This window comes from Serratia sp. JSRIV002 (assembly GCF_019968725.1).
Taxonomy (GTDB): domain Bacteria; phylum Pseudomonadota; class Gammaproteobacteria; order Enterobacterales; family Enterobacteriaceae; genus Chania; species Chania fonticola_B.
The window spans coordinates 2,415,317-2,530,659 of sequence record NZ_CP074143.1 but is presented as its reverse complement, the minus strand read 5'-3'; the positions used below and the strand labels follow the sequence as shown (position 1 = coordinate 2,530,659).

At 54.9% G+C, this 115,343-nt stretch carries 97 protein-coding genes, 3 tRNA genes, 1 pseudogene and 1 riboswitch (2 of these 102 running past the window's edge); of the genes and pseudogenes, 33 read left to right on the top strand and 68 right to left on the bottom strand.

The annotated features are described in order from the left end of the window. Positions 1-448 carry the end of an NADH:flavin oxidoreductase/NADH oxidase gene (locus KGP26_RS11770; RefSeq protein ID WP_021804730.1) on the top strand. The gene continues 650 nt to the left of window position 1, outside the view, so 448 of the gene's 1,098 nt are visible here — the last part of the coding sequence; the start codon falls outside the window, past its left edge; the stop codon is at positions 446-448. A gap of 19 nt (positions 449-467) precedes the next feature. Here the strand turns inward: KGP26_RS11770 and KGP26_RS11765 are convergent, their stop codons facing one another. Further along, positions 468-629 carry a histidine kinase gene (locus KGP26_RS11765; protein ID WP_223665477.1) on the bottom strand — a complete coding sequence of 54 codons (162 nt, stop codon included), beginning with the start codon at positions 627-629 and terminating at the stop codon, positions 468-470. 327 nt (positions 630-956) lie between these two features. On the opposite strand from KGP26_RS11765, the gene KGP26_RS11760 reads away from it, so the two are divergent. The 4 genes from KGP26_RS11760 to KGP26_RS11745 all read left to right on the top strand — a co-directional run bounded on the left by KGP26_RS11760 (position 957) and on the right by KGP26_RS11745 (position 5,674). Then, positions 957-1,877 (top strand): Kdo(2)-lipid IV(A) acyltransferase, encoded by a 921-nt coding sequence (locus KGP26_RS11760; protein ID WP_024486561.1) that lies wholly within the window; start codon positions 957-959, stop codon positions 1,875-1,877. A 59-nt stretch (positions 1,878-1,936) separates the two neighbouring features. After that, positions 1,937-2,221 carry a YciI family protein gene (locus KGP26_RS11755; protein WP_024528529.1) on the top strand — a complete coding sequence of 95 codons (285 nt, stop codon included), beginning with the start codon at positions 1,937-1,939 and terminating at the stop codon, positions 2,219-2,221. Between the two features lie 186 nt (positions 2,222-2,407). Beyond that, a complete protein-coding gene (gene mdtG, locus KGP26_RS11750) occupies positions 2,408-3,643 on the top strand; it encodes a multidrug efflux MFS transporter MdtG (RefSeq protein ID WP_223665476.1) in 1,236 nt (411 codons plus the stop codon). A gap of 477 nt (positions 3,644-4,120) precedes the next feature. After that, on the top strand, positions 4,121-5,674 hold the full coding sequence (locus KGP26_RS11745; RefSeq protein WP_223665475.1) for a peptide MFS transporter: 1,554 nt from the start codon (positions 4,121-4,123) through the stop codon (positions 5,672-5,674). A 47-nt stretch (positions 5,675-5,721) separates the two neighbouring features. On the opposite strand, the gene KGP26_RS11740 is transcribed toward KGP26_RS11745, so the two are convergent. Beyond that, positions 5,722-6,120: a VOC family protein gene (locus KGP26_RS11740; protein WP_223665474.1), complete on the bottom strand. Its 399-nt coding sequence runs from the start codon at positions 6,118-6,120 to the stop codon at positions 5,722-5,724. Between the two features lie 132 nt (positions 6,121-6,252). On the opposite strand from KGP26_RS11740, the gene KGP26_RS11735 reads away from it, so the two are divergent. Next, entirely contained in the window at positions 6,253-7,053 is an 801-nt protein-coding gene (locus KGP26_RS11735) for a helix-turn-helix transcriptional regulator (RefSeq protein WP_223665473.1), read from the top strand. Here KGP26_RS11735 and leuA read toward each other — a convergent pair. Beyond that, on the bottom strand, positions 7,025-8,692 hold the full coding sequence (gene leuA, locus KGP26_RS11730) for a 2-isopropylmalate synthase (RefSeq protein ID WP_223665472.1): 1,668 nt from the start codon (positions 8,690-8,692) through the stop codon (positions 7,025-7,027). The two genes, KGP26_RS11735 and leuA, sit on opposite strands and share 29 nt — an antisense overlap. A 175-nt stretch (positions 8,693-8,867) precedes the next feature. Between leuA and KGP26_RS11725 the strand changes: the two genes are divergently transcribed. Both KGP26_RS11725 and KGP26_RS11720 read left to right on the top strand, forming a co-directional pair. Continuing rightward, positions 8,868-9,242, top strand: coding sequence for a MysB family protein (locus KGP26_RS11725; RefSeq protein WP_024485685.1), 375 nt, complete (start codon positions 8,868-8,870; stop codon positions 9,240-9,242). Between the two features lie 99 nt (positions 9,243-9,341). Further along, a complete protein-coding gene (locus KGP26_RS11720) occupies positions 9,342-9,890 on the top strand; it encodes a GNAT family N-acetyltransferase (protein ID WP_223665471.1) in 549 nt (182 codons plus the stop codon). Between the two features lie 3 nt (positions 9,891-9,893). Here the strand turns inward: KGP26_RS11720 and KGP26_RS11715 are convergent, their stop codons facing one another. From KGP26_RS11715 to KGP26_RS11705, 3 genes are all read right to left on the bottom strand, one after another. Then, positions 9,894-10,133, bottom strand: coding sequence for a YceK/YidQ family lipoprotein (locus tag KGP26_RS11715; RefSeq protein WP_370454289.1), 240 nt, complete (start codon positions 10,131-10,133; stop codon positions 9,894-9,896). A gap of 81 nt (positions 10,134-10,214) precedes the next feature. Next, positions 10,215-12,776: a glucans biosynthesis glucosyltransferase MdoH gene (gene mdoH / locus KGP26_RS11710; RefSeq protein ID WP_024528521.1), complete on the bottom strand. Its 2,562-nt coding sequence runs from the start codon at positions 12,774-12,776 to the stop codon at positions 10,215-10,217. Then, positions 12,769-14,337, bottom strand: a complete 1,569-nt coding sequence (locus KGP26_RS11705) for a glucan biosynthesis protein G (RefSeq protein ID WP_081050633.1) — start codon at positions 14,335-14,337, stop codon at positions 12,769-12,771. The genes mdoH and KGP26_RS11705 overlap by 8 nt, the downstream gene beginning before the upstream one ends. 252 nt (positions 14,338-14,589) lie before the next feature. Here KGP26_RS11705 and mdoC point away from each other — a divergent pair, with 252 nt between their 5' ends. From mdoC to KGP26_RS11690, 3 genes are all read left to right on the top strand, one after another. Next, a complete protein-coding gene (gene mdoC, locus KGP26_RS11700) occupies positions 14,590-15,717 on the top strand; it encodes a glucans biosynthesis protein MdoC (RefSeq protein ID WP_223665470.1) in 1,128 nt (375 codons plus the stop codon). A 310-nt stretch (positions 15,718-16,027) separates the two neighbouring features. Further along, complete coding sequence (locus tag KGP26_RS11695) at positions 16,028-16,252, top strand: hypothetical protein (RefSeq protein WP_021178338.1); 225 nt, start codon at positions 16,028-16,030, stop codon at positions 16,250-16,252. A 278-nt stretch (positions 16,253-16,530) separates the two neighbouring features. Beyond that, positions 16,531-18,252, top strand: a complete 1,722-nt coding sequence (locus KGP26_RS11690; RefSeq protein WP_223665469.1) for a potassium/proton antiporter — start codon at positions 16,531-16,533, stop codon at positions 18,250-18,252. 417 nt (positions 18,253-18,669) lie between these two features. On the opposite strand, the gene KGP26_RS30305 is transcribed toward KGP26_RS11690, so the two are convergent. The 3 genes from KGP26_RS30305 to KGP26_RS11680 all read right to left on the bottom strand — a co-directional run bounded on the left by KGP26_RS30305 (position 18,670) and on the right by KGP26_RS11680 (position 19,798). Further along, positions 18,670-18,801 carry a hypothetical protein gene (locus KGP26_RS30305; RefSeq protein ID WP_256461570.1) on the bottom strand — a complete coding sequence of 44 codons (132 nt, stop codon included), beginning with the start codon at positions 18,799-18,801 and terminating at the stop codon, positions 18,670-18,672. A 68-nt stretch (positions 18,802-18,869) separates the two neighbouring features. After that, positions 18,870-19,373: a YlaC family protein gene (locus KGP26_RS11685; RefSeq protein WP_223665468.1), complete on the bottom strand. Its 504-nt coding sequence runs from the start codon at positions 19,371-19,373 to the stop codon at positions 18,870-18,872. 119 nt (positions 19,374-19,492) lie between these two features. Beyond that, complete coding sequence (locus KGP26_RS11680) at positions 19,493-19,798, bottom strand: hypothetical protein (protein ID WP_071680533.1); 306 nt, start codon at positions 19,796-19,798, stop codon at positions 19,493-19,495. Between the two features lie 144 nt (positions 19,799-19,942). On the opposite strand from KGP26_RS11680, the gene KGP26_RS11675 reads away from it, so the two are divergent. Beyond that, positions 19,943-20,356, top strand: coding sequence for an Exc2 family lipoprotein (locus KGP26_RS11675; protein ID WP_021804749.1), 414 nt, complete (start codon positions 19,943-19,945; stop codon positions 20,354-20,356). 434 nt (positions 20,357-20,790) lie between these two features. Next, positions 20,791-22,293: a glycine betaine/L-proline transporter ProP gene (gene proP, locus KGP26_RS11670; RefSeq protein WP_059200539.1), complete on the top strand. Its 1,503-nt coding sequence runs from the start codon at positions 20,791-20,793 to the stop codon at positions 22,291-22,293. Positions 22,294-22,441: 148 nt separating this feature from the next. On the opposite strand, the gene KGP26_RS11665 is transcribed toward proP, so the two are convergent. Continuing rightward, positions 22,442-23,398, bottom strand: a complete 957-nt coding sequence (locus tag KGP26_RS11665; protein WP_223665467.1) for a DMT family transporter — start codon at positions 23,396-23,398, stop codon at positions 22,442-22,444. A 139-nt stretch (positions 23,399-23,537) separates the two neighbouring features. On the opposite strand from KGP26_RS11665, the gene KGP26_RS11660 reads away from it, so the two are divergent. Beyond that, positions 23,538-24,032, top strand: a complete 495-nt coding sequence (locus tag KGP26_RS11660) for an Lrp/AsnC family transcriptional regulator (RefSeq protein ID WP_024485698.1) — start codon at positions 23,538-23,540, stop codon at positions 24,030-24,032. 86 nt (positions 24,033-24,118) lie between these two features. Here the strand turns inward: KGP26_RS11660 and KGP26_RS11655 are convergent, their stop codons facing one another. Further along, positions 24,119-24,538 (bottom strand): hypothetical protein, encoded by a 420-nt coding sequence (locus KGP26_RS11655; RefSeq protein ID WP_115158355.1) that lies wholly within the window; start codon positions 24,536-24,538, stop codon positions 24,119-24,121. Between the two features lie 266 nt (positions 24,539-24,804). Here KGP26_RS11655 and KGP26_RS11650 point away from each other — a divergent pair, with 266 nt between their 5' ends. Next, entirely contained in the window at positions 24,805-25,257 is a 453-nt protein-coding gene (locus KGP26_RS11650) for a hypothetical protein (RefSeq protein WP_223665466.1), read from the top strand. A gap of 1,070 nt (positions 25,258-26,327) precedes the next feature. Here KGP26_RS11650 and KGP26_RS11640 read toward each other — a convergent pair. The 6 genes from KGP26_RS11640 to uvrY all read right to left on the bottom strand — a co-directional run bounded on the left by KGP26_RS11640 (position 26,328) and on the right by uvrY (position 29,860). Beyond that, positions 26,328-26,413 (bottom strand) — tRNA-Leu (locus KGP26_RS11640). A 10-nt stretch (positions 26,414-26,423) separates the two neighbouring features. Then, a tRNA-Cys gene (locus KGP26_RS11635) sits at positions 26,424-26,497 on the bottom strand. Between the two features lie 56 nt (positions 26,498-26,553). Beyond that, positions 26,554-26,629: transfer RNA gene (locus tag KGP26_RS11630), tRNA-Gly, on the bottom strand. A gap of 144 nt (positions 26,630-26,773) precedes the next feature. After that, on the bottom strand, positions 26,774-27,322 hold the full coding sequence (gene pgsA / locus KGP26_RS11625) for a CDP-diacylglycerol--glycerol-3-phosphate 3-phosphatidyltransferase (protein WP_021804755.1): 549 nt from the start codon (positions 27,320-27,322) through the stop codon (positions 26,774-26,776). A 56-nt stretch (positions 27,323-27,378) separates the two neighbouring features. Then, positions 27,379-29,211, bottom strand: coding sequence for an excinuclease ABC subunit UvrC (uvrC, locus tag KGP26_RS11620; protein WP_071680541.1), 1,833 nt, complete (start codon positions 29,209-29,211; stop codon positions 27,379-27,381). Further along, positions 29,204-29,860, bottom strand: coding sequence for a UvrY/SirA/GacA family response regulator transcription factor (gene uvrY, locus KGP26_RS11615; RefSeq protein ID WP_021178351.1), 657 nt, complete (start codon positions 29,858-29,860; stop codon positions 29,204-29,206). Before uvrY ends, uvrC begins: the two co-directional genes overlap by 8 nt. Positions 29,861-30,653: 793 nt before the next feature. Between uvrY and KGP26_RS11610 the strand changes: the two genes are divergently transcribed. Continuing rightward, positions 30,654-30,878 (top strand): DUF2594 family protein, encoded by a 225-nt coding sequence (locus KGP26_RS11610; protein ID WP_074031292.1) that lies wholly within the window; start codon positions 30,654-30,656, stop codon positions 30,876-30,878. 373 nt (positions 30,879-31,251) lie between these two features. Here KGP26_RS11610 and KGP26_RS11605 read toward each other — a convergent pair whose 3' ends face one another. Continuing rightward, a complete protein-coding gene (locus KGP26_RS11605) occupies positions 31,252-31,680 on the bottom strand; it encodes a universal stress protein (RefSeq protein WP_021804757.1) in 429 nt (142 codons plus the stop codon). 630 nt (positions 31,681-32,310) lie between these two features. On the opposite strand from KGP26_RS11605, the gene cycA reads away from it, so the two are divergent. Next, the gene (cycA, locus tag KGP26_RS11600) at positions 32,311-33,711 is read left to right on the top strand and encodes a D-serine/D-alanine/glycine transporter (protein WP_024486730.1); all 1,401 of its coding nucleotides are present in this window, start codon (positions 32,311-32,313) and stop codon (positions 33,709-33,711) included. 62 nt (positions 33,712-33,773) lie between these two features. Here cycA and KGP26_RS11595 read toward each other — a convergent pair whose 3' ends face one another. Beyond that, the gene (locus KGP26_RS11595; protein WP_223665465.1) at positions 33,774-34,688 is read right to left on the bottom strand and encodes a DMT family transporter; all 915 of its coding nucleotides are present in this window, start codon (positions 34,686-34,688) and stop codon (positions 33,774-33,776) included. Between the two features lie 146 nt (positions 34,689-34,834). Next, on the bottom strand, positions 34,835-35,008 hold the full coding sequence (locus tag KGP26_RS11590) for a hypothetical protein (protein WP_223665464.1): 174 nt from the start codon (positions 35,006-35,008) through the stop codon (positions 34,835-34,837). Between the two features lie 389 nt (positions 35,009-35,397). On the opposite strand from KGP26_RS11590, the gene KGP26_RS11585 reads away from it, so the two are divergent. After that, the gene (locus KGP26_RS11585) at positions 35,398-35,712 is read left to right on the top strand and encodes a hypothetical protein (protein ID WP_024528493.1); all 315 of its coding nucleotides are present in this window, start codon (positions 35,398-35,400) and stop codon (positions 35,710-35,712) included. A 114-nt stretch (positions 35,713-35,826) separates the two neighbouring features. On the opposite strand, the gene KGP26_RS11580 is transcribed toward KGP26_RS11585, so the two are convergent. After that, a complete protein-coding gene (locus KGP26_RS11580) occupies positions 35,827-36,060 on the bottom strand; it encodes a hypothetical protein (protein ID WP_223665463.1) in 234 nt (77 codons plus the stop codon). A gap of 504 nt (positions 36,061-36,564) precedes the next feature. On the opposite strand from KGP26_RS11580, the gene KGP26_RS11575 reads away from it, so the two are divergent. The 3 genes from KGP26_RS11575 to KGP26_RS11565 are packed head-to-tail and all read left to right on the top strand — an operon-like array spanning position 36,565 to position 38,999. After that, complete coding sequence (locus KGP26_RS11575) at positions 36,565-36,975, top strand: GNAT family N-acetyltransferase (RefSeq protein WP_074031288.1); 411 nt, start codon at positions 36,565-36,567, stop codon at positions 36,973-36,975. A gap of 25 nt (positions 36,976-37,000) precedes the next feature. Continuing rightward, positions 37,001-37,690: a PAS and helix-turn-helix domain-containing protein gene (locus KGP26_RS11570; protein WP_059200494.1), complete on the top strand. Its 690-nt coding sequence runs from the start codon at positions 37,001-37,003 to the stop codon at positions 37,688-37,690. A 19-nt stretch (positions 37,691-37,709) separates the two neighbouring features. Next, a complete protein-coding gene (locus KGP26_RS11565) occupies positions 37,710-38,999 on the top strand; it encodes a cytosine permease (protein ID WP_021804762.1) in 1,290 nt (429 codons plus the stop codon). A gap of 93 nt (positions 39,000-39,092) precedes the next feature. Here KGP26_RS11565 and cobT read toward each other — a convergent pair whose 3' ends face one another. Genes cobT through cbiB form a run of 6 tightly spaced genes read right to left on the bottom strand, consistent with a single transcriptional unit; the run spans position 39,093 to position 44,614 of the window. After that, a complete protein-coding gene (cobT, locus tag KGP26_RS11560) occupies positions 39,093-40,151 on the bottom strand; it encodes a nicotinate-nucleotide--dimethylbenzimidazole phosphoribosyltransferase (RefSeq protein WP_223665462.1) in 1,059 nt (352 codons plus the stop codon). A 3-nt stretch (positions 40,152-40,154) separates the two neighbouring features. Beyond that, the gene (locus tag KGP26_RS11555; protein WP_223665461.1) at positions 40,155-40,772 is read right to left on the bottom strand and encodes an adenosylcobalamin/alpha-ribazole phosphatase; all 618 of its coding nucleotides are present in this window, start codon (positions 40,770-40,772) and stop codon (positions 40,155-40,157) included. A gap of 9 nt (positions 40,773-40,781) precedes the next feature. Continuing rightward, positions 40,782-41,528 (bottom strand): adenosylcobinamide-GDP ribazoletransferase, encoded by a 747-nt coding sequence (cobS, locus tag KGP26_RS11550; protein WP_223665460.1) that lies wholly within the window; start codon positions 41,526-41,528, stop codon positions 40,782-40,784. Next, the gene (cobU, locus tag KGP26_RS11545) at positions 41,525-42,070 is read right to left on the bottom strand and encodes a bifunctional adenosylcobinamide kinase/adenosylcobinamide-phosphate guanylyltransferase (protein WP_223665459.1); all 546 of its coding nucleotides are present in this window, start codon (positions 42,068-42,070) and stop codon (positions 41,525-41,527) included. Before cobU ends, cobS begins: the two co-directional genes overlap by 4 nt. Then, on the bottom strand, positions 42,067-43,608 hold the full coding sequence (locus KGP26_RS11540) for a cobyric acid synthase (RefSeq protein ID WP_223665648.1): 1,542 nt from the start codon (positions 43,606-43,608) through the stop codon (positions 42,067-42,069). The genes cobU and KGP26_RS11540 overlap by 4 nt, the downstream gene beginning before the upstream one ends. 49 nt (positions 43,609-43,657) lie before the next feature. After that, positions 43,658-44,614, bottom strand: a complete 957-nt coding sequence (gene cbiB / locus KGP26_RS11535) for an adenosylcobinamide-phosphate synthase CbiB (RefSeq protein WP_223665458.1) — start codon at positions 44,612-44,614, stop codon at positions 43,658-43,660. A 160-nt stretch (positions 44,615-44,774) separates the two neighbouring features. After that, positions 44,775-44,968: riboswitch (cobalamin riboswitch) on the bottom strand. A 222-nt stretch (positions 44,969-45,190) separates the two neighbouring features. On the opposite strand from cbiB, the gene cobD reads away from it, so the two are divergent. Then, on the top strand, positions 45,191-46,264 hold the full coding sequence (gene cobD, locus KGP26_RS11530; RefSeq protein WP_223665457.1) for a threonine-phosphate decarboxylase CobD: 1,074 nt from the start codon (positions 45,191-45,193) through the stop codon (positions 46,262-46,264). Positions 46,265-46,389: 125 nt separating this feature from the next. Here the strand turns inward: cobD and KGP26_RS11525 are convergent, their stop codons facing one another. From KGP26_RS11525 to hybO, 14 genes are all read right to left on the bottom strand, one after another. Continuing rightward, positions 46,390-47,139 (bottom strand): hypothetical protein, encoded by a 750-nt coding sequence (locus KGP26_RS11525; RefSeq protein ID WP_223665456.1) that lies wholly within the window; start codon positions 47,137-47,139, stop codon positions 46,390-46,392. 207 nt (positions 47,140-47,346) lie between these two features. Continuing rightward, a complete protein-coding gene (locus KGP26_RS11520; protein WP_021178371.1) occupies positions 47,347-47,937 on the bottom strand; it encodes a HupE/UreJ family protein in 591 nt (196 codons plus the stop codon). Between the two features lie 79 nt (positions 47,938-48,016). After that, positions 48,017-50,332, bottom strand: a complete 2,316-nt coding sequence (gene hypF, locus KGP26_RS11515; protein WP_223665455.1) for a carbamoyltransferase HypF — start codon at positions 50,330-50,332, stop codon at positions 48,017-48,019. 225 nt (positions 50,333-50,557) lie between these two features. After that, positions 50,558-51,526 (bottom strand): hydrogenase expression/formation protein HypE, encoded by a 969-nt coding sequence (hypE, locus tag KGP26_RS11510; RefSeq protein WP_305801999.1) that lies wholly within the window; start codon positions 51,524-51,526, stop codon positions 50,558-50,560. A gap of 59 nt (positions 51,527-51,585) precedes the next feature. Continuing rightward, positions 51,586-52,701 carry a hydrogenase formation protein HypD gene (gene hypD, locus KGP26_RS11505; RefSeq protein ID WP_223665453.1) on the bottom strand — a complete coding sequence of 372 codons (1,116 nt, stop codon included), beginning with the start codon at positions 52,699-52,701 and terminating at the stop codon, positions 51,586-51,588. After that, positions 52,688-52,963: a hydrogenase maturation factor HybG gene (gene hybG / locus KGP26_RS11500; RefSeq protein ID WP_021804776.1), complete on the bottom strand. Its 276-nt coding sequence runs from the start codon at positions 52,961-52,963 to the stop codon at positions 52,688-52,690. The genes hypD and hybG overlap by 14 nt, the downstream gene beginning before the upstream one ends. Then, positions 52,963-53,934, bottom strand: coding sequence for a hydrogenase nickel incorporation protein HypB (hypB, locus tag KGP26_RS11495; protein ID WP_094982311.1), 972 nt, complete (start codon positions 53,932-53,934; stop codon positions 52,963-52,965). Before hypB ends, hybG begins: the two co-directional genes overlap by 1 nt. A 19-nt stretch (positions 53,935-53,953) precedes the next feature. Beyond that, positions 53,954-54,295 (bottom strand): hydrogenase maturation nickel metallochaperone HypA, encoded by a 342-nt coding sequence (hypA, locus tag KGP26_RS11490; RefSeq protein ID WP_021804778.1) that lies wholly within the window; start codon positions 54,293-54,295, stop codon positions 53,954-53,956. Beyond that, a complete protein-coding gene (hybE, locus tag KGP26_RS11485) occupies positions 54,296-54,781 on the bottom strand; it encodes a hydrogenase-2 assembly chaperone (protein WP_223665452.1) in 486 nt (161 codons plus the stop codon). It abuts the gene before it with no gap. Beyond that, a complete protein-coding gene (locus KGP26_RS11480; protein ID WP_059200481.1) occupies positions 54,765-55,265 on the bottom strand; it encodes a HyaD/HybD family hydrogenase maturation endopeptidase in 501 nt (166 codons plus the stop codon). Before KGP26_RS11480 ends, hybE begins: the two co-directional genes overlap by 17 nt. After that, positions 55,265-56,959: a hydrogenase 2 large subunit gene (gene hybC, locus KGP26_RS11475; RefSeq protein WP_059200480.1), complete on the bottom strand. Its 1,695-nt coding sequence runs from the start codon at positions 56,957-56,959 to the stop codon at positions 55,265-55,267. Before hybC ends, KGP26_RS11480 begins: the two co-directional genes overlap by 1 nt. Next, a complete protein-coding gene (gene hybB / locus KGP26_RS11470; protein ID WP_021804782.1) occupies positions 56,937-58,136 on the bottom strand; it encodes a Ni/Fe-hydrogenase cytochrome b subunit in 1,200 nt (399 codons plus the stop codon). The genes hybC and hybB overlap by 23 nt, the downstream gene beginning before the upstream one ends. Further along, positions 58,123-59,133 (bottom strand): hydrogenase 2 operon protein HybA, encoded by a 1,011-nt coding sequence (gene hybA / locus KGP26_RS11465; RefSeq protein WP_094982313.1) that lies wholly within the window; start codon positions 59,131-59,133, stop codon positions 58,123-58,125. The genes hybB and hybA overlap by 14 nt, the downstream gene beginning before the upstream one ends. 3 nt (positions 59,134-59,136) lie before the next feature. After that, on the bottom strand, positions 59,137-60,270 hold the full coding sequence (hybO, locus tag KGP26_RS11460) for a hydrogenase 2 small subunit (protein ID WP_209554621.1): 1,134 nt from the start codon (positions 60,268-60,270) through the stop codon (positions 59,137-59,139). A 1,057-nt stretch (positions 60,271-61,327) separates the two neighbouring features. On the opposite strand from hybO, the gene ynfF reads away from it, so the two are divergent. The 5 genes from ynfF (at position 61,328) to xdhC (ending at position 68,024) form a co-directional block, all read left to right on the top strand. After that, the gene (gene ynfF / locus KGP26_RS11455) at positions 61,328-63,766 is read left to right on the top strand and encodes a selenate/tellurate reductase subunit YnfF (protein ID WP_218519479.1); all 2,439 of its coding nucleotides are present in this window, start codon (positions 61,328-61,330) and stop codon (positions 63,764-63,766) included. A gap of 53 nt (positions 63,767-63,819) precedes the next feature. Then, entirely contained in the window at positions 63,820-63,945 is a 126-nt protein-coding gene (locus KGP26_RS30300; RefSeq protein WP_256461569.1) for a hypothetical protein, read from the top strand. Positions 63,946-64,374: 429 nt separating this feature from the next. Next, positions 64,375-66,660: a xanthine dehydrogenase molybdenum-binding subunit XdhA gene (gene xdhA, locus KGP26_RS11450; protein WP_223665451.1), complete on the top strand. Its 2,286-nt coding sequence runs from the start codon at positions 64,375-64,377 to the stop codon at positions 66,658-66,660. A 12-nt stretch (positions 66,661-66,672) separates the two neighbouring features. Continuing rightward, positions 66,673-67,554, top strand: a complete 882-nt coding sequence (gene xdhB / locus KGP26_RS11445) for a xanthine dehydrogenase FAD-binding subunit XdhB (protein WP_218519481.1) — start codon at positions 66,673-66,675, stop codon at positions 67,552-67,554. Then, complete coding sequence (xdhC, locus tag KGP26_RS11440) at positions 67,548-68,024, top strand: xanthine dehydrogenase iron sulfur-binding subunit XdhC (RefSeq protein WP_021804789.1); 477 nt, start codon at positions 67,548-67,550, stop codon at positions 68,022-68,024. Before xdhB ends, xdhC begins: the two co-directional genes overlap by 7 nt. 16 nt (positions 68,025-68,040) lie before the next feature. On the opposite strand, the gene KGP26_RS11435 is transcribed toward xdhC, so the two are convergent. The 8 genes from KGP26_RS11435 to ygfK all read right to left on the bottom strand — a co-directional run bounded on the left by KGP26_RS11435 (position 68,041) and on the right by ygfK (position 81,823). Further along, positions 68,041-68,982 carry an Rpn family recombination-promoting nuclease/putative transposase gene (locus KGP26_RS11435; RefSeq protein WP_371822691.1) on the bottom strand — a complete coding sequence of 314 codons (942 nt, stop codon included), beginning with the start codon at positions 68,980-68,982 and terminating at the stop codon, positions 68,041-68,043. Between the two features lie 176 nt (positions 68,983-69,158). Then, positions 69,159-70,523: an NCS2 family permease gene (locus tag KGP26_RS11430; protein WP_223665450.1), complete on the bottom strand. Its 1,365-nt coding sequence runs from the start codon at positions 70,521-70,523 to the stop codon at positions 69,159-69,161. Between the two features lie 102 nt (positions 70,524-70,625). Then, positions 70,626-71,942, bottom strand: coding sequence for a guanine deaminase (gene guaD / locus KGP26_RS11425; protein ID WP_223665449.1), 1,317 nt, complete (start codon positions 71,940-71,942; stop codon positions 70,626-70,628). 83 nt (positions 71,943-72,025) lie between these two features. Continuing rightward, positions 72,026-73,441 carry a nucleobase:cation symporter-2 family protein gene (locus KGP26_RS11420; protein ID WP_021804795.1) on the bottom strand — a complete coding sequence of 472 codons (1,416 nt, stop codon included), beginning with the start codon at positions 73,439-73,441 and terminating at the stop codon, positions 72,026-72,028. 237 nt (positions 73,442-73,678) lie between these two features. Continuing rightward, the gene (locus KGP26_RS11415; protein ID WP_223665647.1) at positions 73,679-76,558 is read right to left on the bottom strand and encodes a molybdopterin-dependent oxidoreductase Mo/Fe-S-binding subunit; all 2,880 of its coding nucleotides are present in this window, start codon (positions 76,556-76,558) and stop codon (positions 73,679-73,681) included. Further along, entirely contained in the window at positions 76,558-77,331 is a 774-nt protein-coding gene (gene ygfM / locus KGP26_RS11410) for a molybdopterin-dependent oxidoreductase FAD-binding subunit (RefSeq protein WP_223499255.1), read from the bottom strand. Before ygfM ends, KGP26_RS11415 begins: the two co-directional genes overlap by 1 nt. 53 nt (positions 77,332-77,384) lie before the next feature. Beyond that, positions 77,385-78,713 carry a putative aminohydrolase SsnA gene (gene ssnA, locus KGP26_RS11405; RefSeq protein WP_223665448.1) on the bottom strand — a complete coding sequence of 443 codons (1,329 nt, stop codon included), beginning with the start codon at positions 78,711-78,713 and terminating at the stop codon, positions 77,385-77,387. Positions 78,714-78,715: 2 nt separating this feature from the next. Then, positions 78,716-81,823 (bottom strand): putative selenate reductase subunit YgfK, encoded by a 3,108-nt coding sequence (gene ygfK, locus KGP26_RS11400; protein WP_223665447.1) that lies wholly within the window; start codon positions 81,821-81,823, stop codon positions 78,716-78,718. A gap of 468 nt (positions 81,824-82,291) precedes the next feature. Between ygfK and yqeC the strand changes: the two genes are divergently transcribed. Then, positions 82,292-83,068 (top strand): selenium cofactor biosynthesis protein YqeC, encoded by a 777-nt coding sequence (gene yqeC, locus KGP26_RS11395; RefSeq protein WP_223665446.1) that lies wholly within the window; start codon positions 82,292-82,294, stop codon positions 83,066-83,068. Between the two features lie 28 nt (positions 83,069-83,096). Further along, the gene (yqeB, locus tag KGP26_RS11390; RefSeq protein ID WP_223665445.1) at positions 83,097-84,695 is read left to right on the top strand and encodes a selenium-dependent molybdenum cofactor biosynthesis protein YqeB; all 1,599 of its coding nucleotides are present in this window, start codon (positions 83,097-83,099) and stop codon (positions 84,693-84,695) included. Between the two features lie 63 nt (positions 84,696-84,758). Here yqeB and arcC read toward each other — a convergent pair whose 3' ends face one another. From arcC to ygeW, 5 genes are all read right to left on the bottom strand, one after another. Continuing rightward, positions 84,759-85,691: a carbamate kinase gene (gene arcC, locus KGP26_RS11385; protein ID WP_218519490.1), complete on the bottom strand. Its 933-nt coding sequence runs from the start codon at positions 85,689-85,691 to the stop codon at positions 84,759-84,761. Between the two features lie 26 nt (positions 85,692-85,717). After that, entirely contained in the window at positions 85,718-87,118 is a 1,401-nt protein-coding gene (hydA, locus tag KGP26_RS11380; protein WP_223665444.1) for a dihydropyrimidinase, read from the bottom strand. A gap of 706 nt (positions 87,119-87,824) precedes the next feature. Beyond that, positions 87,825-89,042, bottom strand: a complete 1,218-nt coding sequence (locus KGP26_RS11375; RefSeq protein ID WP_186486189.1) for a YgeY family selenium metabolism-linked hydrolase — start codon at positions 89,040-89,042, stop codon at positions 87,825-87,827. 68 nt (positions 89,043-89,110) lie between these two features. Continuing rightward, positions 89,111-90,304 (bottom strand): diaminopropionate ammonia-lyase, encoded by a 1,194-nt coding sequence (dpaL, locus tag KGP26_RS11370; protein WP_059200461.1) that lies wholly within the window; start codon positions 90,302-90,304, stop codon positions 89,111-89,113. 73 nt (positions 90,305-90,377) lie between these two features. Continuing rightward, positions 90,378-91,565 (bottom strand): knotted carbamoyltransferase YgeW, encoded by a 1,188-nt coding sequence (gene ygeW / locus KGP26_RS11365; protein WP_021804807.1) that lies wholly within the window; start codon positions 91,563-91,565, stop codon positions 90,378-90,380. Positions 91,566-92,017: 452 nt separating this feature from the next. Here ygeW and KGP26_RS11360 point away from each other — a divergent pair, with 452 nt between their 5' ends. The 4 genes from KGP26_RS11360 (at position 92,018) to KGP26_RS11345 (ending at position 95,085) form a co-directional block, all read left to right on the top strand. After that, positions 92,018-93,796 (top strand): sigma-54-dependent Fis family transcriptional regulator, encoded by a 1,779-nt coding sequence (locus KGP26_RS11360; protein WP_223665646.1) that lies wholly within the window; start codon positions 92,018-92,020, stop codon positions 93,794-93,796. 272 nt (positions 93,797-94,068) lie between these two features. Further along, positions 94,069-94,434, top strand: a complete 366-nt coding sequence (locus tag KGP26_RS11355) for a helix-turn-helix domain-containing protein (RefSeq protein ID WP_223665443.1) — start codon at positions 94,069-94,071, stop codon at positions 94,432-94,434. A 76-nt stretch (positions 94,435-94,510) separates the two neighbouring features. Further along, positions 94,511-94,735, top strand: a complete 225-nt coding sequence (locus KGP26_RS11350; protein ID WP_223665442.1) for a SymE family type I addiction module toxin — start codon at positions 94,511-94,513, stop codon at positions 94,733-94,735. Beyond that, complete coding sequence (locus KGP26_RS11345; RefSeq protein ID WP_223665441.1) at positions 94,732-95,085, top strand: SymE family type I addiction module toxin; 354 nt, start codon at positions 94,732-94,734, stop codon at positions 95,083-95,085. The genes KGP26_RS11350 and KGP26_RS11345 overlap by 4 nt, the downstream gene beginning before the upstream one ends. 62 nt (positions 95,086-95,147) lie before the next feature. Here KGP26_RS11345 and KGP26_RS11340 read toward each other — a convergent pair whose 3' ends face one another. The 14 genes and pseudogenes from KGP26_RS11340 to icmH form a co-directional block, all read right to left on the bottom strand. Beyond that, on the bottom strand, positions 95,148-95,621 hold the full coding sequence (locus KGP26_RS11340) for a hypothetical protein (protein WP_223665440.1): 474 nt from the start codon (positions 95,619-95,621) through the stop codon (positions 95,148-95,150). Continuing rightward, positions 95,621-96,097, bottom strand: coding sequence for a hypothetical protein (locus tag KGP26_RS11335; RefSeq protein ID WP_245399451.1), 477 nt, complete (start codon positions 96,095-96,097; stop codon positions 95,621-95,623). Before KGP26_RS11335 ends, KGP26_RS11340 begins: the two co-directional genes overlap by 1 nt. Before the next feature lie 15 nt (positions 96,098-96,112). Continuing rightward, positions 96,113-96,160: pseudogene (locus tag KGP26_RS30265) on the bottom strand (hypothetical protein); the annotation flags it as partial. 466 nt (positions 96,161-96,626) lie between these two features. Continuing rightward, complete coding sequence (locus KGP26_RS11330; protein ID WP_223665438.1) at positions 96,627-97,238, bottom strand: hypothetical protein; 612 nt, start codon at positions 97,236-97,238, stop codon at positions 96,627-96,629. 15 nt (positions 97,239-97,253) lie between these two features. Then, positions 97,254-101,660, bottom strand: coding sequence for an RHS repeat-associated core domain-containing protein (locus tag KGP26_RS11325; protein ID WP_223665437.1), 4,407 nt, complete (start codon positions 101,658-101,660; stop codon positions 97,254-97,256). A gap of 32 nt (positions 101,661-101,692) precedes the next feature. Further along, a complete protein-coding gene (locus tag KGP26_RS11320; protein WP_037413085.1) occupies positions 101,693-102,112 on the bottom strand; it encodes a DUF1795 domain-containing protein in 420 nt (139 codons plus the stop codon). A 22-nt stretch (positions 102,113-102,134) separates the two neighbouring features. Continuing rightward, a complete protein-coding gene (locus tag KGP26_RS11315) occupies positions 102,135-104,057 on the bottom strand; it encodes a type VI secretion system tip protein VgrG (RefSeq protein WP_223665645.1) in 1,923 nt (640 codons plus the stop codon). 328 nt (positions 104,058-104,385) lie between these two features. Continuing rightward, a complete protein-coding gene (locus tag KGP26_RS11310; RefSeq protein WP_223665436.1) occupies positions 104,386-105,774 on the bottom strand; it encodes a VasL domain-containing protein in 1,389 nt (462 codons plus the stop codon). A 60-nt stretch (positions 105,775-105,834) separates the two neighbouring features. Further along, on the bottom strand, positions 105,835-109,368 hold the full coding sequence (tssM, locus tag KGP26_RS11305; RefSeq protein WP_223665435.1) for a type VI secretion system membrane subunit TssM: 3,534 nt from the start codon (positions 109,366-109,368) through the stop codon (positions 105,835-105,837). Positions 109,369-109,399: 31 nt separating this feature from the next. After that, positions 109,400-110,800 carry a type VI secretion system protein TssA gene (tssA, locus tag KGP26_RS11300; protein ID WP_179249860.1) on the bottom strand — a complete coding sequence of 467 codons (1,401 nt, stop codon included), beginning with the start codon at positions 110,798-110,800 and terminating at the stop codon, positions 109,400-109,402. Between the two features lie 5 nt (positions 110,801-110,805). Next, positions 110,806-111,471, bottom strand: coding sequence for a type VI secretion system-associated protein VasI (gene vasI / locus KGP26_RS11295; RefSeq protein WP_024529709.1), 666 nt, complete (start codon positions 111,469-111,471; stop codon positions 110,806-110,808). Positions 111,472-111,473: 2 nt separating this feature from the next. After that, positions 111,474-112,256, bottom strand: a complete 783-nt coding sequence (locus tag KGP26_RS11290) for a helix-turn-helix domain-containing protein (protein ID WP_021178395.1) — start codon at positions 112,254-112,256, stop codon at positions 111,474-111,476. Continuing rightward, positions 112,253-114,856 (bottom strand): type VI secretion system ATPase TssH, encoded by a 2,604-nt coding sequence (tssH, locus tag KGP26_RS11285; protein WP_021178396.1) that lies wholly within the window; start codon positions 114,854-114,856, stop codon positions 112,253-112,255. The genes KGP26_RS11290 and tssH overlap by 4 nt, the downstream gene beginning before the upstream one ends. Before the next feature lie 9 nt (positions 114,857-114,865). After that, positions 114,866-115,343: the 3' portion of a type IVB secretion system protein IcmH/DotU gene (gene icmH / locus KGP26_RS11280; RefSeq protein ID WP_021178397.1), read on the bottom strand. Its footprint extends 290 nt past the window's final position; 478 of the gene's 768 nt are visible here — the last part of the coding sequence; the start codon falls outside the window, past its right edge — the gene reads right to left on this strand; the stop codon is at positions 114,866-114,868.

Below are 115,343 nucleotides of genomic sequence, written 5' to 3'. Positions count from 1 at the left end.
GCGGGCGGTGTTCCCCGCCAACAAAGCGCTTGGCGTGCGGATCTCCGCCAGTGACTGGGTTGAAGGCGGCTGGAACGAACAGCAGTCCGTTGAGCTGACCAGCGCTTTAAAGGAATTGGGCTGCGATTACATTCATATTTCCAGCGGCGGCCTGTCGCCGCAGCAAAAAATCCCGGTGGGGCCGAACTACCAGGTCCCCTTTGCCGAAACCATCAAACATAAAGTAGGGATACCAACCATCGCCGTGGGGTTGATCACCGAACCGGAGCAGGCAGAAGCGATCGTCGCCACCGGTCAGGCCGATATGGTCGCGCTAGCGCGCGGTATTCTCTATAACCCACGCTGGCCGTGGCACGCAGCCGCCAAACTGGGGGCCCAAGTGCAGGCTCCGCCGCAGTATTGGCGCTCAGAACCACACCGGGTGAAAGGATTGTTCAAAGACCATTAAAACGGCCTCAAGCGGGTGTCTAGCGCCCGCTTGACCATTCCGTTGCCCCAGAAATAACCGCCCCAGCCAGCAGTCCGCCCCCCGCTACGGCTAGCAAAGGGTTGTACTGCATATAGGCACCAAGACAGCCAAGTATCCCACCGATCACCAATAGCCCAGCGCTTAACCATGATGTCAACATAGTTACCTCCTGAATCAATAAACGGATAAAACACTGCCTGACTTATAGGCCGATTCTTACTTCATTTGACCAAAAAACCAACAACCGCACCTGATTTAGGCCTAAAAAGGGTGTTTTAATGCGGTGAGTTTTCCTGTTACATAAGAAAAATGTCACAATACGCTACTATAAACGGCAGAAAACCATTGCATAGACCGAGTCGTTCAAGCAACCCGTGGCCAGCAAAAAATTCTGATGGCGACCCACAACAAGACTTATGGCAACTCGACGTGCCTATGCATTTTATCTGTTATTACTGTTAAATGACTGCTTCTAAGCTGAGAACCTATGACGCAAGTTCCTTCTTTCAATCGATCTTTACTGCATCCACGCTACTGGCTTACCTGGTTTGGCATCGCCTTACTCTACCTGCTGGTCCTGCTGCCCTACCCAATCATTTATCGTTTGGGGACCGGATTAGGTCGCTTTTCAATGCGTTTCCTCAAACGCCGGCGAGCGATAACTGAGCGTAATCTGGAGCTGTGCTTTCCGGATATGCCGAGAGCCGAACGTGATGCGTTGATCGCCAAGAACTTCGAATCCGTGGGGATGGGGCTGTTTGAAACCGGCATGGCCTGGTTTTGGCCCAACTGGCGTATCGAGCGCTGGTTCAGCGTCAGCGGCCTGGAACACATTCAAAAGGCACGGGACAATCATCAAGGGGTGCTGCTGATCGGCCTGCACTTCCTGACGCTGGAGTTGGGTGCTCGTATCTTTGGCATCCACAATCCGGGGATCGGCGTCTACCGTCCACACGACAACAAGCTGATGGACTGGCTACAGACCTGGGGCCGTATGCGCTCGAACAAATCCATGCTGGATCGTAAAGACGTCAAAGGGATGATCCGCGCCCTGAAACAGGGTGAGATCATCTGGTACGCACCGGATCATGACTACGGCCCGCGCAGCAGCGTGTTTGCCCCGCTGTTTGCAGTGGAAAAAGCAGCGACCACCACCGGCAGCTATGTGTTGATACGCATGGGGAAACCGGCGATCATTCCCTTTACGCCACGCCGCCTGCCAGAAGGGAAAGGGTACGAACTCATCATGCAGCCAGCAGTGGAAAATTTCCCGCTGGATAACGAAGTCGAGGCTGCGGCCTTTATGAACAAAGTGGTAGAAAAAGAGATCCTGATGGCACCGGATCAATATATGTGGCTGCACCGCCGCTTCAAGACCCGCCCAGAAGGTGAGCCTTCTCTCTATTAATCACCACGGGCCAGGATGGCCCACATGATATTGTCACTTTTCCAGCAACAGGAGCTTCTATGTATATCGTCAGTCTGACCTACCACCGCCCGATTGAAGAAGTAGAAAGCCATCTTGAAGGGCATATCGCCTGGTTGAAGCGTTATTTTCAAGCTGGCAGCTTTATTGCCTCTGGCCGAAAGAATCCGCGTACCGGCGGCGTGATCCTGGTAAAAGATATGGAACGTTCCACGTTGGATGCCATCCTGGCGGAAGATCCCTTCATCGCCGTGGCCAATTATGAGGTGACAAACGTCGCCCTCACTACCACCAGCGCCGGATTCGAAGCCTTGGTCGGCGCCTGAGCCCCCGTTCCCGCGTTCTTCTGCGCGGGAATAATTGTCATTCCCCGTTTTAAAACTTTATTTCATTTTTACTCAAAATCACACGGTTGCTCAATTGATAACCTGCGTTATTAAGCGCATACTTACCAAGCTAACTTTTTTTTGCCTTGCACGATCGCCAGGCTCCCCTATCCCGCACGGAAACCTATGGCCCCGGCAACAGAACCTATCAATTGGCAACGTAACCTGTTCATCACCTGGCTAGGCTGCTTTCTGACCGGTGCGGCCTTTAGCCTGATCATGCCGTTCCTGCCGCTGTACGTTGAAGCTCTTGGCGTTACCGGCCATCAGTCGCTGAATATGTGGTCCGGATTGGTGTTCAGTATCACCTTCCTGTTCTCCGCCATTGCCTCACCGTTCTGGGGCAGCCTGGCCGATCGCCGTGGGCGTAAGCTGATGTTGCTGCGTTCTGCGCTAGGAATGGGCATTGTAATGGTGCTGATGGGCATGGCGCAAAACATCTGGCAGTTTCTGGCACTGCGCGCGGTGCTAGGGCTGCTCGGCGGCTTTATTCCCAACGCCAATGCGCTGATTGCTACCCAGGTGCCGCGCCATCGCAGCGGCTGGGCACTGGGCACCCTATCGACCGGCGGCGTCAGTGGTGCCCTGATTGGCCCATTGATTGGCGGTTTGCTGGCTGACCAATATGGCCTGCGCCCCGTGTTCTTCATCACCGCCACGGTGCTGTTTATCTGCTTCCTGCTGACGCTGTTCTGCGTGCGGGAACAGTTCACCCCGGTGCAGAAAAAAGACATGCTGCATGCGCGCCAAGTCTTTGCCTCGCTCAAAAGCCCCAAGCTGATCCTCAGCCTGTTTGTCACCACTATGATCATCCAGATAGCCACGGGTTCGATTGCCCCAATCCTCACACTTTACGTGCGTGAACTGGCGGGCAACATCAGCAACCTGGCGTTTGTCAGTGGTTTGATCGCCTCGGTACCCGGCGTTGCCGCCTTGATGAGTGCGCCACGGCTGGGCAAGTTGGGCGACAGGATCGGCCCGGAGCGGATCCTGGTGTTTATGCTGGTGATTTCCGTGCTGTTGCTGATCCCTATGGCCTTTGTCCAGACCCCCTGGCAACTCGGCGTATTGCGCTTCCTGCTCGGCGCTGCCGATGGCGCACTGCTGCCTGCGGTACAAACCTTACTGATCTACAACTGTACCAATCAGGTTGCCGGGCGAATATTCAGCTATAACCAATCTTTCCGGGATATCGGCAACGTTAGCGGCCCACTGCTCGGCGCAGCCGTCTCTGCCAGCTACGGATTCCGCGCGGTATTCTGCATGACGGCGCTGGTGGTGCTATTTAACGCGTTCTATTCCTGGTGGTGTCTGCAACGGCGGCCAGCGAGAATGCGTGAAGACACGTTACAAGAAGAGTAATAGCGCTATTTATCGCCAGTTGTTGTGATAAATATTACGCAAGCCCCATTTCCCTTACTTTTATTATTGTTACCCTCCCGCTGTAACCCGGCCCCAACCTCTAAGAATAATATTATTAACACCTTGTTTTTAGACACAAAAACCACAAACAGAGCAATAAACCACCTGTCAATGGAAATAACACCACAGCCAACATAAAAACCAATAAAGTAGATGTTTGTCGACTTTTCGTCTAAAAAATGGGATACAGGTACTAGACAAAACCACCATTCAGTTATCAAATGGTTAAATAATATCACGCCAGAAGTAACATTCTGACCAAGTGAATAAAATAGCCTGCAGGGTTTTCAAGCTTAATAGGCACTGCGGCTGAGGTTTTGTCAGGTAATCCGCCTCAGCGGGATTTCCTCACTTACAGACACAGACATACCACAGTATCGGCTGCCAGCGCGCAGCACATTATATTGGGAAGACTTTATGCAATCCTCTGTTAATCAGAAAGAAAGCCGGACGTTCCTCGGCCATCCATATCCTCTCGGCTCCCTGTTCTTCACTGAGATGTGGGAGCGCTTCTCGTTTTATGGCATTCGTCCGTTACTGATCCTGTTTATGGCCGCTACGGTTTATGACGGCGGGATGGGGTTGGCGCGCGAAAACGCCTCGGCGATCGTCGGTATCTTTGCTGGCAGTATGTACCTGGCGGCACTGCCGGGTGGCTGGCTAGCCGATAACTGGCTAGGCCAGCAAAAAGCCGTTTGGTATGGTTCAATCCTGATCGCTCTGGGCCACCTGTCGATTGCCCTGTCCGCTATTATGGGCAACGACCTGTTCTTCGTCGGCCTGATGTTTATCGTGCTCGGTTCCGGCCTGTTCAAAACCTGTATCTCGGTGATGGTTGGAACCCTGTACAAGAAAGGCGATGCGCGCCGTGACGGTGGCTTCTCGCTGTTCTACATGGGCATCAACATGGGCTCCTTTATTGCCCCGCTGATTTCCGGCTGGCTGATCCGTTCACACGGTTGGCACTGGGGCTTCGGCATCGGTGGTATCGGGATGTTGGTAGCTTTAGTGATCTTCCGGGTGTTTGCCGTACCGGCCATGAAGCGCTATGACAGCGAAGTAGGCCTGGACTCAACCTGGAATAGCCCGATTGCCAAGAAAAATGGCGTGGGTGGCTGGCTGATTGCGCTAGCCGTGGGCGTTGCCGCAATCGTGATTATGATCTCCCAAGGCATCATCGTGATTAACCCGGTCGCCGTTGCCAGTATGCTGGTTTACGTCATCGCCGCTTCGGTCACGCTGTACTTTATCTATCTGTTCTTCTTTGCTGGCCTGAGCCGCAAAGAGCGTGCGCGTCTGCTGGTCTGTTTTATCCTGCTGATTTCTGCCGCCTTCTTCTGGTCGGCCTTCGAACAGAAACCGACCTCGTTCAACCTGTTCGCTAACGATTACACCAACCGCATGATCGGCGACTTCGAGATCCCGGCGGTATGGTTCCAATCGATTAACGCATTGTTCATTATCCTGTTGGCGCCAATCTTCAGTTGGGCCTGGCCGGCTCTGGCTCGTAACAAAATCCGCCTGAGCAGCATCACCAAATTCGTGATCGGTATTCTGTTTGCCGCCGCAGGCTTTGGCCTGATGATGCTGGCCGCGCAACAGGTGTTGGGCAATGGCGGCGCTGGTGTGTCACCGATGTGGCTGGTGGGCAGTATCCTGATGCTGACGCTGGGTGAGCTTTGCCTGAGCCCGATTGGCCTGGCGACCATGACGCTTCTGGCACCGGATAGAATGCGTGGCCAGATGATGGGCCTGTGGTTCTGTGCCAGCGCGCTGGGCAACCTTGCCGCGGGCTTGATCGGTGGCCACGTGAAAGCGGATCAGTTGGACATGCTGCCAACCCTGTTCGCCCGCTGCTCTATTGCGCTGGTGATCTGTGCCGCCGTGCTTATCCTGCTGATCGTCCCGATCCGCCGCATGCTGGAAAATACCCAGGGCAAAAGCAGTGACAAACCGGTCACGCATGCCTGATAGACACTAAGTAATCAGCCTTTAGCCAGCGCAAAGCGCTGGCTTTTTTATGCCCGCCAGGCACGTGCTTGCAACACCACGCGATAACCATCCAAATCTTCAAACGTTTGCCCATGCACATCCCAATAAGGGTTGTATGCCTGCACGCGTTCAAAACCACTGGCTAGCATCCGATCGCACCCTCTCTGCCAACTTGCAACCTCCGGCACATAAAATACCAACAGGTTGTCCTGCGTTGGTGCGCGCCCAACCAGCACACCGCGGTGATGAGTGAACTCCAAATGATAGGCATGGTGCGGATGGCCAAGCATAATGCCATCGAACCCCTGGTGATCTGCAAACTCACCCAGTTGTTCAAACCCCAGGCCCTGGCAATACATGTTGGCAATCGCGGCCAAATGGTCGGTGGGCCGGGCAATCCGTAATACCGCGTTGGCAAGATCCATATCTCCTCCCGTTGGCAAACAGCTAGCCTAAGCCGTTTCATGGCAAAACGGCGTACAGGAAATGCGCTTTGCGGTAGCGGCAAGACATGGCATGCTGCAACAGACACGTCATCAGGATCCAGAGGAGAAACAATGCTGTTTAACGTCGATTTTCTCCCAGAGAATCAGTCTATCGTGCCATTTTCAAAGGACTATCAGGATGGTGATAGCGAACCGGATCACTGCCACAACTGCGCCCAACTGATCCATGGCCTTAGCGGCGTGGTACAGGTGAATACGCACGTAGGCAGTTGGGTGGTTCCGCCAGGTCGTGGCGTCTGGTTACCGGCCAAAGTGGAACATAACCTGCGTTTTAGCGGGAGCGTGGCGGCACGTACGCTGTTCGTCGATCCCCTGGCCCGTGCCGATTTACCTGCTCAGTGCCAGGTTGTGCAGATTTCTCCCTTATTGCGTGAACTGATTATCAGCGCGATGGATATTCAGCCCGGCTACCGGCCCGGCGGACGAGAAGAACGTATTATGGAACTGATCCTCGATGAGTTACGTATGCTGCCGATCCTGCCCCTACACCTTCCCGAGCCACGCGATGGCGTCTTATTGGCCCTGTGCCAGCACATTCAGCAATCTTTGGCGCAGCCTTGGGAATTGGAGCTGGCGGCGCAGCACATCAACGTCAGTGGCCGTACTCTGTCCCGTCGCTTCCAACGTGAGACTGGCCTACGCTTTAGCGACTGGGTGCGTCGTGCCCGCCTGCTGGCGGCGCTCAACGCCCTGGCCGCCGGAAGATCGGTGCTGGAGGTGGCTTTGGATCTGGGCTATGACAGCCCCAGCGCGTTTAGCGCCATGTTCCGCCGCCTGCTTGGCGTTTCCCCCAGCACCTATTTTGCCCAGGCTCAGCCAGCGATCACGGCAAACAGCGGCCAGCCACGTTGAACAGAGCCTGGAGCGAGGCGCTGGCCGAGTCGGCGTCAATCCCAACGCCGTAAATTGCCTCCCCTTTTGCTGGCGTACAACGGATATAGGTTACTGCCCGGCTATGGCTCTGATGGCCCAGGGTATGTTCATGGTAGTCGTCGATAGCCAGCACCAGGCCAAAGCGTTGGCAGAGCGCATCTACCGCGCTGGACAGCAGCCCGTTCCCGCTACCTTGCAGCTGCATTGGTTCTCCTGCCAGAGCTACCTGCGCCGTAAAGCTGTAAGCCGCCCCACCCTGGCTTTGCGTTTGATAGCTAAGCAGTTGCAAACGCGGCTGTTCCACCAATCCGTAGCTGTTGCGGAACAGCCGCCAGATCTCCGCCACCGTCATTTCCTTGCCGCTTTCATCCGTGGCCTGTTGCACCACTTTGCTGAAATCGATCTGCAAGCCACGTGGCAAACGCAATCCATGATTCTGCTCCAGCAACCACGCGGCACCGCTTTTGCCAGACTGGCTGTTAACGCGGATCACCGCCTCATAGCTGCACCCCACGTCCGCCGGATCGAGCGGCAGATAAGGCACTTGCCATAACCCATCTTCACGCTGCTGTTGGGCGGCAAAGCCTTTCTTGATGGCGTCCTGATGCGAACCCGAGAACGCGGTAAACACCAACTCACCGGCATAAGGATGGCGCGGATGTACCGGTAACTGGTTGCACTGCTCCACCACTTCAACCACTTCCTTCAACCGGCTGAAGTCCAACCCTGGCGCGATGCCCTGGGTGTACAAATTGAGCGCTAACGTCACCAGATCGACATTGCCCGTGCGTTCGCCGTTGCCAAACAGGCAGCCTTCCACTCGGTCAGCCCCCGCCAGCATGGCCAACTCGGCGCAAGCAACACCGGTACCGCGATCGTTATGCGGATGCACGCTGATGGTCACCTGCTTCCGCTGGCTGAAGTGGCGACAGAACCATTCGATCTGGTCGGCATAAATGTTCGGGGTACTCATCTCCACGGTGGCCGGCAGGTTGATAATCATGGGCCGCAGGCGTTCAGGTTGCCACACGTCCGCTACCGCCTCACAGATTTGCAGGGCAAACTCCAGCTCGGTAAAGCAGAAAGTCTCTGGAGAGTACTCGAAGCACCAGTCGGTTTCCGGATGTCGATCGCACCATTGGCGAATACGGCGTGCGCCATTCACCGCCAGCGCCACGGTAGCGGCCTTGTCCTGCTTGAAAACGATATCGCGAAACATCGGGGCGGTGGCGTTATACAGATGCACTATGGCACGTGGAGCCCCTTGTAACGACTCCATCGTGCGATCGATCAGATCGTCTCGCGACTGCGTCAGCACCTGGATTGAGACGTCATCCGGGATCAGCCGTTGCTCGATCAGGTGACGCACAAAGTCAAAATCGGTTTGCGATGCGGAAGGAAAAGCCACCTCGATTTCCTTGAACCCGCAGGCCAGTAACAGTTGATAGAACTGTAGCTTGCGAGCGTTATCCATCGGCTCGGCCAACGCCTGATTGCCGTCACGCAGATCGCTGGAACACCAGCGCGGTGCCTGCTGCTGGGTGCGCCCCGGCCACTGACGATTGGGTAAATCGATGGCCGGGAATGGCCGGTACTTGCTTGCTGGGTTGGCTAACATTCTGATTCTCCTACAGACCAAAGGGTGTAGCCATTATTTCCTGCCCGTAGCCGCACGTCTCCCGGCTGATGGACAACCATCGTCGCAAAACGGACAACAAAAAATTTGCATCCTGCGGCGATGCGACAACAATTAATGCTGGTGTCCCCCAAGATGATTGAAAAAGGAGATGAGCATGAGCCTGTATGCCACGCTGGAAGAAGCTATCGAAGCCGCTCGCGAAGAGTTTATCGAAACGGCGGAAGGCGGCGATGATGAGCCGCCGGTACCTCAACAGTTTAACCTGCAAAAATACATCATGTTGGATGGTGACACGATGTGGCAGGCCGAGTTTTTCGAAGAAGAAGGCGAGTCTGTCGAATGCATGACGATGCGCAGCGGCGCTGCCGCCCAGGCCATTTTTGACGGTGACTACGACGAGATTGAGATCCGCGCCGAGTGGATCAACGAAAATACGCTGCATGAGTGGGAGGAAGGGGATTTTCAGCTCGATCCGCCGCTGGATACCGAAGAAGGCCAGAGCGCTGCCGACGAATGGGATGAACGTTGAGCCAGTTGGGTGGGCGCCTGGTTTGCCCACCCTCGCCTTGACGGCCCTGGCTACGCATTGCATGCTGCTACATTCTCCCCCTTGACACAGGCAGGTATCATGCTCATCAGGCAAGCGGTTCCCAGTGATTATCCCGCAATTCTGGCTCTACAGGCACAAAATACTCCTGAGCAACTTAGCCCCCAGCAGCGACAACAGGGCTTTATCGTCTCGCAGATGAACGAAAAACAGCTGGCAAGTATCAACAGCGGCCTGGGTATTTTGATCGCTATCGAACAAGAACAGTTGGCTGGTTTTGTCTGCCTGATGCCAACCAACGCCCAACCCCGACCGCCGGTCGTGGATGCCATGCTGCACACGTTGGCCACACAGCGGTTTCAAAACCAGGCATTGGATCAACAACGGGTGTTTCTGTACGGCCCGGTATGCCTGAGTGCCGATTGGCGGGGAAAAGGCGTGCTACGCCAGTTGTTTGCAGCGGTGAAAGCGCGAACTCAGCAGGATTTTGACGTTGGCGCGCTGTTTATTAATGAGGATAACCCGCACTCACTGGCCGCCCATGTCACTGGCCTGGGAATGACGGCGTTGACCACTTTCGATTGCAATAACCAAAGCTATCAGTTGGTGGTCTTCGCAACCAGAGGCTAAGACCTATTCGTAAGGCCCGTGCTGAGCATCAAACGGCAGCATAAAGGTATCCACCACCAGCGAGAGCGGTACATCAATCACCATAACACTGCGCCAGGGAGTATCACGCAAATCCCATTGCACCCCTGGATAATATTGGTGCCCGTGGCCTGCACCAGGTACCGTGCGGCTGATAATGCTACCGCAGCCAGATAATGCCGTCACCATAGCGGCCAACAGTGCCAGACGGACTAGTGAAGCCATTTTCAACATCCAAGCTTTATTGAGATTGAAACGAAAAAGGGGAACACGCAGTGCGCATTCCCCTTTAATTAATACTAACCGTTAGCGTTGGCCGACGGGGTGAGCCAGTTCATTATGCGGTAATTGCCGATAATGTTCGCGCCAGGCCTCGCCCTGCGGCAGCAGCCAAATACGCTGATGCAGGCGTGACAACGCCACAGGATCGCTTAACAGCTCAAGGCGTTTGGCTTTCGCCAACTTCTCTGGCCCGACTTCCAACGCCTCGTTCACCCGCTCTTCCCGCGCCCGATCGATAATGGTACGCAGATGGTGACGAGCCGTTGCCAGCGCGGCAGCCAAGGCGTTGTAGGACGGGTCCACCGCCGCATGCATAAAGCCGTTGCGCAAGGCACGCTGGCGATTAAGTTGCAGATAGGTGTCTGTGGCAACCAGTTCACGCGGCGGATCGTACTCTTCCGGGATCAAGAACAGCTTGGCTCGCTTGCTCTTGAGGCCGAGCGTAGCGCGACTCGACAGCGCCGAAACAAACGGTGACAGGATCAGCGAGAAGACGATCGGTGACAGCCACCACAGGAAGTTCAGATCCAGCAATGCCATGCCGCCGCCCCAAACCAGCCCCAGCAGCATTTGCGAACCGTGACGCTTGAAGGCTTCGCCCCAAGGGGTGTCATCATCATCACGCTGCGGCGAGTTCCACACCACTTCCCAGCCCAGGAACGCGCTGACCACAAACACGGTATGGAACAGCATACGCACCGGCGCCAACAGCACTGAGAACATCACTTCCATCAGCATGGAGATCAGCAGCCGGATCGGCCCACCGTACTGTTTCGAGCCTTTTGCCCAGACCAGCACGATACTCAACAACTTCGGTAAAAACAGCAGTACCATGGTGGTAGAGAACAGCGCAATCGCCAACTCTGGCTTCCACTGTGGCCACACCGGGAACAACTGCCGGGGTTGCAGGAAGTATTGCGGTTCCACCAGCGTATGCACTATCTGCAACGCGGTGGACAGCGCCAGGAACATAAACCACAACGGTGCCGACAGGTAGGACATCACGCCTGTTAGGAACACTGCGCGGTGAACCGGGTGCATGCCTTTTACCAGGAACAGGCGGAAGTTCATCAGGTTGCCATGACACCAGCGGCGGTCGCGTTTCAGCTCGTCCAACAGGTTAGGCGGTAACTCTTCATAACTGCCCGGCAGATCGTAGGCAATCCACACGCCCCAGCCAGCACGACGCATCAATGCGGCTTCCACAAAGTCATGGGAGAGGATGGAACCGGCAAACGAGCCCTCACCCGGCAACGGCGCCAAAGCACAGTGCTCGATAAAGGGTTTCACCCGGATGATGGCGTTATGACCCCAGTAATGGGATTCGCCCAACTGCCAGAAGTGCAGACCAGCGGTGAACAGCGGACCATAAAGGCGCGTGGCGAACTGCTGCACACGGGCATACAACGTATCCATACCCGAGGCTTTTGGCGCAGACTGAATGATACCGGCGTTCGGGTTAGCTTCCATCAAACGCACCAGGCCGGTGAGGCACTCGCCGCTCATCACGCTGTCCGCATCCAGGATCACCATGTAGCTGTACTCACCGCCCCAACGACGGCAGAAGTCGTCGATGTTGCCGCTTTTACGTTTCACACGACGGCGGCGACGGCGGTAGAAGATACGTCCATGACCCTCAACATCGCGGCACAACTCCATCCAGGCCTTCTGTTCAGCGACGCAGATATCGGGATCGTAACTGTCGCTAAGCACATAGATATCGAAATGCTCGAGCTGCCCCGTCGCCTTCACCGACTCATAGGTTGCCCGTAACCCGGCAAATACCCGTTCGACATCTTCGTTACAGATCGGCATGATCAACGCGGTACGGTGCGCTGGATCGATGGGCTCATCACCTTTGATAGTCGAAGAAATGCTGTATTTATCTTTGCCAATCAGCAGTTGCAGGAACCCCATCAACGCCGTCCAGAAACCGGCAGAGACCCAGCAGAACAGAATGGCAAACAGGATCAGAATACCGGTCTGCAAAAGATAAGGTAATATTTGCAACATCGACTGCATCAAATCCTGATCGAACATGGCGATAGGATCGATCAGTGCCCAGCCCTGATAAGGCAGGATGGTTTTCATGTACCAGGTGGCGATGCCGGTTTGCACCAACATCAGGATCAACAGCACGTAACGGCGCATTGAACCGACAATACGCCAGCGGTTTTCCGCCTCGGCTTCTTCTTTGCTGGCATGACGATTGTGCGTCTTACGGCCCAGCAGAGTATCCCAGAAACGCCCCACCGGGTTGGTGCGCCAGGCTTCAGGGAACATGGTGGTCCGTTTTACCGGCGGCGTGGCTTTCAGGATGGTGCGCCCTTCCGGGTCACAATCAAAATCGTCGTCATCGACGGCATCCGGCCAAGCCTGGCTTATACGCGCCTTGACCGAGGCCAGGGCGATGTCATCTGCAGACAGAGACGCAACATTGGCATCAGAGGCTCCCATCTGACGATGTAAAGCCTCCAGTGCCGGGGTATCGCCTGCCATTACTTGTTGTTTGAGCACCCCTGACCGCTCATCGGTCAGGGGCATTGCCGCAAGATATTCCTGGGCAGTTTCAGTAGACTTATTCATTGGCAGGTAGCTGATAGCTCCAGGTTTCCGTCAAGGTCTTGTCACCGTTGACCAACGCAGCACGCATTTCTACCGGCTGTTTCTCGTCTTTCACTTTCAGACGCACCGTCAAACGCCAGCCTTTGGTGACCGGATTATAGCGAACGCTGTTTTCCACCATTTCGCCGTTGTCACCAATGCTGATCTGAGAAGCCACCGGCGTATCGGCATCCAGCGCTTTCAGTGCCGGGCCGACGAAGTCAACCAGGAACGCCACGCTGCCGTCCGGCTCACGGATCAGGTTTGACTGCTTCACATCACCGGTTGAACGCATGGTTTTACCCACGTAGCCGATATCCTGTGAATGCAGCTTCTCTTCGTCGCGGGTGAAGTACAGGCGGTAGTTCAAGGCCAACGGCGTTTTTGCATCAGGCAACACGTCCGGCGTCCAGAACGCCACGATGTTATCGTTGGTTTCATCCGCAGTTGGGATCTCTACCAGCTCAACCTTGCCTTTGCCCCAATCGCCGCGCGGCTCAACCCAGGCGCTTGGACGCAGATCGTAACGATCGTCCAGGTCCTGGTAATCACGGAAATCACGGCCACGCTGCAGCAGACCAAAACCTTTCGGGTTTTCGATGCTGTAAGTGCTGACGGACAGGTGCTTAGGATTGTTCAGCGGACGCCAGATCCACTCGCCGTTACCGGCATGGATAGACAGACCGTTGGAGTCATGCAGCGCCGGGCGGTAATTCAGCGTTGGCGAAGGATTGCTCGGCCCGAACAGGAACATGCTGGTCAACGGTGCCATACCCAACTTGCCCACTTTGTCGCGCAGGAACACTTTGGACTGGACATCGACCGTGGTATCGCGGCCGGGGTAAACCACAAAACGATAAGCGCCGGTAGCACGTGGAGAATCCAGCAAGGCATAAATCACCAGATGTTTGTCGCCCTGCTTAGGACGTTCGATCCAGAACTCGCGGAAACGCGGGAACTCTTCGCCAGATGGCAAGGCGGTATCAATCGCCAGCCCACGGGCAGAAAGCCCATAAACCTGCCCTTTACCCACTACGCGGAAATAGCTGGCGCCCAGCATACTCATGATTTCGTCGTTCTTATCCGCACTGTTGACCGGATAGAGCACTTTAAACCCGGCGAAACCGAGCTTCTTCACCGAGTCGGGATCGTGCTTGACGGGGCCAAAGTTGAAATAGTCCGGGCTGTATTTGATCTCTTTGACACTGGTGGCCGTGACCTCGTTGATGGTAACCGGCGTGTCGAAGTACATCCCTTGATGGTAGAACTCAAGCTTGAAAGGGGTTTTCAGCTTACTCCACACGGCTTTATCGTGATTGAACTGGATCTGCTGATAGTCCGCGAACTTCATATCGCGAAACTGAGAAGGAAGGTTGCTCTTCGGGGCTTCAAAGCCTTTTCCTGCCAGATCCTGTGCCTGTTTGGCCACATCGTCGATAGAAAAAGCCCATGCCTGCGAACTCAACAACGTGCATAAAACGGTAGCGCCTAACCAACGTACGCTCGTGGCGCGTGGTTTTTTTGATAATAGATTTACTAGCACATCCCCCCCTATTCGTGTGCTCAAAATATTCAAAATCCATATTAATGGATTATTCTGCTCGCCGACAACATGATAAACGTGTGCTGATGTTTACGGCCTAGAGTTTAAGCAGTTGTGCAGCGTAGCAAGCCGTGCTCCAAGACGCTATGGAAAAATGTCGGTCGCTATAGTAGGGTTTGAGTTTGCGATTACCCCATTGCCGACTTATTAAGCGGGTTTACACTCCCCTGATGCAACCACCAGCGGTAACCTATGACTGACAGCACTAACCAGCGCGAGTTTTTCCTGGATTCGATCCGGGCCTATTTGATGCTGCTGGGCATTCCTTTTCATCTTTCTCTGATTTACTCCAGCCACTCGTGGGCGGTGAACAGCGCGGCCCCGTCGTTTTCGCTGACGGTGCTGAACGACTTTATTCACGCCTTTCGCATGCAGGTGTTCTTCATTATCTCCGGCTACTTCTCCTACATGCTGTACGAACGCTATGACAGCCACCGCTGGTTGAAGGTACGCCTGGAGCGGGTTGCTATTCCGCTGTTGAGCTCTATCCCATTGATTACCCTGCCACAGTTTTTTTTACTCAAGAACTACACCGATAAATTAACCGGTTGGGATGATTTTACCCCTTATCAAAAAATAAACGTGGTGGTTTGGGAGTTGGTCTCCCATCTGTGGTTTTTATTAACCTTGTGCTTATTGACCTGCGCCTGTTTTTATCTGTTTAAAAAAATTAAGGCGATAAAAACGCCGATGGCACCGCGGCCAATAAATAAAATGACCACTCTCAGCAATATCTCATTGTGGTTTTTATTGTATGCCTTTATATACGGCGTGTTTCATCGCATTATTTTAATCACCGCCCCGCATTTACTGTCTAACGGTCTGTTCAACTTCGTGGTGATGGAAACCCTTTTCTACCTGCCGTTCTTCATTGTGGGTGCCTATGCGTTTAAGTACTCCTGGCTGAAAGCGGTGTTCCTCAAACCCTCGTGGCCAGCCGTACTGGGCTCACTGCTGCTGTTGGTAGCCTACATGCTCAACCAGAAACTGCTGGCGCACAGCAGCTTCGGGTTTGAACTGGAGATCATGATCAAAGCCGTGCTCGGGGTCCTGATGGCCAACGTGGTGTTCGCATTTGGCCATGCGCTGCTCGATTTCCATTCGCCCCGCATTACCTATCTGGTCAACGCTTCGCTGTTTATCTATCTGGTTCACCATCCGCTGACGCTGATATACGGCGCCTTCGTGACTCCGCTGATCGATAATAATCTGCTGGGTTTCCTGCTGGGTCTGGTGTTCGTCTTTGCTTGCGCCTTCCTGTTATATGAATTGCACAAGCGCATCCCGCTGTTACGCTTCCTGTTCTCTGGTAAAGCCTAACCTCCTGTGTAAGGGCGTTGCTTGCAGCGCCCTGCAAACATAATGTGGCCCTCTCAAGGAGGCCGCATGCTGCGCCCGCTTAGCTATAATTGATCGGTGGTCAGGCACATAGTGCTCAACCTATCACGACCCGTTGATGCAAAGTTGTGCTGGAGCATATTGTGGTGAGTTGTTATAACTACAGTGCATAAGAAAAAATCCACATCCCTGCCTTACGGTAGCGATTGGGCTCACGAACCCTAAGGGATGGCGCATCACCATCGCGTGCGCCGGTAACATTTCCCTTCCGTCACGACAGAGAGGATTTTTAATGACCGATAAACCGACCGCGGCAACCGAAGCCGTAGCAGAAAACGCCACACTACTGAAAATCTTGGGTAGACTGCTGTCCGCACTGGATTCTTCTATCAGTGGCAAAGATCGCAGCGTATTGGTAACCGAGCTTTCCAGCCTCAACCTGGACGGGATCTCTGAGGCCGAAAGGAAACTGGCAGCCGAATTAATCAAGCGTGCTCTGCAATCACTCGATCACTAACCTCCCGCCTGCTAACCATTAAGCCTCCTGCTGGGGGGTTAATGGTTTTTCATCAATAACCTGTTTCCTACCGTCCTCAATGAGCTGATAAATAGGCACAAAAACCGCAATACCCACCTTTCACCTCTCTTTTCATCAAAATTTGCGGCAAGTAGCCATAATGACACCGTTTTTTTGGCAATCAGCCTTGGCGTTGCACAGGACAAACAGGCTATTATGATGCGGTGTCTTTGCTTTGGCGCCCCCCCTTTCAGCTCAACTCGCAGGAGAACATTATTTTGGATGCCAGCACGATCAATAGCTTGTTCATCATCGGTGCCGTGTTGGTGGGAGCAAGTATTCTGCTCAGTTCTTTCTCTTCACGCCTGGGTATTCCCATTCTGGTGATCTTCCTGGCGATAGGCATGCTGGCCGGTGTTGACGGCCCTGGAGGCATCGCCTTCGATAACTATCCCGTCGCTTATCTGGTCAGTAACCTGGCTCTGGCCGTGATCCTGCTCGACGGCGGTATGCGTACTCGCGTCAGCTCCTTTCGTGTCGCGCTGTGGCCAGCATTGTCACTGGCTACCATCGGCGTACTGATCACCGCCGGTCTGACGGGCCTGGCCGCCGCCTGGCTGTTTAACCTCGATTTGATCCAGGGGCTGCTGATCGGTGCCATTATTGGATCGACCGATGCGGCAGCGGTGTTTTCACTGTTGGGTGGCAAAGGGCTGAACGAGCGTGTCAGCGCGACGCTGGAAATTGAGTCCGGCAGTAACGACCCGATGGCGGTATTTTTAACCATCACCCTGATTGCCATGATTTCCGCTGGCGAAACCTCGTTAAGCTGGATGTTCATCGTCCATCTCTTGCAGCAATTCGGTATGGGTATCGTACTCGGCCTGGGCGGCGGGTGGTTGCTGATAACGCTGATCAATAACATCAAGTTGGCGGAAGGGTTGTATCCGCTGCTGGCGGTGAGCGGTGGCATCTTGATCTTTGCCCTGACTACCGCTCTGGATGGCAGCGGCATACTGGCGGTCTATCTGTGCGGCCTGCTGCTGGGTAACCGTCCAATCCGTAACTACCATGGCATTGTGCAAACCTTCGACGGCCTGGCCTGGCTGAGCCAAATCGGCATGTTCCTGGTGCTAGGGCTGTTGCTTAACCCGCACGACCTGTTGCCTATCGCCATCCCTGCCCTGCTGCTCTCGCTGTGGATGATCCTGTTTGCCCGCCCGATTTCGGTGTTTATCGGCCTGCTGCCGTTTCGCAACTTCAACCTGCGAGAACGGATGTTTATCTCCTGGGTGGGGTTGCGCGGCGCGGTGCCGGTGATCCTGGCGGTATTCCCGATGATGGCCGGGCTACCCAATGCCAATCTGTTCTTTAACGTCGCGTTCTTTGTGGTGTTGGTTTCACTGCTGTTGCAGGGTACTTCGCTGTCCTTTGCCGCCAAAAAGGCCAAGGTGGTGGTGCCACCAGCATTAGCCCCCATCTCCCGCGTGGGGCTGGATGTTCACCAGGAAAACCAATGGGAGCAGTTTGTCTATCAGCTAAGCGCTGAAAACTGGTGCGTCGGCGCAGCGCTGCGGGAACTCAAGATGCCGCCGGGAACGCACATTGCCGCGCTGTTCCGTGGCAAAGAACTGTTACACCCGAGTGGCAGCACCCGCTTGCTGGCAGGAGATACCCTGTGCGTTATTGGCCATGAACACGATTTGCCTGCGTTGGGAAAACTGTTCAGCCAGGCACCTACGGTTACGCTGGATGAGCGGTTCTTCGGTGATTTCATTCTGCAATCCGATGCGCGCCTGAGTGATATTTCTCAGGTTTACGGCCTGAATCTGCAAGAGGGCGTGGACGATCAGCAAACGCTCGGCCAGTTCGTCACCCGGTTAATCGGGGGAGAAGCCGTGGTGGGGGATCAGGTGGAATGGGATGGTTTAACCTGGACTATCGCAGAGATGGATGCTAATCAAATCAGCAAAATAGGCGTCAAGATCGTTACCGATTAACCCGTTGAACGCCATTAACCATGCCGTTGCGGGAACTAATCCGGCCCGGATAACTCTTAATGACAGTCATTAATGCCCACCTCGACGCTGAGGTGGGCCGTTTGCGGCACATCAACCGTCGGATAAGATCTTGAGCAGCAAAGCGAAGTTCTTTTCAGCCTTGACCGTCATCGCTTTTAGCGTTGCCTTACTGGATTTGGGTATCGCCGATTTGGTCCATCGAATACTACTTGGATGATGTAACCTGATGCAAAAACAACAAGAGAAAGATTTACTGGGAAAAGTGCTGCTGACTGTGTCTGCACTATGCCTCGTTACCGTGGCTGGGCTATTGATCTGGGGTTTTGTGCTGGATTGAGGCAATGTCTGGCGGGTGGGCATAAAAAAACCGCCGCAGCGGTTTTTTTGGCAATTCAATCAGATTTTGCAGCCTTCGCAGTCTTCTTCATCCTCAAGAATTTCAGGAACTTCCCTGGCCTTCTGCGCCGCATTTCTTTCTGCTTTGGCTAATTCATCATCAATGTCAAAATCAAAAATATCATCACTCATCGCTATTTCCTAAGAATAGTCTCATGCCAACAACTATTATAGCCAACCTCGGCACCGGTGCAACCTATTCAGCTCAGCGCGGCCTGCGGCGCTGACGGGGTAGCTAACCTTTTGGCATAGGCCAGATCATAAACGTCATAGAAATCAATCTCGCCCTTGTTGGCGATGATTTCCTGCATACGGGTTTTCAACACCGAGCTTACCGTAGGTTCGTTCAACAGTGCCTGAATAGCCTGCGGCGACAGTGCGCGCGTAAAGTACCATTCCCCATTGTAACAAACTCGCAGATCCAGTACGCCGATGTCCTCAAAGCGGTAAACCGGTTTGATTTCAATCAGCAGCATGGCAAACATAAACAGCACAAAGGCAGTAAAACCCAGGAACGAATACAGCCCCATATAGGGCACCGGATACATCACCGCGATCACCGCAAAATAGCCAGCGAACATGGCAAAACACAGCCAACGGTGGGTACGCGCAAACTCGCTGTTGAAACGCGGCTTGCCGTCACGCCCTTCCCGCCGGTTAATCTGTTCTATCTCTGTAACCAGGATGTTCTTAATCGTATCCATCGCTATACCTTAATGCCTCAGCGCATCGTGACTATCACCAATCTCAGCCCAAGCTATCACAATGACAGTTTATTGAGGTAGATCAATTCCTGCATTATTCGCCGCAAACTGTTATAGGATCAGCGTGACTGTGATGCCCTTCCCTGCCCCTGCGCGACCATAAACATACGCTGTGCAACATCATCCGCCTGCTTGATTTTACGTTTCTGCGGTTCGTCACAGCGATGCGCAGCGCGTACATAGGCGATTTCATGTGCCTGATCGATCATCGAAATCACCTTGTCGCACGCTGTTTTATCCATATTGCCCAATAGGGTGGTGATGATTGCCTGGTAGGCATTGGAGGCCGCAGTGAGTGCCTGTTCACGGGCTTCCAATGCCTCTATACGCTGCAAAAGCACTTGAAGCAGTTCGGTATCGGACATATCCACCTCCACTCACCAGGCAACGCTGCCTGTAATAAGTGTAGCAAGGGTTGCGCTAACATGATGGGTTTCAATATGTTGCTACTGGGATAGAATAGCGGGACATCCTCTGGAACCTTCAAAACCTATAACAAGGAACATCACATGCCATCAAAACGTTATCGTTCTATCCCGTTGCTTGCCGCGCTGTTGCTTTGCGCCTGCTCCGCCTCACAAAGTAGCGTTGAAAGACACGCTCGCCATGCCACCTTCCAGTTAGCAGAGGCGCATTTCGGCCCTGATACGCGCACCGATATCTCAAAATCGACGAAAGCCGCCATCCCATTCTTTGAGCAGTTTTACCAGGCAGGAAAAAAAGATCGCCAGGATGGACTGACCCGCGAACAGGCACAGCAAAGGGTGAATGGGTTCCGCAGCCCTGATTTTTTACCTGAGTCGGAGCAAAAGGCGACGATGTTTAATCAATCCTATACGGCTGACTCGCCGAAAAAACAGCGTGAGATCCTGCTCGAAAATGCTATCGCCACTTACTGGGATGGCTATGACGGCAAGCCTTAACCGGACGAACTGCTAGCAGCACCGCCCCCTGATTTTGCATTCGTGAGGGGGCCTTAACTCTGTATCATTCCTGTACTGTTCGGGGACATCGCAGACAGGTGTTCGGGGACATGCTGAACACTTTTTAGCACCCTTTATTGATGAAAATTGGCCCATCCCTCAGATAATCCTGCCGTAAAAGCCACTGAAAAACATAACATTTTTTACTCGATTTGATTCAAATCCCAGATAACGCTAAGCTATATGACAAGAAAAACTAATCCTAAGGATGACTTTTTTTGTTTAAAACCCTAATTATTGTGATGAGACTCTCAGAAAAAAACCACGAGGACGATCTACAAAACAGAGGTAACATTAGCCTGACTGATATCTTGACCAATAAAAATGAGCGGGCCGACGAACTCGCCGACGATCAATTTTGCATGGGATGATTTATGAAGCTAAGAAAAAAAAAGCATAAACCACTACAGATTAATGACATCACTATTATTGATGACAGCAAGTTAAAAAAAGCCATTACCGCCGCCGCGTTAGGCAACGCCATGGAATGGTTTGACTTCGGTGTTTACGGCTTTGTCGCCTACGCACTTGGCCAGGTGTTCTTCCCTGGCGCCTCGCCTGGCGTGCAAATGATTGCCGCTCTGGCCACCTTCTCGGTTCCTTTCCTGGTACGTCCTTTGGGCGGTGTCTTCTTCGGTGCCATGGGCGATAAATTCGGCCGCCAGAAAGTGTTATCCGTTACCATCATTATTATGGCGATCAGTACCTTCTGTATCGGCCTGATCCCGTCCCACGCCTCGATTGGCATCTGGGCCCCTATCCTGCTGTTGCTGGCCAAACTGGCACAGGGCTTCTCCGTCGGTGGGGAGTATTCTGGCGCAGCCATCTTTGTGGCCGAGTATTCACCGGACCGTAAACGCGGATTTATGGGCAGTTGGCTCGACTTTGGCTCCATCGCCGGCTTCGTATTAGGGGCAGGTGTGGTGGTACTTATCTCCAGCATCGTGGGTGAGGCCAACTTCCTCGACTGGGGCTGGCGTATTCCGTTCTTCCTGGCAGCACCGCTGGGGATAATTGGCCTGTATTTGCGCCACGCCTTGGAAGAAACGCCAGCGTTCCAGCAGCATATGGACAAAATGGAACAGAACGATCGTGCGGCCATTGAGAACCCGCCGAAAACCTCGTTCAAAGAGATCGCTACCAAGCACTGGAGAAGCCTGCTGGTGTGCGTAGGTATCGTGATCTCAACCAACGTGACCTACTACATGCTGCTGACCTACATGCCAAGCTACCTGTCGCATAACCTGCACTATTCCGAAGACCACGGCGTGCTGATTATCATTGCCATCATGCTAGGTATGTTGTTCGTCCAGCCACTGGTCGGCATGACCAGCGACCGCATTGGCCGTAGACCCTTCATCATTGGCGGTAGCCTCGGTCTGCTGGTGCTGGCCATCCCTAGCTTTATCTTGATCAACAGTAACGTTATTGGCCTGATTTTTGTTGGTCTGTTGATACTGGCCGTGTTGCTCAATTCCTTTATCGGGGTAATGGCCTCCATTCTGCCTGCGATGTTCCCTACCCACATCCGTTACAGCGCGCTGGCGATTTCATTCAATATCTCGGTACTGGTTGCGGGTGTCACACCAACGCTGGCCGCCTGGCTGGTCGAAACCACCGGTAACCTGTATATGCCAGCCTATTATCTGATGGTGGTGGCAGCGATTGGTCTGGTTACCGGTCTGTATATGAAAGAAACGGCCAACAAGCCGCTGCGCGGTGCTGCTCCAGCCGCCTCTGACCGCTCAGAAGCCAAAGAGCTGCTGCAGGAAACTTACGATAATATCGAGCAGAAAGTCGAAGATATCAGCCAGCAAATCGCCGATTTGGAGAAGAAAAAGCAAACGCTGATCGACCAGCATCCAAAACTGGATTAATTCTCCCCGGTGAACAAACAGGCCAGAGCTCGTTAGCGTAACGACTCTGGCCTTTTTATTAGTCTCAATGGGCGCTGCATGAAGCCGGTCAAGATGTTGTCAGCGGCCTCGTTCAACTTAGCCAGGTTATGAACCCGTAGCAGATTCGCTAGGAAGTCTTAATGCCATTTGTCGATGGTTTTACCGTCACGATAAAAATACCCGCCATAATGACCAGCAGGCCAATACCCAGCGTGAGAGTCAATTGCTCCCCCAGAAAGACAACGGACATCAGTAAGCCTATCACCGGCACCCCGAGCATCGCCGTTGACATGCTGGTGCTCGACAGCCACATGCTGGCGGCATTCACCGCAACAAAGCAGAACGCGGTCGCCAGCGGGCCCATAAACAGCAGTATTTCGATTAACGATGTCGAACCATCGCCGGTATATGGCCCTTCGCATACCCGAGCCATCAACGCCAACGGTACGCTTGCCAGCAGCATCTGCCAGGGAGCAAGCTCATACGCGCTGCACACTCCTTTATGATAACGCAAGTGCAAAATGCACATCGCCCAGGCAAAGGAGGCCGTCAGCAACATCAGGTTAGCCACAATCAGAACCTTATCGCCCCAGTTAAACGTGAACGGGTTGAACAGTACAATGACCCCTACACCACCCAGCAACGATCCCATCAGTTGCCGACGCGAAAGCGACTGCCGGAAAAATAACACAGCGATAGGCGTGACCCAGAGCGGCGTGGTGTAAGCCAGGATAGCGGATCTGCCTGCAGGCACTTCGGTCATGGCAAAGGCACCGAGCACGGTAAATGTCAGCATTTGCAGCAGCCCGACGCTCACCACTAACGGCCAATCCTTGCGGGGCGGGAATCGCAACTTTTTGGTCAATATCTGTAGAGCAAACAGGCACAGCGCACCACTGACAAATCGGGTGGTAGAAAGCCAAATCGGCGTCATATGTGAAAGCCCAGCCTTCATCACCGGCCAGTTCGCCCCCCAAATCACAATGGCCCCAACCAGCAGTAGGACGCCTTTGATTTTCACGCTATCAGGCGCATAGCTCGGCACGCTGGGCGAGCCGGTTAAGTAATTACCCTCAGTATCCACAGCGGTTTCTCATCCATTCATGCAATATGCTAATTTTATCTGGATAACCGGGGAAACTTTCTCTTATTATGTTTTTCAAATCGGTTTTTATGAGTCATTTTAACCTCATAAATCACATTTTAAGGGTAAATTTTCTCATATGAAGAAGCTTGATCGCACAGACGTTGCCATTCTGAACTCGATGCAAACTAACTCGAGGATCACCAATGCGGAGCTTGCCCGTTCGGTCAATCTATCCCCAACCCCCTGCTTCAACCGTGTAAAAGCCATGGAGGAGTTGGGCATCATCAGGGGACAAGTGACCTTGCTGGAACCGGCTGTGCTTGGGCTCCATGTGAACGTATTTATTCAGGTGAGTTTGGAAAAGCAGGTTGAAGGTGCACTCAGCAACTTTGAACAGGCCATTGATCAGCGCCCAGAAGTGATGGAGTGTTACCTGATGACGGGCGATGCCGATTATCTGCTGCGGGTATTGGTGCCCGATATCCGCGCGCTTGAGCGTTTCATTCTGGATCATCTGACCAAGATACCGGGCGTAGCCAACATCCGCTCCAGCTTTGCCCTCAAGCAGGTACGCTATAAAACGGCGCTGCCGCTACCGGCCGAAGGCATCAGCATAGTCTCGACGAAATAGCCGTTTGATCACGAGTCACGCCTGAGCAGACAAACTTCAACCTGAAATAAACTGCGCGGAAACGGGCGCCTCCACGCATAGAAGGATTATTTTTTCTTGGCTGTAGTCGGGTTTGGTTTGGCTTTCTTTGGCTTGGCAACGACTTCTGCAGCAACGGTTGACTCTTTAACCGCTGGAGCCGATGTCTTGGCCCTCGATTTTGCCGCTACGGGGGCCTTGTCGACATTGTTTTTTGCTTTGGCCGCAACCACTGCAGGTTTACTTGGCAATGTAGCCATCTTAACCTCCGAGGCGGGGAGCGCTGTAGGGTTGTCCTTAGCCTGAACAGCACCGGGCTCTGCAGCTAATGCCTTATACTTTTCCACCAGGTTTTGGTAAGTGTTTAACGCTTTGGCACCATTAAAGGCGTTGTCAATTTTCCCTGCGCGGATCAACTCGATAACCACCTGCTGGGCCGCTAGCTCTGGATGTTTCGCCGGGTTAATAATCTCAATTTCAAATTCCATCGTCATCTCCTGAGTGAATAGCCGAGTCTTGTAGCATACCAGTTGCCGCTGGCAACAAAATCGGGCTGAATCCATTCAATTTATAAATCGACGATAGAGAAGCCATAGCGCTCCGTTTGTATTCGACCACCGAATGAGAAAATGCTTCGTTGCTTGTTGAATCGCGTTAAGGGCTATTGAGTGCTAGATTTAGATATACCCCTCAGCCACCGAAATATCCGGTCCGTTTCCGTGGCAATAGATCGGCTCATTTTGGAGGAACTACAATGTCAAAAAATGCAGCTGTTATGCTGACAATGACGCTACTTGGCATCGCCCCGGCCCACGCCATCAACGCAAAATTTGCCCAGCAGTTGGAGCGTTCTGGCTGTACCCAAGTGACCGAGGCTCAAGGCTGTGACATTCACAAAACCAAGGCCGAGAATGCCAAGGCCGGCTTTGGAGCCGCCCCCACTGCTGACACCAGTGCCAGCCCATATGCCGGTGAGTGGGTTGCCACCTTTCCAGAGACAGGTGCCACGGTAGCGACAATCAGTATCGATGGTAAGGATCGTGTATTGGTGAACGGCAAGCAGGTCAAGGCAAAAAAATCTGATGGCGCGCTGGTGTTCAGAAGTGGCACCATCACTTATACCATTCAAGGAGATCGTCGCCTCAAGGGGCAAGATGTCTGGGTGGATAATGATGCAGGCAGCAAAGGAGTGATTAACGCCAAATAGAGGGTATCAGTTGTACTATTTTTAACCAGATAGCGTGTTTCGGGAGCAAAAAAGCCCCGGCGACTGAGCAGGAGCTTTTCTATAAGGCTGTGGTGGTCGGTGCTGACCTCCGGCAAGTGACAGGATGACAATATTCACATTCTGGCCCCTGCACATTCACCACGTATTCATTTCACCCATCAGCTTACATATGTATCGGTTGCGGATAGCTTTGCTTGCGCATTACGCAGCAGCCTCGCAAAGCTGCTCTGTAATGGTCAATCAAAACCGCCCAGAGGCGGCCAAAATGAATATAATTAGGTTAATATCCTTCTTCATGTCATGACATTTACTGCCATGTCCAATCCGGAACCTCAAAAGGAAACACCTTGAACGTTGCAGTGGCCGTCGCGATAATATCCCCAACCTCGTTAAACAATTCACCAGATGTAAATATAATCGAACTCTTTGCATGAGCATTGCGTCCTCTGCCATAAATTTTCCCTGGGTAAGCTGCATAGACAAAGTTAGTCTTGGACTCAATGGTTATAGCAACTTTTTATAAATTCAACCTGGTTGCAAAACGCGGCGCCCTTCAGATTTCGAATAGGCAATCAGCGAAGTCTACTTTCGTGGGGTAATTCTGCACGCCAAATATTCATCGTGCCTATCTGTCCGGCGCAAATTTGTAATGAGGCCTGAAGCGCCAGACTGTAGCTAAGCGTATTCGTTCTTCACCAACCGTCAGGATCCAGATACACCCGGGACAGCTTTAACGCACATTGGATGAAGCCTAACAAGGCAGCATCGGAGAAACACCTAAGCCTGAGTTTCGATTTCACGTTCCACGATTTGAAAGTAAAAGGCATCTCTGCTCTGAGCGGAAGCCTGTACGACCAGCAAGCAGTATCTGGCCACAAGAACGTGAGGCAAACGGCACGGTATGATCGGAAAATTGCGGTTGTGACGGTGTTCGGCGGCCAGAATAGGGTGAAATGATATGGCAAAGGGTGATTTCAGGCACAAAAAAACCGCCTCTCGGCGGTACGACATTACTACATATTGCTTTGATTATTCTTAGTTTATTTTCCTGGTACCCGGGGCGGGACTTGAACCCGCACAGCCATAAGCCGAGGGATTTTAAATCCCTTGTGTCTACCGATTTCACCACCCGGGCTCGGGAAAATTGGAGGCGCGTTCCGGAGTCGAACCGGACTAGACGGATTTGCAATCCGCTACATAACCGCTTTGTTAACGCGCCTTAATTCTGTTTTGCCTTTGCAGGCTAAAGCTCGCAATCACCAGCTTTACTAAATTTGGAGCGGGAAACGAGACTCGAACTCGCGACCCCGACCTTGGCAAGGTCGTGCTCTACCAACTGAGCTATTCCCGCATTAATCAGAACTTGCTGATTTTTTTAAATCTTTTGGCAACTCACCGCTGCCGTCTGATGCGATGCATTCTACTTATCTGGCGTGGTGAGTCAATAAAATTGTTATCTCACCGGGTTCGTTTGCCGATTTTTACATCGCTTCGATCAAGGTTCCAGCAAATCGCGGCGTGCCGCGTTCAAATATTGGAACATTGACCAGAAGGTCAGCACGGCCGCGATGTACAGCAAGCCGAACGACAGATACTCCACCGTAGGCTCTGGCCGCCACAACAGGCCAACCAATGACATCATCTGCGCCATGGTTTTCACCTTGCCAATCCACGAAACCGCCACGCTGCTGCGCTTGCCGATTTCCGCCATCCATTCGCGCAACGACGAGATAATGATCTCGCGGGCAATCATGGTTGCCGCAGGCAGAGTGATCCACCAGGTGTGATAATGCTCCGCTACCAGCACCAGGGCCACCGCCACCATCACCTTATCGGCAACCGGGTCGAGGAACGCACCAAAGCGGGTTGTCTGCTTCCAGCGACGGGCTAAAAAGCCGTCAAACCAGTCGGTTACAGCAGCAAACACGAAAATGACCGCACAGAGCATCGGAGCCCAGACGAACGGCAGGTAAAACGCCAGGACGAAGAATGGGATCAAAACTACGCGGAACAGGGTAAGCCAAGTCGGTATATTCAATTGCATAATGCTGGTAACTATCTGGCTGGAGTGGAAATTAAGAGTATGTTGCTACATTGCCCTCAGTGTTTCAATGCATTGTAGATCTTTTCTGCCAATGCTTGTGAAATACCCGGCACTTTTGCAATTTCCTCAACGCTGGCGTTCAATAATGGTTGAAGTCCACCCATATACTTCAACAGCACCTGACGCCGTTTTGGCCCAACGCCGTCAATCAGTTCAAGGGCGCTGGTGTTTTTGACTTTCGCCCGTTTCTGGCGATGGCCGGTGATCGCATGGTTGTGTGAGTCATCACGAATATGCTGGATCACGTGCAGTGCCGGCGAGTCCGAAGGTAGCGAAATCCCCTCCCCCTCAGGGACGAAGAACAACGTCTCCAGCCCGGCTTTGCGATCGCTGCCTTTGGCAATACCGATCAACAATGGTTTGTTCTTGTCCCAGGTCACGTTGAGCGAATTGAACACGTCAATCGCCATACCCAGTTGCCCTTTCCCGCCATCAATAAAGATGACGTCCGGGATCTTGCTCTCTTCCAGAGCTTTACCATAGCGCCGTTTCAGCACTTGCGCCATCGCGGCATAGTCATCACCCGGCGTGATGCCGGTAATATTGTAGCGCCGATACTCCGAGCGCAGTGGACCATTGCTATCGAACACCACGCAGGAAGCCACGGTCTGCTCGCCCATGGTGTGGCTGATATCGAAACACTCCATCCGGTTTATTTCGGTCAGGTTCAGCGTTTTCGCCAGTTCCGCCAGCCGCTGATGGATAGTCGATTGCTGAGAAAGCTTGGTGACCAGCGCCGTCGAGGCATTGGTACGTGCCAGCTTCAAGTAGCGGGCACGGTCGCCACGCGGCTTGCTCTGGATCTGGATCTTGCGGCCAGCCAGTTCGCTTAGCGAGCTAGCCAGCAGATCTTTTTCCGGTAACGTAAAGTCCAGCAGGATCTCGGCTGGCAAAGTGCGCGCCTGGCTGCCTTGTAAATAGAACTGGCCCACAAAGGTCTGCACCACTTCACTCAATTCTGTACCACCCGGCACTTTCGGGAAGTAGCTGCGGCTGCCTAATACTTTACCCTGGCGAATAAACAGCACGTGTACGCAGGCCATACCTGCATCGAAAGCCACGCCGATCACGTCCAGATCGTCGCTGTCTCCTGAGACAAACTGCTTTTCCGTTACTCGCCGTACCGCCTGGATCTGATCGCGGATGCGCGCAGCTTCTTCAAAATTGAGCAGTTTGCTGGCGTTTTCCATCCGCGCAATCAACTGGTGCAAGACCTGCTGATCCTTACCGGACAAAAACAGGCGCACATAGTCTACTTGCTGACGGTAATCTTCCTCACTCACCAAACCGGCGACGCATGGCCCCAGACAACGGCCAATCTGATACTGCAGGCAAGGACGGGAGCGATTGCGGTAGACGCTGTTATCGCATTGACGCACGGGGAACAGTTTTTGCAGCAGCGCCAGCGTTTCACGCACGGCGTAAGAATTGGGGAACGGGCCAAAGTATTCACCTTTGGCATGCTTGGCACCACGGTGTACCGTCAGCCGTGGGTGGCTATCGGCACTCAAAAAAATCAGCGGATAGGATTTATCGTCACGCAACAGAACGTTATATCGGGGCTGATACAGCTTGATATAATTATGTTCCAACAGTAGCGCCTCGGTTTCCGTATGGGTAACGGTAACGTCAATTTGCGCGATATTTTTGACCAGCGTTTCCGTCTTGCGGCTACTGACCTGAGTGCGAAAATAGCTCGCGAGACGTTTTTTCAGGTCCTTGGCTTTACCCACATAGATCACCGTCCCCGTCAGGTCATACATGCGATATACGCCAGGCTGACTGGTTACGGTTTTAAGAAATGCCGGTGCATCAAAACGATCATTCACTGCTTAACAAGGTCTCCGCGTTGAACAGCCCGTGTCTGATCGCCAGATGGGTCAATTCAACATCCCCGCTGATATTCAGCTTGGTGAACATACGATAACGATAACTATTCACTGTTTTAGGGCTGAGATTCAGCTGTTCTGAAATCTCATTCACTTTCTTCCCTTTAGTGATCATCAACATAATTTGTAATTCACGCTCAGACAAGGTACTGAACGGGTTTTCCGCCTGCGGCTCCAACTGGCTTAATGCCATTTGCTGGGCGATGTCCGAAGCGATGTAGCGCTGGCCGGCATGTACCGAACGGATCGCATTAATCACCTCTTGCGGTGCTGCGCCTTTGCTCAGATAGCCAGCTGCGCCCGCCTGCATCACCTTGGCAGGCAACGGATTCTCAGTATGAATAGTCAACATGATGACTTTGATATCGGGCGTGTAACGCACAATCTTACGGGTGGCTTCCAGCCCCCCAATACCCGGCATATTCATATCCATCAAAACGATATCGACAGTGTTGCCGCGGCACCATTTTACGGCATCTTCACCGCATTGTGCTTCGCCAACAACTTTAATGCCTTTGATATCTTCAAGAATGCGTCGTATCCCTGCGCGCACCAGTTCGTGGTCATCAACAAGAAGAACGCTAATCAAGGAAAATTCTCCAAAATAAGGGAGTAACGCAATCAATCAGCCTCTGTCATCTAAACAGATATTACTTGGTTTTCAGCAAAGAATGAATACAGATTAATACTTACTCTCGGTTAACTATGGCCAGGTTTGTCGACCCCTGTACCACCTTTGTTACGATTAAAGCACTGGTTAACGGATAAAAAACCATCAAGCCTATTAGGCTCAATACATTACCACCATGATACGCCATTTTACGCCTTCTGGCGGGAAAATTAATCGCTGTTTTCACAAAACCAGATAATAACCACCCTGCCAATTATCACCCGTAACTATATGAATTACAAAAAAATAACAAAATTACGCCATTTTTAATCACGTACAAACCGCTGTAGGTAAACCCTTATTCAGAATACATAACCGTTGTAGATGGGGAAAAAGGTGACATTTCAAGAGAAAATAACCGTCCTAAATGTCAATAGCTTGCAGATGAAATAGTTATTCATCACGTCGAATTAAGCCAGTATTACTTTATAAAATCCACGTTATCTGAAAGCGCACATCCCGTCGCTAACTATAAATGAGTACGCAAAGGAATTACACCACTAACGGAAAAAATGCCCTGCCAACCAGCCCCCACCGGCATCGTGCCCCCGCCACGCGGCCACACGCGATACGAACTGCCAATGCTGTGATATACTCCGCGCCCTAAATGAGGCACGGGGTCTGCCTGGGTGAGTCGGCAGCCGGTTGTTGTGCATCAAACCACATTTTCACATTTCACTTCAGGCTTACGCCTTAAAATTCAGGAGATAAAATGAGCAACGTTGACTTCACTACGTCTGCAGACCCACAAGCGCTGGCCACCGAAGTTGCCTGCCTAAAAGCGACTTTGACGTTGATATTAAAGGCCATTGGCCAGGCTGATGCCGGTAAAGTGATCATCAATCTGGAACGCTTTGCCGCTCAGGTGGATGACCCGGATCAGGCTGAAATCTTCAAGAACAGTATTCAGCAGATCAAGCACGCCTACCGCCAATAATCCGTGCGCTATCAGGCCCCCGTTTGGGGTCTGATAACGGCTTGGCGATGTAATTAGCGCCCCTCCTGAACGGTTGAATGATAAGTTTCGTAACAGAATATTTTCTATCATTAACTTAACCAACATTCACTATAGCGCATTAATCATTAGTTGAAAAAACAACAATAGGATTAGTCCCATTTAATCATTAATAATATTGTGGGATTTTTATTACCCCATTATTGTTCACGACGCGAATAAATAGCCCTATAGATTAGGAATTAACTTACCTTTCGCGCAGTATCTGCACGTGCATACTGGCAAGCGCCGTTTTCTTTGGGGGGTAATTGGCCCGCAAGGCGCGGGCCGGGTTTGATGAAGGCTAACCAGTGAATTATCGGACTACCATCACCGAGATCTTGGCGTGGCGGACAATGGCGGCCGCATTCGAGCCGAGCAGGTAAGTTTTGACACTAGGACGGCGAGAGCCAATCACGATCAGATCGGCTGAGATTTCCTCGGCAAGTTGTAACACCTCGTCACGTGGCGAACCGAAGCTGATGGTATAAGACAGACGCTCCAACGGCAGGTCGATCTTCGCCATGAGTTTCTTCAACCCCTCCACCGCCTTCACTTCAGCCTGATTTTCAAACTCTTTGATGCCAAACGAATAGGCGGTCACAAACGCCGAAGCATCCGGCAAGGCATGGAAGAAATGCACCTTGGCCCCAGACATCTTGGCCAGATACTCCACGTGTTCGAGCGCATGTTCAGTCAATACGTCTTCTGCAAGATCTACCGGTACTAAAATGGTCTTGTACATATTCAATCCCCTCTCTGTATTACCGTGATGAACACAGCTTACCGCTGGCCAATGAGAGCTTGTACCTATTTATGATGCTTTTGTGATCAGCAGGTGTAGCTGGTGGCTTCTCGACCTTTTGGCCACAGTGACTCAACCAATGATTTATACTTTTGTGACTTGAACCGCAAAACTAACCAAATGTACGCTGCACGCTCGGCGATCATCTGCCAAGCCGCGCCAGCTGCAGCAATAAACTGATTAGAACTCAACTGCTCCCCGCGCAACGCCCGCTATTAACGCCCCTCAAGCACCGGCAGGCATCTGGATTAGTTTAATCGCCTTTTATCATTAGTTTTTCTCATGCGAATTTTATAAGCCCCTGTTTAATCAATGAGATAACCACTACCGGCACTGTTCATTTACCGCAGTAAAGAGTAATCTTCCGCCCCCTAGACGTCCGATTTGCCTCCCCTGAGTAAAGAATAATCGGCTTTTATCCCACCCCATTATGTTGTAAATATGTTGCACAAAGGTGGTGATATTGAGTTACCTTAACTTTTGTCGGAAAAACCGGCGAATACAGATAAAAAAGAGCCACTTCAGAGCTCGCCATTCCACACATGACAGGTAAAAACAGGACAGCATAAGATGGTAGATCATTCTAAAATAGCAGTGGACGCCACGCCCGGATCAGAAGATCACCTAAGGCGAAACCTCTCAAACCGACATATCCAGCTGATCGCTATCGGCGGTGCCATTGGTACAGGTTTGTTTATGGGTTCCGGTAAGACCATCAGCCTGGCCGGGCCTTCCATCATCTTCGTGTACATGATCATCGGCTTTATGCTGTTTTTCGTGATGCGCGCGATGGGCGAGCTGCTGCTCTCCAATCTGCAGTACAAATCTTTCAGCGACTTTGCCGCCGATCTGCTCGGCCCCTGGGCAGGGTTCTTCACCGGTTGGACTTACTGGTTCTGTTGGGTAGTGACCGGCATTGCCGACGTGGTGGCCATTACCGCCTACGCGCAGTTCTGGTTCCCCGATCTCTCCCAATGGATCGCCTCTTTACTGTGCGTGTTGCTGCTGCTCAGCCTGAACCTGGCAACGGTGAAAATGTTCGGTGAGATGGAGTTCTGGTTTGCGATGATCAAAATCGTCGCGATAGTGGGCCTGATCATCGCTGGTCTGGTCATGGTGGCGATGCACTTCGAATCACCAACCGGCAGCGTGGCCTCCTTCTCCCACTTATGGAATGACGGCGGCATGTTCCCGAAAGGCATTAGCGGCTTCTTTGCCGGCTTCCAGATTGCGGTGTTTGCCTTTGTGGGTATCGAGCTGGTGGGAACCACCGCCGCCGAAACCAAAGATCCGGAAAAAGTGCTGCCACGCGCCATCAACTCCATTCCGATCCGCATCATCATGTTCTACGTCTTCGCGCTGATCGTGATCATGTCGGTAACGCCTTGGAACTCTGTGGTGGCCGATAAGAGCCCGTTTGTCGAGCTGTTCGTCCTGATTGGTCTGCCAGCCGCAGCCAGCGTGATCAACTTCGTAGTGTTGACCTCTGCCGCCTCTTCCGCCAACAGCGGCGTGTTCTCCACCAGCCGTATGCTATTTGGCCTGGCGCAGGAAGGCGATGCGCCTAAATCCTTTGCCAACCTGTCCAAACGTGCGGTACCGGCAAACGGCCTGACCTTCTCCTGTATCTGTCTGCTGGGCGGCGTGGTGTTGATCTATCTTATCCCGAACGTCATGACCGTATTCACGCTGGTCACCACCGTGTCGGCTATTCTGTTCATGTTCGTCTGGACCATCATTCTGTGCTCGTATCTGGTCTACCGTAAGCAACGTCCGGCTCTGCACCAGAAATCGATCTACAAGATGCCTGCCGGTAAGTTGATGTGCTGGGTATGCATGGCGTTCTTCGCATTCGTGCTGGTGCTGCTGACGCTGCGCGAGGACACACGCCAGGCGCTGGTCGTCACGCCGCTGTGGTTTATCATTCTGGGGATCGGTTATCAGTTTGTGCGCCGTAAGAAGGCGGCCTGACCTTGGTTATTGCAACGCCGCGTTCTCACGCGGCGTTTTTACAGGCGCAGCATGCAGCGCCTCTACGTTAACTCCGCAGGCTTTGGTTTTCGCCGAATACGCAACTCACTGACAATCACCCCCAACACAATCAACCCTGCGCCAATCAACGCCAACCCTGGCAAACGCTCACCGGCGATACGGCCGACTATCCCAGCCCATACCGGTTCACCAGCATAAATAACCGTGGCACGGGTAGGTGAAACGCTGCGTTGTGCCCAGTTCATCGTCAGTTGGATCACCGCACTGGCTATCCCCAGCCCTACCGCGCTATAAAGCAGATAGGTGGAAAACACCGGAACCGACTCCCCGGTAGGAGCCATCATCAAAAACGATAACAACGACGCGGTAGCCAGCTGCACAATGGTCACCCGCCGCACGTTGACCTTGCCCGCAAAAGCACCGATTAAAATCACCTCTATGGCGATCGCCAGCGCACTGACCAACGTGAGGAATTCACCGCCGCTGAATGCCAGGCTGGAACTGCTTGGCCCGCTCAACAGCATCAGGCCGACGAAGGCCAGCAGAATGCCAATCCAGGACATGATCCCCGGCATACGCCCAAGGACCAACCACTGCAATAACGGCACAATCGGCACGTACATGGCAGTAATAAACGCCGACTGGCTGCTGGTGATGGTTTGCAGCCCCATGGTTTGCAGCCCATAGCCGAACATGATTGAGGTGCCGATAAACACCCCGGCCTTGATTTCGTACCAGGTCATCCCCCGCAGCGAACGTAGAGAAAACAGCACCAGCGCCAACGTCGCGGTGCCAAAACGTAGCCCGACAAAAAAGAATGGCCCGCTGACCAGCATCGCCTGATGCACGGCCAAAAAGGTGCCGCCCCAGAGCATGGTGATAAGGACCAGCACGGCTTCCTGGGGTTTGATTTTCAGAAACAGCGAGGGAGTAGAGTTTTTCTTGACCGTTGACACTGACTTGCCCTTCCTGCTGGGTGCAATAAAATACACAATTTCTGCCAGTATGGGGAAAAGGCTGGCAATGGGCAATATCGTGGCGGATTGGCAGCAGCAATCGCCGCCCGGTGCCGAGGGTTGACAACCCATCCTCCTGGAGCTTTTTACTCTTCCTGGGCCGGGACTTCCGGCAGCGTTTCCAACGGCGGCTGCATCCCCTCAGAGAGGTAATCTACGGCAGCCAGGGTGCGCTCGTTGCCCATAGCGTCTTCCACCACCACATGTTTGATAGCACCGTCAGAAAGTATCACTCGCTTAATGCCACGTTCGGGTTCCATATCTCCTCCCTGTGTGAATGTCTGCCCCTCAAGTTTAGCCTGTGCGGCGCCTGTCGGGTTGCGGTCTAAGCGTTTATCTGAATACCCTTCGCATTTTTTATCATCTCCCCCGGTTATCAGAGCTACGTGCGGTAATACACTTTGTATGGTCAGCGAAAAATCATCACTGGCAGTTATACATAGAAGGGAGAAACATCAATCATCCCTATCTTGTTTGCGGAACCCGAGCAGGGTTAAAATGCCGCTCAACCTACCGCTCATCCGTTGAACGTCCGGTCGACCCAAGCTGTGTCCGCCTGTCCACCTACCAAAGCCAGGCGTTCTATTTTTTGCGTACTGCAAAGGGAAATAAGTCAGTGTCTAAAGATTTTGATGAACTAATAAGAGACATGGATCTTATTATTGAAAATGTAGACAGTTTCAAGGCTATGGCCCCACGCATGCCGCCACCGGCGGTAGAAGCGCCGCCAACAGCTCACTCCTACGATTCATTCTGCGAAAACATTGCGCTGAAAGTGGTATTGAAGGTTCTGCTGTCATCGGTAGACAAGATCGTCAAGGTGCAAATCGCCAACCGAGTTGAGCAAGAGATCACTCAGATCGAGCAGCAGGTCGTCTTGGCTGGCGGGGGCCCGGTTGCACCCGAAGACCTGGCACAAATGACCCACTACGTGCGCCGTACCGTTCACGATTTACTCAATTGAGCTCCGCCAGAAAAGCGGTTGTGCATTGGGAATGGATTGTTTCAGCCCTGATAGCATGACTTGGCGAGTATCGGCATTCAGAGAATGGTTGAATAATCATCGGGTATACCCGAATCAAACGTACTCCAGGCGTTTCGGCTGCAAGCCGGGCGTTTGGGGTCTCGTCACCTTGATGGCTTTCGCCGGATCGCCTGCCACAAACTCCAGAGTGGGCGAGTAGTAAAAAGGCAACCATGCCTCGAAATTCTCTTCCCACTCCCATTTGACTGGGCAGGGCCACAGAATATCTTCGTGCAGAATGTAATAGATCCACCTCCCATGAGGGCGGCGTGGCTTAAGTGTTTTCATAATGCCATCAATACTTTCTCACCTGTTGCAAGCTGGCCGCGAAATGGGCCGCTCAGCCATAATACCTCAGTGGAGCCACTTGAAGCGAGGAGGCACCACGAAACGCGGTACTTGACAGGTAATTATACGATAACGGCGCGGATTTTGCGGCAAAGTAGCGGAGTTTAATCCACTACTTTGCCGCAATGCATTACTGTGAAGTGATGGTAAATCTTACTACATGTTCAGTGAGGCATAGTGCTGTTGGCAAGTTGGCTTGCTCTTGTCACTACCCTCTGCCCTTAAGGGCGTGTCCCTGGTGAAGCACAATATTTTCTATTCGGTATACTGTTGAGAAAGGTCAATTATTCCCTTCTCTTGCCAACAACATACCCATTTTTTGCCACCAGGAAAACAGGTGAAAAACACCCTTGTAATCACTGACAATAAATGTTAACAAAAGCTAATCAATACAGACACCTTAATGAACATTTGAATTATTAGCATGAAAAGGAAAGATTGGCCATGAAGATTAACGTAACGGACACTCCAAATCCGCAGGACGAAGAGTTCGTGATTGACAGCCTCTGGGCGCACAACCATCAGTATGATGCAGTAGATATTCATCCGTTATTCCTGACCGTCACCGACGAGCGTGGGCAAATCGTAGCCGGGCTGGTTGCCAGAACCTGGTGGGGTGGATTAGAAGTCCAGTACCTGTGGGTAGGTGACGAGTATCGCAAAAAAGGCTACGGCCGTGACCTGATGCTGCGGGCAGAGCAGGAAGCCGTCAAGCGCGGTTGCCATATGGCCTATGTCGATACCTTCAGTTTTCAGGCGCAGGCGTTTTACGAAAAACTGGGGTACCAACCGTATGGCAACTTAGCGGGTTATGCGCACCGCCATACTCGCATCTATTTAGCGAAAAACATCTGATAGCGCTGAAGTATGAGGGGTTCAAATGGATTCATTTTGGCAGAGCAATGAATTATATTTAAAAGGTCTCATCACCATGATGGAACATTTAAATGAGCCTTGGGGCATTAAAGATTTATCTTCACGCCATATTTATATGAACAAGGCGGCCTATCTTTATACCAACACACCTCTCAATTTCGATATTGCGGGCAAGCTTGATGCCGAGTTCCCCGCCGATTGGGCAGAGTTTGCCCCCGACTTGCAAGAACACGACAGGAAAACCGAAGGAACGCGCGATCGCGTAGCCGTTATCGAGACGCACTTCTGGTACGGCAGCGACAGCCTGGTCCCCTTTGTCAGCGAAAAACTGCCTATTTATAATGACAAGGAAGAGCTGGTTGGCACCATGTGGAACGCCCGTCCGCTGGACAGTTTTTCACCGCTAAAATATATCAACCAGCAAAAGCCCAGCATATTAACCACCGAAGTCAGCATCCAGATTTTTACCCAGTCGGAGCTGGACATCATATTTTTAATGCTGCAACGCTACACCAACAAAGAGATTGCCAGGTTATATGACGTCAGCAATAAAACCATAGAAAATAGAATCTACAACATCTACCAAAAAGCCGATGTGCATACGCTCCAGCAGTTCGAAGAGTATTGCAAACAGGTGAACTTGGACAGCTACATTCCAGTACGCCTGATTGAAAAAGGCATCCAATTTATTTAAACGTTAACGAGAGATTATCGTGATTAAAATTGAAGACTACCCACTGAGCCGGGTACCGCAGGATAAGAGGGTCTCCTTCCTCAGCGTCGCCATCGTGCATATGGGTATGCTAACGGCCTTGGACCAGTTTATGCTGGGTGCCGTGTTGGGTAACTCAATGACCCTGACCGATGCCTTTATCGCCATCTCGATTGGCAGCCTGATCTTTGGGGTCGTGACGTTCGGGCTGGGCTTGGCCGGGATGAGAGAAGGTATCTCCGGTAGCCTGCTGGCTCGCTGGTGTGGTTTTGGCCGCATAGGCTCGGTGCTTATCGGCCTGGTAGTGGCCGTCAGCCTGTTGGGCTGGTTTGGCATTCAGAACGCCATCTTTGCCAAATCGCTTAACTTCGCCTTGGGCGATCGCCTGGGCTTCCCGCTGTCGGCCTCACTCTCCGGCCTGTTTTTGACGGTGCTGGTCGCTTTTGGTTTTAAAGCGCTGCGCATCACAGCTCGTATTGCTGTGCCGCTGTTTATCCTGCTGGTGTTCTTTATTTCCTATAACGTCCTCTCCGGGCAGAAACTGCATGAGGCCATTCTGCTGGCACCGATGGGAGACGCGTTAACCATCAGCGCGGGCATCACCATCGTGGTTGGCGGCGCCATTGTCGCCAGCCTGATGACTCCAGACCTGACCCGTTACTCCAAAAACAAACGCCACGTGTTTGGCATTACGCTGCTGACCATTATTGCCGGTGAATTCGTGGTTAACGGTCTGGCGATTTTTATTGCCAAAACGCTCGGCACCGCAGACGTGGTGACGATCATGGCCCAGAGTGCGGGCGGTATCGGTTTGCTGGTGGTGGTGTTCTCTACCCTGCGCGTCAACGATCTGAACCTCTATTCGTCGTCCTTGGGCGTGGTGAATGCGGTTGAAGGGATCACCGGTAAAAAGCTCAAATATACCGCGACCACGGTGATTATCGGTCTGTTGGGCACGCTGCTTTCGGTTCTGGGGATCCTGGATCGGTTTGTGGATTTCCTGACCGTGCTGGGCGTGGTATTCCCACCGATCCTCGGCGTCATGCTGGTGGATTATTTCGTGCTGCGCAGCCACCGCGATGCGCTGGACGCCAGCCGCCAGCTCGGCCAACTGCCGCAAGAAACGCCACTCATCGGCTGGGCAGCGATTATCGCCAGCATTGTCGGTAGCGTGATCGGCCTGGTGACGGAATGGGGCGTGCCAACCATTAACTCACTGCTGGCAGCCAGCGTGATTTACTGGTTGTTCAAACGCCTGTTTGGCCGTGCAACCAACCTGCAAACTGCTTAATTTGTCGCATTAACAGGGTCGAGCATATGTTCGACCCTAGCTAAGCGGGCGGCGCCCCTACAAGATAAAATCTTGGTGGTGGTATTCAGCCGTTCAGGTCGCGTTACCGGGAATAACGATATTACTGTCCGCCAACGATCCCATCTGATTAAACATCACGCAGGCCGCATCCACGATATGCATGGCAATGGCGGCACCGCTGCCCTCCCCCAGCCGCATATCCAGATGCAGATAAGGTGCCAATTGCAGGTGCTCGAGTGCGGCAGCCGCGCCCTTCTCCGCAGAGAAATGGGACGGCAACAGGTAATCCCGAGCCTGAGGCGCAATGCCGCAAACCGCCAGCGCGGAAGAATATGAGAGAAAACCATCGAGGATCACCGGCAAACCGGCGGCCGCAGCCCCCAGCATCACGCCAGCCATTCCCACCAGATCGTATCCACCCAGCTTCGCCAACACGTCCAACGCGTCTTGGGTATCCGGCTGATTTACCTCAATCGCCCGACGCACCACGTCCACCTTGTGGTGCAAACGATCGCTGGGGAAATTGGCCCCAATGCCGACTACTTCCTGCGGATCGCGGCCGGTAAAGACGCTAACTAACGCAGCGGCTGGCGTAGTATTCGCCATCCCCAACTCACCAACGCCAAACAGCTTCACCCCAAGCGCCGCCTGTTCCAGCGTCAATTGAGCCGTGGCCAACAGCAACTCCTCCGCCTGCTGGCGCGTCATTGCCGCACCACGCGCAATGTTGCCGCTGCCGCGCCCAACTTTCATGTCGATCAGGCCCGGCAAGGGTTCGCTGTCGATGCCAACATCCACCAGCTTCACCTCGGCACCGGCATTGGCCGCCAATACGCAGACGCCGGTATTGCCTTTCACCATATTCAGCGCCTGGATCACCGTTACTTCACGCGGTGACACCGCTACCCCTTCGGCATAAACGCCGTGATCGGCCATCATGACGATGATTTGCTTGCGGCTGGCGGCCATCCCGCTAAAACCGCGCATCCCGGCCAGTTGGGTTGCCAACTGTTCCAGGCGGCCAAGGCTGCCCGGTGGCTTAAGCAGGCCATCAATCTTTGCCGCTGCCTGTTGCATGGCGGCCGCGTCCAACGGCTTAATCAGGTCGATTAACGATGACAATGTTTGCATACTTTATTCTCTACTTGCAGGCTGCCAATGAGCCTGGCTGTTAAATACCTTTAGCGTGACAAATCCCTGGTTGAGTTCCACCACGCTGTAGGCTCCCTGGGTAAACGGGAAGTGCCACATCCCGGAGGCAGGCAGCTTTAGTAACCCTGCCAGCAACAGGCTCAGGGAGCCTTGGTGCGCCACCAGCAGACGATCGCCATCGCCCTGTTCGTCCAGCAGACGTTGGGCCTGCAGGCTAATCCTCTGGGAAAACAGTGGAAAGGACTCCCCCGCTGGCGGGCAGGCTCGCTGCCAATCCGCCACCCAGTCGGCCCAGGCAGCGCTATCCTGCTGCTGCAAATCCTGGTGATGGCACATTTCCCAGTCACCAAAATTCATTTCGTTAAAGCCTCCGTCAGGTTGGATCGCCAGTTCACGCTGCCCAATCACAATCTCGGCGGTATGCCGGGCACGTAGTAACTCACTGCTGATCGCCTGGGTAAAAGGCACCTCGGCCAGCCATTGTGCGATCTGCCTGGCCTGCTGTTCACCTTGCTCGGTCAACGGTAAATCGGTCATGCCACAAAATACGCCCTGTCGATTCGCCGCCGTTTGCCCGTGTCGTACCAAAAATAGCCGCATAACGCCCACTCACAGCAGTGCCAGTAAGAAGATCAGCTCGGCAATTTCTATCGCCGCCCCCAGAGTGTCGCCCGTTTGCCCGCCCAGACGGCGGCGCAGATAGGCTCGCAGCAACAGCACGGCGATCAGCGCACAGCCAAGCGCAAACAGCCCCTGCCCATGCCCTAACAAGGCGACCAAAGCGGCCCCTAGCGCCAGAGTGAACAGCGTTTGCCCCCCGCTGATCTTGCCAATGTAAAGGTTTCCCAGCCCGTTACCTTCACGGGCATAAGGCTGGCGATACATCATCAATACCACCAGGCTCCGGCAGGCCACTCCCGCTGCCGCCAACGTGGCCAACATCGGTACTCCGCGCAATGCCAGTTCGCTGATCACCAACACCTTGGCCACGACGATAAAGATCAGTGCCAACCCACCATTGGTACCTAAGCGACTGTCGCGCATGATCTCCAGCATTTTTTCCCGAGTACGGGCCGAGAAAACACCATCACAGGTATCGGCCAATCCGTCGAGGTGGAAGGCACCGGTAACCAGAGCCAACGCCAGCACGTAGCTCAACGCCGCCAGCGGCACCCCACACCAGGGGGCCAACAGGGTAAAGACGGCCCCACCGATTGCACCCACGATCAGGCCAATCAAAGGGAAGCCGACGATGCCGCGCTGGTAATTATCCATCGCCAATCCCTGTGTCCAACTGGTGGGCAGCGGGATACGCGTCATCAATTGCAGGGTGGCCCAAAATAGTCGCAGACTCATTTGATCTTGACCTCAATACCAGAAATCACCAATAGCACCGACTCGGCGGCGGCGGCCAAACGCTGGTTAACACGCCCGGCAATATCACGGAAGTGTCGTGCCAAACGGTTTTCCGGCACGATGCCCATCCCCAGTTCATTGGTGACCAGATAGATCGCCGCCGGGCTGCGGGCGCAGGCGGCCAGCAGATCATCGATCTGCCGTTGGATTGCCGTTTCAACCACGGCAAAGTCGATGCTTTCCACCGGCGTCTCCCCGGTCAGGTCAAACATCAGGTTGGCGATCAGCGTGGTAATACACTCCAGGATCACCGCATCTCCCGCCACCGCCTGTTGGTCGATCACACTGGCCAGTTGCTGGCTCCCCTCCCAGGTACGCCAATGAGCGGGCCGGGCCTGGCGATGTAGCTTGACCCGTTCAGCCATTTCCTCATCGGTGACCACCGAGGTGGCGATATACAACACCCGGTCACTGACACCACTCGCTAACCTTTCAGCCAGCGAACTTTTGCCGCTGCGTGCTCCACCAGTGATCAGGATCATTGGGCCACCGTTTGCTGGTGTTCTGTCATCAAGCGGTAAATCTTATCCATATCAATATGTTCCCGCATCTTATCGGCCAACAGATCAAACTGTTGCTGCTTGTAATCGGCATAATCGAAAGCCGGACCGTCGTAAACCGCTAGCCCTTTACGCTGGCGCAATTGGTTTAGCAGCGCCCGGCAAAAAGGCGCGCTGTCGAATAAGCCATGAATATAGCTACCCAGCACGTTACCGGTGGGGTTCACTGCACCGTCGAAGGCGGTGTCCGGCTGCCCATTGCGTAGGGAAAGGCGGGAGAAAGGGGTAGCCTCTGAGCCAAGCTGGGTGGTGCCCATATGGATTTCATAACCAACGACATCCTGCTCGCCACAGCCAGACCAGAGGCCGGGCAACCCAGGCTCACATTGTGCTTTCACCTGCGTAGTGACTTTTTGCGGTGCGAAGCGGGTGGTGACATCCAACAAGCCCAAACCCGCCATCTGTTCCACACCGGACTCCACGCCATCAATAATGTGCTTACCGAGCATCTGGTAGCCGCCGCAAATACCCACGATCTGCACTCCGGCCCGGTGCTGCTCCTGTAACGCCGCCGCCAACCCGCTCCGTTGTAGCCACTGCAAATCCCCCAGGGTGTTTTTGCTACCCGGCAGGATAATCAGATCGGCACCGGCCAGCGCCGCCGGGTGCGAAACATAGCGCAGCTCTACGTCCGGCTGGGCCGCCAAGGCATTAAAATCGGTAAAGTTGGACATATAGGGCAGTTGCACCACCGCAATGTCCAGCTCATGACTACTGCCTGTCGGGGCGTATTTGCCATTTTGCAACGCCACACCATCCTCATCTTCCAGATCGATATGCAACCAGGGCATCACGCCCAGCACCGGCACACCGGTCAGCGCCTCAATCTGCTCCAGCCCCGAGTAGAGTAAGGCAATATCACCACGGAATTTATTGATGATCACCCCTTTCACCCGAGCTTTTTCTTCCGGTTCTAGCAGTGCCAACGTGCCATAAATGGCGGCAAATACCCCGCCGCGATCGATATCGGCCACCAACAGTACTGGCGCATCGGCGATCGCCGCCATGCCCATATTGACGATGTCACGGTCGCGCAGGTTGATTTCCGCCGGGCTACCCGCCCCCTCCAGCACCATGATTTCGTAGCCGCTGGCCAGGCTGTGATACACCTCGCTGATTTGTTGCTGCAACTGCGGCTTGTACTCGTGATAGCTGACCGCGTCCATATTGCAGGCCACTTTGCCCATCAGCACCACCTGCGCCTGACAATCGCTGGTCGGTTTCAGCAGGACCGGGTTCATCCGCACATCGGGTGCGATACCGGCGGCTTCGGCCTGAAAGATCTGCGCCCGGCCCATCTCTTCGCCACGGGCGGTAATGCCAGAGTTGAGCGCCATATTCTGCGATTTAAACGGCGCACAGCGATAGCCATCCTGCATAAAGATCCGGCACAGCCCGGCCACCAGCACGCTTTTACCCACATCGGATGCGGTTCCCTGCACCATCACACACCGTTTCATCATTTATTCTCCACGTCGCGCTGGCCAAGCCGCGCAAACCATTATTATTTCAAGCGCCAAGCCATAGTAGACGCAACGCGGCAAACAGCAGCAGAGCCAATAGCGAGGCCGTCATCATCAGACGCGTGCTGCGGGGAATATCTGCCAGCTCGATCTCCCGCCGAGCCTCACCGATCCACGGCTTTTCGACCCGCTGACCAAAGTAGATGTTAGAACCGCCAAGCCGCACTCCCAGCGCTCCAGCCACGGTAGCTTCCGACCAAGCGCAGTTGGGGCTGGTATGCTGATAGCGATCGCGCCAGCCGATACGTAACGCCTGGCGATAGTCCAATCCGTGCAGCCGGGCCGCACAGCTCAGCAGTAGCCAACTAAGCCGGGCTGGTAACCAGTTGGCGAAGTCATCCATCCGCGCCGACACATAGCCGATAGCGCGGTATTTAGGCGTTTTATAGCCCACCATCGAATCGAGGGTGTTAACCGCTTTATACGCCATCGCCAGCGGTGCTCCGCCGAGCAACAGGAAGAATAGCGGCGCAATTACGCCATCCACGCTGTTTTCCGCCACCGTCTCCACCACTGCCCGGGTAATTTGCGGCTCTTCCAACTGTGAGGTATCCCGCCCGACAATCCACGACAGCTTGCGGCGGCTCTCCTCAAGATCGGCACTTTGCAGTGCCCGGTGAACCTCCATGGCCGACTGTTCCAGGCAGCGCCCGGCGAGCAGGGTATAAATCAGCCAGACTTCCGCCAACCAGCCCAACCACGGGTGAATATGCTGCATCAGCGTTAAAAAGCCCCAACTGACCAGCCAAACCAACCCAACTACGCCCAGCCACAACAGCCCGCCACCAAGTTTTAGCGCCCTCTCGCTATGGCAAATCCGGCGGATCGCGCGTTGATGCACCGTGATCAGGTTGCCGATCCAGCGCACCGGATGCGGCCAGTGCGGCGGGTCGCCTAACAGGCTGTCGAGCAGAAAGGCCACGAACCAGGCTAGCAGCGTCATGGCACGCACCTTATAGCCACGATCGAGAAAACTTGATGGTGGGTTAATGACATAAAAAAATCCCGACCTCTCGGGCGGGATTTGAGTGTCAACAGGATACGACCAAGCGGTGCAACATAGCTGCACGTATCTCATGACAACCCCCTTCCCACCGAAGGTGTTGAATGTGTGACCAACTGGTCGGTCTTCTGGCTTAGCGTCATCCTTATCCACTCCCTTCCCAATCCTCAGATCAGTGGCGCAGTGGACTCGTCGGCATCACAGCAGCGGGGGCTGCGGGGGAGTTACACCCCCTTCCCAACCACAACCTGTTATCGTTCAGGATGTGGGTTATCCAGTTGGCAATAATTCGGTTAATTACCACGTTTTCGCTTCAATAAACGCAACGCTTCAATTTATCGCTTAGTTATCATCTCGATAGCCTCGACAATCGCCATGCCATAATAACCTGTTGATATCGCGAATACACGCCAAGATCTGGCATTCACCAGAGCGACAGGTTTGGTTTACGCCGGATCAACGGCGATTACCCTGTGTTATCCTGCACGCAAACTTGACAGGGGGAATAGCAAAACCGTGAGTGAACATGGTGGTAACGTACTGGAAATGGCGTTGAAAAGCGGCCTGGATCCGGCCGAGATTATTGATTTCAGCGCCAATATCAATCCATTGGGCATGCCCGCCAGCCTGAAGGCGGCGATTATCGAGCATCTGACCAGCGCCGAATGCTATCCCGACGTTGAATACCGGCGTCTGCATGCAGCATTGGCAGGGGTTCATCACTGCCCGGCGGAAAATATCATGGCAGGCAACGGGGCCACCGAGCTGATTTACGCCATCGTGAACCGGCTACGCCCCCGCACGGCGCTGCTCCTAACGCCTGGGTTTGCCGAATACCGCCGGGCATTGCAGCGGATTGACTGCCAGATCGAGGACTACCCGCTGGATGAAGCCGGTGGATTTCAGCCCGATGAGCAGTTGCTACAGGTGCTGGCCGAGCGCCAACCGGACTGCCTGTTCCTGGCTACCCCCAACAATCCGACCGGGCTGATGCCAGACCCCGCGCTATTGCAGGCCATTGTCGCCTGTTGTCGCCAGCACAATATTGCGTTGATCGTTGATGAAGCCTTTATCGACTTTCTGCCAGATGCGCCGGGGCTGATCCCACAAATGGCGGACTATTCACGCCTCTACATTCTGCGTTCATTAACCAAATTCTTCGCCATTCCCGGGCTGCGGCTCGGCTATCTGGTCAGCAGCGATCGCGCTGGCCTGCAACAGATGAAACAGCAACGCGAACCCTGGACCATCAATGCCTATGCGGCACTGGCCGGCGAAGTGATCCTGGACGATCTCGATTACATCCAGCAAACCCACCAATGGCTGACAGAGCAGCGTGCTTGGTTGTTTGACGCGCTGACAGCCTTGCCGCACTTGCGTATCTGGCCAGGGGCAGCGAACTATATTTTCCTACGCTGCCTGCGCCCCGGCTACGATCTGCAGCAGGCGTTGTTGCAGCACCGCATCTTGATCCGCCACTGTGCCAACTACCCTGGCCTTTCCGCCGACTATTATCGGGTGGCGATCAAGAGCGAAGCGGCCAACCGCAGGCTGATAGCCGCGCTGCAACAGGTGCTGGTGGAGAACTGAGGCGAAGGAATTTTTTGCCCACGGAAAGCCCGTCGCAGCACGCGGCTTAGGTTCGGCTCGTTAACGTGGGGATCCTCGTCCTTCAGGGTGAGGATCAGTCAAGGCTACTAACGACCAGGCACGGATTAAAAACGATGTTCGAGCAACTTATCCTGCTCTACGGGATAGGTTTTACCATCGAACTTGAGCTCGACGCGAGTCTTGGCAACGATGCTGTTGCTTTCCACACAGTCCTCCCCTTTTTTGCTGGCTTCCTTATGCGTCGCCATCGTCTGTAGTTGCAGATCCTGGAAGCCGTTGTGTGCGTTCTTGCCAAGCGCCAATGCGCGATGGGTCGTGGCAAAATCCCCGGCACACTGGCCATCCCACTCACCGCTATATTCATTCATGGTGAGATTGTTGAGCACCAGATTGACTTGCCGATCCTGCAGGGTATAGAGGTTAAGGCGTTCGATGCTAAGGGGATTGACCGAGGAGGAGCCACGGTGGATAAAACGCACCCCGAAGGCGCGTATCGCCGGAGATAATTGATAGCGCGCGGTGTCGATGGTCACGCTACTGGTGTAGATGGCATCATCCATAATCGCCTTGGGATGATATTTGCTAGCCAGCACCTTGCCGGTCTGGCTATCAACCACCAAAACGGCGACGTCAAAGTCGGTAAAATCGGGTTGGGCCTCTTCCTTAGGTTCCAGCATCAGTACCGCAATGGTTTTATCCGGGGCATAGGGCCACACCTTACAGGTGGACAGCTCGGTATTCATGCTCACTTTGGCGGCGAAGGGTTTAGCCAGATCGGCTAGGAGGGGCTGGCAATCGGCCAGAGAAGAAAAAGAAACCAGGCATAACGCCAGTACACCTATCACCCTGTTCATAGCAATATTCCCTGTAATTTTTTAATTAACTCATGTGGTTAAAAGTTGTGCGACAGCACAGTATCAAGCGCACATAGCTAGCAGGGAATCTAACGATAAAATTGGCACAAATCCAGCCGCTTGTTATTTTTTGAGATCAACAGGGGAGACTGCTGGCAGCTATCGCAAAGTCACTGCCAGCAAACTAGGGTTAATAGATTGATAGACTCAGATCACACCGCTGAGCAGGCCGAGCCCCAGCAGCGATGAGCCGCCGCCAATCACCCGCGCCCAGCCACTGTGCGTAGACGAAGATGCCATCAGATAGCCGATACCCAACCCCGCCACGTGCAGCAGCGCCGTTGCCATCACCATACCGGAAAGCGCCGCCACCGAATGGGAAAGCTCCGCACCGTGGGCCAGGCCGTGGAAAATGGCAAAAGCGCCAATAATCAACGCGCCCGTTATCGCCGACAGTTTCAGCTGTAAGGCAACCATCACACCTATGCCCAGCAGCGAGGCGGCAACGATAAATTCAGTGCCAGGTACGGTGACGCCCGCCATGCCAACCAACGCGCCGGTCAGCAGCAAACCAGCAAATGCCAGCGGCGCCAGCCACCACTGCTTGGTATTCATGGCGCTCCAGATACCCACCAGAACCATGGCGACCAGATGATCCATCCCGGTCAGCGGATGGATAAAGCCTTCGGTAAAGCTTAATACGTGATGCGCGCCGCCGTCATGGCCCACATGAGCAAAGGCCAGCATGGGGAACAGCGCCAGTAGGGATACAGCCACAGCTTTGACATTAATACGCATAATGAATACCTAAATTTTCCAGTGAATGAAGGTGGTGGTTTTACTCATAAAAACAGTTAATTACGTTATAAAATCATCCTTATACCTGCCTTAAAAGTCGGTTGGCGGCAATCAGCGCCTGCCCCAAAGCCAGACCGCCATCGCCAGCTGGTAAACGGGATGGCAGCAAGACTTGTAATCCGTATAACTGCTGGATCAATAGTTGCCGCAGCAGCGCGTTATGCATCACTCCACCGGACAGCACGACAGTATTGATGCCGTATTGCTTTGTCGCGTGGCGAGCCAGTGCGGCAAAACCCTGGGCCAAGGCAACATGGAACGCATAAGCACGCTGCGCCGGGGGAGCTTTATAGGCCAGCCATTGCTGCCAGAAGGTGGCCAGTTCCAGCTGATTGCCAAGCAGCGGCAGCGAAACCGGCGGCTGATGAGGCGGGCTTTGCCATGCCAAGGCCTCCAACTGGCAGGCAGCCTCTCCCTCCCAGGAAATTTGTGGCGGCACGATCTGCAATGCTGCTGCCACCGCATCAAACAAGCGCCCGGCGGAAGAGGCCAACGGCGAGTTGATTTGCCGTTCTACCGCCCGCAGTAAGATCGTCGCCTGCGGTTGAGGGATTGCGGCGGCCTCTGGCAACGTCTGCCAATCGGGGACAAAACGCTGTAACTGGGCCAACAGGTTGCGCCACGGCTGGCGAGCGGCCACATCGCCCCCCGGCAATGCCACTGCGGGCAACCCGCCTAAATACTCACAATGCTGATAATCCACCAGCAGGCATTCACCGCCCCACAGTTGCCCGCCAAGACCATATCCCAGCCCATCCAACGCCAGACCAATCACCTTACCGCCGTCGCGCGGCCAGCCATGTTCCGCCAGGCAGGCAACCAGATGGGCATGATGATGCAGCGTGGTGACACAAGGGATCGCCCGCTCATTGGCCAACGCCTGGCCCTGCTGGTGGCTGAGATAGCCGGGGTGAGCATCGATGGCGACCGCCTGCGGCACCACACCGTAGATTTCGCCAAAAAGCGTCAGCAATCGTTGTTGCTGTTGCCGGTTGGTTTCATCTCCTAGCGAGCCTAGATGCTGGCTGACCACCGCCCGGTCATCCCACAGCAGGCAGAAGGTATTCTTGCTGTCGGCTCCCAGTGCCAGAATGGCCGGTTGGGTGGTAAAGCCAGGGGGTAAGGGCATCGCATCGGGGACATAGCCACGTGCCCGGCGCAACATCTCGCTCCCCTGCCCGGTCAAGCGAACTAGAGAGTCATCGGCTCGCTGGACGATCTCACGGTTATGCAGCAGCCAGACGTCAGCCACCCCAGCGAGTTCATCCAGTGCCTGTTGGTTGCTCAGTGCGGGAGGTTTGCCTGCCGGATTGCCGGAGGTCATCACCAGTGGCCGCGCGACCTGTTGCAACAGCAGATGTTGCAGCGGATTTGCCGGTAACATCACCCCTACCTCATTGAGCCCCGGCGCAATCTCCCCGCACAAGGGACTTTGCGGGTGAGCCATTACCAGCACTATCGGGGCTGGTGGGCTACGCAACAGCTTTAACAGTGCCGTCGGCTCCGCGACCTGAGCACATTGTTGCAGCCAGTGAGTATCCGGCATCATCACCGCCAGGGGCTTGGCAGGGCGATGTTTGCGCGCGCGCAGGCGCTGTACCGCAGCAGAATTGGTAGCATCACAGGCAAGATGAAAACCGCCGATCCCCTTCACCGCGACGATCTGCCCGGCAATCAGCGCCTCAGCGGCCAGTTGCAGTGCGTCATCGGCGCTGGCGGTGATTTGGCCTGTGGCATCACTGAGCCACAGGTGCGGGCCACACTCCGGGCAGGCGGTAGGCTGTGCATGAAAACGACGGTCGGCAGGATCCTGATACTCCGCCAGGCACTGCGGGCACAGCGGAAAAGGCTGCATCGAGGTATTGGGCCGATCGTAGGGCATCCGGCGGATAATGGTAAATCGTGGGCCGCAGTGGGTGCAGTTGATAAACGGATAGTGATAGCGCCGGTTATGCGGCATGTTCAGCTCTGCCAGGCAGGCATCGCAGGTGGCCGCATCTGCCACGATATGGGTATCCACTTGCCCCGCGCCGCTGCTGGCAATGGTGAAACTCGCTGGCTGTTGCGGCCAATTAAAAGGGGCTGAAGTGACGCTGTCAATCCGCGCCAAGGGTGGGCACTCTTGCGGCAATACCCGCAAAAATTCCGTTATGGCTGGCGATTGCCATAGCTGGACAATCACCCCGGCGCCGTCATTGCTGACCTCGCCGCACAGGTTAAAGCGCCGCGCCAGCAGCCAAACGTAGGGCCGAAATCCGACCCCTTGCACCTTGCCCTTGATCCGCAGGCGAAGGCCGTTGCTGCTGGCGATATTCTCCGGCTCAAAATCTGCCATGTTGTCTCGACTCTCCTGTTAGTCCAGCGATCAATCTGTATCTCCCTCACCCCAACCCTCTCCCCAAGGAGAGGGAGCTGATTCGGTGCCGTGGTTGAGTACCGCGCCCGACCTGTTGTCCTCAGCCATGATCAGGTGACTCTCTGCAACTGAAGCAAACTCGGTCGGTCCCCTCTCCCTGTGGGAGAGGGTTAGGGTGAGGGGTCAGTCCCCACGGCCAAACACCTAGCAGATCCGTGGCAAAGGCTCATCCAGCGGCAGATCCAGCCGGCGGGAAACCCCGAACAGCCCGGAGAGGCTCACCTGCTGGCGCTCGATGGTATGGCCAATCACCGCCGCATCGCGCCCCAGCGGATGCCGATGCAGAGCAGCCAATACTTCCGCCTCAGCCTCGGGCGCCACCACCAACACCAGCTTGCCTTCGTTGGCAAAGTTGAGCGCATCCAGCCCCAGCAGTTCGCAAATCCCCCGCACCGCCGGTTTCAACGGCAGTGCCGCCTCGGAAATCGCCATGCCACAACCGCTAGCGGCCGCAAACTCATGCAGCACCGCCGTTACGCCGCCACGAGTCGCGTCACGTAAAGCACGCACCCCGGCAATCGGTAACAAAGGAGCAATCAGCGGAGCCAGCAGCGCGCAATCGCTGCTTAATTCACTCTCCAGGCCCAGCCCTTCACGCAGGTTCAGGATGGTTGCGCCATGATCGCCCAAGGTGCCGCTGACAATAATGCTGTCCCCAAGGCGGATGTTCGCAGCCCCCCAATTGACGCCAGCCGGGATGGTTCCCAAACCGGTAGTATTAATAAAGATTTTGTCTGCCGCGCCACGGGGCACCACTTTGGTATCGCCGGTCACAATCTGGATCCCGGCCTGCTGCGCCGTGCTGGCCATCGACTGGACGATGCGTTCCAGCGTGGCATACGGCAACCCTTCCTCCAGGATCATGGCGCAGCTCAGATAACGCGGCTGGGCACCACTGACGGCCACGTCGTTAGCGGTGCCGCAGACCGCCAGTTTGCCGATATCACCACCGGGGAAGAAAATGGGGTCGATAACATAACTGTCGGTCGATACGGCCAGACGATCGCCCGAGGTGGCAAGCTCATCCAGTGAAATTCGTGCCTGATCTTCCCGGGTATTTAATGCCGGATTGGCAAAGGCGGGCAGCATGAGTTCTTCAATCAGGGATTGCATGGCGCGGCCACCGCTACCATGGGCCAGAGTAATTTCTCGCCCGTTGTTCTCTTCACGCATTATGCGGTCTCCCTGCGATACTGATAGTAAGCCGAGCAGGCCCCTTCCGAGGACACCATCAAGGCACCAAAGGCGTTCTCTGGCGTACATTGCTTGCCAAACAGCGGGCAGGCATCCGGTTTGCAGCGCCCGGTCAACACTTCACCACAGCGAGAACGCGGATCGTCCGCTACCCGCTGCGCCTGCGGTTTAAACCGCAGCTCTGCATCAAAATCCGCATACTCCGGTTTGATCTGCACGCCAGAATGGGCAATCTCACCCAGCCCGCGCCATTCGCTACTGTCTTTCAGGCCAAACACCTCTGCCATCGCCCGCTGGGCCAGAAGATTGCCCTGTTCCGGTACGATGCGCCGGTATTGATTTTCTACCGCACGGCGGCCATCACGCAGCTGTTCCAGCAGCATCACCAAACCCTGCAGAATGTCTAACGGCTCAAAGCCGGTCACCACCAGCGGCTTATGATAATCCGCAGCAATGAACTGATAGGGCGCGTTGCCGATCACCATGCTGACGTGGCCCGGTGCCAGGAAGCCATCGATGCGCACATCGGGCTGCTGCAACAGGCTGCGTAAGGTGGGGATCAGAGTGATATGTTGGCAAAACAGGGTGAAATTGCGCAGCTGACGCTGGCGGGCTTGCTGCAAGGTCAAGGCGCTGGCGGGCATGGTGGTTTCAAAGCCCAGGCCAAAAAACACCACTTCGCGCTGTGGGTTATCCGCCGCCAGCTGTAGCGCATCCAGCGGCGAGTACACCACCCGGATATCGGCACCACGGCGGCGGGCATCTAGCAACGACCCATTGCGGCCAGGAACCCGCATCGCATCACCGTAGGTGCAAAAAATCACCTCCGGATGGGCGGCAATCTCCAGGCAGCTATCAATGCGCCCCATCGGCAATACGCAAACCGGGCAACCGGGGCCGTGGACAAACTCCAGGCTGTCCGGCAACAGTTGGTCAAGACCGAACTTGAAGATCGCATGAGTGTGGCCACCGCAGACTTCCATCACCTGTAGCGGCAAGCGCTGCGACTGGGGAATGGCTAACATCAGCGTTTCGATGCGCCGTAACAGCGCCTGGCATAACGCCGGATCGCGGAATTCATCAACGTAGCGCATTGGCATCCTCGTCATCCCGTGCCAGCCCGACGGCGCGCATATGCTGCAATGCTGCCAGCGTTTCCAGCGCTTCCTGTTCATCGAGCAGGCTCATGGCAAAGCCGACGTGCACCAGCACCCACTGGCCGATCAGATCCTGCGGTGAGCCTTCACAGACCAGCGCGATATTGATCCTGACCGCCACGCCGCACACGTCGGCCCAGGCCAGTTGGTGGATATCCTCCCCCACTGCGGTCACCTTGCCGGGCACACCGAGGCACATTATTGTTCCCCCAGCCAGTTCAGCCAGAGATCCATCCCCTCGCCGCTAGTCGCCGACAGTGCGATCACCTGGATGGACGGATTAACCTGGCGGGCAAACTCGATGCATTTCTCTACAGAGAAATTAACGTAAGGCAGCAAATCGATCTTGTTGATAATCATCAGCGTTGCGGCAGCAAACATATGAGGATACTTCAGCGGCTTGTCTTCCCCTTCCGTCACCGACAGCACTGCGACCTTATGCCGTTCGCCCAGATCGAAGCTGGCCGGGCAGACCAGGTTGCCGACGTTCTCGATAAACAGCAGGCTGTGATCCTGCAAATCCAGGCGGTGTGCCGCGTCGTGTACCATTTGCGCGTCCAGATGACAGCCCTTGCCAGTATTAACCTGAATGGCCGGTACGCCCGTGGCGCGAATACGCTCGGCATCGTTACTGGTTTGCTGGTCGCCCTCAATCACCGCGCAGGGCAATTTGCCCGCCAAACGTTCCAGCGTGGCCGTCAGCAAGGTCGTTTTGCCCGACCCGGGGCTGGAAACCAGGTTCAGCACCAGAATATGCTGCGCGGAAAAGTGTTCGCGGTTGTGGGCCGCCAGATGGTTGTTCTTGCTCAGTACGTCCTGTTCAATCTGCACCAGACGGCGCTGCCCGATACCCGGTGCATGGCTGCCCGCCTCGCCGTGTCCATAGTGCAGGTCTTGCGAATGTGGTTGCACCTCTGGCGTAAAGCGTTCCGCCGCAGCGACACCTGCGTAATGGTGATGCACATCGCCCTGGTGGTAATAGTGATGGTGATGATGGATCACCACGCCTGCCGGTGCTTGATGTTCCCCGTCGTGGTGGTGATGGTGATGATGATCAGGATGATGGTGGTGAGCATCATGATGGTCGTGATGATGGTGGTCGTCATGGTGATGATGTTCATCACCTTCGATGGTTTTTTCGCCACTGGCGCAACCGCAAGTCGTACACATCGTTATTCACTCCTCAAAATTATTCCACTTCCAGCTGCTTTAACCGCAGGCTGTCACCGCTCTCAACGCGCAGTTGGTGGCCGCCGCACTGAGGGCAACCTTCATCATGTTGTTCAATCTGCACGCTCATGCTGCAACTCCAGCACCAGGCGCGGGCCGGCTGGTAGTCCAGCAATAGCTGGCACCCCTCTGCCAGCGTATGGCGGGATGCCGAGGCGAAACTGAAACGCAGCGCGTGCTCTTCAATACAGGAGAGCGCCCCAATTTCCAGCCACACCGCCGTCACCCGTTTAGCTCCGTGCTGCCGAGCCTGCTGCTCTATCAATTCCATCGTGCTCAGGCACAGGCTGATTTCATGCATCTACGCCGTTCTCTGTGACAGACCAAATAGCGCCCTGCGCCCAGGATTACTGGGGATGTTGCCATCCACCACCGGTAGCGAAAGCGCCATCCGCGCGCTCTGTTGTGCCAACGCCAGCGCCTGCTCGGCCCCCAGATGGCGATCCAACGGAGACATCAGTGAACAGGCCAGGTATTGCCCGCAGCCCGCAATCTCACCGACGATAAACCTCACGCTGCCGCAAGGCAGATTCAGCGCCAGCTTGTCCCCTACCGCATAGGGTTGCCAAACCTGTTCTGGTCCGGGCAACACCAGCAGGCTAAGCATCCACGGCGTGAGAATGGTGCCAACCCACTGCTGTTCAAACAGTTGAAAACCACAGGCACGCACCGGGATTTGCGGTTGGAAAAACGGCAAATCCTGTATCTCACCGTCGGCGATCGCCTGAAAGGCGGTTTCCAACAGCGCGCTGGGGTTGAGCTGAAAACCGTTAGTCACAGTCTGCATTCGCCACCTCTTTTGGCTCCGCCACCACGCCGCTCTCTTGCAGCGAGAGCAACACCTGGACCAACGCTGGCTCAATCGCCTGGCTGACCACGGCGCTCAGACCAATTCCGGGCTCCAGCGACTCTGGCACCACGCCCACCAGGGTGAGCCGACGCGGAAACTCATCCGTCAGCCGCAGCGCCATCAGCACATCGGAAAGCCCCAGTTGATGGGGCGAAACCTTACGGGTAAACAGCGCCGGGATCTCTTCGTCATACAGCACGGCGACGCTGCCGGGTTTGGCACCGGTCAACACCGCATCCGCCACAATCAGATGATCGCGATCGGCCATCATTTCCATCAGTTCCATCCCCGAGGTGCCGCCGTCCAGCACTTCAACATGGGCAGGTAAGCGATAGCGCTGCTCAAGCGCTTCGACGATGCGCACGCCCACCGCTTCATCACCCAACAACAAATTACCTATGCCTAATACCAAGATTCTCATTACAACACCTTGACCCTGGTCACTTCATTGCCGGTGGTGTCTACAATATGTACCGCACAGGACATGCAAGGGTCGAACGAGTGGATAGTCCGCACCACCTCCAGCGGTTTGCTCGGATCGGCCACCGGCGTGCCAACCAGCGAACGTTCGTAAGGACCGGGCTCATCGTTAAAGTTGCGGGGTCCGGCGTTCCAGGTTGAGGGCACTACCGCCTGATAGTTGGCGATCTTGCCGTCCTTGATCACCACCCAGTGCGACAATGCACCGCGCGGAGCTTCGATAAAGCCCACGCCCCGGATCTCACCGGTCAATGGAATATTCGGTGGGATAAAGGTTTCATGGTCGCCGCTGCCGATATTGCTCACCAACGCCTGCCACTGCTGGCCCAGGGTTTCATGCAGCACGCAGGCATGCACCGTACGCCCTACAATGCGGCCCAGGGTCGACGGCAGTTGATCGGCGGTTAGCGCTTTGCCGGTCAGGGCCTGGTAGTGACTGTTGACCTTGGCAAAATATTTCTGGGTTGGTGGATGCTCGGCTTGCAGGGTACACATCAGCCACGCCAACGGCCCCATCTCTACCGCTTTGCCGTAGAAGGTTGGCGCTTTTACCCAGGAGTATTTGCCATCTTCCTGCCAGCCGGTGTAGTTAGGCCGGGTCAGCCCTTCCCACGGTGCCAGTGGTTCATCGTCCTGATACCAGGCGTGTTTACCGCTCTCCTGAATCCCCTTGATCAGATACTCATCGCGCTGGTTGGCGATCGGACGGAACTTGCCGTTCTCCAGATAGCCACCCGGCATCAGGAACTGGTCGCCTTTACGATCGATCGGCAGCTCCGGCACGCAGAGATAGCAGTCTGAGCCTTTGCCGAGGGTTAGCCACTCAGGGTAATGCGCCGCGATCACCGCGCTGTCCACCAGATAAACCTGCTCGATAAAGTCGCCCAGGCGATCGATAAAGGTTTTCAGGTACATCAGGCGCTCGAGGTTCAGCACGCTAGGCGCATCGAGGTTGATCGGGTTCGCCACCCCGCCCACCGCCAGGTTCTGAATGTGCGGCGTTTTACCGCCCAGTATTGCTACCACGCGGTTGGCATCACGCTGGCATTCCAGCGCCTGCAGATAGTGGGCAACGGCGATCAGGTTAATCTCCGGCGGTAACGCCATGGCCGGGTGCCCCCAGTAGCCATTGGCAAAGATGCCGAGCTGGCCGCTGGCGACCAGATCCTTGATCTTCTGCTGCACCCGGGTGAACTCGGCAGCGCTGTTCAACGGCCAGCTAGATAGGCCACTGAGCAAATCGGCAGCCTTCTGCGGATCGGCCTTCAGCGCAGAGGTCACGTCCACCCAGTCCAGCGCCGAGAGCTGATAGAAATGCACGATATGGTCGTGAATGCTGTGAGCGGCGGCAATGATATTGCGGATGTACTGGGCATTGACCGGGATCTCCATCCCCAGCGCATTTTCCACCGTCCGCACGGAGGCTAACGCGTGAATGGTGGTGCACACGCCGCAGATCCGTTGGACGATCATCCACGCGTCACGCGGGTCGTTACCTTGCAGGATCTCTTCCATTCCGCGCCACATGGTGCCTGAGGACCAGGCTTTAACCACCTTGCCGTCTTCGATTTCACAGTCGATGCGCAGGTGGCCCTCAATACGGGTGACGGGATCAATGGTGATGCGTTGGCTCATGCTCTACCTCTAACTGGTTGTTTTCATTCTTGTGTTGATGCGCAGGCAGCACCGGTAACAACCGGATCAACAGGATGTACGCACAAACTTCAATTGCCACAAAGCCGATGGAGATCAGCAGTTCGCTGGCCGTAGGGAAATAGTGGTAGCCATTGCCAGGGTCGTAGGCCAGCAACGCGTAATTCAGTCGCCAGAACGACGCCCCGCAGACCATGCTCAGCGCGCCGAGAAACAGCAGGCGTGAGTTGCGGCGGTTACGTTTCCAGCGGAACATCACCAGTGGCACCAGCATCAACAGCGTTTCCACCCAGAACGAGATGGCAAAGCGATCGAGATGCCACAGATAGTCCGTTTTGCCGCGCCAGATCAGTTCCCCAAAGCGCAGCACAATAAACAGCAGTAAGAACCCATCGATGATGTAGGTCATGCGGGCAAACAGCGGCGTTTCCTCCGGCCCTTTCCCCCGCAGCCCGGCCTGCACCAGCGAGCCTTCAAATATCACTATCGAGAAGCCCAGGATCCCCGCCGTCAACAGCGAGAACAGCGGCAGCATTTCGTAGCTTTGCCACAGCGGGTGGATTTTGATCCCCGCAGCAATCATCAGCGACCCCATGGAGGACTGGTGCATGGTTGGCAGCAATGCGCCAAGGGCGATCACCAGGAACATCACCTTGTTGAGCCGTTTGAGCGACACCTTCCAGCCCAACCGCTCCAGCAGCGCAGGGGCGAACTCCAGCGCCACAATACCCACGTAGATCGTCATACAGACCGCGGTTTCAAACAGCACCGACGAGGTGTTGAAATGACCGGGAATATAAAAGTAAGGCAGGTTCCAGTAACGGCCGACATCGATGGTGATCGACAGCCCGCCCAGCGAATAGCCGAACAGGCTGGCCAACAGCGCAGGCCGCACCAGCGGGTGATATTCCCCCCGGTTGAACACATACACCGCCCAGGCCAACGCCCAGCCGCCGCAGGCCAAACCGGTGCCCACCAGCAGATCGAACGCGATCCAGATCCCCCAGGGGTAGCCGCCGTTCAGATCGGAAACATCGCCCAACCCCAACACCAGACGTTTGAGGATCAGCAACAGGCACAGCACCACAAAAGGTGCCAGCATCATCACCGGCCAGCTCACCAGCCGCCCGCCGAGTGGCTGCGTTTTATGCGTCGTCATGTTTATCGTCCTTCTTGTCCTGACGCTCGTTTCGCTGGTTGCGCTGCACCAGGAAGGTGATCCCGGCCAGAGCGGCAAACGGCAACACCATGCCTTTGTACAGCGTGTGCTGGATATGCTCGGAACGCGCACCGGTTGACAACTCCTCTAGCGCTGGCAAACCGAGATCCTCGAAAGGCACACCGGTCAGCACTAGCACCTGCGTTCCGCCGCCCTCATGCTCGCCATACAGATGCGGTTGGTAATGCGGCAGCGGATGTTCGTAATGGTCGTTGCCCTGTAGGGTTTGGCGCGGGTAACGGTAATTCTCACCGGGCTTGCTGGCCAGACGCTGCTTGGCTTCGGCCATTAACTGCTCGCGGGTGCCAAAGATCACCGCCCCGGTTGGGCAAACCTCGACACAGCCTGGCAGCCCGCCCTGATCCAGCCGGGCCACGCCTTTCTGGTTACAGAGTTCGCATTTATGGATCTTGCCGAACGGGTTGTCGTAGTCGTATTTCGGCACGTTGAACGGGCAGCCCACCATGCAGTAGCGGCAGCCGGTACAGACATCCGGGTTGTAATGCACGATGCCGGTTTTGGCATCTTTATGCAGCGCCTGAACCGGGCAGACAGAAACGCAGTTGGGATCGACACAGTGCATGCACTGCTTTTTGATATAGGCGTAGCCGTTGTCCACCTGATCTTTGTGCTTGCCGTCTCCGCTGGTCCACACCTGAATAATGTTATTGGTGTAAGGGCTGAGCTTGTCGTTGTTCGACCAGGTCGCTTCGGTACCCGCGTAGGCATAGGTTTCGCCATGCGGTTCATCGGTATGGTTGATACGTTGGCATTTGCTGACACAGGCCTGGCAACCCACACACAAGGTCGAGTCATACAGCATGCCCAGCGAGTTGGGGATGGGCGGCTTGTTCTCCGGCCCGGCCTGCGCCGCAGGGGCAACCCCTGCCAGCATCGCGCCACCGCAGGTCAGTTTTAGAAAGTTACGTCGATTCACGGCTTACTCCTTGCTTGGCGGCTGCTCGTCGTCTTTACGCTGCGTTTTCTGCTGCCGCCCCAGCTCTTTCACCGCCATCAGGCTGACACCGGCAACCAGGCCGACCACGCCGCCAAGCAATCCCATCGCCGTTGGGCTGACGTGGCCCCCTTCCGGACTGAGCACCTCGGGTTTGGCGTTGCGGGGGGTAGGATTTTCGACGCTGGCCAACTGGGCGATCCCTTTGGTAAAGCCGATACCCTGTTCGTTGCAGCCGTAACAAGGGTGACCGATCCCGACCGGCCAGATGCCACCGCCCACGTCGCAGAACTCCAGCGTTGAGCAGTTGCCGTAGGTTTCTGGCCCCTTGCAGCCAAGGTGATACAGGCACCAGCCCTGCCGATGGCCGTCATCACCAAACTGTTTGGCGAAACGCCCGGCGTCAAAGTGCGGACGACGCTCGCAGTTTTCGTGGATCAGGCGGGCATAGGCGAACTCGGGGCGATTTTTCGCATCCAGCGCCGGTGGCCGTTGGTAGGTGATGATATGGGCCACCGTCGCCAGGAAGTTGTGCGGGTTGGGCGGGCAGCCGGGGATGTTGATCACGGTTTTGCCGGGTAAAATCTCCTGCAGGCTGACTGCGCCGGTCGGGTTAGGCCCGCTGGCCGCGACGCCGCCCCAGGCAGCACAGGAGCCGATGGCGATCACCGCAGCGGCATGTTCTGCCGCATTACGGATATGCTCAACAATTGGCTTACCGGCCACCATGCAGTAGACGCCGCCATCCTTCATCGGAATGGAGCCGTCGACCACCAGCACGTATTTCCCTTTGTATTGCTCAATCGCGCGGTGCTTGTTTTCTTCCGCCTGTTCACCGAATGCAGCAGAGAGGACTTCGTGGTATTCCATGGAAACCACGTCAAGCAACAGGTTCTCGATCGTTGGGTGAGTGGCCCGTAACAAGGACTCCGTACAGCCGGTACATTCCTGAGCCCCGATCCAGATAACCGGTGGCCGCTGTGGCGAACCTACCGAGTCGGCTATTTCGGCGGCGGCTTTGGTGCTGAGCCCCATGGTGGCGGCCAGTGCCGCACATAACTTCATAAAATCGCGGCGATTCACGCCATCCCGGAAAAATGCTTGATTTTCCCTTATCATTATTATCTATCCCCTGTTGATGACCGACATGCAAGCCCGTAAACACAGTATGCGGGTGGTTAATATATTGTTATTTTCTGGCTACCCTGAGTTGATCTTTATCAACCTTTGCTGAGGTAACAGTTAATATTTGCGTAACATGAGAAAAATCGCTTCAGCAAAAAATATTTTTCTTGCATATTTATCTGGCTGGATTTATTCGCGCACGTATTTAAATAACAATAACTCTCATTACCTTTTAAATTAAAAATCCTAATCCCGCTAAATAAGTCGCCAAGCAAACAACAAGAATAATAATGTATTCACATGCGTCGTTTTGTAACAATTAATATCCCCCCTGCTTCAGCATAAGTTTTACGACACAATCAAGCGTGATGAGTATAGGAAAGGCCGGAGCAGGAAAACACGTAATATGCCGTTTTAGTTTATAATTTTATTGCAGAATCATCAGCGGGGCCTAGCTTGGTAACGGTGTTGCGGGATGTCGACCTTTTACCGGGTTTTTCCTACTACTGCGACGGCCGGCGGGGATTGGTCATCATGCAATCCATCGTGAATTAGTCAATGAATGACTTTGCTAATCCCTCTGACTCGCGCGTGCCGGGGGGCTTATGTTGCACGAGGCCATAACAATATTGTATCGACGCTGGATTTAAATCACCAACCTCGCCTAATCCTGCCAACCAAATATGCTAAAGATTGAGTCCTTGGACTGAACATAGCGCTTGCTGTTTTGAAAAAAAAAGCAACCCACCCGTTTTATTCGCTTGCGAAAAGCTAAAACTTGACCTCAAGCAAACTTCATCTGCCCCGCGCACGAGTATACTTATTAAGAGGTAATCTAATTATCAAGCTGAGAGATAACTTTGCATAGCTAATATTACCAATGCAACTTCATTAATGTAGACGGCTTTATTCGCTACAGGTTAGCACTTTTAATATATCACACCACGGTTGCCTGGCTTAAAACGTCTTGCCAAGAGACATCATGGGTTAATAGCAAACCAGACATCAGGCGTTATCGGCAGCGAAATAGGCCAGCACAGGGAGCACTATCATGAACGATAACCACAACCCGGACCTGCTTCATCACCCGTTCAGCCGCCGTAAGCTAATCAAAACCGGCTCGGCTACCGGCTGTTTACTGGCCGCCACTTCGGGGCTGGTGCTGCCCTTCCGTAAAACCGCTGCCGCCGAGCCGTTGCCAAATGCCCAACAGCCGGAAGACAAGGTGGTCTGGAGTTCTTGCACCGTAAACTGCGGCAGCCGCTGTGCGCTGCGCCTGCACGTGCGGGATGACGAAGTTTACTGGGTGGAAACCGACAACACCGGCAACGACCAATATGGCAACCATCAGGTGCGGGCCTGCCTGCGCGGGCGCTCTATCCGCCGCCGTATGAACCATCCGGACCGGCTGAAATACCCAATGAAACGCGTCGGTAAACGCGGTGAAGGCAAGTTCAAACGCATCAGTTGGGAAGAAGCGCTGGATACCATCAGCGGCCAGTTGAAGCACACCCTGGCGCAATACGGTAATGAAGCGGTGCACGTGCTGTACGGTACCGGGGTCGACGGCGGCAATATCACCAACTCCAACGTGCCTTATCGCCTGATGAACTCCTGTGGCGGCTTCCTCAGCCGCTATGGCAGCTACAGCACCGCGCAGATCACCGCCGCCATGCCCTATCTGTACGGTGCACAGCAGGGCAACAGCCCGGATGATATCGCCAACAGCAAGCTGGTGGTGCTGTTTGGCAATAACCCGGCGGAAACCCGCATGAGCGGTGGCGGTGTGACCTACTATCTCGAGCAAGCCAGAGCACTCTCTAACGCCAAGATGATTGTCATCGATCCGCGCTATACCGATACCGCCGGTGGCCGTGAAGATCAATGGGTGCCGATCCGCCCAGGCACCGATGCTGCGTTGGTTGCGGGCATCGCACACGTGTTGATCAGCGAAAACCTGGTGGACCAGCCGTTCCTGGATAAATACTGCGTAGGCTATGATGAAACCACCCTACCCAGCAGCGCGCCAAAAAACGGCCATTACAAAGCCTATATCCTCGGCCAGGGTGACGATGGTATCGCCAAAACGCCAGAGTGGGCGGCTCGTATCACCGGGATACCGGCCAACACCATTATCCAACTGGCGCGCGAAATCGGCATGACCAAACCGGCCTATATCTGCCAGGGCTGGGGGCCACAGCGTCACGCCAACGGTGAACAAACCGCCAGGGCCATTGCCATGTTACCGATCCTGACCGGTAACGTCGGTATCAACGGCGGTAATACCGGCTGCCGCGAAGGCAGCTTCGATCTGGGCGTCGAATGGTTCGACATGCTGACCAACCCGGTACAAACCAAGATTTCAGTGTTTACCTGGACCGACGCCATCCTGCGCGGCCCGGAAATGACCGCCAAGCGTGACGGCATCCGTGGCAAAGACAAGCTGGACGTGCCGATCAAGTTTATCTGGTGCTACGCCAGTAATACGCTGATCAACCAGCATGGCGATATCAGCCGTACCCACCAGATCCTGCAAGACGACAGCAAGTGTGAAATGATCGTCGGCATCGAACACTTTATGACGTCGTCGGCCAAATACTGCGACATCCTGCTGCCCGATCTGATGCCAACCGAGCAGGAAGACCTGATCTCTCATGAGTCCGCAGGCAATATGGGCTACGTGATCCTGGGCCAGCCCGCCACCACGCGCAAGTTTGAACGCCGCCCGATTTACGAGATCCTTTCCGAGGTGGCCAAACGGGTTGGGCCACAGGCCGAAGCGACCTTCACCGAGGGACGCAACCAACAGCAGTGGATTGAATACCTGTGCGAGAAAACCCGCGAGCGCAACCCGGAGATGCCAAGCTATCAAGAGATGAAAACCGCCGGTATTTATAAGCGCAAATGCCCGGAAGAGCACGTGGTGGCCTTCAAGGAGTTCAGAGAAGATCCGCAGGCCAACCCGCTGAAAACGCCATCGGGCAAGATTGAAATTTATTCCGAACGTCTGGCGGAAATCGCTGCTACCTGGGAGTTGGCGCCAGAAGATGTGATCCACCCGTTACCTGTCTATGCCGCCGGCTTTGAAGGTTGGGAAGATCCGCTGAGCAGCCAATATCCGCTGCAATTGTTTGGTTATCACTACAAGGCCAGAACCCACTCCAGCTACGGTAACATTGACGTGTTGCAGCAGGCTTGCCCGCAGGAGGTGTGGATCAACACGCTGGATGCGCAGGCGCGCGGCATCAACAACGGCGATCGGGTGAAGGTCTTTAACGGCCGGGGCGAAACGCAGATCCAGGCGAAGGTAACGCCACGCATTATGCCCGGCGTCACGGCAATGGGCCAAGGTGCCTGGCTGGCGGCGGATATGTTTGGCGATAAGGTCGATCACGGCGGCAGCGTGAATATTCTGACCCACCATCGTCCTTCCCCGCTGGCCAAGGGCAACCCGCAACACACCAATCTGGTGCAGATTGTGAAGCTGTAGGTGATTTGGGGCTGGCTGAACTCGGCCAACCCCTTCAATACCGTTGTGGCTACATGACGATGCTGTGGCAAGGCTATGCATCGGTCAACCCGGCAGCGCCCCATCTAAGTTATCTGACATTGCGCAGCCATCAGCCACAGGCGGCGCTTATTGACGTAGGAGATTTTGACGATCGGTAACCAATAACCGATATGCATGTCTGCCGGGACAACGGTGGTCTGCGTATTCAACTGCGGCGCGGAGAATTAATGCTGACGGTGGAGGTGAGCGACGGTAGCAACTCGCTACCGTACTGGCATACAACGCAAGGTGCGGTATGACTGCGATTTAACCATCAAAACCACGACAAGATTGGCCCCAAACTGATATAGCTAGTATCAACTTGATAATCTTATGCTTATCAATATGATAAATTATCATCGCACAGCGTCTTTGCCATACCGACCTTGGTGCGGCCTCCCCCTCTTAGACCACCAAATACTCTCCCCTTACGCCATAAACCAGATTCACTTCACAAATCCCACATCCGGCTGATTTCTCAAGCCATTATGGCCTGTAAGTTGCTGCTGTTGGCTATCGCGACTTTTTCTCTCACCGAGGAGAGCAGGATGCCTGTAGGAACCTCGCCCGAACGCGTCGATGCGCAAGCCAAAGTCACCGGCCGGGCACGTTATACCGACGATATGACCATGCCGGGTATGCGTCATGCCAAATATGTTCGTAGCCCGATTGCCCATGGTCTGGTTACGCGTATCGACACCAGCAAAGCCCTGCAACTGCCAGGGGTGGAAGCCATATTCACTTATCAGGATGTGCCGCAGCATGGTTTTCCGACTGCCGGCCACGCCTGGTCGCTGGATGCCAATAAGCGTGACGTAGCGGATAAACAGTTGCTGACCCAGCATGTACGCCATCACGGCGATGGCGTGGCGATCGTTGTCGCCTGCGACGCGTTAACGGCAGAGAAAGCCGCCATGCTGGTTGAAGTGGAATATCAGGAACTGCCAGCGATGACCACAGCAAAAACCGCGCTGGCAGCCGATGCGCCGCTGTTACACGGTGGCAAAAGCAATCTGCTGAAACAGCACCAGCTCAGCGGCGGCGATCCCGTGGCGGCATTGGCTGCGTCAGAGGTCGTGATCGAAGGCAACTACAGCACACAGGTAGTGCAACATTGTCATCTGGAAGGGGTGATTTCCTACGCTTACATGGACGAGATGGATCGCATCGTGATCGTCTCAAGCACCCAAATTCCCCATCTGGTACGCCGTGTGGTAGGCCAGGCGCTAGATCGGCCATGGTCGTCCATCCGGGTGATCAAGCCCTATATCGGGGGTGGGTTCGGCAATAAGCAGGACGTCTTGGAAGAGCCGATGGCCGCATTCCTGACCTGGAAACTCGGCGGCGTGCCGGTCAAGGTTGAACTGAGCCGCGAAGAGTGCTTTTTGGCATCTCGTACCCGTCACTCGTTCTCCATCAGCGGTAAGATGGGCATTAACCGCGACGGTATCCTGCAAACCTATAGCCTGGATGTGCTCTCCAATACCGGAGGGTATGCATCTCACGGCCACTCCATTGCCTCCGCCGGGGCCAATAAAATCGCCTATTTGTATCCGCGTATCGCCTTCGGCTACCAAGCCACCACCTTTTATTCCAACCTGCCGAACGCCGGTGCCATGCGCGGCTACGGTGCACCTCAGGTGACCTTTGCCCTGGAATGCATGATTGACGAAGCCGCCGCCCAACTGGGGATGGATCCGCTGGAACTGCGGCACAAAAACGTCGCCCGCCAGGGGGATGTCAATCCGCTCAATCACAAGGAGATCAAGAGCGCCGGGATTATCGAGTGCCTGCAAAAAGGCCGGGAACTGTTTGAGTGGGATGCCCGTCGTGCCGCCTGCCTGAACCAAAGTGGCCCCATCCGCCGCGGCGTTGGCGTGGCTTGCCTGAGCTATGCGTCCAATACCTATCCAGTTGGCGTCGAGATTGCCAGCGCCCGGCTGTTACTGAACCAGGATGGCACCGTCCATCTGCAAGTCGGCGCGACGGAAATTGGCCAGGGATCGGATACCGTGTTTGCACAAATGGCGGCGCAAACCATCGGCGTGCCCTTCTCTTCCCTCTACGTTATCTCCACCCAAGACACCGATATTACCGCCTACGATCCCGGTGCCTTCGCCTCGCGGCAAAGCTATGTTGCAGCCCCTGCCATCCGCCAGGCCGCTACAGAGTTGCGCGCCAAGATCCTGACCCATGCAGCCTTTATGTGCAGCCAACCCGAATGGGCGTTGGATGTGATCAACGGCGAGGTGGTGCTAAAGGAGATGCCGGAAAAAGTGTTGTGCTCGGTGCAAGAAGTTTCCATGAGCGCCCATTACGATCAGGAGGTCGGTGGGCAGATTATGGCCGAGGTGTCCTGCAAAACCCGCAGCAATCCGCCCGCCTTTGGCTGTACCTTTGTTGACCTCACCGTCGATATTGAGCTGTGTAAGATCATCATCAACAAGATCATTAACCTGCACGATTCCGGCCAGATCCTTAACCCACTGCTGGCCGAGGGCCAGGTGCATGGCGGCATGGGGATGGGCATCGGCTGGACGCTGTTCGAAGAGATGATCATCGACGAGCAAAGCGGCATCGTGCGCAATAACAATCTACTGGATTACAAGTTCCCTACCATTCTCGATCTGCCAGAGTTGGACTGTGCGTTTGTCGAAACCTATGAGCCGCAATCTGCCTATGGGCACAAGGCGCTGGGTGAGCCGCCGCTGATCTCTCCCGCCCCGGCGATCCGCAACGCCATCTGGATGGCAACCGGCGTGAAGATAGATGAGTTACCACTAACGCCCAAAACGCTCTATCGCTATTTTTCGCAAGCGGGCCTGATCGAGTAACTGGAGAAAGTTATGTACGATATTGCGCACTATTATCGGGCGACCTGCATAGACGATGCCGTGCGGCAATTAGCCGCCGATCCGCAGGCCCGGTTGATTGCTGGAGGTACCGACGTGCTGATCCAGCTCCATCATATGAACGGCAAATATCGCCATCTGGTGGATATTCACGGCCTGAACGAGCTGAACGGTATCGAGCTGCTGCCGGATGGCACGCTGCGCATCGGCAGTGGCACCACCTTTAGCCAGATTATCGATTCACCGTTGGTGCAACGCCATATCCCGATCCTGGCAGAGGCAGCCGCGACGATTGCCGGGCCACAGGTGCGGAATATGGCCACGCTGGGCGGGAATATCTGCAACGGTGCCACCAGTGCCGATTCCGCCTCACCCTGTGTGGTGATGGAAGCCGAGCTGGAAATCGCTACCCCCACAGGGCTACGCCGCACGCCGATCCAAGGTTTCCACACCGGTCCAGGCAAAGTCGCGTTAGGGCAAAATGAGGTCGCCGTAGCGTTGCTGTTTAGGCCACAGCACTATCAGCACTTTGGTGCCAGCTATTACAAATACGCCATGCGTGGTGCGATGGATATTGCCACCATCGGCTGCGCGGCGGCCTGCAAAATTGAAAATGGCCACTTTAGCGCGGTGAAAATCGCCTTTGGCGTAGCGGCCCCAACACCAATCCGTGCCCCAAATGCCGAGGCCGCAGCTCTGGGTCAGCCATTCAATGCGCAAACGCTCGCCGCCGTGCGTGAGGCGGTCATACGTGACGTGCTGCCACGTTCATCCTGGCGTGCCAGTAAAGAGTTCCGTATGCAAATCATCCGTACGCTGGCAGAGCGCGTGCTGGCCCAGGCGGCCCAACGTGCTGGAGGAGAGTTATCATGTTGATCAATTGCACCATCAATGGCCGCCCCTATCAGTTCGAGGTCGATCCCCGCCTGTCGCTGATGGAGTTACTGCGCCAGCAAGGGCTTAACAGCGTCAAACAAGGGTGCAGCGTGGGCGAGTGTGGTGCCTGTACCGTACTGATCGACGATGTCGCTACGGACACCTGTATTTATCTGGCGCTCTGGGCCGATGGCAAAACCATCCGCACCACCGAGGGCGAGGTGAAACAGGGCAAACTGTCTGCCGTACAGCAGGCTTATGTGAATGTGGGGGCGGTGCAGTGTGGTTTTTGTACGCCGGGACTGGTGATGACCAGTACCTCGATGGTGGAACGTTTTCGCGGCCACCGCCTTACCGAGCAGGAGATCCGCCGCGGCCTGGCTGGTAATTTATGCCGCTGCACCGGCTATACCTCGATCGTCAAGGCAGTGGAGCAGGCGCAGCAGCTGGATGAGGAGATACCGCGTTGAGAAACGCTGGTAAACGCTAGTGGCGGATTTGCGCCAGCTCTTCTTCTGAAAGACCGGTCAGCTGTATGACCATAGCGTGATCGAAGCCCTTAGCCAGCATGGAGAGCGCTATCTTCAAGATGGCTTCTCGCCCTTCCTTTCGCCCTTCCTCAATACCTTTCTCTATACCTTTCTCTATACCTTTATCGAAACCTTTCTGCTCGAGATATTCTGCAATAGTCATCAATTCCTCCTCATGCTGCGGCGCGCGTCTGGCCAATTCACGGAGCAGTCTCTCCGGTTTGGTCGTACTCCCCATCTGCAGCATATAGTTAATCAACGATATCAGTTGTTCTTTAGTAGTGTATCCGGCCAACAATAATGTGACCAGTCGTTCCTGTAGTTCGAACAGATCGCGATGGCGCACATGTTTTTGTAACAGCTCCAGAATGGCCATACGGCGGTGTTGCATGATCTCATCGTCGGGAATGACGGTAACGTCAACTAAAGGAAAATGTCCCGCGTAAAGTTGCCTAGCCAATTCTGGGTCACTGAACTCCTCAAGCCAACTCATCGAATACGGGTAAGGTGTGATCTGCCCGTGGTAAAAGAGCATCGGAATAACTAATGGTAGCCGATCGTGACCCGCCTGAAGATGGCGTTGCATTGCGGCAATGGCATAACGTACCAAACGGAATGCCATATGCTTGTCGGGCGAACTTTGGTGCTCAATCAGAGCATAGACATAGCCGTCATCCTTACCGGTTTTCAGCGAGTAAAGCACATCGGAGTAATAAGCACGCAGGTCGCGCTCGATAAAACTACCTGGCTCTAGCTTTAACGTATTCAGATCGCAACTTTGCCGCAAATCTGGCGGCAAATGCATTTCCAGAAAGTCGCGGGCGGTGGCGGGATGGGTGAGGAACTGCTTAAAAACCGCATCATGTGGAGTGGGGGTAGGCTTTTTCATGTCGGTCATCCTGGACAAAACATGAGCAAAACCTACTACAAGCTGAACGTGGTTAAAATTACCTACGTGCAACCTCTGGAGTCAACTCGCAAAACGAGGTTGAACGCTGATAGTGGGCGCAGCATGCAGCGCCCCTACCTTTAGCATCGAGTGCAAGTTGGTCAGCAATCTGCTCGGTTACCCCATCAAATCGCCCAGCCGCCAGCATAGAATGCCACTAGCGCCACTGCGATTATCACCGTACCAATATTCAGCTTGCGCCACTCGTTAGAGAACACGCGGCCAATCACCAGCGTGCTGAAGCCTAGCATAATGCCGGTGACAATGTTACAGGTCAGCACGATAAATACCGCGCACACCAGGCCAGACATGGCATCGACAAAGTCGTCAAAGTCCAGCTTGGCCACGTTGCTCAGCATCAGCAGGCCCACATACATCAGCGCCGGTGCCGTCGCATAGCCGGGGACCAGATAAGACAGCGGTGACAAGAACAGGATCAGCAAGAACAGTACGCCCACCACCGCCGCCGTCATGCCGGTTTTACCGCCAGCAGCCGTTCCCGCAGCAGACTCGATATACACCGCAGCCGGTGAGGCCCCAACCAACGCAGAGAACATGCTGCTCATGGAGTCGGCGGTTAATGCCCGGCCACCGTTGATAATCTGCCCATCCTTGTCCAGCAGGTTAGCCTGCCCGGCGACCGCCCGGATGGTGCCCGTGGCGTCAAAAACAGCAGTCATTACTAATGCCAATACGCTGGGCAGTATCGCCGGATTCAACGCCCCTTTGATATCCAGGCTGAAAATCAGCGAGCTACCGTCCGGCCCGGTGAGGCTGGGCAACGCAAACAGCCCCTGATATTTCACATTAGGGTCAAAAATTAGACCGATAACGGAAATACCGATGATCACCAATAAGATCCCGCCCGGCACACGTAATTTCTCCAGCCCGAGGATCATCGCCAGGCCGAGCAGCGACATCATCACCGGGAAAGACACAAACGACCCCAGCGCCACTGGCAAGCCGTCCAGCGGGTTCTTGATCACCATGCCGACGCCGTTGGCAGCGATCAGCAGCAGGAACAGGCCGATACCAATCCCGGTGCCATGCGCGATGCCCATCGGTAGGTTACGCAGGATCCATGAGCGCACCCCGGTTACCGAAATGGCGGTGAATATCAGCCCCATCAGGAAGATCGCCCCCAGGGCAACGGGGATGCTGATATGCTGGCCAAGCACCAGGCTGAAAGCGGTAAACGCCGTCAATGAGATGGCGCAGCCAATAGCCATCGGCAAGTTAGCCCACAGGCCCATCACCAGTGACCCCACACCGGCAACCAGGCAGGTAGCGACAAACACCGCCGCAGGAGGGAAGCCCGCCTTGCCCAACATGCCGGGCACCACGATCACCGAATAGACCATCGCCAAAAAGGTGGTCAACCCTGCCAATACTTCCTGCCGTACGCTGCTACCCCGCTCGCTAATCTTGAAATAGCTGTCTAGCGAGCTGGCCGCTTTTTCTGTCGTCGCCTGCGATAAATTATTAGACATATCAATGGCCTCTGAAAGTTTACACTCACCTACCCTGCGGGCTTGACGTTACGGCACTCGCTGGGGGTAACGCCAATCCTGGCAAATTGCAGTGCGGTGGTTTTAAGTACGTTCATACACCAGCCGGCCATCGACATAGGTGCGATAGATCGACCGGTCATCCCCTAGCGTCATCATGACAAACAGCTTATCCATCAAGGTTTTTGAGTTGTCGTAGCGCAACTGTTGCAGCGGCGTGGCCGTCGGCTCCAGCACCACAAAGTCTGCCTCTTTCCCCAGGTTGAAGTTACCAATGGTGTCCGCCAGCCCCAGGGCATCGGCCCCGCCCAACGTCGCCAGATAAAACGCCTCATACGCTGAGAGCCGGTAGCCCTGCAGCTGCATGATTTTGTATGCCTCGTTCAACGTTTGCAGCATGTTGAAGGTGGTGCCCGCGCCGATGTCGGTGCCCATTCCCACCCGCACCTTTTTCCGCCAGGCGTTGGGCAAATTAAACAGGCCGCTGCCGAGATACAGGTTGGAGGTCGGGCAAAAGGCGATGGAGGATTGGGTTTGGTGCAGACAATCCCACTCGGCGTCTTCCAGATGCACACAGTGGGCAAATACGCTTTTTCTGCCGGTCATGCCGTAGTGATGGTAAACATCGAGATAACTTTTGCGCTCTGGGAACAAGGCTTTCACCCAAGCCACTTCATCCTTGTTTTCCGACAGGTGGGTATGCAGGTAAACATCCGGGTATTCCTGGCGCAGGCGTTGCACCATCTCCAGTTGTGCCGGTGAGGAGGTTGGCGCAAAACGCGGGGTGATGGCGTATAACAGGCGGCCATTGTTATGCCAGCGCTCAATCAGCGCCTTGGTTTGGCTATAGCTGCTTTCTGGAGTATCCAGTAGGTAATCGGGCGCGTTGCGATCCATCATCACCTTACCGGCGATCATCCGCATATTGATATGGCGCGCCGACTCAAACAGCGCCTCTACCGATTCGGGATGCACGGTGCCGAACACCAGCGCGGTGGTGGTGCCATTACGCAGCAGCTGCTTGATGAAAAACGCCGACATCTCGCGGGCGTATTCCAGATCGTTATAGCGCTTCTCCGCCGGGAAGGTGTGCTTGTTCAGCCAGTCCAGCAGTTGTTCGCCATAGGCTCCTACCATTTCACACTGCGGATAGTGAATATGGGTGTCGACAAACCCTGGCACGATCATTTTACCGCTGTAGTCGCGTACCCGGATGCTGTCGGGGATCTGGTGGTGCCCCTCTTCCCAGTCGCCAAACCACTCCACTCGCCCATCACGAATGATCAGTAGCCCGTCTTTAATAAAGCGCAGATGGCCCTCGATTTCTTCCGGATGCTGTACGGTGCGGGTGATATCGAGAAAACTGCCCCGCACGGCCTTGATTGATTGTTCTCGCTCCATACTGAAATTCCTTGTCGCCATAAAACGGATGTTGCCAGGCGGGCGCCGCATACAGCGCCCCTAAGTAACCTTTGTCAGCAATCTCAATCGGTGTTTTTTTCCGCTGTAACCACCTCGAACTCGGCCTCCTCGGCGTCAGGTTTTTCACGCGGGTTTTGCGGTATCAGCAAATTGAGGAAAATAGCCGTGAGTCCTCCGGCACAGATCGGGTTTTCCACCAGTACATAAATCGACTCGGGCAAAATACGAAACACTTCCGGATCGTAAGAGACGCCAAGGCCCAGCCCCAGCGAGGTGGCAACGATGATGGTTTCGCGACGGTTTAAACCGTCAGAGATAATGATGCGTATCCCGGCGATGGCGATCATCGAGAACATCAGTGTCATGGCGCCCCCCAGCACTGGTGCGGGGATAGTGGTAAAGAAGCGGCCAATGACGGGAAACAGCCCCAGCACCACCAGGATCACGGCGATATATTTGCCGATATGGCGCGAGGCGACGCCGGTCATCTGGATCACGCCGTTATTCTGGGAAAATGTCGTCAGTGGCAACGAGCCCAGCATGGCGGCAATCACCGAGACCAGCCCATCGGCCAGCACTCCACCGCTCAGGCGTGCGGTATATTCATCCCCCTTGATGGGCTGCTCGGACACTATTGCGGTAGCGGTGATACTGCCGACCGCCTCCAACACGCTGAGCAGATAGATGATGCCAGCTACCAGGAAGGCATGCAGATCGAAAGAGAAACCGTATTTAAAGGGAACGGGAACGGTCATTACCGGCAGGTTTTGCATCACCGAGAAATCCACCATGCCCAGGCACAAGGCCACGACATACCCGACAATCAAGCCGATGGCGATGCCCCCCATGCGTAATAATGCGTTCTGGCAACAGTTAAACCCGATCACCACCAGCAACACCAACAGGCCGATACCGATATTTTCGTAGTTGCCAAAGGTGCCGCTGCTTTTCGCTGAATAACCGCCGCCAAAATCGATAATGCCCACCTTGATCAGGCTCAGGCCAATCATCAGCACCACAATGCCGCTCACGGTGGGCGTGATCACCCGTTTCAGATAGGGCAAAATAAACGAGGAGCCCACCACCAGGAATGCACCAACAAAAGAGATGCCCAGCAGCGTGGACATGATCGCTTCCACATGCAGGCCATCGGCTTTCATCGTGCTACCCAAGGCGATCATCACCGTCACAAAGGAAAAGTTGACCGATTGAATGGACAATAATCCGGAGCCTACGCGGCCATAGCGATTCACCTGCAACCAGGTGCCAATCCCTGAGGCTATCATTGCCATCGATACCAGATAGGCCGTGACGTCCGGCGGCAACCCCAGCGCGGTGCCGACGATCAGTGCAGGTGCCACCATCGGCACAAAAATAGCCAGTAAATGGGTGATTGCCCCCACGATGCATTGGTCGAAAGGTGGTTTATCTTCCACCCGATAAATAAGGTCGTTATTTGAAGTAGGCATATCAGACATCTCTTTACTCCATTCCAGTAAATTTGATCATCTGATTCAATAAGCTCCACGCCCTGCACTTTCGCCATGTTGATCCCACGGGCTAGCCTGAGCGATGAGCTCATATATGGCGGCAATAACAGATTAGCCTTTGGCTAATATATTGAATCGTTTATACCCGCCGCCGGTTTAACTCGGCAGGTATAGCGGGATAATGACCGTAATTGGCCACTATCCCGGTACGACTTATTACAGAGTCTACGCTGACAGCTTATTTAACCCCCTCAAAATCTTCTCAGGGGTGAAATGCCATTCGCGCAGCCAAACGCCACAGGCATCGTGGATCGCCATAGCGATGGCCGGGGCCGCTCCGTTGACGCCAATCTCGGAGATCGACTTGGCCCCATATGGCCCCACCCGATCGTCGCTGGGCACCAGGAACGCCTGGAAATCCAGCGGGATATCGCCAATCTTCGGTGCGCCATAGCTTTGCAGATCTCGGGTGATCGGCGATCCTTGGCTGTCATAGATAATCTCTTCCGTCATGCTGTGGCCGATGGCGCGCATTGAAGCCCCGTAGATCTGCCCCAGCGCCAGTTCCGGGTTAACCGGGGTGCCGCAATCGAGCAAGGCATAAAACTTGTCCAACCGGATCTCCCCGCTGCGCACATTGACCGCCACTTCGGCAAAGTTGGCGCCAAACGGGAAGGCAAAGTCAGAGGAGATATAGCTGGCGGTGGCCACGAGAGTGCCAAAACCGGTGCCCGTTTCTGCCTTATGGGCAATCTGGGCGAACGTCACTTCGCCCTGTTTACCGCGCACCACGCCTGGAACCACCAGCGTGACGTCGCTTTCTGGCTCACCCAGCATCTGCGCGCCGTGGAACAGGATTTTCTTCCTGAGATTTTCCGCCGCATTCTTCGCCGCATTGCCGGAGAAGCAGGTACCGGAAGAGGCGTAGGCCCCTTTATCAAACAGGGCATGGTCGGTATCGCCGGAGATCACATGTACGTCTGCGAACGGGCAGCACAACACTTCCGCCGCCAGTTTGCCCACGACCGTATCCAGCCCGGTACCGATATCTGCCCCGCCGGAATGCACGATAAAGGTGCCATCCGACTCCAGCTTGATCATGCAGTTGGCCTGATCGATATCCGGAATACCGGATTTTTGCATGATAATCGCCACGCCACGGCCAATCTGCCAGTCTCCCTGACTGACTTTCGGTGAGCTCCACTGGATCAGCTCACGCCCTTTGCGCAAAATCGGCTCCAGCGCACAGCTGGCGGCACTTGGCACCGAAGTCGGCATTTTTCCTTCGCCAATCGCCCCGAGGATTTTCAACTCTTGCCCTTCAACTACCCGATTACGCTCGATGATTTCCAGCGGATCCATCTGCAGTTTTTCCGCCATTTCCGCCAGGATCATGGTCAGGGCGAAGTTGCCTTTTGGCGCACCGTAACCCTGATAAGCCCCGTTTGGGCAGATGTTGCTGTAATAGGTGGTCACCTGGAAATTGACGTTATCGCAGGGATAAAGCGGCAGCGACAGCGCCGGGCCGTTGCTGGGCACCGTCAGCGCATGGTTGCCATAAGGGCCGGTATTGGCCAGGAAGTTCATATCGATTGCCGTCAGGCGGCCATCTTTTTTCGCGCCAATCTTCACCCGCACCTTGGCCACGTGGCGTGAGGTGTTGCTGATGAACTCTTCTTCGCGGGTATAGTGGAAATAAACCGCACGGCCGGTCACGCAGGTTGCCCAGGCACACACTTCTTCCAACAGGATATCCTGCTTGGAGCCAAAACCGCCGCCGACCCGCTCTTTGATCACGTGCACTTTATGCTGCTTGAGCCCGACGATCCTGGCGACCTGGCGGCGCAGGTGCCAAGGCACCTGGGTTGACGCGTGGATCACCAGCCGATCGCCGTCCATGTAGGTGTAACAGACGTGCATTTCCGCCGGGCACTGCTGCACCTGTTTGGATTCGTAGGTGCGCTCCAGCACCACATCCGCCTCGGCAAAACCTTGATCCACGTTGCCAATGCGTCCATGTACCGCGGCGGCAATATTGCTGTGGGGTTTGGCACCAATCGGGAAATTGATCGTCACATGCTCGGTGCCACGCTCTGCGCTACCCTGGTTCTGCTCGGCCAGGTCCTCCGGTGCGCCGTGGACGTAAACAATCGGCTCGTCGTGTACCAGCGGTGCCCCTTCCGCCATCGCCTCATCGATCGACATCACCGGTTTAAGCACTTGATATTCGACATCGATCAACGCCAGCGCGGCCAACGCAATCTCTTCGCTCTCGGCCACAACCGCCGCCACCCGGTCACCCACGTGGCGCAGCTTTTGGCCAAACATCCGACGATCTAGAGGTGAAGGTTCTGGCGCGCTCTGCCCACCGGGGGTGTAATAGATATCCGGGCAATTGCGATAGGTGATCACATGCACCACCCCTGGCAACGCTTCGGCTTTGCTGACGTCCAGATGTGTGATCAAGGCATGAGGATGCGGGCTGCGCAGCATCTTGATGATGCAGGCATTGCGGGCCACGCGGTCTTCCACATAACAAGGCTTGGCCTGTACCATTTTCGCCGCGTCCACCTTAGGACACAGCTTACCGACCACGTTCAGATCGCTGCGGAATTCGGGAGCCGCGAGCGACTGGAATTCAGGATCGTTACGGCGAGCCACCGCCAGCGCTACGACCTGATAGAACTGCTGATAACCGGCATCACGGCTGAACAAGCCTGACAGCGCATCGTCTATTTGCGCGCGCGTTGGTTCCTCAATGCGGGCCAACAGATCCGTCAGGATCAGCGCCGCCGCCGCATCGTTATAGCCGGACTGGACGATCCCCACGTCCACCATTGCCTGTTGCACCAGGCTGAGCTGGTTCCAGCTCCCCAGCGCTTCGGCCGTGGTCACCGCGCCATTATCCAACTGGGCGGCGATCAGCAACGAGGCGTTGACCACCACACCGTTGAGCAGGATCGCGTCCGAACCGGCAAAGCCGAAGCCGTCATCGCTATTGCGGACCGAATGCATTCCCAACGTAAACAGCAGTTGCTGGACGTTTTCGCCGGGTTGGCACTGCATCTCCTGCGGGATGCCGTTAAGCGTAAAGCGAATATTCATCATGCTTTCTCCCCTGATGCCTGGCAAGCCGCCAACAGGTCTGCCACCACCACACCGGTGATATAGCGCTTATAGGCGCGGCTGCCACAGATGTCGTCTGGCGGAGATATCATCTGCGCCACTGCCTGCTCCAATGCCGGGCCACTCAGACCACTGTTCTCTGCATCTCGCAGGCGGCCAGGAGCCATCACACCGCTCAGGGCGATACGAATTTTCGCCTGCGCATCGCGGGATACCGCCGCAGTCACCACCGGCAACCCCGCCGCTGAACGGGCAATTTTACGGGTAGCGCAGGTACGGTAAGGCTCCGGCAGTATCACCGCCAGCAGTAATTCACTGCCGCCGCACAGCGGATAGTCTTCCAGCGCCATCGTCTTGCCGCTGCCCACCACCACCTGGGCACTCAATGCCAGCAGCACCGGCAGCAGCACCGAATCTTTCGTTGCCGAAACGACTTCACCACCCAGCGTGGCCTGATTGCGAATATGGCGGGAATAGACAAAACCCAGCGCCTCACGCAGGGCCTGCGGGATAAGCTGGGTATCCATTAAACGCTGTAAGGTAATGGTGGCACCGATATGCAATGCCCCCTGCTGCCAGCTCACCTGATCCAGCCCCAGCTGCGACAGCCCGATGGCAATCTTTTGCCGTGTTTTAGTGGGTGTGGCGTTTAGTTTGCTGCCGCCAGCGAAATAGACGGCATCCTGCTGGTACTGGCGTTTTAGCTCTAGCGCCTGCTGTACCGATCCTGGCCGATAGAATTGCTCAATCATGTTGCACCCTCATCAATGTCAGCCGCCCCGGTGTTCGCAGGGCGGCGACCGGTTTACTTCAAGGTATCCATACGCTGCCACAGCTTGGCCGCTACCTTGCGCGCCTGGGCGTAGATCGGTTCCACATCGAACGGGAACTGGCGATCCTGATAGACCATACGGCCTTCCACCATTACGCTGTTGACGCTGCCAGCCCCCATGCCGAAGGCCAGATGTCCGCCGATATTTTGCGCCGCCAGCGGCGTGGGTGACGAGTAGTCGCAGATGGTCAGATCCGCTTTGTAACCGGCGGCCAGGCTGCCGAAGTTGGCGCCAAAGTTGCGCGCCAGCAGTTGGTTACCGTTGGCCAGGAAGCGGGCAAAGCTATCCGGCCACAGCGGCCCACCCGCATCACGGTGTTTGAAGAAGGCAAACTTCAGCTCTTCAAACATGTCTGAGCCGATGCCATCGGTGCCGAGCGCCAGGTTGCGGTACTGCGCTAGCTGATGGTTATAGCCCACGTGGTTGTTCATATTGGAGCGGGCGTTGTGCACCAGGAAGGCATCCTGCTGGTTGATCAGCTCGATATCCGCTGCAGACAGATACAGACCGTGGGCGACCAACGTTTTTGACCCGATCAGGTCGTATTGCGCCAGGCGCTCGATCAGATCCTTGCCATATTTGTCGTGGCTATGGGATACGTCATAGCTGTCCTCGGCGGCGTGGATATGCAGACCACGGCCGGTACTTTTAACCGCCGCTTGCAGCATCTCCAACCCGGCATCAGAAACCGTGAACGGTGCGTGAGCGCCAATATGCGCCTCCACCAGGTAAGGCTCCTTACCGGCTTTTTTGGCGACGTCGATCAACTGGGCAAAGGCAATATTCTCCTCCACGCCAGCCCGTAGTTCGCGCTCCCCGCCGTTGCGATCGGTGGTTTCAAAACAGGTCATGCCACGCAGCCCGGTCTCGATAAAGCCTGCGCGCAGGGTTTTCAGCGAACCGGCGATAAAGTTGGGCGAGGCGTGGTGATCGATCACCGCCGTACAGCCGCTCTTGATGGCTTCCAACGAGCAGATCAGGCCGCTGTAATACAGCGATTCCTCATCCAGCGCCCGATCCAACCGCCACCACAGGTTCTTCAGCGTGGAGATAAAGTCCGGGCTGGGCGCGATGTTGGCCATAATCCCGCGTGATAACCCGGAGTAGAAATGGTTGTGGGCGCACACAATCCCTGGCATCACCCATTTGCCGTGCATATTGCGCACTTCCGCCTGGGGATATTTGGCCGCCAACCCTTGCCCCACCTCTTTGATCAACGCCCCTTCAATGGCGATATCGATACCGTGCTGTACGCTGGCGGGGTCGAGCTGCACGCCGGTTGCATTGGTTAATATCAGCATGACTACACCTCCACCTGGCCAAGGAGATAATGATGATGAGTGTGCACATGGCTGATAATGCGGCACATCTCCTCCAGTTCCGGCGGCACTTGCTCAAGCTGGCCGTCGCTATCGATCTGCAGTTGGTAAAGCTTGCCGTCCTGCCGTACGCTGACCTGCGCCCCATCCACCAGGAACCCTGGATTGGTGCTGTTGGCAAAGTCCTGCGGCAGGCTGTAGATCGTCACTTTGTCTTGGTAAGGCTTACCCTGCCACGGGCAGAACTGGGCGCAGTTGCCGCATTCATTGCAGTAGGCATCCAGATGCAGGGTCTGGAAACGATCCTGGAAGCCCGGTATGGCAATCGACACGTTGGCACGGTTCGGGCAAACGTCGACGCATTTGCTGCACACGTAGTTACATTCCAGACAGCGCTGGGCCTCTTGGGCCACGAAGGCTTCGCGCTCGGTTTTATCCACCAGCGCTACCGAAATAGCGCCTTTGCGGCGATAGATTTCCGCCGGATCGACGTTCGACCAGTATTTGTCGGCGTGATGGGTTTTGACGTTCTCCCGCGCCAGCACCGTTTCAGCAGCGTTGCGGGCGCTACCGATGGCAGCAACAATGGATGACGGGCCACGCTGCACGTCGCCGATCAGGAAGACGTTAGGCCGGGTAGTTTCGCCGGTGGCGGTGTTGACCTGCGGATAGCCTGCGTCATCCAGCGGTACGCCCAGCTTATGCAGCACTTCCTCGTCAGCCTGCTCGCCAATGGCGGTGATCAAGGTATCCATTTGCAGCGTCAGGGTCTGTTCGGTGGCGACCGGGCGGCGGCGCCCCTTCTCGTCCGGCTCTCCCAGCGCCATCACTCTGGCCGTCAAGGTACCGTTGGCATCAAAGTGTTCCGGGTTGGTGAGGAACATAAACTGCACGTTGTCCTCTACCGCCTCCTGATACTCTTCACGGTAGGCTGGCATCTCATTGAGCGTGCGGCGGTACAGCACGGTGACGTCCTGCACGCCAGGCACCTTCAACGCGGCCCTGGCACAGTCCATTGCCGTGTTACCGGCACCGACCACGGCCACGTGTTTGCCCAGGTTCATCGGCTTACCGAGGTTGAAATCGCGCAGGAACGGCAACGATTTGTGGACGTTGCGGTTATTGCCCGCCAGCTTCACGCCGCTGTTTTTATCGGTGCCGATACCGATAAACACGTAGTCAAAGCCCTGCTGTTGCAGTTTGTCGACGGTCAGATCGGGATCGCAGCCATAAACCATCTTCACGCCGTGGGCGGCCACGAAGTCGATATCGTGCTCGATAAGCTCCGCCGGGATGCGGAACTGTGGAATGATGTTTTTCACCACCCCGCCCGCATTGGCCTCGCGCTCAAATAACGTAACCTGATACCCGGCCCGTGCCAGGAAATACCCAGCGGACAGACCCGCCGGGCCAGCGCCCAAAATGGCGACCGGACGTTTGCTGCCAGAGCCTGCCGGTTTATGCCAGCGGCGCTGATACTCATCCCAGCCCTTCTCCAACGCCACTTTTTTCAGTTCGCGGATGTTCAGCGCGCTGTCGTAATCAAGACGGGTGCAGTTGTACTGGCACTGGTGATCGCAGATATGCCCGGTAATGGCTGGCAAGGCGTTACGCTGATAAATCAGCTCCAGCGCATCGGCATAGCGCTGTTCGCCCAGCAGCCGGATATATTCCGGGATATCCTGTTTAATGGCGCAGGCGGTGACGCAAGGAGCCACATAGCAGTCAATCATCGGTAATGGGCCACCCGCGTCGATGCGATCCGTTGATTTCCAGTGTTTCTGGGTGTATTCCATGCTGACGGCCTTGTCTGCCAGCGCTTGCAGCTTATCGACATCGATGCGCGTCATCTGCCAGCTATCGGAAGCGTCCAGCTCTTGCATGCACTCCGTCAGGCGTAAATAGCCACCGGGCTTGAGCAGGTCGGTGGCCATGGTGATTGGCCGGATGCCGGTGTCAAAAATCTCGCGGACGTTAAACTTGCTTGCTCCGCCGGAATAGGAAATCGGCAGCTCCCCGTTGAACTCGCGGGAGAGAACCGCCGCCACGTTGATGGAAAGCGGGAACAGCGCGCGCCCGGACATATACATCTCTTCGCCCGGCAAGGCGCCTTTATGGTTGATCGCCCCCAGGGTATTGGTCAGTTTGACCCCGAAACCCAACTTCTGCTGTTTCCCCAGGTCGGTCAGGCGGTGCAACATCGCGATCGCCTGCTCCAGTTTGAGATCGTGCTCGAAAGACTCTTCTTTCAGCCCGACATAATCAAACCCGCAGCTATCCAGAATGGCACGCACACGCGGATAACCCAGCAGCGTCGGGTTTAATTTGACAAAGGTATTGAGCCGTTTCTCTGCCAGCATATAGCGGCAGATGGCTTCAATTTCATCTGGCGGGCAACCGTGCATGGTCGAAAGGGTAATACCGCTGACCAGTTGCGCTGGAATATGCTCTGGCAACTGTGCCAATGCCCCGCGTTGGGCGGATAAGGCGAACTGGCTAATAAAGCCCTCGTCCTTAACCCATGCGGCAAGAATATGTTGATACTCGGCATATTTCGGGTGCTGTGCAGAGTCCATCATGTTATGGATAAAGTCCTGCATCGGCGGCTGTTTAATCCCGTCGAGGTTATAACCCACGCTCATATTGAAAATGAAGGATTTACTTTCCCCCTTGGCCCGTGGATCAAACATCTCTTCCAGCAGGTGCAGGGCAAACCAGGCTTTTAAATATTCATCATAGGCTTTGAGCAGCGTGAACTCGGTTGACCATTCGGTGTTGAAGCATTCGTCTTCGGCATCGATACAGGGCTTTTCCAGCTCCAACCGATCGAGGATCTGCACGGTTTTCAATTCGATAAAGCGCCCGCCGGTCAACCAGGAAACGATGATATTCTGCGCCAACTGAGTATGCGGGCCTGCGGCCGGGCCAAGTGGCGTTTCACAACTTTCATTGAAGACGTTAATCCGCCGATCGTCATGTTTGCGATAAAACTGCTTTTCTGGAATACCAAAAATAGACCGGCTCTCATGATATTCATCAAAAATCCGGGTTAACAGCGCCTTGAACGGAACGGGACGCATTAAATCTCCCATAGCTTTATCTCCTTGCGGCGAAATGCCTGAATGATGAGTCTGTAAAAACCTGAGGACGGTTTTCCACAGCGGATAGGCATAACGCAGCAACAATCAGGCCAAATCTCCCTACGGGGTTGGGCAGCAGTTAAATTCGTGAGGTAGTTCTAATTGTTAATTTTATTTGTGAACGGGCTCACTATCGCAACTGAGAATAACAATCAGTGCAGGTAGTCGCTTAATCATCAAGGCTACGCTAATAGAATCAATTATCAAAAAAACATCGCCAGCTATCACTTTGATACGGCCAAATAGCACTTCGCTTAAAAACGAGACCGCAATCGATAAAGTATGAATGTTTGCCAAATATCGATTACATCAAGGTTGTTTGCGATTAAATCGGCACTCTATCCTGAAAAAACTGCATATTGGTTATCGGTTAAATCACCGTTATTTACCCCGTTTTCTGACTCACAAAATAGGCTATTTATGACGCCCAGCTTCAGAGAATTATTCAGTGAGGAATATCACCGCCTCGATCGGGGCCAGCCGCTGCTGATCGCCCTGATTGGCGCCGGGGGGAAAACCAGTACCCTGCACTGGCTGGCGCAGGCCTTTTATCACCAGGGCAAACGCGTGCTGTTCACTACCACCACCAAGATGTACTTGCCCAACGCTGCCGACTACCACCACCTATTGATAGGCCAACCGCCCACCGCCAGCAGCACCCCGGCCATTACCGCCTGCTTTAGTCATTATCAGCCGCAGGATAACAAGGTTATCGGGTTAACCCCCGAGCAAATCGACGCAATCAAACAGCATGGATCCTTCGATGTGATCCTGGCCGAGGCGGACGGCTCCCGAGGGTTACCCCTGAAAGCCCCGGCAAGGCATGAACCTTGCATCCCCTCCCGCAGTGATTGTGTTATCGCGCTAACCGGAGGCCAGGTGATCGATCGTCCCGCAGACCCACAGCAAATTCACCGTTGGGCGATTTTCTCCGCGCTGACGGGGGTCACTGCCGGTGAAATACTGGATCACCGGGTATTCGACACTCTGATCTCGCACCCTGAAGGGATGTTCAAAGGTACGCCCTCTCAGGCGCGGCGGGTCTGGCTGATCAATCAGGTTTCTCATTGTGATAATCAACTGGCAGCCAGGTGGCAAACCCTGCTGCGGCCAGAGCTGGCGCTCAGCGCCATCTGGTTTGGCGCAGTGCAGGAGACCCCGGCGATCCACCACCTGATACGGCGCTTAACACGATAATATTTCTGAGGTTATTGACGAGGTCATCATGAATATCTTCGCCGAAGCTGCACGTTTAGAAGAACAAAACCGGCCCTTTGCGCTCGCCCAGATTATCGAAAGCCGTGGATCTACACCGCGCCATTCGGGACAGATGCTGGTGATGGCCGATGGTGGCTGTATTGGCACCATCGGTGGCGGCATGATCGAACGCCTGGTGATCGAACAGGCAATTGCCGCTATTACGGAGCGCAAGGCCAGGGTGTTTCATGGCCGTATGGCACGAACCGGGCAGGACGCGGTAGGCTCGGACTGCGGAGGCGCGATGTCGGTATATATCGACGTGCATGGTCTACGCCCGCGCCTGATATTGATCGGGGCCGGGCACGTCAACCGCGCCATCGCCAGCGCCGCCAAGCCGTTGGGCTTTGATATTCACGTTGCCGATATCTACCCGGCCAGCCTCGACCCGGCGCTATTTCCGGTGGGCACTACCCTGGTTCATGGCGAGACCTTCTCAGAGGCCATCGACAAGATGAATATTGATCCGGCCAACTTTGTGATCATCGCCACCAACAATCAGGATTGCGAGGCACTCAACGTGCTGATCGAGCAGCCGTTGCGCTATCTGGGATTGCTGGCCAGCCGCCGCAAGGTGCAGACCTTTACCCAACAATTGCGCCAGCGCGGCGTAGATGATGAGAAGCTCGCCAAACTCCATGCCCCAATCGGCTACAACATCGGCGCAGAAACGCCGGAAGAAATCGCTATTAGCGTGCTGGCTGAACTGCTGCAAGTGCGCAACCAATCTGCTGGCGGGCTGATGAAAAATGACATCCGCTTAACGCGCGACAAACTGGTGGTGATCCGTGGCGCAGGCGATATCGCCACCGGCGTGGCGCTGCGGCTGTATCATGCCGGCTTTCAGGTCATCATGCTGGACATTGCCCAGCCGACCGCCATTCGCCGGACGGTGGCATTTGCTCAGGCGATGTTCGACGGCAAAACCTGCGTGGAGGGCGTCACCGCCTGTCTGGCCAACGACGTCAACGAAGCCTTCGATATCATCAACCGTGGCGAGATCCCGCTGCTGGTTGACCCAGAGACCCGTAGCCTTGAGCAGCTCAAACCCCGTTTTCTGGTGGATGCCATCCTGGCCAAGCAAAACCTGGGGACCCATCGCAATATGGCCCCGATCACCGTGGCCCTTGGCCCTGGTTTCAACGCCGGGCAGGATTGCGATGCGGTGATCGAAACCAATCGCGGCCATGCGCTGGGCCGGGTGATTTATCAAGGCTACACCCATCCCAATACCGGCATTCCCGGTAATATCGCTGGCCACACCACCCGCCGGGTGATCCGTGCACCCGCCGATGGCATTATGCAATGTCGCGTCGCTTTGGGGAATTTGGTGCAGGAGGGGGATGTGGTGGCCCACTGCGGCGAGGTGCCGGTGATTGCGCCGCTTTCCGGTATGGTGCGCGGTTTGCTGCATGATGGGCTGGAGGTTAAGACCGGTACTAAAATCGGTGATATCGACCCACGCGGTACGTTGGCGGATTACACCACGGTGTCAGATAAGGCGCGGGCCGTCGCCGGGGCGGTGCTTGAAGCCATGATGAAACTTGGGCGCAATAGAGACTGCTGACTCACAAGGGGCGCGAATGAGCGCAGCATCCAGCGCCCCTACAAGTGAGCCTGGTGTCTGTGATTAATGGCTAATCACCGTGCCGGTTTTGCCTTCAATGCCCTGCTGAGCCTTGCTCAATACCGTGATCAACGCCTGACGCCCTGGCTTGGATTCGGCAAACGCCACCGCCGCTTCTACCTTCGGCAGCATTGAGCCTTTGGCAAAGTGCCCTTCTTCGATAAAGCGCTGGGCATCGGCAATGCTCAACTGCTCCAGCCATTGCTCATTCGGTTTGCCAAAGTTGATCGCTACCTTTTCCACTGCGGTGAGGATGATCAGCATATCGGCATCGATCATCTCTGCCAGTTTGGCACTGGCCCAGTCTTTGTCGATCACCGCGCTGGCTCCCCGCAGATGGTTACCTTCGCGGATCACCGGAATACCCCCGCCTCCCGCGGTGATCACCACCTGCCCGGCCTCCATCATGGCGCGTACCGTTTCTTTCTCGACGATGTCGATCGGCTTGGGCGAGGCAACGACCCGGCGGTAGCCACGGCCCGCATCTTCTACCATGCTGTAACCGTTCTTGGTCAGTTGGCTGGCTTCGGCCTTGGTAAAGAACGAACCAATCGGCTTGGTGGGATTGAGAAACGCCGGATCGCTGCCGTTAACGATCACCTGGGTGATCAAAGTGGCAACCGGTTTAACGATATTGCGATCGAGCAACTCTTCACGCAGGGCGTTTTGCAGATCGTAACCTATATACCCCTGGCTCAACGCGACGCACACCGACATCGGCAGCATCGGCGTATGGGCTTCACTTTTTGCCGCCGCCTCAAACGCCAGGTTGATCATGCCCACCTGCGGGCCATTGCCGTGGGTGACCACTACCTGGTGACCGTGCTCGATTAAATCGACAATCGCCCGCGCGGTGGTTTTGACCGCCTGCATCTGTTCCGCCAGGCCCTCACCCAATGCGTTACCGCCCAATGCCAGCACTATTTTCTTGTTCATGTTGATCCTTGTTGTTTAGTGAGGTGTTACCCCATTTTTGCCGCGATCTGGGCATTGAAAGGCCGACGACGCAAGAACTGCCCGTACCCTTGCCGCCCGGTAAATTCGCCATTACGCGCTACGACCTCGCCCCGGCACATCGTCAGCACCGGCACGCCCTGGCACTGAAAACCTTCATAAGGGGAATAATCCGCCTTGTCATGAAGCCGATCATGGCTGATAGCCGTGGATTGGCGCGGATCAAAGATCACCACGTCAGCATCTGCACCGGGGTTTAGATTGCCTTTACGCGGCCACAGGCCGAACAACCGCGCCGGGTTGCTGCTGGTGAGCGCCACAAAGCGTGAAGGGGAAATCCGTCCGCTCATCACTCCGTGAGAGAACAGCAGCATCATGCGATTCTCGACCCCAGGCAGGCCGTTCGGGCAGCGGGTAAAGTCCCCTGCCGCCATTGCCTGCCGTTGGTGGTAAGGGAAAGTACAGTGATCGGTAGCGACGGTATCGATCGAACCGTCGGCAATGCCCACCCATAGGCGATCCAATTCCCGTTGGTCACGCAGCGGCGGGCTGAGGATGTATTTCGCCCCATCTTCACGCAGGTAACATTGTTCGTTGAGCAGCAGATACTGCGGGCAGGTTTCTACCCACACCGGTTGGCGCTGTTGGCGTGCCAGACGCAAATAATCCAGCCCCAGCCCATTGGATAAATGGACGATGTACAGCGGCGCGTTGTCTGCCAGATGGGCCAGATTGATCATCCGGCCAATTGCTTCAGCCTCACATTCCAACGGGCGGCTTAATGCGTGATGGATCGGCGCTGTTTTACCTGCGGCCACTAGCTCAGCGCGGCGCAGAGCAATCGCGGCATCGTTTTCTGGGTGAACGGTAGTCAATGCCCCAACCTGCCGCAACTGCCTCAAGGCTCGCAGCACGTCGGTATCATTGATCTTGTAGAGATAGGTCAGATACAGCTTAAAGCTGCTGATCCCTTCGTCATGCACCATGCTGGCCATCTCTTCGAGAATGCCGTCGTCAATATGCTGGATCACGCCGTGAAAGCCGTAATCGATCGCCGCATTGCTGGCCGCATACTGGTGGTAGACGTTGAGCTGATGATGAAGATTGCTGCCCGCCGGGCCAAATCCCATATGATCGATAATGGTGGTAGTGCCGCCACAGGCCGCCGCGCGGGTGCCGCTGAAAAAATCGTCGCAGCTGCGGGCGATGCCGACATCGATATTGAAGTGGGTATGGACATCAATGCCGCCGGGCATGACATAGCAGCCGGAAGCATCAATCACCTCACAATGGCTATCGGCTTCGATCGCTGTGTCACGCTGGCAGATCACCCCGTTTTCAATCAACAAATCCTGAGGATACTGCCCGTCGCTATCAACCAGAATGCCGTTCTTAATCAACTGCTTCATTGCTGGCACTCCATAAAAAAATCCGGCGGAGGGTGCCGGGTATTTAACCGTGTGATGCTTGCTGGATAAGGTGTTACTTGGACCCCTCACCCTAACCCTCTCCCACAGGGAGAGGGAACCGATCGAATTCGCGGATGTTTTAGCGTTCTTCCTGGAGAAGCAGAGGTTCGCCAACTACATCACCCTCGTTACAGATGAAATTTGCACATTTGAAATCACTCTGCACCAGCCCCCTCTCCCTGTGGAGGCCGATCGAGTTCGCTGATTTCTATGTGTAATACCTTTCCTCTTGTACCCCACTTTCCGAAGCTGCACGGACCAACCACAGGCTCCGGACAGCTCCCTCTCCCTGTAGGGACCGATCGAGTTCGCTGATTTCTATGTGTAATACCTTTCCTCTAGCCCCCACTTTCCGAAGCAGTACGGACCAACCACACACTCCGGACAGCTCCCTCTCCCTGTGGGGACTGATCGAGTTCGCTGATTTCTATGTGTAATACCTTTCCTCTAGCCCCCACTTTCCGAAGCAGTACGGACCAACCACACACTCCGGACAGCTCCCTCTCCCTGTGGGGACTGATCGAGTTCGCTGATTTCTATGTGTAATACCTTTCCTCTAGCCCCCACTTTCCGAAGCAGTACGGACCAACCACACACTCCGGACAGCTCCCTCTCCCTGTGGGAGAGGGTTGGGGTGAGGGGACGCTTATTTCTGCAACTCTTCCAGATAAGCCAAAGGCACCGCAGCATACATAGCCGCGCAGGTCACCAGATGGTCTTTCCAGGTTTTCTCGTTCGGCGCGTGGGCTTCAGGCTCCTTGCCCGGACCGAAACCGATCACCGGAATACCGTGGCGCCCCATGATGGAAACCCCGTTGGTTGAGAAGGTCCACTTATCCACCACCGGCTGCTTCTTGAACAGGCCCTGATAGGCCTTGCTCAGGGTTTTCACCGTGATGTGATCTTCTTCGACCTTCCAGGTTGGGAAGTAGCATTCGGTTGGGTACACCAGACCGGTGTAGGACGGACGGCTATAGTCATACATCGACACGACTGCCTTGGCCGCCTGTACCGCTGGTAACGCACGGATCTCGTCCAACGCCCCTTCCCAGGTTTCGCCCCAGGTCAGGCGGCGGTCGATAGATACCGCACAGCTGTCTGCTACCGCACAGCGGCTAGGTGAGGTGAAGAAAATCTCTGAAACGGTGAGCGTGCCTTTACCCAGGAAATCGTCATTGCCCAAGTTGCCGGACAGCTGTTGCAATTCGTTGAGGATTGGGCCCATTTTGAAAATGGCGTTGTCACCACGCTCCGGTGCCGAGCCGTGGCAGCTGATGCCTTGCACATCCACGCGGATTTCCATACGGCCACGCTGGCCGCGGTAGATCTGGCAGTCGGTCGGTTCGGTGCTGATCACGAACTCTGGGCGGATGTTGGATTGCTCAATAATGTACTGCCAGCACAGACCGTCGCAGTCTTCTTCCTGCACGGTGCCGGTCACCAGCAGCGTATACTGATCTTCCAGCCCCAGATCCTTGATGATTTTGCCCGCGTAAACCATGGAAGCCATGCCGCCTTCCTGATCCGATGCGCCACGGCCACCGATGATCTCGTCGTTTTCCATGCCCTGATACGGGTCAAAGGTCCAGTTCTTGATGTTGCCAATGCCGACGGTATCAATATGCGCGTCCATCGCAATCAGGTGTGGGCCGTGGCCGATATAGCCCAGGATGTTGCCCATCGGGTCAATCTCGACCTTGTCGAACCCGACCTTCTCCATCTCTTTCTTGATACACAGCACCACCCGTTTTTCGTCACAGCTTTCACTCGGGATGGCGATCATGTCCCGCAGGAAGCGCGTCATCTCATCTTTGTATTGGTAGGCTTTCTCTAACACCAATTCGAAAGGAATTTGCTTTGCCATTGTGTTCTTTCTCCAATTTTTTATAACCCCTCGCTGCTGCGAGAGGTTGAGTAATCTGACGGCGGTGGTTAAACCGGAAGCTTCCCTTCCCACACCACTTCGCGATAGTGCTTCACGTCGGTATCGCCTTCGGAGCTGATTAACAGCACTACCGACTGGCTATTCAGACCGAGTTTTTGCATCAGCTGCGCACGTTGCGGGCTGTGATGTACCGCAGCCAACACGCCCAACCCCACGGCACCGGACTCGCCGGAGATAATGCGCGGATCGTTACCCAGCGGATTACCCAACACTCGCATCCCTAACGCCGCCACGCTGTCCTGGCAGGAAATAAACTGCGTGGCGCAGTTACGCAGCAACGGCCAGCCCAAGGGGTTAGGTTCACCACAGGCCAGACCGGCCATGATGGTGGCCATATCGCCGCCCACATTGACGATTTCCCCTTTTACCCCGGAGCGATAAACACAGTCGGCCAGCTCGGGTTCGACAATCACCGAATGCAGCTTATCCGCACCAAACACGTCTACCAGATAGCCCAGCACGCCCGCGGCCATCGCGCCGACACCGGCCTGTAACAGCACATGGGTTGGCCGCTCGATCTGCATCTGCCGCATCTGTTCGGCCGCTTCGTCTGCCAGCGTGGCGTAACCCTGCATGATCCAGGTTGGGATCTTGGTATAGCCTTCCCAGGCGGTGTCCTGCACCACTTGCCAGCCGCGTTCCTGGGCCGTTTTCATGGTCAGGCGCACGGTATCGTCGTAGTTCATATCGGTGACGATGCACTCGGCACCCAGGTTGAGAATGTGATCCACCCTCTCCTGCGCCGAGCCTTTAGGCATATACACCACCGCATGCTGGCCTAGCTGTTGCGCCGCCCAGGCAACCCCCCTGCCATGGTTGCCGTCGGTGGTGGTGGCGAAGGTCATCTTCTCGGTCGCCGTGGCTTTGAACTTTTCAAAAGAAAACGCATTAATATCAATCTGGTACTTTTCACACAGCAGCTGAGCAATGGCGTACGCACCGCCGAGCATCTTGAAGGCGTTTAAACCAAAGCGTTTGGACTCGTCTTTGACCAGGATTTTCCGCACGCCAAACAGCTGCGCGAGATCGTCCAACGCGCATAACGGCGTTGGCTGATAACCCGCGATCTTTTTATGAAACTCGCGCGCTTTCTGCGCTTGCGCCTTAGAGAACAGAGGGGAGGTTTCGCCGTTAAAATAACGGTTATCCTCTATCGCCACTTTCAATGAAAAAACCGACATAACCGCTACCTCTTCTGGTCGCATTAACTTTCACCGCGCAGGGACACCGCCCGGTATCCCTGACCAGGTAAATTTATTTAATGCGTTTTTCTGCTTCTTTCAGTAATTGATCCAACACCAGACCCGGGTTGGAGAATTTGCGCGCCATGATCATCGCCGCGATGATATAAGGCTTCCAGCTGGCTTCCTTATAGGTGGCAATACGGTACTTCTCGAATACGCTGGCACAGACTTCCCCTTCACTGCAGGAGACATCGGTGATGTCCGCTGGCAGGCAGTGCATATAGAGCGCTTCGCCGCCTTTGGTCAGCTTCATCATCTCTTCGGTGCAGTGCCAGTTTTTGTAGTAGGCGTTTTGCGCCAGGCACTGTTGCTCCAGCGCCTTGAGGCCCGCGTGATCGTTGGCACGCAACAGATCGGTACGCTGCTCCATGACCTTGTACGGCGCCCAGGATTTCGGATAAACGATGTCCGCGCCCTGGAAGGCTTCGGCCATCGAGGTCACCTGCTGGAAGCTGCCGCCAGAAGCAGCGGCGTTGTTCTTCGCCACCTCGATCACGTCTGGGATCAGGTCGTAACCTTCCGGATGGGCCAGCGTCACCTTCATGCCAAAACGGGTCATCAAACCAATGATGCCCTGCGGCACCGACAGCGGTTTGCCATAGCTGGGCGAATAGGCCCAGGTCATGGCGATCTTCTTGCCTTTCAGGTTTTCCAGGCTGCCGAAGTGCTCCTGCAACCAGGCCAGATCCGCCATGGCCTGGGTGGGGTGATCGATATCACACTGCAAGTTGACCAGTGCTGGGCGCTGTGGCAGCACACCCTTCTCAAATCCTTCATCCAGCGCGGCCCCCACCTCACGCATATAGGCGTTGCCTGCCCCCAGATACATGTCGTCACGGATACCGATGGCATCCGCGCAGAAGGAGATCATATTGGCCGTTTCACGCACCGTTTCCCCGTGGGCGATCTGCGATTTACCTTCATCCAGATCTTGCTGCGCCAACCCCAGCAGGTTGAGCGCCGAGGCATAAGAAAAACGGGTACGCGTGGAGTTATCACGGAAGATGGAGATGCCTAAGCCACTGTTGAAAATCTTGGTGGCAATGTTTTCTGAGCGCATGGTTTTCAGCGATTCCGCCAGCTTGAGCACCAGTTCCAGCTCGTCACGGCTCTGTTCCCACGTCAGTAAAAAGTCCTTTTGATGTAAATTGGACTTTAACGCGCTTATTTCCTTAATTAACTGGTTAACTGTTCTCATCTTTGCCCCTAAATAGAGAGTGTAGTGGTGATCCGTTAAAACAAGTGCCTAACCTTGGAATAACCAATACGCTTTTTCAGCGTCTGGCTACAGGACAATCAATAAGCGTGCCAACAAGGGGAAAGTTAAGCTGCGTAACATAAAACTGCGGAGTATTATGATGGCGATCACATAAAACGGGACTTTCGGGGCGGTTAACGTGAAATTTACAGTCAGGGTGTTGCTGGCAAGGGATAATTCCCTGCAGCGTGAATCTGCCATTTATAATTATCAGCCTTTCTCGCGACCCAAAATGATAGGAATTAGCGTGCAGTATCATTTTGATAATAAAATGTGATGCTAACAGCAGAATCTCTATTCTCTATGGGATTAGCTTGATGACTATCAAATTATAGCTGGCCGTAGTGTATTATCGTTTCTTTTTCAATGACGATAACGGGAGACGCGTGATGATAGCACCGGCCACTGCCCAGTCGGCTCTTATGCAGATCCAACCGACAATTTTGCGCTTTACCAAGATGCTCTCCAGCGTGTTGCTGCTGGAGGTAGAGATTGTCGATGCCAACCTGGTACGCGTGGCAGGCACTGGCCCGTATGGCAAACAATTTGGCATCAAGCTCGGCAGCAACTCCTGGTTGTTGAAATATGTGCTTGATACCAAAAACGAAAAAATAGTCACCCACTCCCGTTACGACCCGGTGTGCGAAGGCTGCACCAGCAAAGATGAGTGCCAGGAAAAGGCCTTTCTCGGCATTCCTATCCTGTTTCAGGATGCCTGCATCGGCGTGATCAGCCTGGTGGCCTTCACCCTCGAACAGCAGCAAAGGTTGCGGGATAACCTGCAAGAGTTCTCGGGCTATGTGCGCAATATTTCCAACGTTTTCGTTTCTAACTTATTGGAGACGCAAGGCGGCAGCAGTGGCTTAAATAAAGTGCTTTTCAGCCTGATTGAAAATATGGATCAGGGGGTGTTAATACTCAATGAAAAGAGCCAGGTGAAGTTTGCCAATATGATGGCCTTAAAACAGCTCAATATGCCGCAGGAAAATATTATCGGCAAAACCTTTACTATTCGCGCCCTCACCTTCCAGCAAAATTACACCAGTGGACATCTGCAACATATTCTCTCCTTCGACGATAACCAGGAGATTATGATTGGCCAGCTGCATCAGGTTCAAGATCATCAATTATTTTTAATGGCTTTCCATCAGTCACACTCCTCATTTGACGAAACGCTGAGCCTGCAAGACCCGCGTATTGAGCAACTGGCGGGGGAAAGTAAACCGATGCGTCTGCTGAAGAGCTTAATCACCCGTATTGCCCCCAGCCCCTCCAGCGTATTGGTGGTTGGCGAAAGCGGCACCGGCAAAGAGGTGGTGGCGCGGGCGATCCACCGGCTGAGTAACCGCAGCGATAAACCCTTTATCGCCATTAACTGCGCCGCCATTCCGGATCAGCTGTTGGAGAGTGAACTGTTCGGTTACCTGAAGGGGGCATTTACCGGCGCTTCGGCCAATGGCAAGGTGGGGCTGATCCAGGCGGCCAATCAGGGGACGTTATTCCTGGATGAGATCGGTGATATGCCGTTAATGTTGCAGGCCAAATTGCTGCGCACGGTGGAATCCCGTGAGGTGTTGCCGATCGGCTCCAGCAAGCCGATCCCGGTCGATATCCGCATTATCTCCGCCACCAACCAGAACCTGGAACAGTACATTGCCGAAGGCAAGTTCCGTGAAGACCTCTATTACCGCCTGAACGTTATCCCCATCACCCTGCCACCGCTGCGTGAGCGCGAAGGCGATATCGAACTGTTGGTGCACTATTTCCTCAGTTTGCACACCAAGCGGATCGGCATTATCTACCCCGGCATCTCGGCAGAGGTACTCGAGCTGCTACGCCGACACCGCTGGCCAGGCAACGTGCGCGAACTGAGTAATTTGATGGAATATCTGGTTAACGTAGTGCCGAGCGGTGAGATCATCGATACCTATCTGCTGCCGCCCAATCTGACCCGTGGGCAACATCTGGAGGCTCGCGCCAGCGTATCTACATATAAAGCCACAGAGAGTTGCGAAAACCACGATATGGCGGGGCTGGAGAGTATGGAGAAGCTGATGATTGAGGAGGCGCTGAGCCAACATGCGAACAAGAAGGTGGTGGCGGAGAAGCTGGGGATTGGCATCGCGACGCTGTATCGCAAGATAAAGAAGTATGAGCTGTCTTCTCATTGAGGGGGGAGATTAATCGTGTGCCGGGCTGGCGCGTTTAGCTGGCTAGCCCAAGACTGTCCTTGTTCCTGCTATCAATATCTCTTTTCAAGGCGTATAGCGCTCTTATCTCAATCTGCGAAATGCATCGCATTATTCTTGCTTCAAAGAACCTCAATTTACATATGAAAACAACTGGACCCAATAAAACTACATATTGTAGTATTTACATCACATCGTAGTAAAATGTTCGGTATGTTATGGTTGTCTTGTGACATTCAGGAACCAAGGTAACTATGGCGATCAGTAGCGAAGAACGTGATTTTTTCATTGCGTTGGGCAAACGCATTACCAGCCTGCGCAAAGAACGTACCATTACTCAGACCGAATTGGCTGAGCAGTTGGGCGTTTCCCAACAGACAGTGCAAGCATGGGAGGCTGGCCGCCGTCGCATCAAGGTGTCTTCACTCCCAGACGTAGCAAACATTTGTTCGGTTTCGCTAGAGGAATTGTTTGGAGCAACGACGGAGTCTTCCCTCCACGAGAGTATCCCGACTCAGAAGTGGCAGCAGCAGATAGAAGCGATTGCTAATTTGCCGCAGGAAAAACAGCAGATAATTTCAGAGATGTTAAGCGCCATGATTACACAGGCGCGTAACTAACTGACAAGTAACGCGGCGATAACGGGTTGCAGCCCACTATCGCCGCTCACCACAACAACTATTCGAGGTAGTTATCATGGCTAAGCGTGATTCTAAGTCAGGCACCACTGTAAATAAAGCACCCAAGACAACACGCCATTACACCGTGGGCTATTCACCCAACCGAGGCATCAAGAAGCCCGCGCCACAGCTGCTTATCAAGGGCTATTGGCTGGAAGAACTGGGGTTTTTAACCGGCCAGCAGGTTACAGTAAATATTGAACAGGGAAGATTGATTATTCAGGCGGAGGGCAATGTATGAACGGATGCGCTGTTATACAGACAACCGCGGGCGGGATTATTCCTGAGCTGATTATCGCTGGTGAGGATATTATCAAGGCGGGGTTTGTGGCGGGTGCGGTATTTAAGATAAAACCGTACCAGGACGGGCTGGTAATAACATTGATTTCTGATGAGAGAGAGATTGAGCGGTTATTATTGGAGGAGAACGCTCACCCGCATATCGGCGTGGACTGGATACGGGATAACGGCGAGCTTTATCTGGCGGGGGACTGGCTGGCGGAGTGTGGCCTGACCGGGCAACCGCTGGCGATCAGCGTAATGCCTGGTCAGGTGGTGATTCGGGTGCAACAGGGTAATATATTGGCGTAACAACAGATAAAAATAGCCGTAAAGATCCAGAGAGGAACTTTACGGCTACTATAGAAGTAGTATTAATATACAACTAACTGACCTTTAGGCCAACTCCCTACCCAACCACAGGGTATGTGCCCTAATTCATATATGGATACAAGACTGCTAAAAAATAACGGAATTCTCAGTTTACTTTTATAAGCATCTTCCATCAGATAGTTAACCAAGTCCCATTTCATGTTAGTAAATAATAACTCCATGTCTATATCATTAATTTGTGGGACTGATGGGATAATTATGTTTTCAACAAAATCTCTTGCATCATCAGCTAATGTGTTCCACTCTTGATAAACAACTGAATGTTTTTTAGCCAAAACGCCAGTTATCTCATTTCTTGCTTCTAATGTAGTATTTTCCCATTCAATACTTTCTATTGATTGTAAAAAATCATTTGAATTCACAAGGACAATATCAGCGTTCGATAAAGAATTACCTACTTGGCTAAACCAAGAAATTATTTTTAACCTTTCTTTTGCTTCATTAGAAATGTTCATTATTTCACCTGATTTATTCTTCCTGGTAATCTTGGTACATCCATACCACCAAGAGCACCGTGCTGAACCCTATTCTGAATACTGCTTCTAACAGCTTGATTAACTTGATTTGCAGATAGCCCTGCTGATTCTAAAGAACGTTTCAAAGCTTGAGTATATTGGAGATTAGTAGGCATTTTGCCATATAAAGCGCCACCTTTCCTATATTGATTCCAGAACTGTTCGAGAGACTTATGCGCTTCATAGTGTGGCGTACCTGGTTGAGTAAATGCGTTACCTTCTAACTTAATAGCAGCACCGCTATTCGTCGGGATCACATCACGGAACGCAGCATCTTGGTTTAAGTGGTGTGACTGTCCTGGACGCGTGTCATTTTTTAGTGTCCCATGCGGCCCTAAAATAGCATCATCAGCCTTCCCAAGATTTGGACAGGTTGATAACCCCAGCGGATCGATCCATCCCAGCGGGTTATGCACGTAACTATACGGGTTCAGCCCCCCCGCCAGCCCTATCGGGTCCGACGTCAGGTAGCAACCCACCGGTAAGTCGTAGTATCAACTTCGTCTGTAAATAATCAAGGGCTTTATATCGTAGTGCCTATGCTACCGCCCTACCTTGATAGTTTTATCTGCATAAATTTATTATAAATAAGACCGTAATGTAAATACAGATTAATAGAGCTAGGAGAGCCCCTTATGAAGATGCAGACTGAGTACGATTACAAAAAATACCTTGAAGTCGCGGGTATAGAGCAGCCTTACCGGGCAACTATTGATGATCTCTGACCTCCATATAGCAAATATACACCTGTACTATTCGTGGTTTGGATTTGCAAGAGGAATCTTTTCTACAGTAGAACACAAAATTGAAAACCTTCTTCAATTTAGCCAATTAATTGATTGCTAACTTTTTTCAGCAAGGCAATTAAAGTTTAACAAAATACACTCATAAAAAAAGAGGTTCGAAATTGAACCCCCAATAATAAAAATATAATTTATTACATTATTAGTTACTACTATAGACATCAACTAGTTTTGTGTCATTCTTGAAGTATATTCGACTTAAACTGCCATCATCCATATACTCTAGATAAAGCTTAACACATGGTTTTAAACCATTACTTACTACAGATATGATTTCTGACACGTTATTCTCGTTATAAATATAATGATATCCAAAATATTCATCATCATCAGTTACAGAATAACACTCTAAATAGCGACCATTACTATCAAAAAACAACTGAGTCAAAACTCTAAAGTCACCCCTAAAATCCTTCACTATGCCGATTTTATGATTACCAGAACTTATGATATACTCTTCAGATTCAATCAACCCTCTAGAGTTATAACTCGCAATTTTATCTATCTCTGGCCAACCAAAATAACAATATGAATTGCTTTTGTTTTTTGGTTCTTTTGTTAACATTTTATCTGTTTTATAGCCAGTTAACTCACTGTAAAACGGAATTAAACTATAAGCTCGTGATTTAGACCATGAGACAATATTAACATCAAAGCTACATGAGGCTATTTTATTTTCTAGAGCCTCATGATTTTCCAAGTCTTTTTTTAGTTGATGAATCTTTTTATTCATTTCATCTATTATCTTATCCATGTATCACCTCTCAAATCAAACTGGCATCTTTCCATTTGCCAACGGGAATATTTTCCCATTCGATAATTCTGTTTTGATATTTTTCAGAGCACTTAAAAACTCTTTATCCGTCTTTGAATTTATCAACTTATCATAAACATATTGCTTATATGCTTTACCATGGACACCATTACCTTTATGGGCTGTAGTTAATGCATCCGTTATCCTATCATTTTTAGTATTTGGTAGCCAAATACCGTTTCTTTTATCATTAATGTCAATATTCAAATCATCCATCAACTTTCTCAAGTCTTTCATTTTAGGATCAGTAGAATTCGACATAACAATATGGTGAGCATCATGCTGCCCTCCTCCTAACGGCTTCGGACCTAAGTTGTCAGCTAATTTTCTAGCATCAGAGCAAGTTGAAAGGCCAAACGGATCGATCAAGTCTATAGGGTTCTTAACATAACTATACGTATTTTCCCCTCCAGCTAATCCCAACGGGTCCGGCGTCAGATAACAACCCACCTCGGCCAGATAGTAACGATACCGGTTATAAAAGAGCCCACTCTCTTCATCTAACAACTGACCGGCAAACTTCAGCCCTGGATCCAACTGCACATTCACCGTGGCCTTGCTCAACGCCATGCCCCACAGCGATGCCGCAGGCTTACGCCATTGTGCTTTTCCTTCAGTGTTAAAGAGCGCCAACGGTTGACCGTTGGGGGCACATACCGCATAGAGGGTAGTATAAACCCGCGCTTCGCTTTCGTCAGCCACGGCCCTACCATCAAACGGCAGTACGTTCGGCCGGGTCCATTCCTGCTGGGCCAACAGTTCCCAACCATCAAACACCCAGTGGCGAATGCGCTGTAATTGCGCGTTTTTATACTCCCTTATCTCCGCGATGCTATCACCATCCCACAGATAAAGTGTTCGCAACCCTCTCTGTTCGCAAACTTTCTCTGTCCTGCGGCCAAAGGGATCATAACGATAATGCCACACTTCACCATGCGGCTTTTTCAATGCTATTAACTGATTACGGCTGTCCCAGCTATAGCGTGTTTCCTCTGGTCGATAGCCTCCTTTATGCTGCCATCGGGCAATCATCCTGCCCGCATCATCATACTCAAAGCTACTGTCACCCGCCTGACTCAGCCTATGCCCCCGCAGGTAAACATCCTCATTCGAAACCGAGAACAGGGCCCGCGGATTGTTCACCCTTTGCTGCATCGGATAGCCACTGGCATCGTAGCTGTAGTGCTCCTGCAACTGGTTACCCTCGCTCACCGAGACCACCTGCCGGTTAGCGTTCACCACATAGCTTAAGCGCTCAAGGTCGTCATTGGCCGCCACCAGGTTCAGGGCACTGTCATAACAGTAGCTGCGATCCAACCCCGCCAAAACAGGCTGAGGAATATCCTGCACCTCTTCCGGAGTAAATATCCGTGTCTGCCGGCCTGCCCGTTGATGGACCAATTGCCCCATCAGGTCATACTGATTGCGCAGCATAAAGCCGTCGCCAGCCTTACGCTCTGTATCCTGCCCATTGTCGTTTCGCGTTACCCGCAATGCCTGTGTTTCCGTTTGCTGCGGCAGTTGCAAGGATAACCATTCGCCGACTCGGTTAGTCCGCAGCGTGGTACTCAACGCTGGCTGCATCACTTCGTTTTCCGGCATCTCCAGGTGGCGTGTTTGCGTCTGCCGATCCGGGTATTCCCGACGGATCACCCGGCTATTTTGCGTTTCACGCACTACCCGGCCCTGTAGATCATACTCAAAACTCAGTTCACTACCGGGCGCTACCACACTCAACAAACGGCCAAGGACATCATATTGGTACTGGGTTTCCCCCTCTGGGGTATGCAGAGAACATAACCGGCCTGCCGCATCGTACTGAAAACGGGTGGCTTGGCCCAAGGCATCACGTTTCTCTACGCACTGCCCGTCTTTATCGTAGACATACTGCCATTCGGTACCCGCATAATCCTGCTCAGTCACTACTTGGCCACTGGCGTTGAGCTGATAGCGATAGCTCTCCCCTTGCGGATTAATCACTTCAATGAGTTGTAAATGATCTGGATCGTAACGATATTGCCAGCGTTGCCCTTCCCCGTCCGTGCGCGCCATCGGCAGATCGAACGGGCCGTAATCCACCCGCCACTCAACCCCATTAGCATCCTGATAGTGCGTCAGGTTGCCATGGCGATCGTGGGTGAACTGCTCAAGGCTGTTGTTGGGACGATCGCTAACCGCCAACCGACGGTGATTATCATAGCGATAGCGCCACAGCGCACCGCCTGCATGGGAAAGGCTTCGCAGATCATCTCGTGTGGTGTAGCGTAGATGTAGGCCGCGGTTTTCTTCATCAAACAGGCTGCAGAGGCGATTTCGCTCATCGTAGCGCGCGGTTTGCTGATTGCCCTCGCTATCGGCCACTTGTGTGATCAAGCCAAACGCATTGCGACTCAGGGTAGTGGTGGTGCCATCTGGTGCGATAAAGCGGGACGGGTTACCCTGCTCATCGTATTCCTGCCACCAGACACGCTCCAGCGGATCGGTCATCGCCGTCAGGCGTTCCAGATCGTCGTAGCTATAACGCCAGCAGGCCCCGGCAGCATCGTAAAACGCACTAACCAACCCGGTTTCTTTCAGATACTCCAGCCGGATAACCCGGCCAGACGGTGAGGTCTGCTCAATCAGGTTGCCAAAGTTATCGTAGGTGAAGCCTGTACGGTTCCCCTGAGGATCCTCTATCGCCGTGACCTTAAGTTGCTCGTTATATTCATAGCGTGTGGTGCGTCCTTGGCTATCGCTGACCAGAGTGATCCCTGGCTGATACTGGAAGCTAACCGGGTAATATCCCCCCGCTCCAATACTGGTAATGCAGCGGCCCTTCTCATCGTACTGATAATCTACCCAGGTTTGATCATTATCATGCCAGCGGCTCATTAGCCCCTGAGAATTGTAGCTGTAGTACAGATGATAGAACTGCTGGCTGTCAGCTTCGGTCAGGAAACCTTCTTCGTTTTGCTGATAACGGGCCAGGCTATCCTGCAAGCCGCCATCCACACGGATAATCTCCGCCAGATAACCACTGGCATGCCAGCGCAGTTCTAACTCAATGCCGTCGCTGTGGGTAACCTGCAGTAAACGGTTGTTCTTATCATGGGAAAGAGTGAGAACGTTGCCGTTATTATCACTCTGGCGAGTGAGTAAGTAACGTGTTTGCCCTTGCTGCCTCACAGCCAGAGTAAACCACTGGCTGGTCCGGCTTCGCCTGTCGACCAGTTCCCATCCCTGTGGATGGCGATGTAAGGAGAAGTCAGGATGATCGGGATTTACGCTAACCTGGTGCCCTTTGGGCAGCGCAAAATACAATGCACTACCTTCTTGCGTGGTGACCTCAATCACGTCTTCAGTCGCATTGACCTCGACATATTGATGGAAACTGTCAGTCCAGCCCTGCCCAAGCGCGTAGGTGTGCCCACAGCCTGGGGCCCAAGTACGGGTAAACCACAGCGGCAAGGTTTGCCCCAGCTCAATATCGGTGCGCTGTTCAACCAGGCTGCCATTGGTGACATCAATCGGGTCGCCTTTAACAAACTTTTTCCCGGCCTCGCTAAAGCGTTTTAGGCCCTTTCCTCCTTTAAACGCATTAGTAGCACAGCGGAAAGTTTTGCCAGAGGCGATCTTCGCCACCTGCCTGGCGCCCATTTTAGCGCCGCTTACAACGGCAGCACGGCCAGCTTTGGTAAACAGTTTACCAATGCCTTTCAGCATACCCCGGCTGGGGGGAACCAGGAATTCTACTGCGACCAGAATGGCCTTTTCCCACCACGAGAATTCTTCATCTATCTCCAGATAGCTACCCTGCCCGGAGCCGACATAAACGCTGCTGGCCCCTTCCTTGATGGTGGCACCGCAGGTAACTTTATCCCCCACCCGTGCGGCGGGTTGGTCATTAATAAATACGCTCTCACTGCCCTGGGCAATTTTTGGGGGTGAACTGTGTTTGGTGCAAGCCACCATATCGACGATGGCTCTGGCGGCTTGTTTACCTTCAATATACACATTGGATGACGCAGTGGAGATAGGGCCATCCATGGAGCCCACACTATCGACAAAATCTGCCACTGCTCCGCTAGCCCGGCTGATCACCCCTCCCATCGCCATGGTGCCTGCCGTTCCTAGTGCCAGTACAGCGACAGTTGCCAACCCGCCAGTACCTGCGATCAAAAGACCCGCGGCAGCGAAGATAGCAGCACCGATCAACGCTCCGGTGACGGCCCCAAGTAGCGCCCCCAAAAAACTCTTGTGCTTAATCTGGTCGCCAAGACGTGCCGCAGCAGGGCCCGCTTGCGAGGTGAGAGGTGCAGGCCCGCTAGCAGCATTCATTGCACCTACCCGGGCAATGCGCTGGATGATATCTTGTTGCATGGGTTAGGCCTCCTGCCTGTTATCCAAAGCGCTTATTCGGCGCTAAAACTCTGGATAATCTGCTGAAAATAGTCTCTTTGGCTCTCGGCCAAAGCGTTGGGCGAGGTGACGGTAAACGTCAACAGCAGCGCCTGCCGGACCTGCATCACCACATACTGATGCATTTCCCCTTCAGGGCTTTTCCAGCGGTATTCCAGCGTCTGAGCCTGTGCACCATCCAAAGGGATCTGATTACGTGCCAGTTCTTTAAAACCCGGAAGGCTGTTCTGAAACTGCTCCAGGGTCTCGGCATAGTAGGCCTCACAGTCCAATCCAACCGGCACCGGTGTGCGGTTGATTACCAGATTGACCCCACTATCATCAGGCACCACAAACACCTGCATAGAGTCGTCGCGCCAGTTCTCCGGAATGGAAATTTTCCCTTCGTTCATTCGGTAAGTGATGTTGTTCATTCTGTTTCCTGTTAATACACGCTTAGTTCAGATCAATTCGCTTACCGTTGATCCGCACATGTGTCCCTTGAATATCAATATTGCCCGCATGGTCCAACGTAATGCTGGCAGCGGCCGTAGAAATCTTGATGCCTTCGCTGGTGGAGGAGATGAAGATGCTTTTTTTCACCTCAAGCAGGCTGCCTCCCTCAACCGCAATCTGGCGATCTTTGCTTATGGCCGTGACCTCCTTGCCTTGGATCTCTTTAAAGCGATCGTTACGCACCGATAAAACCTGATCGTGACCGATGGCTTCGGTGTGATCGTGCATAACCTGAGTCGCCCTATCGTTCAGCACCGTCGTACTCATATCCTTCTGGGCATGCATAAACAGCCCCTCGCCCCCCTTGGCATCCTCGAACCTCAACTCGTTGAAGCCCTCGCCCTTATGGGTCTTGGAGCGGAACGCCATCTGGGTCTTGCTGGCAGGCAGCGATCCCGGTGGGATATTGTTGGCGTGATAGGTACGCCCAGTGACGATCGGTTGGTCCGGATCGCCATGCAAGAAATCCACCACCACTTCCTGGCCGATACGTGGGATGGCCAACATCCCCCAGCCCTGCCCGGCCCACGGCTGGGTCACGCGGATCCAGCACGAGCTGTTGTCGTTGCTTTTACCGTAGCGGTCCCACAGGAATTGCAGGCGGATACGGCCGAACTCATCACAGTAGATTTCTTCCCCGGCTGGCCCCACCACCATCGCGATCTGTGGGCCGTCCATGCTCGGTTTCGGCATCGGCGTCGGCCGCCAGGTCTGGGTGTGCGGCAGGAAGACGAACTGGTTGCTCAGCGTGGTGCCTTGCCCACCAGACTCCTGCTCCAGCGCCTGAGGCTGACTGCCGCTGTGCTGAATGCTCAGCAGTTGCCACTGGTGGTTCAAATCGCTACGCGGGTGGCTGGTCAACGTAAACAGCAGGCCTGGCTGCAGGGTAAAGTCATTACTCTGCCCTTGCCCCAGATTGGCATCGTTGCGCAGGGCTTCCAGGCGGTAATGGGTAAAGGCCTTGCCGTGCTGTTCGTCTTTAAAACGTCCAGGGAAGTCGAAGTGTTCGTAGTCTGGCCGTTGGTTTTGCAGCTCGCTGGCCTGCTCATTAAAGGCCGCCGACCACTGCGGGTTTTTAAAGGTGTAATCCTTCAGTTCCACCACGGCGGTACGCACCTGTGCGCTGCGGGTGAAGGTGGTGACGCACAGCTCCAGCGCCTGAGACGCTACGCCTGGGTTATACGGCAGCACCGCGCCCTGCGGCAGGGTGCCTACGTCATCGGTATACACCACGATGTTTTTGCCTTCGGGGTATTCGAAGTAGTAGAACATCCCCTCTTCGGCGGCCAGCCGCTGGATGAAGTCAAAATCCGATTCCTGATACTGCACGCAGAACTCACGGGCCGGATGGGGGTTACGCAAGCCAAAGGCAAAATCGGTGATGCCGTTCTCTTTCAGCAAGGTGGTGATGATGCTTTCGATGCTCTGCTGCTGGAAGATGCGCGAGTTGCGCCGCAGCGTGGTGCGCCACAGTGCCGGGCGGATCACCATGCTGTAACGAGTCTGATGCAGGCCGGTATCACCCTGTTCAAAACTCGCCACCATGCCGGTGATGCTGCGTTGCACTACCCCTTCACGCTTGATCACCAGCGTCGCATCTTCATCCAGCACCACGGCAAAGTCGATGGCCGGATCGGCACTGGCCAGGCCTACGTTCAGCACGAACGGTGAGGAGAGCATCTCGGTCAGGCTGAAATCCACCACCACAAAGGTCTGCGGAGGCAGGTTCGCCGTGGAGAGCGTGAACTGCAACCCACTCGGTTCCGCGCCGCCCATCAGGGCACTGGCAGCCGAGGACGCCATCGCCGTGGCGCTGCCGCCGCTGGCAAAGTTCATCGGCTTCACGCCCGCAGATGAGGCCATGCCCGCGGCACCACCACTGCTGACAATGTTCATCGGCTTCACGCCCGCGGATGAGGCTATGCCCGCTGCGCTCCCTCCACTGACAATGTTCTTCGGATTGATGCCTACGGATGAGGCTATCGAACCGGCCTTTTTGGCAATATCCGCCGCCTGCGATACCACCTTGCCTGCCTTGCCGCCTACAGCGCCAGCCGCGGCGCCCACCATATCCACCACCTGAACGCCACTGACTGACGGCGTCTCCGTGGCCACAATGTTCTTCGGCTGTACGCCCCCCTTGGGGGCGCTTTTCTTGTCATCAGCAAACATATCTTTTCCTTCCTGGAGGTTAGCGGGCAGATGCTGCCTGCTGCGTGAGTTGGTGATAGCGACTGAGCAGTGCATTCCAGCGCTCGTCTATCTGCTTGAGCAGCACCGGTGAAGCCGGTTGTTGTTGTTCGACCGAAACCGCCAACTGCCGCAGCAACTCTTCCAGCGGCGTTTCACGGTTCAGTTCATTTTGCATCTGATAAACCTGCGTTTTCAGATAGGAAAGCGTCAGGCTGCCGCGTATTTGTTCTTGTTCAAGCAACTTGTCCGACAGCGCCTGCAAGCGCTGCTGCACCTGGAAATAGCTGCTGTCGGCCCGCTCGCTGCCGAGCCGCGCCTGTAGCAGCCGTTGCCAACGCTGGCTTTGGGCGATCTGCTCCGGATCGGTCGGCCACAGCTGGTTGGCCAGCGCCACCGAGGCATCGGCGGTACGCAACCCGGCCAACGGAGAAAGGTTCTCCAGAGTGTTCAGTTGCTGGCCGTAGCCGTCCAGGTTCGGTTGCGCCAGCCACAGCTGCACCGAACCTTCTGGGGTGGCGGCCAGCCCCGCCAGCCGCTCCTGCATTGGTTTGACCTGCATCAGATAAGCCGCACCGGCAACCACCAGGCTGCACAGCACACCGCCGCCAAAGCCCCAAGCCGTCGCAGCGCGTTTGGCCGCTTTAGGGATGACCGGTGGTGGCGGTGCAAAACGCACTTCCACATTGGGCAACGGTTGTTCTATTGGCTGTGGCGCGGGTTCTTCGTAGGCCGGAGGGGGTTCATTCGCGGCCGTTTTTGCCCCCGAGAACAGGGTGCGGATCGGCTCCGCCTCGGACACCGAGAGATACACCATCGAGGGCATCTTCAGCGGTTGCGCTGGCGGCTGTTTGGCCGCTTCATGGGCGGCTTCCAGCCGTTTGGCGGTGTTCTGCATCAGGTACAGCAGGTTTTCAATGCGTGGCACGCGTTTGAGCTCAACCTGCTGCAGTTTGTCGCACAGCAGTTGCAGCGCCCGCTCGGCGCGGTATACCAGGCGCAGGTCGTCAATGCCGAACTCATGCTGGCGCAGTTGGCTGCCGACGCGGGCGTTGAACCACTCCAGTATTTCCGAGCGGGCCTGCGGCTGCTCTGGCCACAATCGCTCCCATTGGCTGACTACCATGCCCGCCAACAGCTCGCAGCTTTCGGTAAACCCGGCCAGCCCGTGCCTTTGGGTACGCGCCAGGGCGTAGTACACCGTGGTTTGCAGATCCACTCCGTTGGTGCGGAACAGCGTCAACGCCAGCGACTCAATCAGGCGCCAGTTAACCTCTGGCCGCGCCGGGTGGTTGATCTTGTTGATCTCTTCACGAATGGCGCTGAATTCCGGCCAATGGCGCGGATCGCCGCCGGTTTGAATGATGATATTTTCTGAGGCTTCGCTCATGCGGACTCATCCTTAAAGCGTCTCTCTGCCAAGCGCGGCAGAGAGACGGGATAACAACGATTAATACAGCGTGTCTGGCAGAGTGAACTTGCTGAACAGACCGCCAGCGAACGGGTTGTCGGACTCATCCACATGGATGCGGTAGGTCATCTCGCCGCCGTCCACCTTGAAGCGGACATCGAACGAGTTGGTGCCGACGTTGGTCAACTCACCGGCGTTGATCAGCCGCAGCTGTGCCCAAGGGCCGCTGAAGGTGATGCTGCGTGGAGACTTGCCGTTTTCATCCGGAACCAGCGTTACCTTGCTTTCTACCCCGGCGCGCATGGAGTTAGGCCAAACCAGATGCACCATGTTGCTACGGCCATGGGCGTAATCCAGCAACTGCCCATCCAGGTTCAGCACGCTGCGGCGTTTGTTGCCGCTCAGCACCACCGGTTCGATGGCGAACTGGGTACCCAGGCCGTTTTGTGCCGAGAAGAAGGTTTCGCGGATCTTCTGCGCCTGAGCCAGCTGTTGCAGCACGTCTGGGCGGATTAACAGTTGCCCGTCGCTGCCGCTGCTCAGGTTGTTATCCACGAACGGCTTCAGGTTCTGCTGGTAGAAGCTGTCCAGGGTGCCTTTCGGGCCGAAGAAGCGTTCAAACTCGCTCAGCGGCACGTCCTGCTGCGACTTAGGATCGAACGGGTAACGGCCAGCCAGGTAGGTGTGATACTGCTTCACCACCGTCTCGTTCCACTCGACTTCCAACGATTGGATGGCTTCCATCATCACTACGCGCCAGGCTTGCTCGGCCAAATCCCCGACCCAACGGTTCAGCGGTTCCGGCAGGTTTTTCGCCAACTGCTGAACTTCGAAGATCGGGTCGCTGCTGTTTTGATCCAGGCGCAGCTGTACCGCCTTCATGGCCGCTTTACCCGGTGCCGGTGAGTTTTGGATCGCCAGCAGGTAACGGTGCAGTTCGGTCAGCTTTTGGTAGACGCTTTGCAGCACGCTGCCTTTGTCACCGTTCTCCACCAGCACGGCAGTTTCCGGCGCGAACTCGCGATTGATGCGGCCCAGCAGTTGATAATCGGATTTTTGCATCAGCTCCTGGCGTTCTTTACCCTGCAACGCGTCAGGCACCGCAGGCAGCCGAGTGTTATCACTCAGCGTCTGCAAGGCACGGCGGAAAGGCTGCTCACCGCTGATCACCTGTTCGATGGCGCTGATCGCCTGCGGCAGATCTTCAAACTCACCGACCGACAGGTTATTCATCGCCGCACGCCAGGTGGCGGTATAGTCACCGATATACTGCTCGGTCACCTGCCGCTGGATCTCTTTGCGATCCGCCTCGCTATACTCGACGTTTTTGCTGAGATCCAGCACCCAGCTGTCCATCACCGTCAGATCCACCAGTTGGTCATTCTGCTTGGTGAAGTAGTTCTGCAAACCGTTGCGCGTCAGGAACTGCGGCACCACCAGTAGGCGATCGTTGTTGGAGATAAAGATGTCATCAAAGCTGGCACCGATCTGATCGCGCAGGTTCAGGGCCGGAGGCAGTGCTTCCTGTGCCTTGATGCGCAGGTTCTGGTACACCCGCTGATAAATCGACAGCTTGCTCAACTCGCGCTGTGCCAGCTGGATCGGCTGGCGATAAGGGATAAAGTTCTTGATGGCAACCTGATCGCCACTTTCCCGCGCGGCACGCCAATCGGTGTGCTTGAGCGCATAGTCCAGATGGCCCATCAACTGCTGTTGCACTTCGCGCTGGCCGTTAAACTGCTGGCTCCAGCGGTCGCCCATAAATTGTTCCACCAGCGCCACGTTGCGGCCACTGCCGTCTTCCAGCATGCGCATCACACGCAGGATCTCGAGTTTCTCTTCGCTGCCTGGAGGCGCAGCATTCAACTGCTCCAACAGGCCACTCATCAACGCCGGAACAAAGCGCTGCTGCAACAGCTGCAGATAGGTGCTTTCCACATAAGGGCCGATGTTGTTGCCTTGATACAGGCCCATGTCCGCCAACAGGCTGTTGCGCTCATGGTAGTTGCCATAAGCCAGCGTGGCGTCACGGATCGGGTTCAGCAACGGCAGCTGCAGGTTGCCATAGCGATCGTCCCCCTTAGGCGTTGGGATGGAGAGGAAGGTTTTGGCCTGGGCAAGAACCTCTTGTCCGGCACGGTAGTTGCTCTGATAGTAGTATTGCCAGCAACCCCACAGCGTCAACGCCACCGCGGCGCCCACGCAGGAGAACACCATCAGGCGTTTTCTGGAGTTACGCAGCCACAGACCGTTTTCGCCCGCCAGATTCGGTTCCGCCAGCAACACCTGATTAAACAGCTCTTTGGTGAAGTACGGGGTCGTTTCGGCGACCGGCCAGGTTGGGAAGGCCTGCGGCGACAGGTGATACTGCACGGCGGCAGACTGGGTAAACACGTCATCCATCTGTCCGCGCTGTTGGGCAGAAGTCAGGTAGATACCGCGCAGCAGCGGCTGTTGATGATCGCCGCTGTAGAGGATCCCCTCCAGCAGTTGCACCACATACTCTTGCAGGCCCTGCATCTGGCGGGTAAAGCTGAACAGCTGGCTACGCTGCCCGGCATCAACGCCGTTGAGCATCATGTCTGGCATCGCGCCGTTCAACTGGGCGATCCATTGTTGCCAGAACTGCTGCAACTCTTTGCGCCACACCTCCGGCTCGGCGGCGTTCAGGCTAAATGTCACCCCCAGCACCGCTTCGCGTTGCGCCTTATCCAGCGTCTGGTACATCGCTTCAAACCCGTACAGCAGGTCCAGTTTGGTAAACACCACGTACAGCGGCAGCTGGCTATGCAGCGCCTGGCGCACATCCTGCAAACGCTGATGGAGGCTGGCAACCATGTTTTCGCGCTGAGCCTTGTTCGCCGTCAGCAACTGATGCAGATCGACGGTGAGGATCAGGCCGTTCAGCGGCTGGCGTTTACGGTGTTCAACCAGCCAGTTCAGCAGGCTTTGCCATAGGCGGCTATTGAGCGCCGCTTTGCCCACTATGGACAGCGTTGGCTGCTCGATCAGTTCACCTGCCGGATCGATCAGTACGGCCTGTTCACCCAGCCAGCAGCGCACGCGCAACTCACCGGCGTCTTCCACGCTGGTCAGTTCCGGGCTGGCGATTTCGGTCAGCTTGTAGCCTTCTTTGATCAGGGTGCTTTTGCCGCTGTTGCGGGTGCCAATCACCATGTACCAAGGCAGGCGATAGAGATAAGCCGGGGTATTCAGCCGCCGTTGCAACTGCTGCTTCCAGACGCCCAGATACTGGTCCTGCTGTTCGATATCGGCCAGGATCGGATCGTCGACCTGCGTTTTGGCCTGCAGCTGCAGCTTTTCCAACTGCTGTAAACGCCGCACCATTTTGAAGGTGAGCCAGCACACCGCCAGCAGCACCACCAATGCAGTCACCAACCAGCGGCTAAGCAAAGGTTCGAACGGTTGGTAATCCTTCAGCTTCCATTCTGGCCCGTAAATCCAGACCCAAATCAAGCCGATACAGGCCAACAGCGCCAGCACCACCGGCACCGAGGCTTTGATGCGCGGAACGGCCGGTCTGGCAAAATGAATAAATGAGGGCAATTTCATGCGTTAACGCTCCTGTTCCCTTCCCTGGCCATCACGGCTTGAGCTGCCGCTGCTTGTCTGTAAGCAAGGCGATCAACGCCGGTTCCCATTCGCTTAGCTGCACTTGCTGCCCCACCTGCAACAGGTTGTGGTAGTGCTGCTGTGCCAGCGCCGTCATCCCCGCTTTTTCCAGTAACTGGGCGCTGAGCAATTGCAGGTAAAAACGGTCCCTGGGTTCGGCTTGCTGCGATTGCCGATCGATCATCTGTAACGCGGCTTCCAGTCCTTGCTGTTGATAGCATTGCCAAATTTCATCCTGTTCAATAGTGTGACCTCCCCCTTTGGCACCCGTATCCTGCTGTAACCAGCTGGCAGATTCAGGGGAGAGGAATGGCGTCATATCGGTAAAGTAAAGGGTGGTTAACGCCGGCATGCGCTCGATAAAGGCGCTCAGTTCGTCGCGTATGGCCTGCGCAACCCCTGCGTATCCCAGCCGAATAGCGATCTGTGCCGAAAGCGCGTGGCCATCCAGCCAGTAAGGGGCCAGCGCCAGGCTCTGTTCTACCTGTTGCCACAGGGCCAGATCCGCAGTGGCCACGCGCCCCAGATAATCGGCCATGCGATCGACAGAAACGGCTGCCAGCGGCGTGCGTCCATCGGCCTGCGCTATCGGTGGCGCGGTCAAACTGCCCCACAGGGCATGGCGACGCAGGCGGAAACCAATGGCAGCCTCGGGGTGTAGTTCACACAGCAAATCCGCCATTTTCAGCAGCGTTTGCCGCCAGGCTTTATCGCTGGAGCTATCAATGCTCAGGCTGGGGCTGATCGTTCTGCTGGCAGAGGCTGATGCTGATGTCGATGCCGCACCAGACTGAGGGCGTTCTTCCTCCTCAACCACCGGTTCAACGGTGCGAGTAGGCAACCGCGCATAGCTGGTTCGCAGGCTATCCACCTCTTTCGCCAGGGCCGGTTCGTCGCTGTGCCAGACCTGGGCCAGATGTGCCAGCAAACCTTGCACATCCTGGCGTTGGGCATCCGTCGCCCGTTGGCTAAAGCTGCCGCTGGCGCTGTCAAAACGCTTGAGGATCTGCTGGGCAAAGCGGCGCTTATGCAGCGGGTTCAACGGCCAGGCGCTGGTCCAGAAGTTCTGCACGTAGGCGGTCAGCAAGGAGATCGCCAGCATCAGGTCGCTCGGTTCGCCGCCGTGCTGCAAGGTACGCAGCAGGTGCACCACCAAACGGAAGTCTTTGCTTTTTTGCGACAGCAGAGCCATCGCCTGCTGCTGAAGGTCATCAATATTCAGCGAGCTGTGGGTCAGCGAACCCACTTTGACCATCTGGCTGTCGATATGCTCCCATTGCGGATCGTCATCGGCCAACGCCTTGGCGGTCTGCTCGGGCGTCAGCGGTGTCAGCAATAATGCATGCCAGGGATGTTGTGACGTGCTATCCATAGTCCTCACCAGTGGCAGGCGTTACGCAGCGGTTTCAGCGCTGGCGTTAACTGCGAAATATTAAATGTCAGACGGGGTAACCCGCCGTTGGTACCGTCGATCGTCAGCGTCTGCGCCGACATCAACCGCTTGATCTCATCAATACCGGCCAGGCCCCGGCTGGATTCCAGCAGATAGCCGTTTTCACGCAGGAACCACTGCACGTTAAACCGATCGCTATCCGCCGTTAGCGTCACCGCACCGTCTTTTTGCGGACCGACCAAGGCGATCTGCAAACGGGTAATGTTGTCGATGCAGCTCAGCATCAGCACCGGCCGCGGTGGTGGCACACCAATCGCTGGCGTGGTCAGCACCACCTGCGGGTTGTTGCCCTGCCCTTCGCTTATCAGGAATGCCGTCGAGTGATCGCGGCGGCCTTTTTCCTGCGCCATGGCTCGCTGCCAGGCTGGCCCGGCCTGTACCTGACCAGGGTTGTCGCCGCTGGCCGCTGACAACGCGTTGTCGTAACAGTCCAGACGTACCAGCGGCGAGCTTTCACTGCGGCAGTTCATCAGCAGCGCCAACTGATGCGCATCTCCTTCAGGCTGCGACAGCGACAGGCCGCTTAGCCACTCGGTGGCTGAATTACTGCCGGAAAGCAGTAACGAACCGATCAATAACCACGTATTCATAGCTAACACCTGTATTTCGCCAACTTGTAACCCAGGGTGCGCGGCGTGATCCCCAGGCTGTCGGCGATGCGGTTTTTGTCATTGCCGTACAGACGCTGGCGCTGCGTCAGTACCGCGGCTTCAAACGCCTCCACCGCGCTAGACAGGTCATCTATCTTGCTGTAATCGCGTGATAGCTCTGGCGAGGTGGAAACGTCGGAGGTGCTCAGCGAGACCATCAGCTCATCCAACTGTTTTTCACGCACCTTGAACATCGATCGCAGCTGGACCAGTTGCGATCGCAGATGCTCCACCTCTTGCAGCTTGTTGAGGCGGTGCTGAAAAATCTGGCAATAGATAGAGAACATGCCCCGGCTGTCCACAAATCGATCGATATCCTCGGCAAACACCGCAATCACCCCGCAGGCCCGCCCCTGAAAATCAAACAGCGGTACGCCATACATGCTGCAACCGTTGGGCAACGCCTCAATAAAGCCGCGAAAGCCGTCATCTTCGATGCGCACCCCGCGATTGAGCGCGTACCAGACTTCGGGCGCGCCATTACGCAGCACCCGCACCAAGGGGTGGTTGGTGTCTTCGATATCGGCTTCCAGCTTCACCGTAGCGCGCCGGTTGGCATCAGACAGGCGGAGGCATTCCAACTGCCCCTCACTGGCGTTGAACATCGCCACCATCAAGCCGTCGAACCCGTGACGGTGGTGATCCAGCGTCAAAAAGCCATGGACCAAATGCTCGACCGAATCGTTTTCCAGCAGCGCCAGTAAGCATTTCAGCCGTTGCCTCATAGCGCCTCCTCGACCTGTGCGGTAAACGCATTTCCCTCCGTGGCAATGCGGATATGGCTGATTGCCGTACCTGCCGCCATTTTTTGCAATAGCAGTAGGGAAACCGGCGGCAGCAACGCCCCGTCGATAATCGACTCCAGCATGCGCGCCCCGTTCTCGGCACGGGTGGCGCGCAGCAGGATCTCTTCGATCACCTCAGGCTCAATCACCACTTCGGCGTTAAAGCGCTGGCGCAGCAGGTTATCCAGGCGTTTGAGCTTGCCGTGGATGATGGTTTGCAGCGTGTCCTTGCCCAGCGGCAGGTAAGGCACCACTTCCATACGCGCCAGCAGGGCCGGTTTGAAGAAGGCCGCCAGCTCGGGATAAAGCAGTTCGCCCAGCAGTTCCGGCTGTTCGGCGTGATCGACAATGGTCTGATAGCCCAGGTTGGAGGTCAGGAAGAACACCACGTTCTTGCAGTCGATGATGCGGCCTTCGCCGTCGGCCAGTTCACCCTTGTCGAACGCCTGATAGAACAGGTTGAGCACGTCGGGATGGGCTTTTTCGACTTCGTCGAGCAGCACCACCGAATAGGGTTTCTGGCGGATGGCTTCAGTCAGCACGCCACCTTCGCCATAGCCCACATAGCCTGGCGGTGAGCCGATCAGGCGCGAAACGGTGTGTTTCTCCTGGAACTCGGACATGTTGATGGTGGTGAGATAGTGGCGCCCGCCGTACAACAGCTCGGAGATCTGCAATACGGTCTCGGTTTTACCCACGCCGCTTGGCCCCACCAGCAGGAAAGCACCCATTGGGCGACCCGGACGGCGCAAATCGGCCCTGGCGGTCAGCAGATGTTGATGCAGGCAGTGGATCGCGGTTTCCTGGCCTTTGATCTGCTCGCCAAGATACGTTGGCAGCTCGGTGACCACCGACAGTTCACTCTGCGACAGGCGGTTTAACGGCACGCCGGTCCACTCGGCGATCACTGCCGCGATCTGATGTTTATCCACGTGTGGAGAAACCAGGGTCTGATGCTGTTGCAGTTGTTCCAGCTCGGCACCCAGCGCAGCCAGATTAATAACCTGTTCTTCCGTCGCGTTTTCTTCCTGCGTCAGCAGCTCTGCCCGCAGGGCGATGATCTGCTGCACCAACTGCTGCTGGGTTTGCCAACTGGCATTCAGGTCCGCCAGTTGCTGTTCGATCTCAGCGCGCTGTTGTTGTAACACCGATAAACGCTCATCCGGCTGGCTCAGGTTGAGGCGCTGTTCACGCTCCAACATCTGGATTTCCATCGCCTGCTGGTGCAGCTGCGTTTTCAGTGCCGATACCTGACGCGGTGCCGAAGTCAGGTTGATCGCCACCCGCGCGGCGGCGGTATCAAGCACGTCGATAGCCTTGTCCGGCAGTTGGCGGCCAGAGAGATAGCGATCGCTGAGCACCGCCGACGCCTGTAACGCCTCATCGTCGATCAGTACGCCATGCGCCTTTTCATAGATGGTGCGCAGGCCGCGCATGATCACCGTGGCCTCTTCGGCACTCGGCTCAGAAACCTTCACCAGTTGGAAACGGCGCGACAGCGCGGCATCCTTCTCAAAATACTTTTTGTATTCGCTCCAGGTGGTGGCGGCGATGGTTTTCAGCTCACCGCGCGCCAACGCCGGTTTCAGCAGGTTAGAGATATCCAGGCCACCCTGCTGATTACCCGCGCCGATCAGCGTATGGGCTTCATCAATAAACAGGATGATCGGCGTGGCCGACTGGGCAACTTCCGCCATGATCCCTTTGAAGCGCTTTTCGAACTCGCCTTTTACCGCCGCACCGGCCTGCAACGCGCCGAGATCCAGCGTCATCAGTTCGCTGTTGCGCAGCTTTTCCGGCACCTGGCCGTCCACGATACGCAGCGCCAGGCCTTCGATCAGAGCGCTTTTACCCACGCCTGCCTCACCCACCACGATCGGGTTGTTCTTGCGGCGGCGGCACAGGATATCGATCATCAGGTCGATTTCTTCATCGCGGCACAGCACCGGATCCAACGTCCCTTTACGGGCCTGTTCGGTCATGTTGCTGGCATAGCGCGCCAGCAGGCTTTCGCCATTGGCGGCGGCAGTTGCGGTTTTATCGCCCGCTTTCGCTACCCGGGGGGCTTCTGCGGAATCGGCGGTCCAATCAGCAAAGTTCTGGCGCAACAGTTCGCGATTCACCGGGGATAACAACCGGCTGGCCGCCGGTGTGAGATAACGCATAGGGCTCAGCAGTAAGGTCAGTAACATCACCCCGCCGCGCAGCTGGCTGTGATCCATTTCGGCCGACGCCAATAGCCAACTGTCCTGCAACCACTCCACCAGCAAAGGTGAGAAGCTGGGATAAGCCTGAGTGACCGACTGATAGCCGGAAATACGTTGATCGAGTGACTCACGCAATGCGTCAGTGTCCACGCCAGCATGATTAAGGATCACCCTGACGTCGCTTAAGGGGCTGGCGACCATCTGCATTAATACCTGCGAGACCGTCACTTCCGCTTCCTGCAGGCTGACGCAGTGCGCCGCCGCGGCCTCCAGGGCATGGCGGGCGATGGGATTAAGGCGGTTTACCAGCGTGGGCAAGTCAATTTGAATCATCTGTGCTTCCTAGCTCAATAAATTGTTTAGCTGCTGCAAAATATCCTGAGTCTGTCCATGTAACTGGATGGCATAGAACAGGTAAATCACCGTCAACAGGCCTAAGCCACCCCATAGCAGGTGCTTGATGGTCAACCGTTTACTCAGGTAATAACGCCCGCCGGTGCGGCTTTGTTTCTGGTGCAAGACGGTCGCAGGCGCTTCACCGCGCAGCTGTTGCAGTTGGTGATGCAGCCGACGGAACAGCCGTTCAAAGTCATCGCTGTTTTGCAATGTCACCTTGTAGCGGCCGCGATAACCCAGGCAGAAACACAGGTAGATGAACTCCAGCAGATCCTGATAACGTTTGGGTTCGCCCATCAGGCGTTCCAGCAGGACGTACACCTTCTCACCGCCCCAGGTTTCGTTATGGAAATGCACCAGCAAGGACTGCTGCAACCAGCCATTTTGCGTATTCCAACCGTGCCCTAACGCCGTCTCATCGATA

Excerpts from the sequence above, each read along its gene's own strand:
- KGP26_RS11765 (WP_223665477.1), bottom strand. The coding sequence starts at position 629 with ATGTTGACATCATGGTTAAGCGCTGGGCTATTGGTGATCGGTGGGATA.
- KGP26_RS11760 (WP_024486561.1), top strand. The coding sequence starts at position 957 with ATGACGCAAGTTCCTTCTTTCAATCGATCTTTACTGCATCCACGCTAC.
- KGP26_RS11755 (WP_024528529.1), top strand. The coding sequence starts at position 1,937 with ATGTATATCGTCAGTCTGACCTACCACCGCCCGATTGAAGAAGTAGAA.
- mdtG (WP_223665476.1), top strand. The coding sequence starts at position 2,408 with ATGGCCCCGGCAACAGAACCTATCAATTGGCAACGTAACCTGTTCATC.
- KGP26_RS11745 (WP_223665475.1), top strand. The coding sequence starts at position 4,121 with ATGCAATCCTCTGTTAATCAGAAAGAAAGCCGGACGTTCCTCGGCCAT.
- KGP26_RS11740 (WP_223665474.1), bottom strand. The coding sequence starts at position 6,120 with ATGGATCTTGCCAACGCGGTATTACGGATTGCCCGGCCCACCGACCAT.
- KGP26_RS11735 (WP_223665473.1), top strand. The coding sequence starts at position 6,253 with ATGCTGTTTAACGTCGATTTTCTCCCAGAGAATCAGTCTATCGTGCCA.
- leuA (WP_223665472.1), bottom strand. The coding sequence starts at position 8,692 with ATGTTAGCCAACCCAGCAAGCAAGTACCGGCCATTCCCGGCCATCGAT.
- KGP26_RS11725 (WP_024485685.1), top strand. The coding sequence starts at position 8,868 with ATGAGCCTGTATGCCACGCTGGAAGAAGCTATCGAAGCCGCTCGCGAA.
- KGP26_RS11720 (WP_223665471.1), top strand. The coding sequence starts at position 9,342 with ATGCTCATCAGGCAAGCGGTTCCCAGTGATTATCCCGCAATTCTGGCT.
- KGP26_RS11715 (WP_370454289.1), bottom strand. The coding sequence starts at position 10,133 with ATGGCTTCACTAGTCCGTCTGGCACTGTTGGCCGCTATGGTGACGGCA.
- mdoH (WP_024528521.1), bottom strand. The coding sequence starts at position 12,776 with ATGAATAAGTCTACTGAAACTGCCCAGGAATATCTTGCGGCAATGCCC.
- mdoC (WP_223665470.1), top strand. The coding sequence starts at position 14,590 with ATGACTGACAGCACTAACCAGCGCGAGTTTTTCCTGGATTCGATCCGG.
- KGP26_RS11695 (WP_021178338.1), top strand. The coding sequence starts at position 16,028 with ATGACCGATAAACCGACCGCGGCAACCGAAGCCGTAGCAGAAAACGCC.
- KGP26_RS30305 (WP_256461570.1), bottom strand. The coding sequence starts at position 18,801 with ATGAGTGATGATATTTTTGATTTTGACATTGATGATGAATTAGCCAAA.
- KGP26_RS11685 (WP_223665468.1), bottom strand. The coding sequence starts at position 19,373 with ATGGATACGATTAAGAACATCCTGGTTACAGAGATAGAACAGATTAAC.
- KGP26_RS11680 (WP_071680533.1), bottom strand. The coding sequence starts at position 19,798 with ATGTCCGATACCGAACTGCTTCAAGTGCTTTTGCAGCGTATAGAGGCA.
- KGP26_RS11675 (WP_021804749.1), top strand. The coding sequence starts at position 19,943 with ATGCCATCAAAACGTTATCGTTCTATCCCGTTGCTTGCCGCGCTGTTG.
- proP (WP_059200539.1), top strand. The coding sequence starts at position 20,791 with ATGAAGCTAAGAAAAAAAAAGCATAAACCACTACAGATTAATGACATC.
- KGP26_RS11660 (WP_024485698.1), top strand. The coding sequence starts at position 23,538 with ATGAAGAAGCTTGATCGCACAGACGTTGCCATTCTGAACTCGATGCAA.
- KGP26_RS11655 (WP_115158355.1), bottom strand. The coding sequence starts at position 24,538 with ATGGAATTTGAAATTGAGATTATTAACCCGGCGAAACATCCAGAGCTA.
- KGP26_RS11650 (WP_223665466.1), top strand. The coding sequence starts at position 24,805 with ATGTCAAAAAATGCAGCTGTTATGCTGACAATGACGCTACTTGGCATC.
- pgsA (WP_021804755.1), bottom strand. The coding sequence starts at position 27,322 with ATGCAATTGAATATACCGACTTGGCTTACCCTGTTCCGCGTAGTTTTG.
- KGP26_RS11610 (WP_074031292.1), top strand. The coding sequence starts at position 30,654 with ATGAGCAACGTTGACTTCACTACGTCTGCAGACCCACAAGCGCTGGCC.
- KGP26_RS11605 (WP_021804757.1), bottom strand. The coding sequence starts at position 31,680 with ATGTACAAGACCATTTTAGTACCGGTAGATCTTGCAGAAGACGTATTG.
- cycA (WP_024486730.1), top strand. The coding sequence starts at position 32,311 with ATGGTAGATCATTCTAAAATAGCAGTGGACGCCACGCCCGGATCAGAA.
- KGP26_RS11590 (WP_223665464.1), bottom strand. The coding sequence starts at position 35,008 with ATGGAACCCGAACGTGGCATTAAGCGAGTGATACTTTCTGACGGTGCT.
- KGP26_RS11585 (WP_024528493.1), top strand. The coding sequence starts at position 35,398 with ATGGATCTTATTATTGAAAATGTAGACAGTTTCAAGGCTATGGCCCCA.
- KGP26_RS11580 (WP_223665463.1), bottom strand. The coding sequence starts at position 36,060 with ATGAAAACACTTAAGCCACGCCGCCCTCATGGGAGGTGGATCTATTAC.
- KGP26_RS11575 (WP_074031288.1), top strand. The coding sequence starts at position 36,565 with ATGAAGATTAACGTAACGGACACTCCAAATCCGCAGGACGAAGAGTTC.
- KGP26_RS11570 (WP_059200494.1), top strand. The coding sequence starts at position 37,001 with ATGGATTCATTTTGGCAGAGCAATGAATTATATTTAAAAGGTCTCATC.
- cobT (WP_223665462.1), bottom strand. The coding sequence starts at position 40,151 with ATGCAAACATTGTCATCGTTAATCGACCTGATTAAGCCGTTGGACGCG.
- KGP26_RS11555 (WP_223665461.1), bottom strand. The coding sequence starts at position 40,772 with ATGCGGCTATTTTTGGTACGACACGGGCAAACGGCGGCGAATCGACAG.
- cobS (WP_223665460.1), bottom strand. The coding sequence starts at position 41,528 with ATGAGTCTGCGACTATTTTGGGCCACCCTGCAATTGATGACGCGTATC.
- cobU (WP_223665459.1), bottom strand. The coding sequence starts at position 42,070 with ATGATCCTGATCACTGGTGGAGCACGCAGCGGCAAAAGTTCGCTGGCT.
- KGP26_RS11540 (WP_223665648.1), bottom strand. The coding sequence starts at position 43,608 with ATGAAACGGTGTGTGATGGTGCAGGGAACCGCATCCGATGTGGGTAAA.
- cbiB (WP_223665458.1), bottom strand. The coding sequence starts at position 44,614 with ATGACGCTGCTAGCCTGGTTCGTGGCCTTTCTGCTCGACAGCCTGTTA.
- KGP26_RS11525 (WP_223665456.1), bottom strand. The coding sequence starts at position 47,139 with ATGAACAGGGTGATAGGTGTACTGGCGTTATGCCTGGTTTCTTTTTCT.
- KGP26_RS11520 (WP_021178371.1), bottom strand. The coding sequence starts at position 47,937 with ATGCGTATTAATGTCAAAGCTGTGGCTGTATCCCTACTGGCGCTGTTC.
- hypF (WP_223665455.1), bottom strand. The coding sequence starts at position 50,332 with ATGGCAGATTTTGAGCCGGAGAATATCGCCAGCAGCAACGGCCTTCGC.
- hypE (WP_305801999.1), bottom strand. The coding sequence starts at position 51,526 with ATGCAATCCCTGATTGAAGAACTCATGCTGCCCGCCTTTGCCAATCCG.
- hypD (WP_223665453.1), bottom strand. The coding sequence starts at position 52,701 with ATGCGCTACGTTGATGAATTCCGCGATCCGGCGTTATGCCAGGCGCTG.
- hybG (WP_021804776.1), bottom strand. The coding sequence starts at position 52,963 with ATGTGCCTCGGTGTGCCCGGCAAGGTGACCGCAGTGGGGGAGGATATC.
- hypB (WP_094982311.1), bottom strand. The coding sequence starts at position 53,934 with ATGTGTACGACTTGCGGTTGCGCCAGTGGCGAAAAAACCATCGAAGGT.
- hypA (WP_021804778.1), bottom strand. The coding sequence starts at position 54,295 with ATGCATGAAATCAGCCTGTGCCTGAGCACGATGGAATTGATAGAGCAG.
- hybE (WP_223665452.1), bottom strand. The coding sequence starts at position 54,781 with ATGCAGACTGTGACTAACGGTTTTCAGCTCAACCCCAGCGCGCTGTTG.
- KGP26_RS11480 (WP_059200481.1), bottom strand. The coding sequence starts at position 55,265 with ATGAGAATCTTGGTATTAGGCATAGGTAATTTGTTGTTGGGTGATGAA.
- hybC (WP_059200480.1), bottom strand. The coding sequence starts at position 56,959 with ATGAGCCAACGCATCACCATTGATCCCGTCACCCGTATTGAGGGCCAC.
- hybB (WP_021804782.1), bottom strand. The coding sequence starts at position 58,136 with ATGACGACGCATAAAACGCAGCCACTCGGCGGGCGGCTGGTGAGCTGG.
- hybO (WP_209554621.1), bottom strand. The coding sequence starts at position 60,270 with ATGATAAGGGAAAATCAAGCATTTTTCCGGGATGGCGTGAATCGCCGC.
- ynfF (WP_218519479.1), top strand. The coding sequence starts at position 61,328 with ATGAACGATAACCACAACCCGGACCTGCTTCATCACCCGTTCAGCCGC.
- KGP26_RS30300 (WP_256461569.1), top strand. The coding sequence starts at position 63,820 with ATGACGATGCTGTGGCAAGGCTATGCATCGGTCAACCCGGCAGCGCCC.
- xdhA (WP_223665451.1), top strand. The coding sequence starts at position 64,375 with ATGCCTGTAGGAACCTCGCCCGAACGCGTCGATGCGCAAGCCAAAGTC.
- xdhB (WP_218519481.1), top strand. The coding sequence starts at position 66,673 with ATGTACGATATTGCGCACTATTATCGGGCGACCTGCATAGACGATGCC.
- xdhC (WP_021804789.1), top strand. The coding sequence starts at position 67,548 with ATGTTGATCAATTGCACCATCAATGGCCGCCCCTATCAGTTCGAGGTC.
- KGP26_RS11435 (WP_371822691.1), bottom strand. The coding sequence starts at position 68,982 with ATGACCGACATGAAAAAGCCTACCCCCACTCCACATGATGCGGTTTTT.
- KGP26_RS11430 (WP_223665450.1), bottom strand. The coding sequence starts at position 70,523 with ATGTCTAATAATTTATCGCAGGCGACGACAGAAAAAGCGGCCAGCTCG.
- guaD (WP_223665449.1), bottom strand. The coding sequence starts at position 71,942 with ATGGAGCGAGAACAATCAATCAAGGCCGTGCGGGGCAGTTTTCTCGAT.
- KGP26_RS11420 (WP_021804795.1), bottom strand. The coding sequence starts at position 73,441 with ATGTCTGATATGCCTACTTCAAATAACGACCTTATTTATCGGGTGGAA.
- KGP26_RS11415 (WP_223665647.1), bottom strand. The coding sequence starts at position 76,558 with ATGAATATTCGCTTTACGCTTAACGGCATCCCGCAGGAGATGCAGTGC.
- ygfM (WP_223499255.1), bottom strand. The coding sequence starts at position 77,331 with ATGATTGAGCAATTCTATCGGCCAGGATCGGTACAGCAGGCGCTAGAG.
- ssnA (WP_223665448.1), bottom strand. The coding sequence starts at position 78,713 with ATGCTGATATTAACCAATGCAACCGGCGTGCAGCTCGACCCCGCCAGC.
- ygfK (WP_223665447.1), bottom strand. The coding sequence starts at position 81,823 with ATGGGAGATTTAATGCGTCCCGTTCCGTTCAAGGCGCTGTTAACCCGG.
- yqeC (WP_223665446.1), top strand. The coding sequence starts at position 82,292 with ATGACGCCCAGCTTCAGAGAATTATTCAGTGAGGAATATCACCGCCTC.
- yqeB (WP_223665445.1), top strand. The coding sequence starts at position 83,097 with ATGAATATCTTCGCCGAAGCTGCACGTTTAGAAGAACAAAACCGGCCC.
- arcC (WP_218519490.1), bottom strand. The coding sequence starts at position 85,691 with ATGAACAAGAAAATAGTGCTGGCATTGGGCGGTAACGCATTGGGTGAG.
- hydA (WP_223665444.1), bottom strand. The coding sequence starts at position 87,118 with ATGAAGCAGTTGATTAAGAACGGCATTCTGGTTGATAGCGACGGGCAG.
- KGP26_RS11375 (WP_186486189.1), bottom strand. The coding sequence starts at position 89,042 with ATGGCAAAGCAAATTCCTTTCGAATTGGTGTTAGAGAAAGCCTACCAA.
- dpaL (WP_059200461.1), bottom strand. The coding sequence starts at position 90,304 with ATGTCGGTTTTTTCATTGAAAGTGGCGATAGAGGATAACCGTTATTTT.
- ygeW (WP_021804807.1), bottom strand. The coding sequence starts at position 91,565 with ATGAGAACAGTTAACCAGTTAATTAAGGAAATAAGCGCGTTAAAGTCC.
- KGP26_RS11355 (WP_223665443.1), top strand. The coding sequence starts at position 94,069 with ATGGCGATCAGTAGCGAAGAACGTGATTTTTTCATTGCGTTGGGCAAA.
- KGP26_RS11350 (WP_223665442.1), top strand. The coding sequence starts at position 94,511 with ATGGCTAAGCGTGATTCTAAGTCAGGCACCACTGTAAATAAAGCACCC.
- KGP26_RS11345 (WP_223665441.1), top strand. The coding sequence starts at position 94,732 with ATGAACGGATGCGCTGTTATACAGACAACCGCGGGCGGGATTATTCCT.
- KGP26_RS11340 (WP_223665440.1), bottom strand. The coding sequence starts at position 95,621 with ATGAACATTTCTAATGAAGCAAAAGAAAGGTTAAAAATAATTTCTTGG.
- KGP26_RS11330 (WP_223665438.1), bottom strand. The coding sequence starts at position 97,238 with ATGGATAAGATAATAGATGAAATGAATAAAAAGATTCATCAACTAAAA.
- KGP26_RS11325 (WP_223665437.1), bottom strand. The coding sequence starts at position 101,660 with ATGCAACAAGATATCATCCAGCGCATTGCCCGGGTAGGTGCAATGAAT.
- KGP26_RS11320 (WP_037413085.1), bottom strand. The coding sequence starts at position 102,112 with ATGAACAACATCACTTACCGAATGAACGAAGGGAAAATTTCCATTCCG.
- KGP26_RS11315 (WP_223665645.1), bottom strand. The coding sequence starts at position 104,057 with ATGGCCTCATCTGCGGGCGTGAAGCCGATGAACTTTGCCAGCGGCGGC.
- KGP26_RS11310 (WP_223665436.1), bottom strand. The coding sequence starts at position 105,774 with ATGAGCGAAGCCTCAGAAAATATCATCATTCAAACCGGCGGCGATCCG.
- tssM (WP_223665435.1), bottom strand. The coding sequence starts at position 109,368 with ATGAAATTGCCCTCATTTATTCATTTTGCCAGACCGGCCGTTCCGCGC.
- tssA (WP_179249860.1), bottom strand. The coding sequence starts at position 110,800 with ATGGATAGCACGTCACAACATCCCTGGCATGCATTATTGCTGACACCG.
- vasI (WP_024529709.1), bottom strand. The coding sequence starts at position 111,471 with ATGAATACGTGGTTATTGATCGGTTCGTTACTGCTTTCCGGCAGTAAT.
- KGP26_RS11290 (WP_021178395.1), bottom strand. The coding sequence starts at position 112,256 with ATGAGGCAACGGCTGAAATGCTTACTGGCGCTGCTGGAAAACGATTCG.
- tssH (WP_021178396.1), bottom strand. The coding sequence starts at position 114,856 with ATGATTCAAATTGACTTGCCCACGCTGGTAAACCGCCTTAATCCCATC.